Raw genomic sequence first — 112451 nt, 5'->3', positions numbered from 1 at the left:
GGGGAAGCTGGGGTAGACGGAGCCGGGGTAGGGCCAGACCACCAGCGGTGGAGGCCTGGCCGCGCGGCCTTGTGGCAGCACAAGCCAGCTGGTCAGCGTCCCGCCGCCCGGGCGGGCGTGCCGCACGGGCATCACACGCGGGGCGTCCACCGACGCCAGGTGCGCATTGATCCGCTTCAGCGCGGTGACGGTCCGGGAGCGCGCGATCCAGGCGACCTCTTCGCCGGCGTCGGATCTCCAGGCGGTCACGAGGACGCCGGCGGCTCCGACAGCGAGGATCCGGGCCTTTGCCGGCATTGGAACCGGCGGCGAGCCGCCAGGCCAAAGCAGCTGCCTCTCGGGGCCAGCCCTTGAGACGCCCACGACCGGTTGGTCGGCGTGCGGCGCCTGGTCCTGCCGGCGCTTCAGCCCCGGGATGGCGGGAACCGCGAGCGCTGCGGTCTCATCCTGGATCGCCGGGCGCGCGCCCTTGTCGTCGATACGCCAGAGCCCGCCCGGCTGCGGCAGCCAGAGAGCCCCATCGGCGATGATCGTCGGGTCGGGCCGAGGCGCGCGGGCGAGGGATCCGGTGAGGTTCTTTGCGCCGCGGCGCAGGAGAAACCAGTCGCGCCGGGGCGAGGAGCCCTCGACAGCCGCCTCTCCATAGACCACCGGCGCGCCGCCCAGCCAGCCGGCGTGCACGACGCCTGGTCGCCCGAGCACGCTGGGCTTGAAGCCCGGCGTCGCGAGCGGGCGCGCGCCGTCGCGCGGCGTCACCCGCAGCAGGCGGCCGTCCGCCCAGCTCTCGCCGTCGCGCCGTCCGAAGACCAGAAGTTCGTCAGCCTCAGGTGACCAGCGCAGCAGCTGTCCGAGCATGTCCCGCTCGGGCGCGATGGCTGTTTCGGAGCCCGTCGTCGCGTCGATGAGGCTCAGCCGGGTGCGACGCATCTCGATCCCCTGCACACCCTGGACCGGACGCGCGGGGTCGAGGGGGATGATCGCCCCGGACCGGAAGGTCGCGATCCAGCGGCCGCTCGGAGAAACCTCCAGGTCGGTGAACCGGCCAGTGGCCAGGGTGCGGCGAGATCCTGCCGAGAGGTCAACCCTCAAGAGTTGGTTGGGCGGCGCGGCCGGCGTGATGGACAGGTGGCGTCCGCTGCCGATCGCCGTGGCGCTGACGCCGCCTGCGGCTGTCACGGCGCGACGCGCTGACAGCAGGGCGGGGTAGCGGCGCAGCCGCAGGTCGAACGACCCGAACTCGTCCGGCGCTGCGATCACGGCGACGGCGTCGCGGCCGATCCACGCCGCCGCCTCTCCCGTGACGGTCAGCTCGGGCGCCACGTCCAGCCATCGGACCTGGCTGGAGGCGATCTCCGCCACCCCGAGCTCCCAGGCGTCGCCCTTCAGGCGGAAGACAACGATCCGCTCTCCATCGGGGGCGATCGGCCCCAGCGCATAGCCGACGCCCGGCTCGGCCGGGAACAGGGGCCGCAGGGGTGTGGGGCGCCGGAGGTCCGACACTTCGATGCCTGTGCGAAGCGCGTCCGTCCGCATGTCGAGGTCGAACCGCCAGGCGGTCGCATAGGGCCGCCGCACCTCGGCTATGGCCCAGCGGTCGCTGAGCGCGACTCGTCCGATCGCCTCGCGCGCAAGCACATCCTCCACCGTCAAGGGACGGGCGGCCGCCGTTCCGCTGGCCGCCAGTCCCAGGGCTGCGGCCAGAAGACGGCCGCAGCGAACCCAGGCCGGCATCACCAGCGGCGCGTGAGCTGGATGGCGGCGAAGCGGCCGACCACGTCGGCGGCTGCGGGGTCGAAGCCAAAGCCCGACGGGTTGTCGTAGAACGGCGGCCGCGCGTCGAGCAGATTGCGGACGTTGAGGCTGACCGTGAGGCCTTCCCACTGCGCGCCGGCGAAGGTCCACCGGGCCTGGGCGTCCAGCGTCGCCTGTTCCGAGATCGCGTGACCCAGGACGTCCCGGAAGCCGCTCATGTAGGCGCCGGCCACACCCAGGCCGAGGCTTCCGCGGGACCAGTCCAGCGTCGCCCGCGCCCGCGTCCTGGCGGGGAACCCGGGCTGACCGAGAAGTTCGACGAAGCGGGCGGCCGGGGTGATGGCCTGGTCGTAGTCCAGCAGTCGGGAGGCGTTGGCGCTGACGGACAGTTCGCCGCCGAAGGCCGGCCGGGAATAGCTGGCCAGCAGGTCCAGTCCGCTAACCTTCAGGCCGGCGGTGTTCACGTAGCGCATGTCCACCACCGCGCCGTAATCCGTTGGGGCGAACACCCCCTGATCGGTGGACGTGAAGGGTTCCGCCAGCAGGGCGGTGATGTAGGCGAGGTCTGCGGCGTTGGACGCCGGCGAGATGCGACGGACGAAGGGCGAAAGCCGGACGTCGGTGAGCGCGGCTGTGCGGTTGGTGAAGGCGGGTCGGTCGATCCGGTCCTTGAACGTCGTGCTGAACCAGGTTGCGGAGACCTTCAGGCCTGGCGCGACCGTGGGAGACCAATCGGCGCCCAGGGTCAGGGTTTTGGCGGTCTCCGGTCCGAGATCGGGATTGCCGCCCTGGAGGGCCAGCGACAGGATGCGATCCGCTCCGGAAGCCAGCCGCACCGGTCCGTTGCTGCGGGCTTCGGCGAGTTCCTGGAGCGCCGGGGCGCGGTAGGACTCGCCGTAGGTGCCGCGAATCAGCAGGCCGTCGATGGGGACCCACTGCAGCCCCACGCGGGGGTTCACGGTCTCGCCGAAGTCGCTGTACCGCTCGCCGCGCAAGGCCGCGGAGAGTTCCAGGCGTTCCACGCCCCGGCGCCGGTTTCCTGCGCCGATGAGCGGCGTGCGAACCTCGGCAAACACGGCCGTGACCGTCCGTTCGGTCTGCAGGCCATCGATCGCCTGTGGCGCGACGGTGGCCACATAGCTGGAACCGCTGCGGCGGAAGGTCTCGCGCCGGACCTGCGCCCCGACCGCCGCCTTCACCTCGCCGCCCGGGAGGACAAACAAGGCGCCGTCGGCCTGGCCGTTCAGGGATGCGACGCGGCTGCGGAATCGCGTTCGGCTGAAGCCGGACCCGATGGCGGCGAGCGTCGCGGCGGTATTCGCCGGCTGGCCGGCGAAGGGGTTGAAGTAGCCGTCTCGAACGGGGCTGTAGGCGGTCGCCGGGCTGTCCGGTCGGTTCCCCAGCGCTTCGGAGAGGATCAGGGCGTGCAGCGCGCCGCTGGTTCGTCCTTCGATGATCTCCTGCGCGAAAGCGCCGTAACCCGACCCCCGCCAGTCTGCGAACAGCGGCGTCTCGACGCCGAACGTGCCCGACAGACTCTCGGTTGTCGCACGGATCTCCGGACTGGGCAGTTCTGCGAACGCATACTGGACCTGGTGGCTGGCGGCGCCGTTCGGCGAGACGAAGAAGGGGTTGCTGCGCGAAATCGACAGGGTGGAGATCAGCGGTGAGCTCGTCACCTTGGCGCTGCGGAAGCTGTGTCGAACATCCCCGGAAAACTCGGCCGCGGAGCCGAGGTGCTGGCGCCAGGCGACGTAGGCGCTGGAGCGTCGCTGGCTCGGCAGCAGATCGACGCCCTGGTTCTGGTTGAAGCGGTTCACCGTCCCTGGCGAGAAGCTGGCGGGCGCCAGACCGATCCCGGATTGTCCGCCGGGGATCGCCCAGTAGGGCGAGCTGGCGCCGGTGGCGGGATCCGTCCGCAGGATGTTTCCCGGGAAACTGAAGGTGTCGCGCCGGTCGGCGCCGCCCCGCGCGCGCAGGTCCGAGGTGGCGGCGAAGTCGCGGTCATCGGCGCTCAGCGCCTCGCGGCGGTAGACCTCGAAGGCGCCCAGAAGGCTGCCCGATGACCACGCCCGTCCGACGGCGCCGCCGAGCAGGCCCTCGCGCGGCGTTCCGCCTTCGCCAAGGCCGCCGCGGAGGCGGACCTCGCCGCCCTGCAGGCGTTCGCGCAGGATCACGTTCACAACCCCGCCGACGGCGTCCGAGCCATAGAGCGCGGACGCGCCATCGAGCAGGACCTCCACCCGCTCGACGGCGATCGTCGGAATGCTCGACAGGTCCGTGAAGTCGCCCTTGTTCCCAGCGCCGGCCATGCGACGCCCGTTCACCAGAACCAGGGTCGCGTCGCTGCCCAGCCCCCGAAGGTTCACGCTGGTGCCGTAGCCGGAATTGGTGCCCAGGCCGTCGGCGCGGGTGGTCACCGTGCCTTCCGTGGATTGGCCGCTGAAGTTCTGGGGCAGGGTCTGCAAGGCGGCTGCGACCGTAGCGTGACCGGTGCGCTCGAGCGCGTCGCGATCAAGGCTGACCACGGGCGCCGCGGGGCTGCCGCCGCGGATGTGCGAACCCGTGACCCTCAGCTCCGAGACCGTATGCGCATGCGCGACAGCCGCCGCCGGGTCGCCGACGCGGTCTTGGTCATCGCCGTTCCCGTCGAAAGGGCCCGGGTCGATATGCGGCGCCTCCGCATCGCGGCGCGCTGGACGCGCCTGCGCCACGGGCGGCTTCGATCCCGCCTCGAGCTTGAGCACGACCATCCGCGGGGCCACCCTGGCGACGACGATGGCGCCAGATCCCACCAGCTGGCGGATCGCCTCTTCGGTGCTCAATCGCCCCGACACCGCCGGCGCCGAGCGCCCGCGCACCAGTTCGGGGGCGAAGACCAGCTGGTCGCCGGTCTGCGCGGAGAGCGCGGCGAGGGACGCCTCGAGATCCCCGGCAGGGATGCTGACGGTTCGAGCCCCTGCCGACCACGCCGGTGAGGCCGCCAGCATCGCCGCTGCGGTAAGAGAACTCAGGAGCGCCGATCGGAAGCCGCGCCCGCGGAATTGCACCTTCGACATGGACTTTTCCCCCGCGCGATTCGCGGTGGAGCCGGCTCCCTCAGCCGGATCTTCTGACGTCGCGAACCGTCGGAGACCCAAGACGTCAATCGGACGAGGAGACCCTACCGGCGCACGCGAAGACGTGTCATGCGCCGGGCGCCGCCGGGATGCCGGCGGGGCTGAGCTGGTAGGCGCCGTCGGCCCTCAACGTCACCTCCAGCTCGAACAGCGCCGCGACGCCCTTGGCGAAGGACTCTGTGTCGCCCACGTCGAAGAACCCGCTTACAACCCGATGGCTCAGCTCAGGGTCGGCCAGAATTACATCGCGGTCGCTGTAGCGGTTCACCTCCGCCACGGCTGCGGCCAATGGCGTTTGGCGAAACATCAGCCGCCCCGTCGTCCAGCTGGTGGTGCGGGCCGCGTCGGCCCTGGCCGTGCGAAGGCCGCCGTCCCGCCCCAGCACCGCCTGCTCGTTGGGCGCCAGGGTCACGGCGGAGGGCCCGCCGCTTGAGGTCACTTGGACGGAGCCTTGCACGAGAACCACTTGGACTTCGCCGCTGGCCTTGCGTCGCACGTCGAACTTGGTGCCGAGCGCACGCACCTGAGCTTCGCCGGCTGTGACCACGAAGGGACGCGCCGGATCATGGGACACGTCGAAGAAGGCTTCGCCGCGGGAGAGGATGATCTCGCGGCCGGTTCGGGTGAATCGCACGCGGACGCGGCTGTCGACGTTAAGGTGCACCCGCGAGCCGTCTTCGAGACGCACCACCTTCTGCTCTATGTCCTGGGTGGCGTAGACGGGCGGCAGACTGCCGGTGAACACTACGGCGGCCGCCGCCGCCATCGCCCCGAGCGCCCCAGCCGCCACCGCGCCCGTGGGCCGGCGCAGCCAGGCCGAGACGGTTCGCGGGCGAGTGTTCCCGAGGGCTTCCTGCGTCATCCGCATGATCTCGGGATCTGCGGCGTGTCGGCCAGACGCTTCCCAGAAGGCCTCCGCTTCCTCGTAGGCGGCGTCATTCACCGGGTCATCCCGCCAGGTGCGGAAATCACGCACCGTCTGCGTTGAGATCGAATGATTGCCCAGCCGCGCCAGCCATTCCGCCGCCTCCTCCTGCGCGCGCGTCCGCCGGGGTCCTGGATCGCTCATTGCGTCGTCGCCTAGCCGCGATATCGCGCCATGCAGAGCCGGATCGCCTTGGTCATGCGCTTCTCGACCGCCTTGACCGAGATCCCGAGGTGCGTGGCGATCTCAGCATAGGTCAAGCCGCCAAAGCGGCTCAAGACATATACGTCGCGGAGGTTGCGCGGGAGTTTCGCTACCACTTCCCGGTGGAGCAAGGTCTCGTGCTGGTCGGGGAGGGTGAAGGCGCCGGCGCCCTCGTCCGCCGCCACGAGCCGCGGGCGCTTCTGGGCGTTCTCACGGCGCAGGTGGTCCTGGGCGACATTCAAGGCGATCCGCGCCAGCAGAGACTTGGGGCTGCGCCAGTCGAGCGGGTGTCGGGTCAGGCGCAGGAAGGTTTCCTGAGCGAGATCCTCGGCGACATCACGCCCGAACCGGCGGGCGAGGAACGCCACGACCCAGCCGCCATGGGTGCGATACAACTGCGCGACAGCCGCGGGCCAGGGATCACTGGCGGAGCGCGTTGAAAGCTTCCCCTCCTCCGCAACTTTCACGCAACCCCTCCCCCGAGCCCACAGGATACGCGCATGAGGTGATAATAACACCCGTACGGGTGATTATAATACCTTCACGTGGCGTGAGATCGAAGTGCTGCTTTCCGTGGCTCGCTGATGGTCACTGCGAGGCAGATCCGCGCTGCACGAGCGCTGCTTGGATGGTCTCAGCAGCAGCTGGCGGACCGCGCAATCGTCTCAACCAACGCGTTGAACCGACTCGAACGTGGGCTTGTGGACAGCCGCGCCAGCACGTTGAGCGCTGTTGAGAAGGCGCTTGTGCGCGGCGGTGTCGAGTTCATCGCCGCAGATAGCAAAGGTGAAGGCGTGCGCCTGCGTGAGCCGTCAAGCGAAGGCGGCTGAAGCGGGCCGGGCGACCTGCGCTTCGAGGTCGCCCGGAAGCTATTAGGCTTTTCTAGACCAAAGCAGTTCGTGCGAGCCACCGGTGTCCACCAGGAGTGCATGGATGGGGGCCGGCAAGCTCGGATCGTCGACCTGCACGGACAGGCAAGAGGGCTTGCCCTCGCGGGTGACGGTCCACGCGGCGCCGATCACCGTCTGTCCGAGGTAGATGCGATGGTCGGGCGCTCTGTCGCCGGATCGCTCGACGGGGCGGATTTCGACGCCCTTCACATTGAGGGTGAGGGTGCGCAGCGCGCCCTGGTACTTGCCCTCGGTGGTCTTGCTGAAAACGCCGATGATGGTCATGGGAAGGTCCTCTCGTGTTCGGACCGCGCCAGCCGCGGCTCCGATGGCCATCTCAGGGGCGGACCTTTAGGTCGCCGGGCAGCCGCGGGCCCGCAGCGCGAGCGGAGGACGGCAGAGCCGTTGCCGGGTGACCGGGCCCGACCGAGCTTGAGCCATGGAGCCGGGCCGGCGTGGCGGTCGCGTGTGAGCCGCCGGCCGCCCCCGCAACGGTGTTCTCCTGCGCGATCGGAGGCAGACCGCTTCGGCGTGCGTCTGGCGCCTTCACTGCGGCGAAGCCTTGGCAGGGGCGTTTCGGGCCCGCGCGGGCGGCGCCGCTTGCGGCGAGGCGAGCCGCCGAGGCGTCTTCCTGCGTGACAGGTCGCCTGCGCGGCCTCTCGTGGCTCATGCCGTCGAGGTCCGTCCCCGTCGCAACGGCGGTCCGACCTTTCTTCCCCTGAGCTGGCGCTCATTCCTCGCGCAGCAAGAAAGCTCGGCCTTCGCCGTCCTCCGCTTCGCTGCGGGCCTGACGGCTGCATCGGGCCCTGAGGGACCTCGACTTCGGATGGCCATCGAGGCCGCGGCAGGCGCGGCCCGATCCAATCAGGAGACGAACATGGCGACCATCGGCACCTTCATCAAGAGCGGCGACGGCTCCTACGCGGGCGCGATCAAGACCCTCAGCCTCAACGTCAAACAGGCTCAGCTGCGGCCGGTCGACAAGGAAAGCGAGAACGGTCCCGACTTCCGGATCTTCGCAAACGGCACCGAGTTCGGCGCGGCCTGGAAGAAGACGGCGCGCGACACCAACCGGGACTATCTCTCCGTCAAGCTGGACGATCCCAGCTTCCCCGCGCCGATCTACGCGAACCTGGTCGACGCCGAAGAGGGCTACGCCCTGGTCTGGTCCCGCAGCCGAGCGGCCAACTGAGCGGGAGGGCGGCGGTCTCTCCACAAGAGACCGCCGCCTGAGCCTCCCAACCCCCCGCGACGGGACTCGTCAAAGGCCACAAGTTCTGCTTCTGTTCCTAGATGCATGATCTTAAGGCGGCCGCCTCTGACGGCGATCACGTCGCGTCACCATCGCACCGCCCGCTTCGCGCCGAAGGCGGCCTGCGCGGTGCTTTTGCGCGGCGGTCCGGGCGGCTCAAGGTCGGCGATGGATCGCCGTGAGCACGAAGCGCCCTGACGTTCTCACCGCGCCGCCAAGTCCGCTCACCGCCCTGACCCTTGCTGAGATGCACGTGCAGGGCTGGGAGCTGAAAGCCACGTGCCACCGCTGCGCAATCAAGCTGCGCGCCAGCCTGCCAGCTCTGATCCGCACCCATGGTCCCGACGCGGTATGGTGGGGCCAGACGCCGCGTTGCCCCGGGCTGGAATGCGATGGCGGGGTCCTGACCTATGCCGCGCGCAGCATCGCCGGTGGCTCGTGGACATCCCTGAGGCAGGCGCCCGGCGATCTCGCGCTTGCAGCGCACCGTCGACGGCATCGGCCACAGCGCACAGAGCGCTAACCCGTCGCCGCACTGGAGGCGCCGCTGGCGCTGCGTCTCCTGTGCCTGCCGGGGGGGGGGAGGGCGGCCTTGCCTGGGCTCATGCCGGCCGCGCGCCAGCGTCTCTGATCTGAGCCTCGCCAGCCCCGGCGCTCAGGGCTGCACGACGCAGCGGCCCGGAAGCTCAGCACGGTTGGCCCGGCTGGGGCGCGCTCTCGAGCGCGGCGGGTGGGCGGCGTGGGGGCGTAACTTGCGTCCTCGCGACGACCGAGGGGAGGGGCCAATCTGCAAGGCGGAGGTCTAGGGCAGGATAGCCTTGGCGGCAGCATTGTAGACAAGAGGCGTCGGGTGACGGTGCTAAGCGTAAGGGTGACGGATGAGCTTGCTGCACGGTTTGACGCCGCGGCGGCCGGCAGAGGCGGGCGCTCTGCGCTGCTGCGCCAACTCGTGCAGTCACACGCCGCACCAGCGTCCGCGCCTGCCCTGCGCCCAGCTCTGAGGCGGAACAGCATGCGGCTGATGGTGCGCCTGGCGGCTCAAGAAGCGGCGCACGTCCGCGCGGAGTCCCGGGCCATGGGCTTGCCGCCGGCCACGTGGGTCGCCAGCCTGGTCGGCTATCATGCTGGAGCTCGTCGCCGGTTCTCACGAGACGCGGAGCTTTCCATCATCGCCACACAGGGCGAACTCCGGCGGATTGGCGTCAACGTCAACCAGATCGCCCGGGCCCTGAACACCGCAGTCATGGAGGGCAGGGTGCTGGCTGCGGAGCTCGGGTCTGTCGACGCCTTGCGTGTGGAGCTTCGGGCGCACATGGCCGGTCTGCGGGACGCGTTCCACGCGAACCTGGCCTACTGGGACAGCGACGAATGACAGAGTTCCGGATGGTCCGCGGCTTCGAGGATGTCTGGCGGCCGCCAAGCAGTCTCTCGAGAGCGTGGCCCGAGGAGCGGTACCGGCCGCCTAGGGATCTCCGCGCCCGCCTCGCCCGCCTCGTCCGCAAAGCGCCCGAAGTGATGGTGAAGGTGACGGGGCGCACCCGCGATCCGTCTCACCTGGAGGCGCACCTTCGCTACATCACCCGCAATGGTGAGCTCCCGGCCGAGGGCGCCGCCGGCCTGCTGTGCGACGACCGAGACGCCATGCTCGACCTGGCGAAGGACTGGGCGTTTCGGAACCTGGCGGACAGTCACCGCCGCAGGGGAGCGCCGTTCAGCGTGTCGCTTCTTCTCTCGATGCCGGCCGGCACCGATCCCCACAAGCTGCAGGACGCCGCCCGCGCCTTTGCGGAGCAAACGTTCGGCGCGCGGTTTGACTATGTCTTCGCCCTGCACACGGACACGCCTCATCCGCACGTGCATCTCTCCGTCTGCGCGGCGGGGGCGGGCGGCGTCAGGCTGAACCCAAAGAAGGCTGACCTGGAGGCCTGGCGGCAGCTGTTCGCCCGTGAGCTTCGCGCCCGCGGCGTCGAGGCCGAAGCGACGCCGCGTCGGGCCAGGGGAGTCACCCGCAAGTCAGAACGGACACCGCTTCGCAAGCTGCGGGAACGGGCGGAGGCTGGACGCGGAGGGTTCAGCCGGGTCCACCGGGCAGGACTCATCGACGCGGTGCGACAACGATCCTCCGAAAGCACGGGGCCATGGATGGCGAGCCTCGCCGCGCGGAGGATCCGGACGGCGGCGCTCTACGCTGCTCAGGCGCGGCTGATGCTCACCTCTTCGGACCGGGCTGACCGACAGCTCGCGGATCGAGTGATGGCGTGGCTCGAGACCATGCCGTCGGCGGAGACCCTGCGGGACAAGCGCGCCCGGGAGGTCTCCGGTCGCGCGCCGCAACGCTCTGGGCATATCGAGAGGAGCCCGCGCCGGTAGACGCTCCATGCCCGGCCCGCCGTGGTGTCCCGGCGTGGCGCTATCGGATCTCGCGAGCCTGGTGAGCGCCTCGCCGTACAGGCCTGAAGCGGAACAACCCCGCGCCGCGTCGGCTTCGGCGGCCGTGCTGTGCACGTCGCTGGCCGCAGCCGCGCGATCGGCTTGGAGCGCCGCAAGACGGCTCTGCGCCTGACGGATCTCGCGCACGGCGCCGTCAGCTGACCCAGAGATCACTAGGCCAGAGCCGGCGCTGCTCGCATGCGCTCGTCATCCAGCACCGACGGCAAGGCGGTCGCGCCTCGGTTGGTGGTGAGATCTTGCGTCGCCCTGCGCAGACCCTTTCGCAGGTCTTCACGCGGGCGCAACGCCATGCGATCGCAAGGGTCTTCCCGTCGCAGCGCGGCAGGGCGCGATCTCATGGGCCATCATCAGCCCGACGACGAGGATCGCCAGCCTCGATGCGAACGCCGGGACCCAGCCGGCGCAACCCTGCGGCGCCGTTCTAGCCCCGATCTGCATGCATGCCCTCTACACTCGAAACGCCCTCAATCGGGCCGTCGCGACGTCGTGTCGGCTTGCGCCGGGTGATGAGCCAGCAAGGCCCCGCAGGGAGAGATCGGCAGGACCGCAAGGCAAGCTCGACGTTTTCCGCTTCGCCCGCGCCACCACGCGCGCACGTGGCGAGAACGGCGCCCACGCCCAGGGTGCGCCCATGTGATCACCTGCATTCGCAGGCCAGAAGGACGGCTAAACGGTCCAGTCTTCCTGAGGGCGGTGCGTCGGAGGCTTGTGCGCCTTCTCATATCCGGTACGAATGAACGGCAAAGCTGTCCCGGATAACGCCGCCATGAAGCGGCGAAGGCGGAGCGAGGAAATGCTGGAGAGGGGTGTGCCCCGCCGCGCGGTGCTCGGCGCTGCGGCGGCGATGCTGACGGCGGGCGCGGGACGCGCGCAAGATGCGGCGGGACCGGTCGTCGAGACGGCCCATGGGCGCTACCGCGGCCAGGTGACGGACGGGGTCCAGGTCTTCAAGGGCATGCGCTATGGCGCTTCCACGGCCGGCGCTGGCCGGTTCATGCCGCCGAGGCCCCCGGAACCGTTCGCGGGTGTCCGCGAGGCGTTCGAATTCGGCGACCAGGCGCCCCAGGCGCGCGGCGGGCTCGCCGGTTCCCAGCCGATGAGTGAGGACTGCCTGCGCATCAATGTCTGGACGCCCCGTTCGGGCGACGGGCGCCGACGGCCGGTGATGCTGTGGTTCCACGGCGGCGGTTTCGAAGCCGGGTCGGGCGCGAGCCCGCTGTACGACGGAACCAACATGGTCAAGCGCGGTGACGTCGTGCTCTGCACCATAAACAGCCGCCTCAATGTGTTCGGCTTCTGCGACCTCTCCGGTTGCCTTGGGTCGGATTTCGCCCGGTCAGGCAACGTCGGCTACCTCGATCTGGTGCGCGCGATGCAATGGGTGCGTGAGAACATCGCGGGGTTCGGCGGCGATCCGAACAACGTCATGATCTACGGGCAGTCTGGCGGCGGTCGGAAGGTGACCGTCTGCTTCGCGGGCCGGGAGGCCAGCGGCCTGTTCCATAAGGGCGTCGTCCAGTCAGGATCGCACCTCATGGTTCAGACCCAGGAACAATCCCGCGCCTTGACGGAGAGGCTGCTCCGGCGGCTCGCCATCGATCCGCGCAACGCGCGGGCGCTGCAGCAGGTCCCTCAGGAGCAGCTTTCGGCCGCACAGCGAGAGGTGATCGGCGCCGCCGGGTATCGTTTCGAGCCCAACCTCGACGGCGTATCCTTCACCGCCCACCCGTTCATGCCGAACGCGCCGGCCCATACCGCCAAGGTCCCGCTGATCGTCGGCACGGCGCAGCACGAGCTCGCCGCCCAACTTGGCTCCATGCCCGGCATCCATGAGATTGACGAGGCTGGCCTGCGGCAGCGACTGACCGCCACCATGCCGGCCGCCCACATCGATGAGGCGATCCGGGTGTTCAAGGCCTCGACGCCGTCCGGCTCGGCGTCGGAGATGTTCTTCAAGATCACCTCCTGGCGGTCCTATATCCGCAACGCTACGCTCATGGCGGAAAGGCGGGCGCAGCTGAACGGCCCGGACAATCCCACCTGGATGTACCAGGTGACCTGGCGCTCGCCCGTGGAGGGCGGCCGGCGGTTCGCCCAGCACTCGTCCGACCTGCCCTTCATGTTCGACAACGTGGCGCGCGGCGCGCGCTTCACCGGTCCGCCCAGTCCGGCGACGCAGGTGATGGCCGACAGCATGGCCGGGGCCTGGCTGGCCTTCGCGCACCGGGGCGACCCGCAACATCCCGGCCTTCCAGCCTGGCCTCCCTACGACCTGGAGAACCGCTCGGTCATGCAGTTCGACGCGCCGCCGCGGCTCGCCAGCGACCCCTATCGGAGCGAGCGCCTGTTCATGGAACGCTACTCGCCGGTCCGCGCCACCCCCGGCAGAGAGGGTTAGCCGTGCGAGCCAGCCGCAGACAGGCGCTCGGCGCCGGGGTTTTCGCCGCGGTCGCTCCGCTCGCCGGCGCGCCCGTTGTCGCGCAGACGCCCCGGCCCACACGGCCCGAGCCGGCGGTCACCGGCGCGCTTAGCCGCTTCATCGCCGGCAGCCAGGACCTCGTGATCGACGAGGAGATCCTCGACCTCGGCCGGCGGCACATCCTCGACACCCTGGCCTCGGCGGTGGCGTGCCGCGATCTCGAGCCGGCCGTGTTGGCGCGCCGCTTCGCGCTCGCCCAGTCGGGCGACGCACGGAAGAGCGCGGTCACGATCCTGGCCACCCGTAAGCGCGCGGCCCTGATCGACGCCGTATTCGCCTCGGCCATGACCGCGCATGGAGCGGAGATCAACGACTTCATTCCCTCGGCGCTGGTCCAGCCGGGGCCGGCGATCGTTAGCGCCGCCATCGCGCTGGCGGAACAGCGTCGGCTCTCCGGCCTGCAGGTTCTGAAGGCCGTCATCGTCGGTTATGAGATGGCCGGCCGCGTGCCCAAAGCGCTCGGCCTGCGCAATCTCAGCCGCAGCGGGTTGGCGAACCACGGCGTGGGCCCCACGTTTGGCGTCGCTGCGGCGGCGGCCTCCCTCTTGCGCATCGAGGAGGCCCGGATCGGCGACGTCCTGACCTATTGTTCGCAGCAGGCGTCCGGCTCGTGGCAGTGGATGCTGGACGTTGAGCACGTCGAGAAGTCCTTCGTCTTCGCAGGCATGGGCGCACGCGCCGGCTTGCAGGCGACGCTGATGGTCGAGCACGGCTTCCGCGGTGTCCGCGAAAACCTCGACCAGCCCACCGGCTTCCTGAACCAGGGGATGTTCACGGCGGCCGACGGCGACCTGGACCGCCGCTACCTTATCGAGGACCTGGGACGGCGGTGGGAGATGCCGCTCACCGCCTACAAGAAGTATCCCACAGGCGGCCCGACCCAGCCCGCGGTCGAGGGCCTGCTGACGTTGCTGCCGCAGATCGATCGCGCCAAGGTCGCCGCGGTCCGCATCGAGATGCCGGGCCGCTGGGATGCGTTCCGCGACGCCGCCATGCCGGCCCTGAACCTGCGCTATTTGAGCGCCATCATTCTGATCGATGGCCGTCTGGATTTCGTCTCGGCTCAGTCGCTGGCGCGGATGCACGGCGACGCTGCGGTCAAGGCGGTGATGGGCAGGGTGGACGTGGTTCACGACGCGGCTCAGGAAGCCGGGCCGGGACAGCCGCGCACGGAGAGCGCCCGGGTTATCGTCACGGAGACGTCCGGCCGCCGCCACGAGACCTACATTCCCTATGTCGTGGGGTTCCCCTCGCACCCCATGTCCAAGGCTGATGTGGAGGCCAAGGCCAGGGGCTTGCTCGAGCCCGTGCTCGGTCGAGCTCGCGCCGACACGCTGATCGCGCGGGTCTGGACCATCGACAGCCTGCCAAACGCCGGCGAACTCGCCCGGCTGGTGGCCACCTAGGAGCCTGCAGATGAGGACCTTCAACGCCGCTCGCCGGCGGGTCGGTTGCGGATTGTGGCCGCGCCAGGCGAGGAAGACGTGAGGCTCGCCCTGATCGCCGCGGCGGTGCTTTCCGCCGCCTCCGCCCGCGCCGCCGATGTCCGCGTCCGCACCACGTCCGGCGATCTGGTCGGGACGGCGACGCACGCCGCCCACGTCTTCAAGGGCGTGCCCTATGCGCAGCCGCCGCTGGGGCCGCTGCGCTGGGCGCCGCCGCAGCCGCTCTCCTGGACGGGCGAGAGGCGGGCTGACACCTTCGGCTCGCCATGCCTCCAGCGCACCGATCCTGGCGGACGCCCGAATGGCGGCGGCGTCAGCGGGCCGTCCAGTGAGGACTGCCTCTACCTGAACGTCTGGGCGCCGGCGAAGGCGCGCCAGGCGCCGGTGATGGTCTGGCTTTACGGCGGCGGCGGCACGATGGGTTCGGGCGCTGTGGGCTCCTACCATGGGGACGCCTTCGCCCGCGACGGCGTGGTGCTGGTGACGCTCAATTATCGCCTGGGCGCCCTGGGGGGCTTCGCCCATCCGGCGCTCAGCGCCGCCGCTGGGCCAGGCGAAGGTCTGGGCAACTACCACCTGCTCGACGCCATGGCGGCGCTGAGGTGGGTGCGGGACAATGCGGAGGCCTTTGGCGGCGATCCCGGCAACGTCACCGTATTTGGCCAATCCGCGGGCGCGACCATGGTCGCCAATCTGCTGACCTCGCCCATGGCCCGGGGTCTGTTCGACAAGGCGATCATCCAGAGCACGGGGTCTCTGCCGACCCCGGCTACGCCGATGGGACGGGCGGAGGCGCGCGGGGCCGAGTTGGCGACGGCGGTGGGCTTACCGGGTGCGGACGCAAGCCTTGAGCAGCTCAGAAGCGTGCCGGCCGCCGACGTGGTCCTCAGGGACCGTGTCCTGGGCGCGGGGCTCCGCACGATCCTCGACGGGCGTGTGAAGACCCAGTCGATCATGGACGGCTTCGCCGAAGGCGTGGCGATCGACGTCCCGCTCATCATCGGCACGACGAGCGACGAAGGTCGGCTGTCGGGCTCCCAGCGCGTGGCCACCTACGCCATGCCGGGTGCGCCTGTCTGGCAGTACTTCTTCGACTATGTCCCGGATTGGCGCCGGCCCGAGCAGCCCAACGGGGTCCCCCACGCCGGTGAGATTCCTTACGTCTTCGACACCCTGGCCGCGGACCGCGCGGGCGCCCGGATGACGCCGCAGGACCACGCCGTCGCCGCCCGGGTGCATTCCTGCTGGGTCGCCTTCGCCAAGGCGGCGAGAGCGGCGACCGCGCTGACCTGCGCCGAAGGCTTCCGTTGGCCGGCGCGAGACGAGACCAACGGCCGAGCCGTGGCGATCTTCGCAGAGAGGCCGCGCCTGGGGCGCGCCGCCGAGCTGCGGTCGCCGCCGAACGGCGCCCCGCCCGGCCCCACCAGCCGCGACGAGGACTAGGCGGGCGAGCAACGCACGGGTGTTCGCATTTGGACGTCGATTTCCGTCTCGGCCTCTGTCAGTTCTGGGCCATGACGAAGTCGGCCAAGCCGAGCAAGCCGAGCGCCAGGGGGGTGCGCGGTCCGCACGCCGAGCGCACCGCCGCCATGCGCCAGCGGCTGATCGAGGCGGCCATCGCGTGCCTCTATGAACGCGGGTACGCGGCCACCACCTTCCAGGTCGTCACGGAGCGCGCCGAGGTGAGCCGGGGGGCCATCCTCCATCATTTCCCGACCAAGGTGGATCTGATGGTGGCGGTGGCCGAGTACGCGGCCTTCTATCAGAACCGCGTCATCCGCGAGCGTCTCGCGGACACGCCCGCCGGCATGCCGCTCTACGTGGCGCTCACCTACGCCACCTGGGAGATCGTGATCCAGCCTCCGGCCATGGCGCTGATCGAGGTGATGATGGCGACGCGGGCGGACTCCGCCCTTGCCGAGCGCCTTCCGGCCGTGGTGACCGCGTTCGAAGCGCGCCAGCGGGAGGACGTCTGGCGACTGGCCCAGCGGATCGGCATCCGTGACCGCGAGCAGGTGGACACCATGGTCCGCCTGCACCGGGCGGCCATGCGCGGCCTGGCGATCGAGCTCAGCCTGACCGGCGACCGCGCGGCGGCCGAGGCCAGCATGCGCCTTCTCGAGCGCTACAAGCGGATGCTCACCGGTGAGCTCGTGACGGCGGTCGACTGAGGGGCGTCAGCGCGGGGCCGTCGGCGGGAAGGCCGCCGTGTTCTCGGCCACGATCGGCGTCGCTGTCGCCAGGCGTGGGGTCTCGCCGAACACAGCGATGGCGTCGTTCTGCGCCGTTTGCGCTGGCCAGGTGAAGCCGTCGGCGCAAGTCAGGGACGTCGCCGTCACCGGAGCCTTGGCGAACGCGACCCAACAGCCGTTCATGCGGCGGGCGACCGCGCGGTCTGCGTTCGTAACCTGGGCCCCGCCGCCGGTGGTCGACGTGGAAAGCGCGTCGAATGCATAGGGCAGTTCGGCCGAATGGGGCGCGCCCCTGGGCTGCTCGGCCGTGCGCCAGGCTGGCACATAGGTGAAGTAGTATTGCCAGGCCGCGGCCTTGCCATGTGTCGCCGCCAACCGGACGGCCTCGCGGGCGGCGCCGGCGCCGGGCTCGCCGTTGTTGCTCCCCACGATCAGCGGCACGTCCACGGTGGCGCCGCTGGCGAAGCCGTCCCGGGTGGCCATGGTGCGGATCTTGCCGTCGACGACCATGTAGACCCCGCTGCGCGACGCGGCGTTCGACGTCATGGCCTCGGGCGGCACGGCGCGGAGCTGTTCGAGCGTCGCCGCCTCGCCCGGCAGGCCAAGGGCGGAGGCGATCTTCGCGCCGGCCGCTTCCGCTTCCGGCAGGCTGCGGCCGCCGCCGAAAAACGCGCCGGAGTGAATGATCGCCTTGTGGAAGAGGCCTCGCGCAGGCGGCGAAGCCAGCAGGGAGGAGACCATCAAGCCGCCGGCCGACTGACCGAAGAGGGTTACATTGTCCGTATTCGCGCCCAGAGCCCTCCCGTTGCGCTGGACCCACTCCAATCCAGCGATGGCGTCCATCAGAGCGTAGTTGGCGACCGGCTCCGCCCCGGCCGCCTTGGTTAGAGCCGGATGGGCATAGTTGCCCAGCATGCCGAGCCGGTAGTTAAGCGTCACGACGATGACGCCCTGCTTGGCGAAGGCGCTCCCGTCGTACGAGCCAAGGTGGCCGGCCCCCAGGTAGCCTGCGCCGCCGTACAGCCAGACCATCACCGGCGCATTGCGAGCGTTCTTCGGCGCCCAGACGTTCATGTAGAGGCAGTCCTCGTGGGTCGGGCCGCTGACGCCGCCGCCGTTCAGCCGGCCGTCCGCCGGGGTCGGTTGCGGGCAAGGCAGGGCGAATTCCATCGCCTGGCGCTCGCCATTCCAGGTGACGCGTTGCGGCGGCCGCCAGCGGAGCTCGCCGACGGGCGGCTTCGCATAGGGGAAGCCCTTGAAGCTGTTCACACCGCCTTTGGACACGCCGACGAGCGTACCCGAATCGGTCTTGAGGCGGACCGGTTCGGCTGAAGCCGTTGACGCGATCGCCAGCACCGCCAGCGCGAGAAACGCCACCCTCATGTCTCCCACCCCTCATTCGGCCCTGTGGCCGTTGTTGTGTGCGTTGCAGTCCAGTTCGACGGCAAACGTTCGCGCCGCTCTTGTGTGAGCGGGCGTCGGCGGGCGAAGCCGGCCTGCTGCGCGCCCAAGTCTGCGCCGAGCCCCGCGTGGGGATCAAGTGCCCCAGGCCGATTTCGAAGCCTCGGCATGCGGTGCGAGAACAAGGGTTGACGAAGCGGCGTGTTTAGCAGTCCCTTTTGACGGCAAAAACGACGTGGCCGCATCAGACGGCTCACGCGTCCCGAGGGGGGGAACCATGGTCAAATCACGCCACTTCTGCGCCGTCTCGGCGCTCGCGCTCCTTGCGGCCGGCGCCGCCAACGCTCAGGACGCGGCGCGATCCGCCGGCCGGTCCGGGGCCACCGTCGAGGAACTCGTCGTCACGGGCACCTTCATCGCTGGCACCCCCGAGGACGCCGCCATACCAGTGGAGGCGCTGACCCTCGAAGAGTTGCGCCAGACCGGCTCGCCTTCGAACCTCGACCTTGTGAAAAGCCTGAGCGAGGTGGGCAGCGTGGCCGGCGAGGCCAATCGTTCCAACCTCTTCGCGGTCGGCGCCCAGTCGATCAACCTGCGGTCGGTCAGCGCCTCGCGAACAGTGGTGGTGTTCAACGGCCGCCGGATCCCCGAGCAATTCTCCAGTTCCGTCGGACGCTTCAACAACGTCGCTATCATTCCGAACGCCGCCATCGGCCGGATCGAGACGCTGAAGGACGGCGGCGGCGTCACTTACGGCGCCGACGCCGTCGGCGGTGTCGTGAACTACATCACCCGGCGAAACCTAGACGGGGTCGAAACGAACGCCAACTACCGCTACATCGACGGCTCTGACGGGGACTGGGACGCCGACATCAGCTTCGGCAAGGTGGGCGAGCGCTGGAACGCCATGCTGGTGGTCGGCTACCAGCACCGCAGCGAACTCGACACGACCGATCGCGCCTTCGCGCTGCAGCCCTACCTGATGAACCCGTCCGGCTGGACGACCTACGGTCAGCCCGGCTCGTATCTCTTCCAGCGCGCCGGACAGCAGGGCGCGATCACGCCCAGTGCGACGGCGGCCAGCGGAAATCGCTTCAGTGGGGACGTCCAGATGGGGCCGACCGGCGTCCTGCGCGATCCTTTCTGCGCCGACCTCGGCGGCTTCGCCGGCTTCAGCGCCACCCCGTCGCCGGTCTGCTACTTCCAGTCCGGACAGATCACCAACCTGGTCGAGCAGCAGGACACCTGGCAGGCCTATGCGGAGGCCAACTACGAGCTGAACAGGTACTTCAGGGTTCACCTTGAGGGGCTCTATTACCAACTTGACGTTCCGCACATCCCGCTAGACACCTTCGTGGCGGTGCCGCTGGTTTTCCCGCTGACCTCGACGGGCAGTTCCCAGACGATTGGCGGCAGCGCGGCCTACGCGGTGGCGGGCGGCAACCCGGCGGTGCGCCACCTGCTGCTCAGCACACGCAATTCGAACGGAACGCTGGCGTTCGGCGACCCCGACACGCCGGGCACCCAGGCCTACCAGATCGTCAACGGCGGCCGCGTGGGCCTGCCCAGCGCCACCTGGCGGCCGTTTGGCGTCGGCGGCGCTCCGATCCCGGAACTGGAACAGCAGCACAACACCAGCGTCGTGCTTCGGGGCACAGTCCAGTTCTCGGGAGACCTGCCGGAAATCTGGGGCGCGGAGCTGAAGTGGTCGGCGGCCGGCACGTACAACCGCATCGCCTACGATCTCGACTTCAACGACATTCTCGCCACACGGATGCAGGCCGCGTTGAACGGCCTGGGCGGCCCCAACTGTTCGGGAACGACGCCGGGCGCCAACGGCTGCCTGTATTTCAACCCCTTCGCTTCCGCGATCGCCAGGAACGTTTATTCCGGGCAGACCAATCCCGGCTTCGTCGGAAGCGGCAGCTTCGCCGGCTATGCGCCGGGGCAGGGCCTGCAGAACAGCCCAGAGCTGGTTCAGTGGCTCTATGCCCCGATGTGGATGCGCCGGACAGGGGAATACTCGATCTACGACGCGGTTCTGAGCGGGGTGACGCCGATCCGGCTCTTCGCCCAGGACGGCGTCGCCTTCGCCCTCGGCGGACAGTACCGCTACTACCGTGAGGAATCGGACCTGAGCGACCTGGCGGACCGGGCGCTCAACCCTTGCGCCACGCCGGGCGTCACAACCTGCGCCAGCGCGTCGGGGCCAGGCCTGTTCAGCCGCGGCTCCGGCGTCAGCGGTCTGGGCTTCGACTACGACCGCCGGTACCCGGTCGCCTCGGCGTTCTTCGAGGTCCGAGCGCCGCTCCTCGACACGCTCGTGGCGAATTTCGCGGGCCGATACGAGAAGTTCTTCTCGGACATTAGCCCCACCGACACCGCCGTTTTCGTGCCGTCGGGATCCATTCGATGGCAGGTTCAGGACTGGCTGGCGTTCCGTGGGACCGCGAGCGAGTCTTTCAGCCAGGTGAACCCGCCGGCGCGGCGCGCGCCCACCACCACCGGCAACACGGCCGCCCCCGCCCAATTCGGCGGGACCGCGGTGACCTTCGGCACCGCCAACTTTCCGAACCTCGAGGTGAAGCCTGAGCGGGGCGTCAACTATAATGTCGGCGCGATCGTCACGCTCGGCGGCTTTCGAGCGAACGTCGACTACTACAGCATCAAGATCAAGGACATCAGCCGCGCGCAGACCGCGGCTCAGCTGGTGAACGCAATCGTTCAGCCGGGCCAGACCGGGCCGGGCGCGCTGATCAACTGCGCGAGCCCGCTTCTCACCGAGCCGCAGGAGCTCCTGGGCGGCCGTCCGTTTGTGCAGCTCAACGGTCCCTGCACGGCGGGTTCGGCGCTGAACAGCCCCGCCGGCGCCGGTGGCCTGATCGGCGGCACGGTCAACTTCTTCGGCCAGCAGGGCACCCAGACGTTCCTGGTGAACGGAGGTCAGCTGAAGACCTCAGGCATTGACGTCAGCGCGTCCTATCGCCTGCAGGACCTATGGGGCGGCGACCTGACCGTGACCTTCGACTGGACACACATCCTCACCTACGACGCCAGCGATTACGTGGTGGGCGGCGTGGTGGTGGCGGAGGGCTATTCCGGCCTCGGGACCGTGAATGAGCTCACCGGGCGCAACAGCCAGCGCGTTTTCGAAGACCGCGCCTCGTTGGGCTTGAACTACCGCCGCGGTGTCCACAACCTCAACGTCACGACGCGGTTCGCCTCATCCCTGATCAACGACGACACGGCGGACTATCTTGAAAACGGCTCCACCAACGCCAACGTCGGCGGCGCCAACGGGGTTGTGCCCTCGGGGGCGGCCTGCGTCGACCTGCCGAACAGCCCGCCAGTTCCAGCCGGCGCCGGCAGCGGCTCCCGCGGCGCCAACTCCGGTGCTGTGGTGGGCTACTGCGCGGGCCAGAACGTCACCGTGCTGACCGGCAGGAAGATCCCGGCCGCGTTCGTGACCGACGTGAGCTACCAGCTCGCCCTGCGCGAGAATACGACCGTCACCGTCACGGTCCAGAATCTGCTCGACGACGATCCGAACTTCACCCGCGATGTGCTGGGCTACGATGCCGGCGTCGCCAGTCCGCTTGGCCGCACGATCCGCTTCGGCGTGCGCAAACGCTGGTGATCGCGACGGACGGCAGCCGCCGCGGCGTCAGCAGGGCGGCCGGCCTGCTTCCTTCCGAGGTCATGTCGTGGGGGGCGCTGGACCGGCGGCGCGCCCTCGATAGGCCTCGGAGGTGGCTGAGGGCCAAGGCGCGCAAGACGCGTGAACCGCCCGCCAGGCTCCTCCTCGGCGGGCCGGGCTCACCAGCCTACTCTTCCTACGGTGCGAAGAATCCCGACGTCGAGAGTGCGGGCCGCCGCGCACGCCGCCATCATCCGTCGCACGCGTGTTTCCGGCGGTGGCGGCGTGACGGTGGTTCGGGCGCTGCGTAGGTCATCGAGGCTAACGTCACCCGGCGCTGAGAGCGAGGTACGAGCGGTTCCATGTTGGACTGAGGAGCACTTCGTTCACGCAGACCGTCGCCGGCATCCTGGCCACGAAGGCGACGAGTTCCCCCAGGTCTTCCGCCTGGAGCATCCGCGCCTGATCCTCAGCGCTGACCGGAACTGGGCGGTTCTTGAGGATCGGCGTGGCGACCTCGCCGGGGCAGATGCAGCAGGACCGGATGCCGTTCACGCATTCGGCCTGGTTGAGGCTCTCGCTCAGCGCGTTCAGGCCGGCCTTGGCGGCCGTGTAAGCGGGTCCGGTGACCGGCGAGACGTAGCGCCCACCCCATGATGAGATCTGGATGATCAGGCCGCCGCGATTGGCGCGCATCGTCGGCAACACCGCCTGGGATGTGTAGAAGCATCCGTTAAGGTCTGCCTCGATCACCGATTGGAAGGCTTGGGGGTTGACCGCGCCCCAGGCGCGATCCCGGACATTGAAGCCCGCGCTGTTCACGAGGATGTCGCACCGGCCAAGCCTTCCGATCACGTCGGCCGCCGCTGCCTCCACCTGGCTCGGGTCTGCGACGTCCAGGGGCGCGACATGGCTCTCGCCACCGACCGCGCGAACCAGCTCCGCGGTCTCCGCAAGCTGCTCAGGCCGTCGTCCGCTCAGCGCGACAATCGCGCCCGCCTGAGCCAAGGCGACGGCGGAGGCCTGGCCGATGCCGGACCCCGCGCCGGTCACCCAGGCCACCTCGCCTTCGATCGAACGCAGCATCGATACCTCCCAAGATTTGATGTCGTCGTTTTGCTAGCGATCGCTTTGGCGACGGGATGCGTGCGCCAGGAACCGGGCGACGCTGAGGTTCGCCTCACGCGCGAGCTGGCCCTCGAGCATGTGGAAGCCATGCACGCCGCCGGGATAGACCGCGAGCTGCGAGGCGTTGCCGGCGCCCCGCCAGCGCATGTGCATGAACAGGCTGTCGTCGAGCAGGGGGTCCAGCGTTCCGACAGAGAACAGCGCCGGCGGAAGGCCGGTCAGATCCGCGTAGAGCGGCGAAAGGGCCGGGTCGCGGACGTCGAACGCGCCCCGGAACTGCGCGACGAGGGCCTCGACCTTTGCGCGGTCGATGACCAGCGTCTGATTGGCCGCGCGCATGCTGGGCGTCAACGACAGGTCGAAGCACCCGTACATGAGGTTGGCCGCCCTGAAGAGCGGCGAGCCCGCGTCCCTCAGGCGGAGCAGGGTCGCGGCCGCGAGGTGCGCGCCCGCCGACTCGCCCCCGATCGCGATCCAGGACGTTCCGAACTCGGATCTGGCATTGGCCGCCAACCAGCGCGCCGCCGCCACGCAGTCTTCGAGGCCCGCCGGGAAGGGGTGCTCCGGCGCCAGACGATATTCGACGCTGACCGCGGCCATCCCGGCCTCGGCGCCGAGCAGCTCCAGCTGGCTGTCCCACATGTCGTTGCGGCCAGCCGTCCAGCCGCCGCCGTGGATGTGCAGGTACGCTCCCACCGGGGCCGGCGGCGCAAGGATCCGCAGGCCGATCTGGCCGCCCGGACCTTCGATGGCGAGGGTGCGGGCTCGCGGTGATCTGGGGCCCACCGGCAGGCTGAGGTCGCCGCTCGCGTACGCCAGGCGCAGCGCGTTACGGTCTGCGGGTGGCGGGATGCTCGCCAGCCTCGAGGCGAAGGCGTCATTCACCGCTCGGGTCTCCGCCGAGATCGCGGCGCGATCGAAGGGATTGATGGCGGGGGGCTCCGCGCCGTCGTGGATGGTCATCGACGTCTCCGGATCCGCCGAGATGCGGATCTACGGGATCTGCTTAGCGCCCCCCCAATGTGGAATCAAATTCTAATAGTGTTGTGTTGAGCCAACGGGCCAAGGGCATCCGGCTTCAGCCTTAAAAGCGCGTAGGGATGCCCGCGCACAGAGGGGGCGGTGGTCGTTTTCGCGCAGTCCGGCCGGAATTTGGCTTGCTAGTATCAGAACGACGAACTAGAACGGCATCCTATAAACGACCGGCCCGACACGGACGGCGAGAACAAGCAAAACACCAAGGGAGGGTATGGGGAGGATGCGCAGGAAATTCGTTCTGTCTGCGACAACGGCATTGGCGATGGGCCTGGCCGGCGCTGCGTTGGCGCAGGACGGCGCCAACCTGGAGGAGATTGTCGTCACCGCTCAGAAGCGGGAAGAGTCCCTCCAGCGCACCCCTGTGTCGGTCACCGCGATCGGCGAGGAAGTTCTGGCGGAACGGGGCATCGCCACCGTGGCCGACCTCCAGGGGTCGGTGCCGGGCCTGCTGATCGGCGGCAACATGAACTTCGGCGGCATCAATTCGATCGTGCTTCGCGGCGTCAGCAGTCCGAACGTGGTGATCGGGGCGGAGGAGGCGGTCGGCGTCTATCTGGACGGCGTATTCCTGCCGCGCTCCGACGCGGCCTTCTTCAATTTCGCCGACGTCCAACGCATTGAAGTGCTCCGGGGGCCCCAGGGCACGCTCTACGGCCGCAATTCGGTAGCCGGCGCGATCAACATCATCACGCGCTCGCCCACCGAGGAGCCGGAGGGCCGCATTGAAGGGAACTACGGCTCGTTCAACAAGTACGAGCTGAAGGGCTACCTCGGCGGGCCGATTACGGAGGGGGTCGCCGCGAGCCTGTCCGCAGTCAAGTCCGGGCACGACGGCTATTTCCGCAACGCCAACACCGGCAATCGCGTGGGCGCGGTCGACGACCTGACCACGCGTGCGAAGCTGCTCTTCCATGGGGAGCGCTTCAGCGCGACGCTCGCTGCCGATTACTCGCTCCTGAAGGCGGAAGACCAGTTCCAGAACCTCAAGAACGCCGCGGGCGTCGTGGTGGGCTACGGCGATCCGGCTGTCGTTGAGACCGAGTACGAGGACCAGATCCAGACCCGCCGGCGATCCTATGGCGCCTCGTTGACCGCGACCTACGACGTCAACGACGACCTGACGCTGACCTCCATCACCAGTCGGCGCACGTACCGCGCCCGGGTGAACGCCGACACCGACGGCCAGGGGACAGCCAGCCCGTTCGTGCACACGCTGAGCCGGCTGGGAAACAACGACTTCAGCCAGGAATTGCGGGCCAACTACGCGGCCGGCCCGCTGACGCTCACCAGCGGCCTCAACTACTTCCAGGACAAGTCTTACGTGGAGATCCAGATCTTCACGGCCGCGGGACAGACGGGCTTCAGCACGCCCCGCAGCTCGACGAAGGCCTATGCCGCGTTCGCCCAGGCCGAATGGGAGGTGACGGATCGCCTGAAGCTGATCGGCGGCCTTCGCTACAACCTGGATCGGAAGCACTTCTCGGTCACCACGCCGGCGCTTGGCGCCCTTGGAGCCTCCTTCGTCGAGGACCGGCGCCGCGACGACGCGTGGATTCCGAAACTGGGGGTCACCTTCCAGGCGACGCCGCAGACCTTCCTGTTCGCCACGGTGTCGCGCGGCTACCGCGCGGGCGCCTACTCCGCGGGGCCGGCCCGGTTCAGTCAGGTCGCGCCCGGCGCAGATCCCGAGCGCCTCTGGAACTATGAAGCCGGCGTCAAGACCGAGCTCCTCGACCGTCGCCTTCGGCTCAACGCGACCGCCTACTACACGACCGTGAAGGGGTTGCAGGTTCGGGAGACGGTCGCGGTCGGGGACGCGCAGGTCAACAACGCCGGCAGCGCTCGTGTCTACGGCGCGGAATTCGAAACCACCGCCCTGCTGGGCGCCGGCTTCAGCCTCGACAGCACCCTGTCTCTCCTGGATGGCGAGTACGAGACCCTGTTCGAACGGGGCTTCCTCGGCAACATCGTCACCTTCGATCGCTCGGGCAACCGAATGATCCGGTCGCCCCGGATGCAGTTTTCGATCGATGGTCGCTATGAGCGGCAGATCACCGACGACTTCGGCGTGCGGGCGAATGTCCGATACTACCGGGAATCCAAGTCGTTCTACACGGCGGCCAACGAGCCGTTCGTGGGCAACGACGGCTGGCATACCCTCGATGCCCGCGTCACCCTGGGCTACCGCGATGCGTGGGAGGTCTACGCCTTCGGCAAGAACCTGACGGACAAGCGGTATCAGACTGCGGTGATCACGCTTGGCGCCTTCTATCCCGCCTCGATCAATGATCCCCGCACCTTCGGCGTGGGCTTCGACTATTCGTTCTAGGGCCGCGTCTCTAGGCCCGCGTCCGGCGCTGTCGCCCGACGCCACCTCCCTGGACCCTCCGGCGCCCGTCGCGGCGTGCGCTGGGGGCGAAGAGGCGGGCTGGCCGAGCGCCGCTGAACGGCTCGTAGCAGACTGACCGGTGCGGGGCGTGAGACTTTCGATGGAGACGGCGATGACGGCGACACCTCTGGACGGCCCCGCCGCTTCGGCGCCGCCAGCGCGCTTGCGAACCCTGCACGTGGTCGTGCTCGTCGTCTGCACGCTCGTGGCTTTCCTCGATGGGTTCGACGTCCAGATGATCTCCTTCCTCGCTCCCGCCATCGCGCGCGAGTGGCAGGCGCCGAAGGAGGTCTTCGGCCTGATCTTCTCGTCCGGCATCGCCGGCATGCTGGTCGGCATGGTCGGGCAGGGACCGTTCTCGGATCGGTTCGGGCGCAAGCCGATGGTGTTGTTCTGCGTGGCGACCTTCGGCCTGTGCACCCTGGCCTGCGCCTTCGCCCAGTCGCCGGCCCAACTGATCGTCGTCCGCTTCCTGGGCGGACTCGGCATGGGCGCCGTGATGCCGAACGTGATCGTCCTGGTGGCGGAGATCGCACCGCCGCAGCTCCGCTCGCGGATGGTCGTGCTCCTCGGCGCCGGCGTTCCGGTCGGGGGCCTCTCCGCCGGCGCCCTCAGCGCGTGGCTGCTCCCGCTCGTGGGCTGGCGTGAGATCTTCATCGCGGGCGGGGTCGCGCCCCTTCTCCTCACGCCCGTCCTCGCCCTTTGGATGCCTGAATCCCCGATGTTCCGGCTGGAGCGGGCGCGGCGCCGAAGCGGAGATCGCCGCCTCGCTGACGAGCGGCGGGTCCAGGCGCTGGTGCAGCGCGGGTGGGTGGCGCCGGAGCCCGCTGCCGCGACCGGCACGACAACGCCGGGGGTGAAGGCGCTCTTCGATGGCGCGAGCCGTCGAAACACCCTGCTGATCTGGCTGATCTTCGCCGCCAACATGATGCTGTTCTACTCGGTGCTGAGCTGGATGCCCCTCATCCTGACCTCCACGGGCACGCCGGAAGGCTTGGCGGCGCTCTCGGGGGCGATGCTCAACCTCGGCGCCGTGGCCGGCAGTCTGCCCCTCGCCTGGGCCGCCGATCGGTTCGGCGTGAAGCGCGTGATCCCTTTGGCGTTCGTTGCCGGCGGGGTGTTGTTCTGCGCCACCGGCGCCTTGCTCGGCGTCTCCTATCCGGCGCTGCTCATGCTTTGCACGGTCCTAGGCGCCATCTCGGGCGGCGGGCAGCTGCTCCTGAATGCGGTCGTGAGCGGCCTCTACCCTACCGCCGTGCGGGCGACAGGCTTCGGCTTCGCCGGCATGGCCGGGCGGGCCGGGGCGATCGCCGGGCCCCTTGCCTGTGGCGCGATGCTCGCTCTGGGCGTGTCGGAGGCCGGTCTGCTGGCGCTACTCGCGGCGCCCGCGCTTGTCGCCGCTCTCGCGGCCACGCGGCTGCGGACGGCGGGCTCCGCCCAGTCCGCATGAAATCGGGCGCAATGAGCTCCGGTCTGTGTATATCAGATTCCCGTTCTGGAACCACAGACTAGAACATGCGACACGCGCACCCTGGGGCGTTGTTGTCGAGGAGGGGATCGGATAGGGAAGCGGAGAGGCCTGAGGGGAATGGATGACCTGATGTTCGACTCGATCCGCGCGCCGTCACAAGCCCGCAGCCAGCGGACGATGGATGAGGTTTATCGTTCCCTGGACGCCCTCCTGAAGGCCAAGGGCTTCGACCAGATCACCATCGCCGACCTTGCGTCCCACGCCGATGTGGCGGTGGGCTCCATCTATGCCCGCTTCAAGGACAAGAAGGCGCTGCTCGCCGGTCTGCACCTGCAGGTGTCGGGCCAGGCCATCACCTGCCTGGGGCCGCTGAGCGCGCCGTCGAAGTGGCAGAACGCCAGCGATGAGGAGATGGTCCGTGCGATCCTCAAATCGGTCGACCGCTTCTACCGTAAGCAGGCGCACGTGCTCGGGGCCGCTTACCTCGCCGGCGCTGGCAACATCAACGAGATGCGCACCCGGGTGTGGGAAGCGGCGATCGAGAACTTCACCGACCTGCTCCGAAGCCGCTATCCCGGATCCGATCGCGAGCAGCTGCACCTGGCCGTCAAGGTGATGGTCCGGTTTGTGACCGCGATGATGATGCAGGCGATCCTCATCGACTGGATCGGGCGTTGGAAGGGGGGCGTGCCGAACGCCCTCATGCTCCAGGAGCTGAAGCGGTTCTGCCTCGATCAGATCGCGCGGGCGCGGGCGGGACGGCTGGGCGAGGCGGACGCGTCCGCCGTCAGCGGAGAGGGCTGACGGCGGCGGCCTCCCATAACGAGGCGCCTGGACGGCCAGCCTATGAGCCGTAGAGCCGCCGGCGCCCCACTGTAAGCAGCGCAAGCTCACTGTCTGGCAGGTCGAGTGCTGCCGGAGCAAGCACGCGCTCCGAAGCCACTCTTTGAACGCGGGGAGACCTGCGACGCCTGCCGGGGCCGGATCGCCGCGCGCGCCTGGCGCCGTCCCTGGCCCTGGCGAACCCACTAAAGAACTGACCGCCGGAGGTCTGGGCCGCACAAGGCGCCTTGCCCGACCGTGAAGAAGATTCTAGAACGACATTCATGAGCAGGCGCGGTGGCGCCGAACGGGAGAGGGGTCGCCATGAGTGTGAGTTTCGTCGCCGACGAGCCGTTCAGCAGCTACAGCCAGCGGTTCGCCGAGCATTTTGCAATGACCCGCAAGGACGGCGTCATCGAAGTGCGGATGCACGAGAACGGCGAGACGCCGCGGTGGAGCTACGAACTGCATCGCGCCTGGCCGCAGATGTTCGCTGCGGTGGGGGCGGACCGCGAGAACGAGCTGCTCATCATCACCGGCACCGGCGATCGATGGCTCGCTGCAGGCTTCAACGAAGAGAGCTTTGGCATCAGCCACGAGCAGTTCCTCCGTCGCTGCTACGACATCTGGTACGTCGACGGGACCAAGCTTCAGGAGAACCAGCTCTGGTCGATCGACATCCCGGTGATCGGGGTCATCAATGGGCCGGGACATCACCTGGAGATCGCCCTGCTGGCGGACCTCACCCTCTGCGCGGACGACGTCCGCTTCATGGAGGCCCACATCCCTCTTGGCATGGTCCCGGGCGACGGCCAGTTCCTCGTCTACCAGGAGCTGCTCGGGATCAAGCGCGCGAACTACCTCGCCATCGCCGGCGGCGGCGTCGACGCCCAGGAGGCGGTCCGCCTGGGGCTGGTCAACGAGGCCCTGCCGCGTGAGCAGCTGATGCCCCGTGCCCGCGAGCTTGCCGGTCAGGTCATGAAGAGCAGCCGCGTGGTCCGACGCCTCACCACTCAGCTTTCCAGGCGCCGCTGGAAACGGCTGTTCACCGACGACTTCAACATGCACTTCGGCTTCGAGCTGTTCGCGGCGACGGTCTCGGAGCACTCGCACGACAGCGCCACCCTCGGAGACTACATCAAGTAGCCGCCCGGCCGCGGCCTTCGCGGGCGCCTGCCTGGCGCCTCGGCCCTGCTTCGCCAGTCAACGTCGTCAGCCAATTACGCCTGACACGCAGCGGAACGCTGCTGCGCCGAATGCCGCCGACCGGCTGCACTTCAGGCGCCATCCACCTGGAGATGAGCGGATATGATCGATCTGTCTGGTCGGGTCGCGATCGTCACCGGCGCGGGCGCCGGCCTCGGCCGCGCCCATGCAAGGCTGCTCGCCAAGCGGGGCGCTAAGCTGGTCGTCAACGACATGAGCTGCGCGGCGGACGCCGTCGTCGAAGAGATCATCGCCGACGGGGGGGAGGCGATGGGCGCCATCGGCTCCGTGGCGGACGAGGCCGCCGTGCAGGCGATGGTCGCCGGCGCCATGGCGCGCTGGGGACGGGTCGACATCCTCGTGAACAACGCCGGGATCCTGCGCGACAAGTCGTTCGCAAAAATGGACCTGGATGACTTCCGACTGGTGCTCGACGTGCATCTCACTGGCTCGGCGATTTGTTCGAAGGCCGTCTGGGACATCATGCGGCGACAGAACTACGGCCGCATCGTGATGACCACTTCGTCCTCTGGTCTCTACGGGAACTTCGGCCAGGCGAACTACAGCGCGGCCAAGATGGGGCTGGTCGGTCTGATGAACACCCTGGCCATCGAGGGCGCGAAGCATGACATCCGGGTGAACTGCATCGCCCCCACAGCCGCTACGCAGATGCTGGCCGGTCTTCTTCCGCCAGAGCAGCTCGGTCTGCTGCAGCCCGACAAGGTCAGCCCGGGCGTGCTCGCGCTGGTGGGCGAGGGCGCCCCCTCCAAGATGATCCTTGCCGCCGGCGCGGGCAGCTTCGAGGTCAATCACGTCACGCTCACGCAAGGCGTCCACGTCGGCGGGGGCGACGATGCGGCTGAACAGCTCCTTGAGCGCTGGAGCGAGCTCGTCGACCGCACGGGCGAGGTCCTGCCGCCGGAGTGCTTCGCCCAGAGCCGCCTCGAACTCGCCAAGGCCGGCCTCGCCGCCGCCGAAGGGCCCCTCGGCGCGACCGCCGCCCATGCCAGGACCCCGCCGGCCGAGCTGCAGCTTCCGCCAAAGGCGAGCCATGCGGTCTGACGCGCCCCAGGGGAGCCTGTCGGGTCCGGTGGCCGCAGAACGGGTCTTGACGCGCAGTGAGGCTATGGACCGGCTGACGCGGCCGGGCGTCTCCGTCGAGCTCTCGGTGCGCGAACGACGTGGACATCCCGAGCGTGTCTTCATAGCCGGGGCGCAGACGCTGGCCGCGCTGTTTGAGGAATCGGCGAGCGACGAGACCTTCCGGGTCTATGAGGACGAGCGGCTGACCTTGGCGGAGGCGTGGCGGCAGGCCTGCGCCTTGGGTGACGCGACCCGTCACCCGCGGCGGTTCCGCCTCACCCGAGGCGCCACACGGCCGAACGCCGCCCAGCTCGCATCAGGACCGAAGAGCATTTGGAACCCCAGTCACCGCGGCCGCGCATGATGGGGGATGGAGGAGAAGGCCAGGCATGAGACGGTTGTCCCGCAGCCAACAGCAGGGAGGGCAGGCGCGCTTCACCCTCGTAGAGACGACACTGCCCGTACTGCGCCCCTTCGAAGTTCAGGTTCGCGTCGAGCTCGCCCCCGTGACCGAAGACGCCTTCGTGGCCAGCCGCGACGTCGATGACGCCTGGTCTCCGGGCCGCATCGCTGTCGGGCGTGTACAGGACGCCGGCGAGCAGGTCGCGGACGTTCGCGTCGGTGACCGCGTCCTGATCGTCAGGCCCCTGCTGTACGGCGGCTGCTACGGCGACGCCCTGGTGGCGACGGCCGAACAGGTGCTCCGCCTCCCGGACGACGTCAGCGCTTCCGAGGCGCTGGACGCGGCCGATGTGATGGCCGCGGAGTTGTTCCTTGAGGAGGGGCTCGCAGGTCTGCGGCCATCCGCACTGCTGATCCTCCAGCCTAAGGGGAGCCTCCCCCTCGCCCTGGCGCACCGCGCTGCCGCACGCGGATTTAGGGTCATCGCCACCGCGGACACCCGCGAAGAGGCGCAGCGTCTGCAAGCACGCGGCGCCGCGGTGGCGGAGAACAGGGCGAGCGAGACCATCCGCACCCTCACAGACGGCCGGGGCGCCGACGTCGTCCTGGATCCTGTGGCAGGCCCCGGCTTCGCCGAAACTCTTCGGGGAATGGCCGATTTTGGTCACCTGTTTTTCCTCGGCGCGCGTTGCGGAGAGCCGCCACAGCTCTTCGACACGCTGTGGGAAAACCTCGACGCCTGTCCCTGCATCCGGGCGTGGGACTTCGGTCCGCCTGCCACCGGATGCGCGCCCGAGCGGCTTGCCGAGGCGCTGCGCATCGTCCGATCCGATTGGCAGGCCCCTGACGAGACCGCGTTCCCGCTGGAAGCGTTCGAGGCGGCCCGACTGGCCGCCGCGACGCAGCTCTCCCGCGTCGTCGTGCAGCCGTGATGAGCAACCCGACCATGAAGACAGTCGTCATCTCGCGCTTCGGGGGCCCTGAGGTCCTGGAGCCACGCGAAGCCCCGACGCCGGCGCCGGGACCGGGCGAGGTCCTGGTCCGGATCCGCTCGATCGGCATCGGAGCGTGGGACGCGATGTGGTACGAAGGCTCGTATCCCTATGCGCTGCCGCCACCGCCGTTCGTGCCAGGCCAGATCGCAGCGGGGTATGTCGTGGCCGTGGGCGCCGGCGTCGGTGACCTGCCCGACGGAGCGGCGGTCCAAGTGATCAACCTGGCCGGCGGCGCCTATGCCGAGTACATGACCGCTCCGGTCGAGACCGTCACTCGGTTGCCGGACGACATCGACATCGAGCTGGCGGCCTGCCTCTCCGACTATCGGTCCGCCTGGTCCTTCTTCCGCGATGGATTGAAGGGTCATCATGCGCAAACGGTGTTCATGCCGCACGCCGCCGGCGGCGTTGGAATGGCGATGATCCAGGCCGCCAAGGCCCTCGCGATGGACGTCGTCGCAAGCTCGACCTCGCAGGAGGGGCGTGACCTCCTGAAATCCTGGGGCGCGGATGAGACGCTGGATGGTCAGAGCAGCGACGTCGTCGCCGATGTGCGGGCCTGGTCAGGCGGCCGGGGCGTCGATCTCGTCTTCGACCACTTGGCGGGTGAACGCTTCAACCAGAACTTCGCTATGCTGGCCCCCGAAGGCATGGTCTTCGTCCTGAACCGCAGAGCCGGCGCTCCAGCCAAAAACTCGTTCGGCTTTCTCTGCGATCGACCCGACCTTCGACGCAAGCTGCGCTTCTGGTCGATGCACGTGTACGACAGGTACGACGCCCGGCGAGGGGAGCTGATGAACGAGGTCGTGGAGATGTTCCAGGACGGCCGCTTCAAACCCACCCGAGTGAACCGCCGTCCGTTGGAGGAAGCAGCCCTTGTGCATGCGCAGCGGGCAAGAGGTGAACTTCTCGGCAAGACGATCCTGATCCCATGAGCTCCGTGTGCGGCTCTGGCGAAATGAGCCGCCACGTTCCAGGGCTCGCGCTGAAGAACAGGCGCGTTGAACCCCAGACCGCCGGCGCGGCCTAGTCGCAGGCGTAGGACGCTGAGGCTGACGGCAAACGTCATGGCGCGCCCGGTCAGGCGCGCGCGCATCAGGTGAGGGCGCGCACCAGCGCCTGCCATGCCTCCGTCTTGGCGACAGCGCGGCACACCGGCGTCGCGGCGGCGAGGTAGGCTGAGCCGGCTCAGGTGGAGACGAGGCCCGGCGCTCGGTCCGCTGGTCCTTGGGGGACCACGGTTATGAGGGGCGCGTGGCTGAGGGCGACGATTGCGGCTTCCGGCGCGAAGGCGACGCGGGTGCGCGAGGCAGCCTGGCGCTCATCTATGAGCGATTGGCTAAGAGGCGTCGAAGCGGCAGCCTCACCTTGGAGGGCGGGGTCGGGACGCGGCGACCCTGGTAGCAGCAGCGCCCCTGAGAGCCTCCCAGGTTCTCGGCGCAGCGGGCGTGTTGGTGTGCTTGTTGGCTCGGCGCGCATCGCCGACGGCGCTCCTTTGCGCCGCCCTCGCTCAGCCGCCGAGCCATCTGCAGAATGGCCGTCGCCCCAGCCCCGTCGCCGCAGTGCGAGGGCCGATCTGATGGAGGCGATCTGCTGCGAAGGCTGACTTTGCCCCCTTCGGACGGAACCCCTGACGCCCGCTTTGCGCCGCATGTCTCGTGTGCACTGCAAGCCGCTCGCGCACCCCAAGGGCTGCACAGCGGGTCGCCGCCGCCGCGCGAGTTCCGACGCGAAGCTCAAGGGACGCACTCGTTGGAGCCGGAGCCGGAGCCAAAGTCAGCGCTGCGGCCCGACGGCGGACGCCCGTGGGCCGCGCTCGGGCGCCGGCCGCTTCCGGCGAGGTGCGCAACACGGGGGCGTCCTCTGGCTCAGCCTGCGGAGACGCCGCCGCTCTCGAGACTTGCAAACCGGTCCAGACGGCGGCGGATGATCGTGTCCGCCTCGCTCATGATGCGGTGGATCAGTTCCGCCACCGTGGGCACATCGTGGATCAGCCCGACAACCATTCCGCAGCTCCAGCCGCCTGCGTCCATCATCCCGTCCTTCATGATCGCCGGGTAGACGCCGGCCACCTCGGGCGCGATGTCGGCGAAGGTGATCTTGTCACCTAACGTCCGCTCCTTCTCCAGCAGCCGCTCGACGCCGGCATTGGTCAGCACGCGTTCGGTGTTGCGCAGGGGACGCATGATCAGCCTGGTGTCGAGCTCGCTGGCGGAGAGAATCGCCTGCTTTACATTCTCATGCACCGGGGCTTCCACGGTCGCGATGAACCGCGTGCCCATGTTGACGCCCTCGGCGCCGAGCGCGAGGGCCGCAACCAGCTGGCTGCCGGTCGCACATCCGCCGGACGCCACGAACGGGATCTTGAGTTCCTCGGCCGCACGCGGCAGCAGCACCCAGTTTCCGACGTCGTCTTCGCCCGGGTGCCCGCCACACTCGAACCCATCGACACTGACCGCGTCGCAGCCGATCGACTCGGCCTTCAGCGAATGTCGCACCGAGGTGCACTTGTGGATGACCTTGATGCCCGCTTCCTTCAACGCAGGCAGCCACTTCTGAGGATTGTTGCCGGCGGTCTCCACGGCCTTGACGCCGCTCCTGACGATCACCTCCACGAAGCCGGGATAGTCCGGCGGTGTCACCGCCGGCAGAAACGTGAGATTCACCCCGAACGGCTTGTCGGTCATCTCGCGGCAGCGCGCGATTTCCTTTTCCAGTCCCTCAGGCGTGCCCTGGGTCAGGCCCGTGATGATCCCCAGCCCGCCAGCGTTGGACACCGCGGCGGCCATCTCAGCATAGCCCACCATGTGCATGCCGCCCTGGATGATGGGGTGCTCGATGCCAAAGAGCTCCGTGATCCTCGTCTTCATGGCGTTCCTCCTCGCAGCCTGAGCTGGAGGCGTACAGGGCCGCCGCCCGGGGCGGCAATGCTAATCATTTGGGCGGTCGACGCTGGTCCCTGGGAATTGAGAGAAGCCGAACGGGAACGCGAGCGGGGCTCCTGGAGCGTCTGGCGCGGGTCTGCGCAGTGGCGTCGGCGGGCCAGCATCTCAGCCCCTGTTCGTGTGGTGGCCGTTCAACCGACCATCCCTTGCTCAGTCGGCCCGCGCCCAGGACGCCTTCGGGTCGCAACCCCTCGTCGGACATGTCGACCTTGGCGCCGGTCCTTCTGTTGACGTTGCACAGCTGGAGCTGCACTGTACTGGCGCGGCTCAGCCTTGATCTGGCGCCCCCAAGCCGCACGTCCTCAACCGAGACACACAGGGTCGGGACCGCCCGCCGGGAGCGATATCCCGGCAACCTTACGGCGGCGATGCGGCATGCACGAAAGACCGGTGGGGCTCCCGGCGGCGACGCTGAGGCGACGCGGGAGCCGCGCTGCCAAACCTCGGGTCCGCCGCAGGCGCGCCCCGATCCCGGTGAACACGCGTTTTGACGCCCGGACCGCCTCCGGCCTCGCCGTCGCCCGTGGAGTGGCGGCCGCCGGCCGGCCAACGCCACCGCCGTCCTCTCGGACGGGCCGCTGCTTACGCGCGGCCTCGCGGAGAGCCTCGTGGCCACGCCCACCCCGGGCTCTGACTGGGAAGGCGGCCTACCGCGGCGCGCCCATGGCGCTCGTTGGGCGTCGAGGACGCGGCGGCTCCCCCCCGCTCGGGCGCGGCGCATCCTGAGCTAGCGGGTGCGGCTGCGCGATGGCCCCGAGGGCTCCGGTTGATGAAGGTGGTGACGGGCCCCAAGCTTCTGTTCTGCGGCTCGGAGGATGGCGGCCCGACGCTCTGGCTCTCGGACCAAGACGTTGACCACGGCGCGGACGACCTGGAGCCGCGCCTGGTCTGGATCCTCCCGCTCCGGCGGCGTCGCATCGCGCTCTGCGGCGGGCCTCAGCGACCCACGTCGCCCGAGCTCCTGCTCATCGCGAACGGTGGGCTTGTAGCCCCTGACCTCCAGCCCGGCCGCCCGGGCCGTGAGCCACACCTGCCGCCGGAACGCCGTCTCACCCCGCACGTCGATCCGCCGCCATCCACGGTGTTCGGCGATCGCCACCAGGTCCTGCACAAGGCGCGGATCGTTGCGTGTGGCGGACAGGCGCCGCCCATCGTCCAGGAAGGCAGGCGTGCGGGTGGTGGCGTCGACATAGAAGCCCAGTCGCCCGCCGCCCTCCCGTTCCAAGAGGTAGCGCCTGCGGATCCGGTCCGGGACGTCGCCCGCCGCGCCCGACCCTGCCGTCGGCGCGTCAATCCGGTTCAGCGCGTCATCGGCCATGGGCGTCCACCTCCAAGGGTTTGGCGGCCGACGCTTCCAAGAACCGATCCACCCAAGCCTCGACTTCGTCGGCCGTGGCGCCGGCGGACGGCAGCGGTTCCAGGCCGGCTTCGGCCAGCGCGTGCTCGACGGAAGCCAAGCTCGGCAGCGTCGGATCCTCCAGCGCGGTCGGCGCCGCGGCGGGTTGGCGGACCGGCGGCTCAGGCGCGGACATGAGCCGAGCCTTGAACACGCCCTCGCGATAGTGACGGATCTTGCGTCCGCGGACCGGGCACAGACCCGTCTTGAGCACGATAAGCTCGTCCTCGCCGAGCTGGGCCACCTCCTGCGGCAGCAGCAGGGCGCGTCGTTGATCGGACTCGCTGATGCCGCGACGCCCGCGCGAAAGGCCGGCCGGGCGGCTCCGCGACGCGCTCCGCACCGTGGTGTCGCCGAGCCGGTCGGAGAGTTCCTTGGCCAGGCGCAGCTCCTTGGTTGCAAACGCGATTTCCACAGCGCAGTTGGCCAGGATCTCCTCGGTGGCGTCAGCCCCATACTCCGCGCGGAGCTGGGCGGGGCTCTGCAGCACCGGCAACAGGCGCAGGCCGTAGCCCGCCACGTAGGCGAAGGCCTTGGCGAGCACCTCGGCGCGGCCAAGGCGCGCAAACTCATCGAGTAGGACCAGCACCTGGTGAGGATGCCGCTCAGCATCGGGGCGCTCGCGGCAGGAGACGTCCACAAGCTGCTGAAAGAGCAGGGCATACAGCGGGGCGATGCGGGCCAGGTTGTCGGGCGACGCGGCCAGGTAGATCGACATCGGACGCCGGCGCAGGTCGCGCAGGTCGAAGTCGCTGGCGTCCGTCGCAGCGCAGACCTTCGGATTGAGCCAGAGGTTCAGCCTTGAGGTCAGGGTCTGCCGGACCGAGGCGAAGGTGTTCTCCGAGGAGGCGCAGAAGTCGGTGAGCGCTCGCACGCATGCGGCGGACAACGGGCGTGCGTCCTGCGCCCGCCGAGCGATGAGCGCCGGGAAGCGGGCGCGCGGATCGCCGGCGGTCAGCTCGGCGTAGAGGGCTCCGAAGGTAAGCGGACGCTCGGGGCTCTCCGAAAGGTAGGCGGCCACCCCGACGAAGCCGGTCCGCGCGCTTTCGGCCCAGAAGGGATCCCCGTTGTGCGGGTGCGGGAACAGCATGGCGGCCACTCGCTGAAGCTCGTCGATGGCCGCCAGCGGATCGCGCCGATCGATGTGACCGAGCGGGTTGTACCGTGCGGTGCGACCGTCCTCTGCCAGCGGATCGAACAGGAACGTGGCCTGCCCATGCGCTCGCCGATAGCCGGCCGAGGCCTCCCAGTTCTCGCGTTTCACATCCAGGACCACCGCCGAGCCCGGCCAGGCGAGCAGGTTGGGGATCACCACCCCGACACCCTTGCCGCTGCGGGTGGGAGCGTAGAGCATGACATGCTCTTGTCCGCCAAAGACGAGCAGGCGGCCCCCCTTGCGTCCGAGCACGATGCCGGTTCGAGCGCGCAGCCCAGCGCGCCGGATCTCCGCCTCGCTGGCCCAACGAGCGGCCCCGTGCAGCGGGCGGCGCATCTGGCTGGCGACCCCGACGACGGCGACCAGGGCCCCGGTCCCCGAGGTCAGCGCGCCGATCTTCACCCACCGGCGGACGTCGGGATCGTGGCGGTAATACCACAACCATGCGGGGGCGGCGGCGGGATCGATCTTGCGGGTGAGTTGGCCCAGGCCCGCCAGGGCGATGCCGAAGGTCAGCAGGAGAAGCAACGCCGCCATGCCCGCGGCGAGCGCCGCCATCAGGCCGAGCCTAAGCGGCCAGGGCGCCTGGGCGATGTGGTTCATGCCAAACCTCGACGATGCGGAAGCGGCCGCCTTCGCGCTTCACCTGGACGACGATGTCGACGAGCGTACGGAGCAGGGCGTTGATGTCAGCGCGCGGCAGCTCGCGGCCGGCCTCGCTTTCCTTCACCAGCAAGGTCAACTGCTCAAACGCCAGGCGGGCGGAGTTGGCGTGGATCGTGGTGATGGTCCCTGGGTGTCCGGTATTGACGTTGCGCAAGTAGAAGAAGGCTGAGCCGTCCCGCAGCTCCTGCAGGAGGATGCGGTCGGGCCGCATGCGCAGCGCGCTTTCGAGCAACGCCTTCGCTCCGACCTGCGCCAGGCCCTGGCCATCCTTGGCGTAGAGCAGGTGAACCACGTTCCGGTGAGGGACGATCAGCTCACGGGCGTCTTCAATGGTGATCAGCCGCTCGCCCTCCGGAATCAGCTGGATCAGCGACTTGGCGAACGTCGTCTTGCCCGACCCCGTTGGCCCCGAAATCAGAATGTTGCGTCGGCGCAGGACCGCCTCGGTGAAGAAGGCGACCCAATCGTGGTTCGCGCGGGCCGTGAGGAGCACGTCATCGCCGGGTCGCGAGGCGCCGACGGCGTGCTCGACATCCGCGAAGTAACCCTGACCGCCTAGGTCCGCGAGGGTGAAGGTCGCTGGCCCGGGCTTGCGCAAGGTGATCGACGCCTGTTCCGCGGCGGGCGGCAACACCACCTGGCACCGCTCGCCGGTGGGGAGGACGGTCGAGCAGACGGGTCGGTCTGGGCCGACGTCCTGCCTTGTGGCGGCGCAGGCCGCGACGGCGATCCGCCAGACCGCCTCCTCGGTGAGATCGGGCGCGTCGAACCACCGCCACCCCTGCCGCGTCTCCACCGCGAACTCCCGCGGCCGGTTGATGACCAGCTCGGTGACGTCGGGGGCATCGAGCTGCGCCCGAAGCGGCGCGAGATAGTGGGTCAGGATCGCGTTGTCATGCGTCATGGCCGCGGCCTCAAAGCGTAGACGGACGAGAAGTCGAGATCCTGCGCCACCTGGATGGCGACCTCGCCGCCCTGACCCTTGCGCAGGGTGGGCCGGATGCGCCCCGACTGCTGGACGGCGAGCGCCGGAGCGTCCGAGGGCAGGCGCAGGCCGCCGGCGTCCGCCGCGCGGGCGGGCCGGAGCGCTTCGGAGCCGGCGTCCACCACCGACAGAAGCCCAGCGGCGCCGAAGCGCTCCCAGAAGTGGGTGTCGACCTCGCCGCCGAAGCCGGCGCGGCCGAGGCTGTCGCTGGCGGGTGAGGCCAGCGCTATGGCGATGCCGTTCGGCGTGACGGCGCGCGTCCAGAGAACAAAGATCCGCGCCTGCCCCAGACCCATGCCGGTTCGGTATTCGCCGAGCACACGCGCGCCTTTCTCCAGCAGCACGACGGCCCCGTTATCGGAGTAGACCTCCCGGCCGATCAGGCAGGTGACGTACCCGGGCGTGCTGGTGTCGAGGGCCGTCTGGAGCGTGCAGGGGATGGTGGCGCCAGCCAGCAGCAGGAAGTTCCGGTCTCCCACACTCTGAGCCTGCGCCCGGCTGAGCCTTGAGCTGCGGCGGAGACCATCAAGCTCGGTGTCCGACGCCGGCGCCGACGCGGTGTTCGGCGGCCCCGTGACCGGGTCTTCCGGCGCAGCGCCAGGGCGCGAATAGACAAGGAGCGGCGCGCGGCTGGGGCTCCCGCTCGCCGGACGCGTCGGCGCCGGGGGCGATGAAGCCGCGGCGTCTGGATCCAGCGCCGGCACGATCGGCTCCATTGGGGGCGCAAGCGCCGGCGCGTCTGCGCCCGGCGATGCGAGGGTCGGAGCGCCGGGACGCGCGGGTTCATAGACCACCACCTGCCGGGCCGGGCGCTCTGGCGCAGGTTTCGAGCGTGGCTGCTCCCCCCTCCAGGTGGCGAACGCCAGCGCGCCGCAGCCCAGGAGAAGGCCCACGATCCCGACCGACTTGCCGCGCCCGCCAAGGGAAAACCGCCCCGCCACCGGCGAGATGCCACGGTCGAGGGGTGGGTCGCCTCGTGACGCGCTTGGGATGGGGTCGTGGTCCGGGTTCATCGCTTCACCTCCGAGCGGATGGTGCGCTCCACATCCGGAGCCGCCGTGGCGCTCGGCGCCCCGTCTCCGTAGCGGTCGAACGCCAGATTGAAGATGCACAGGACGGCGCGGCCTCGCCGCAGGCGCAGCTGTCGCGCCGTCTCGTGAACCACCAGGAAGTCTCCGCGAACGTCGAAGGGCACGAGCGCCTCCGACCCGTCCGGGCCGACCGCATAGACGGCGGGGACGGCCTGGGCGCCGGGGAAGCGCAGGACCGTGAATCGGCCGTTGTCGGTCACCTCGGACGGCGCGATGTCGAGGGAACCCTGCAACTCGTAGGCGAGGTTGCGGGGACCCTGCAGCGCGCCGCGCTCCAGCCGGAGCTGGACAATGCGCGCCTCGAGCGCTCGAGCTTCGGCGTCCAGCGCGGCTTCTAGCCTGCGGCCTTCGTCGCGTGGATACCGAAATTCGACGACGAAGAAAGGCGCGGCGCGGGAGGTGGCGCTGCGCATCCCCAGCTCGAAGGCGTAGTGGCGCGTCTCGGCCGAGGGGGTGCGGGTAGTGACGATGAGATTGGTCGCGGCTCCGGCGCTGGTCGGTCGCAGGAAGAGGACATTGCCTTCCGGCGCGACCTCCCAGGCGGCGCCGTCGCCTAGGGCGACATGCTGAACGGTCTCTTCCGGTGCGAAGCGAAGCTGGATTGCTGTGCGCAGGACGCCCAAGATGCGCACCACCTGCTGGGGATCGTAATCGACGGTTCGGATGCGCGGGTCCGCCGCGCCGGACTGCGCCGGCTCCGCCGCGCCGGCGCCGGGCGCGAAAACGACAAGCGCGCAAACTGCCGCAGGCGCCAAGACCCAACGTCCCCTCATCGGACCACCTCCGGGTCGGCGCGGTAGCTGGAAACCTGGAAGCCGAGCGGGTTGCGCAGCCGGTCCCCCTCGGTCATCGGCGCCTTGGTGTAGGCAAAGGCGACCGTGGCGATCCAGTCGCTCTCCTCGAGGGCGGGGCCGCGGCGAAAGGTGCGATGGAAACGCACATTGGCCACGCCAGGGGCCACGAAGGAGATGGCTCGGATGGCGACCTGCACATCGGCGGTCGGGCCATATTGCGTCTGGGGACTAGCCGGGTTGGAGGGCCGGAAGGCGGCGGCCCAGCGCTGCTGCTCCTCCGGGGTCGACATGATCGAGACCTGCCGGAAATTGGCTTCCGCCGCAGCCGGGAGCCAACCTTCCCGCGCCCGAACATAGGTGGCGAGGAAGGATTTGGTGACCGCCTCCTCATAGGTGACGTCGTCGGGCGCAGAGAGGCCCCGCAGGACGTCCACCGCGCCGGTGGCGCGATCCACCCGAACGACATACGGCTCCACACGCTTCAGCGGCGTCAGGGCGCTTATGGCGAAGGCGCCCGTCACGGCGAAGGCTCCTGCGGCCGCCGCGAGCGTCCAGGCGAGCCGAGCGGAGTTCCGGGCCTGCCGCAGCCGGTCCTGATCCCACGTGCGGGCCTGCGCAAAGTACGTCCGGAGGTCCTCTGAGGGGACGCCGCTCATGGTCCCACTCCGATGCAGCGTCCAGCGCCCGGAGCCGCGGGCGCCGGCGTGGGTTCGACCGGCGCGAGCAGCGAACCGTGCGGGTTGGCGGGCCGTCGGGGGCCGGAGCAACTGGGCGCCTCGACCTCAGGGTGCGTGCCGCACCCCAACAGGAAGCCTGCGGCGGTCAAGGCGAGCAGGGCGGATCTCATGCATGAACTCCAATGGGTCGAACGAAGCCCCCTTCGCGGCGCACCTGCGGGCGGGCGCCGGAGCCCCCGGCGCTTGGGTGCGGCGGCTGACGGCTCCCGCCCCTGGCGGCGGCGCCGAAGTCAGCCAGACCGATGCTCGCGCCCCCGGCGATCCCGGCGGCGATCGCCGGTGTCTGCAGGAAGAAGATCGCGCCCAGCAGACTGAGCGCGATGAACAGAAGGCCGCCGGCTATGGCGTCTTCGCCGTCGATCGCGCCCCATTGATCGGCGACGAAGGCCAGCACCAACTCCAGCAGCAGCAGGACGAGCGCGAAAAGGACGAGGTAATTCACCGCCTGGCTCAGCCAGCCGAAGAAATAGCGGCGCGTGGCCTCGAACAACGAGCAGGCAATGAAGATCGGGCCCAGCGCGACGATGAACGCCAGGGCGACCTTGGCGAGCATGAGGATGCCGAACGCCAGGGCGGCGGCAAGCGCGCCGCAGACCCAGACGGCGCCGCTCACCAGGAGCGGCGACCAGTCGGTAAGGGTCGCCTGGTCGGATATCTTGTCTCCAAGATAGGCCGCCCGGCCGAAGAAGCGGTCACAGGCCTGGCCGGCGTCGCCGACAGGGGCGCCGCCGACCGCCCGGGCAAGCGTCTCCGGCAACACGTGGAACAGCGGCTCAGTGACCCACGGTTCATAGGCGGGGGTGGTCGCCAGCAGGTAGATCAGGGCCAGCTTCAGGGCGCGGACGGCGAGGTCCATGATCGGCTCGGAGATCGCGCCGCGAAGAATGGCGACGCCATAAAGCAGGACGTAAAGGACCAGCGCGGTCCGTAGCGGGCCTGCGACCTCGGCTATGACATTGCTGACGCCTGTCGCAAGGAAGCCGTCGAGCCGCTCGTCGACATAGAGGTGGGCCGGGCCGAAGATGCCGAAGCCGGCCTGCATCAGCGGACGCCTTCCCAATGCCGTCCGGGTCCGCCCCGGCTGGCCAGGAGCAGGGCGCCCCGTCGGGCGGCGAAGGCGCCCACTGAGCAAGGCGGCCGGGCGCCGGTCTGGCTCCGGACCTTGGCCGTGTCCTGGCGGAGCTCCGGCATCGGGCGCCACCCAGCCGCCTCGATCGTCATGGCGCAGGGATGCGCCAGCGCCGTCACTGGAAGACCTCGCGGTAGCGCTGCATCCGCGCCTGGCGGGCCGCCTTCGCCCTTTCCCGCGCCTGCTGAGCCAGAAGACGCGCCTCCGCCTCCTGCGCCATGGCCAAGCCTTGCAGCCGCATCTGGTCGTTGAGCCCCATGGCCTGCTCGGCGGTCATACGGGCCTGCAAGTCGAGGACGGCGCGGACGTTCGGCGCGCTATCGAGCTGGGTCGCCAGCTGCTGAAGCCCCTGGAGTCGTTGAGCGCCGGCCTCCGCCGCGGCGCGCCCCAGCGCCAGGTCACGAGCCGCCCGGTCACCATCCTGCGACAGGGCTTGGCCCTGCACATCGTCTGGCGCGGGCGTGTAGCGCCGTGACTGTCGACGGATCGCGTCCGCGGAGCGGCCCAGCTCGCCAAGCGCGCTGAAATCGCCGCCCGCGGCGGCGGCGTACTTGGCGACGTCGGGCACGAACGCCCGCAGTTCGGGCGCGTCGAGCAGCCCCGCCAGCTGGCCGGCCCCGGAGGCGCTGTTGAAGCCATCGTACAGGCGCCGCGCCTCGCCGAGCTGCGCCTTGAGCTCCTGCAGCTGGTCGAGAGCCGTGCTCGCCTGGCGAAGCAGGCTGGCGTAGCTTGTCGGGTCATGGACTACGAGTTGGGCGGAGGCCGGCGAGGCGGCGGCGAGGCTCGCGGCCAGGCTTAGGGCCAGCAGGTGTCTCATAGGGTTCTCCGGGCGCGCTGGAAGGCAGGCATCCAGGCTTCGGGGCGGTCGCCATGCTCGGCGCGGAGCCTGTTGAGCAGCGCCACGGTCTCGGCGCGGCCGGAGAGGACCGCCAGCGCATCGTCCAGGCCGCTGAGGTCGAGTTCGGCCACCACGGAGTTCAGGCCCTGCTTGACCAGGAAGCGGTGCTGGCTGGGGTCCAGCTCCTGCCGAACGAGATCGAACTCCCGCTTGGAGAGGCCGAAACCCTCGACGTAGTCCCGGGGCTGCGCATGCGGGTTCGGGAGGAAGATCTTGGTCGCGCACTGCTCGAGGATCGTGTGTGCGATGGGGGAGCGCAGGGCGTCGGCCGGGGACTGGGTCCCCAGCACCAGCAGCGCATTCTGCTTGCGGAAGGTCTTGAGGCCGTCCTGCGCGAGGTCGCGAAACGCGTCGTCGCCCAGCGCCTTCCAGAACTCATCCACGTCGATCACCAGCCGACGGCCGTCCACCAGGCGCTGCAGCCGGTGGAAGAGGTAGAGGGTCAGCGGTGTCCGCACCTCCGGTGCGTCCAGCACGTGGGTCATGTCGAAGCCGAGGAAGCGGGGCTCCAGCGACAGCGCGTCAGCGTCGTTGTCGAGCGCCCAGCCCAGCGCCTCTCCGCGGCGCCAGCGCTCGAGTCTGGGGCCGATGCCGCCGACGTCTCGCTGGCCGAGCAGGCTTCGCAGCGCGCCGAAGGAGCGGCGCTCGACCGGCAACGGCAGGAGGGCGGCGATCGCCGCATCGATGGCCGCTTCCTCGACCGGCGACAGCGGCCGATCGGCCGGGCGCACGATCTGCCGGACGAGTTCGCCGAGGAAGGCGCGGTCGGCGGGCGTGTCCAAGGCCGCTTTCAGCGGCGCGAAGCCCGTCGGCTCACCGGGACGGAGGTGGAGGTAGGTCCCGCCGCAAGCGCGGACGAAGATCTCCGCGCCGCGGTCCTTGTCCAGAAAGACCTGCTGAGCGCCGAACGCCTCCAGCTGGGCGAGCATGAAGTTTTGGACGACGGTCTTGCCTGAGCCGGAGGGCCCGCAGATGAAGGTGTGACCGAGATCGCCGACGTGGAAGCTGAAGGCGAACGGCGAGCCCGCCACGGTCTTCAAGGTCGTGAGCGCCGGCCCCCAGTGGTTCCCGGCGGCGCGGCCGGTCGGGAAGGTGTGGAAGGGGGCGAGGCTCGCGAAGTTCAGGCTGGTGATTGCGGCCGGCCGCAGCCGAAGCCGAAAATTGCCGGGGAACTGGGCCCAGAAGGCGGCTTCGAGGCCGAGATCTTCCCGCGCGGCCACGAGGCCGCTGTCGGCGAGCAGCGCCCGGGTTCGGGCCATGTGCTCGGCAAGCTCGCGGGGACTGTCGCCATAGACCAGAACCGAGGCCTGGTGCTCGCCCATGACGAAGCGGTTCGACATGAGGTCGTCGAGCGCCTCGTCGAGGCCTGCGATCTGCGAGGCGGCCCGGTCGCGGACCGAGAGCATCTGGTTCTGCTTGCGCGAGAGAACGGCTCCCGCCGACGTCTTCGAGAGGAAGCTGAAGGATTGGCTGGCGACGAGCGGGAAGGGGGCGGACAGGAGGCCGTTCCACATCCCCGGCCGCGTGGAGGCGGGATATTCCTTCACCCCGAAGAGCGCCCCGAACCGGGCCGAGGCCGGCTCCCGGATCTCCAGCGCCTCGCGTCCGAAGATGATGCGGGCCGTGTAGATCGAAGCCCCCAGATGACCGCGGACCAGCGGCGCGCGGCCGGGCTGCCCGGTGAGGACCAGGCGAAGCATCTCCAGGGGCTCGGAGAACACCAGGCCGTCGCACTCGTACAGGCCGAGCGGCTCGGCGCCGTAGCGGGCGAGGTGCTGCACGAGGTCCTGGCCGGCGTCCTCCAATCGTCGCACGGCGTCTTCCGTTTCGAGGTCGACATGGCTGGCGCGCAGCAGGCGCCCGACCCAGGCCTGTGTCCGATCGGCCGCGTCGCGCCCGGGATGCAGGACAAGGGTCAGGTAGAGCTCGTTCCGGAACAGGCGTTGCCTGGCCAGGCGCGCGCGGTAGGCCGCGTCGAGGTCTCGGGCGAAGTCGGATCGGAAGGCGCGTTCCGGCGGCGGTTCGGCCACCCGTCGGACCAGATGATGCCAGATCGCCAGGCGGTCTGACGCCAGGTTGCGCCACGCGCCGTTGAGCTTGGCGTGCCAGTCGTTGAGGTCGCGGACGTCGGCGGTCTGGTGGCTGGCGCCGTCCAGCCGGAAGCAGGTCATCAGGGCGCCGGTGTCGAGCGCGATCACCCGCGCGTTCACATGCCGGGCGTAAGGCAGCGCCTTGGCCGCATCGAGTTCGCGGCCGATCGCCCGCCGAGGCGTCGGGTGGAGGGCGACGTCAGGCATGGCGCGCACGCCATCCGAGGGTCGACCGACGACGCAGCGGCAGCGGGGAGGGCGAACTGCCGCCCCACAGCCCGCCGTTGCGGGCGCGCCCCTTCGTTTCCACGAACAGGTAGAGGACACGAAACGCGTTGGGATCGGCTCGGCAGATCGCCTGGAAGACCAGGTGGAGGACAGGCGCGACGAGGAGGTAGAGCAGCGAGCCGCCGCCCAGGAAGGCCACACAGGAGACGATGAGGTTGACCCCCATGGCCTCCATGGGGACGCCGAGGATCAGCGCCGGCCGCGTGCAGGCCAGGAACAGGATCTCGTCTTGGAGGCGTTCCACGGGGGGCATCAGCCGGCCCCGCCCGTGATCATGTCGACGATCGTCGACGCGCCGAAGATGACGATGATGCCGATCACCACGGTGCCGGCGCGCCGCAGGTCGATGTGTCCGAACATCCAAACGATGCCCGTAATGATCACCGCAAGGACGGCGAGGCCCCGCACGACCCCGCTGTTGAGCATCTCGATGATGTTCTGGATGAAGGCGCCCAGATCTCCGCCGGCGTCCTGCGCCAGGGCGGGAGAGGCGGCGGCGACGCTGATGGCGAGAGCCAGCAGACCGCGCCGAAGGATGGGGTGCGAGAGGGTCAAGGCAGGCTCCGCGGGATGGTGGTGACGAAGGCGGTGCGAACCCGCGTCCGGGCGAAGACGTCCCAGGGGGTGGGCGAGGGCGGATCGGGTTCAGCGGCAGGGCGTGCTGCAGGACGGGGCGGCGCCGATCCCGCTGCGGCGAGGACGCGCGCCACATAGCCGTTGGCGAAGCCGCGCGTGGGGCCCCCGGTGTTGTAGTAGCTGAGCGCCACGCGCAGGGCGGCCTGGCCATCGCCGTGGCGGGCCGCGCCCTGCGCGTAGCCCTCCTGCAGCACTTGCGCCGCCGCGGCCAGGTTTTGGCAGGGCTCGAAGGCGGTCCTGAGGTTCAGGCCGAGCCGGCCCAGATTGCGACCGTTGATCTGGCCAAGGCCCAGGTCGATGTCGTGGCTGGCGCCGAGGAGCGCGCTGGCGGCTGCGACAGCCTCGTCGAGATTGCGCGGCGAAGGACGAGCCCCGCGCTTCGGCCCATTGACGCCGATCGCGTAAGGGTCGAGCCCGCTCTCCGCCCGCGCGAGGGCCAGCAGTGTCGAGGCCTCCACGCTGGGGGCGCATTGTGCGGCAAGCGCCATGACCACTTCGGGCGAGAGCATCGGCGAGTCCTTTCGGTCTCAAGGCTGCACCCGCCGGCGATTGCGAACGAGGGCGTAACCTCCCTCCCGCTCCCGGGACATTGCGCCATTTCCTGGCGCAAGCAGCGTCGCTGCAGGGCGCCTGCGACGACTTTGTTGGACCTCCAGCATGAGGCGCGGAACCGCGCCGCTTCTCAAGTAATTGGCCGGTCGATAACCGTCGAAATTTCGCGTTCCGGAAGCTCATTGGAGGGTGCCGATGCAGTCGTTGTCTGACGAGAGGTCTGCGGTTGAGGCGTTCATCCGTCAGACTGGAGAGATCAGCCTATCTGCCAGGCAGCTGGAGTGCCTTTATTGGGTGCAAGAGGGGAAAAGCTCTCGGGATATCGGCGCTATCCTTGGGGTGTCCCACCGTATCGTTGAGCGGCACGTTTTTCGCGCCTGCAGGAAGCTCGAGGTGAGAACGCGGCTGCAGGCGGTGATCCGTGCGCGAACCCTCGGCCTCCTCCATGACTCACACCCGATGAACCGGTAGCCGGCGCGCTAGTCGTCGGCGTCATCGGGTTCCGCCGCGCTTAGCCCCTCGTCGAACATCCACTGCTCGAGGTCGGCCTCGTATTCCTCCGCGCGCTTCGCAAGCAGGTCGAAGCCGCGGGTGAAGGTGAGCGACAGCGACCGGGGGTCGAGGACGCGGATGGCTTCCGGCGTCTTACGGTGAAAGCGCCGCAGAGCCACGAGCATGAGAGAAGCGGCGTTGTTCTGGGCTGTGGCCAGGGCGAAATCCACCGAGCCGAACTCCACGGCGAAGACAATGCCCCAAGGATCGGCGTGAACGATCTCCGCGAAGCGGTGGATCTCTTCCAGCTGAAGGCCGTAATAGCCGGACTCCCAACGCTGGTAGGTCCTCAGGCCCTTTCCCATGGCGCGGGCGGCCTCGATCGAACGCAGGCCGGCGCGGCGGCGAAAGGTCTTCAGGATACGAGAGAGGGTCGCGCGGCGTGACGCCGTATCCTGATCCCGCAACACGTCCATGGGAGCCACGTAATCAACCGGAGCTTGCCGGGATTTGGCCATGCCATCTGCGCCTGTGTCAAAAGATGCGTGCGTCCATGGTCGGTCCCAGGCGAAGGTCGGCGCCTCAGCACGGGGGGACGGCGTTGGCTCCGGCGCCGCTTAGGCGCGGCCGCTGTCGCCGGGCCTGAATGGGCGAGGTTTGGACCAGCAGTCCGACGGCGACGGGCCGGCTCCAGCGCAGACCCTCCAGGGCGTCTCTGGGTGCGGGAGACATGACTCAAGGCGGAGGCGGCGAAGACAAGGTATACGGCGGTGGCGAATTTGTGGGACGCGCCTGACGCAGAGATCGCGCCTAAGGTCCTGTGGGCGCACCGCTGGCGCCGCAGATGGAGAACGTGATGAGTTTCGAGACCCCGCTCAGCCTCGCTGGACCGCTTCGCATGCCGCGACAGATGCTGGCGGATCAGGCCTATGGCGGACACGCGTCGATTCACGACGACGCCATGGCGGAGAAGCTGGGCTTCCGCGCCGGCCCGATCGAGGGGCCCACCCACTTCAGTCAGTTCCAGCCCCTGCTCGCCAAGCTCTGGGGACAGGCGTGGTTTGAGCGCGGCTGCATCTCGGCGCATTTCCTGAACATGGTGGTGGAGGGTGAGGCGGTTCGCGCCTTTGTGGATATCCCCGCAGACGGCGGGGAATCGACGCGGATCTGGGCGCAAAAGGCGGACGGCACGCCGGTGCTGGAGGCCAGCGCCAGTCTTGGGAACGGCGCAGGACCCACGCTGCTAGAAACGCGAATGGCGGCCCTGCGTCCTGCGGGCAAGCTGCTTATCCTTGAGGACCTGAAGGTGGGCATGACCGGCGTCAGGGACGAGCGCGTCCGCATGGACCCGGATCAGAACATGGGCGCGCTCTATCCCTTTAGCCTCGCTCAGAAGCTGGCGGTGATCACGGAAAGTTCGCCGTGGTACGCCGACCCCGCCGCCTCGCCATGGGGTCGAGCGATCATCCCCTTCGAAATGCTCAGCGTGCTGCTTGAGTACACGAGCCGCGAGGCGGGGTTCCCGGTAAAGGGGCCAGCTGTCGGACTCTTCGCCGATCAGGAGATCCGCCTGATCAATGGCCCGCTGTTTGTCGGGGAGGAATATGTTCTTCGCCGTGAGATCGTGGCTCTGGCCGAGAGCAAGCGGACGGAGTCGTACTGGGTCAAGACGCGCGTGTTCGACTCCGGCGGAACAAAGCTGGTGGCGGAAATGCTGCTGAACCACGCGACGCTGAAGCATTCGTACGCGGGTTACGCCGGTATGGCGCAGACCTGAGGCGGACCGCTCCGGCGGAGGGATGAGCCGATCTTGCGAGCAGGTCCAACATCGAAGCGTGCCGGCGAGGTCCACCTGCCGGTTCCGCCGACGGGCGTCCATGAGGCCGTCGCAGCGCTGGCGCGAGGCCTGCGACCGTCTTCGCGTCCAGGCTTGCTCGCTCACCGAGGCCGCTCGGCCGGGGCGCCATGCCGGCCCTCATCCCCCGGGGATTTTCGCGCGCGTCGCCCTTGTGCTATGCGGCCGTTCCCCGGACCCATGCGTTACCTGATCTACGTCAGCCGCAACCTGATCGAGCCGCACGCCACCTGCGCTGAGATGGAGCGCATCGTGGCGGGCGCCCTGCAGCGAAACGCCGCCCTCCGGATCACCGGCGCCCTCGTCACGGCGGGAGATCGGAACCTGCAATACCTCGAGGGACCCGAGGCGGAGCTCGCGGAGCTCATGCGCTCCATCGTCCGCGATCCGCGCCATGAGCAGGTGCAGGTCATAGCCGACCGCGGCGTGCAGACCAGACGGTTCCCTAACTGGCGGTTGGCCTACTGCGGGGGCTCTGAGGTGGTCCGGCGCACAATCCTGGCCGCCGCGGATGACGCCGCCAAGGGAGGGCGAGACTGGACAGACGACCTGATCGACGTCGTTGAGGACTGCATCGCGTTCCCCTATCTATCCGATTAGCCAGGTCAGGTCAGGATCTGCAGCGAGCGCGCCTGCCGCTCGCCTGTCGACGGCGGTTCCGAAGAGGTGTCCCTGAGCGTAGCGATAGCCTTTTCGCTGCAGGGCCCGCGCCTGTTCAGCCGTCTCCACGCCCTCGCCCACCGCATGCAGGCCCAGGCCGTGAGCGAGGGCCACGACTGCGCGGGCGATGGCATGAGCCTCCGGCTGAACTTGGAACCCGGCCACGAAGCTGCGGTCGAGCTTCAATGCGTCGAATTGAAAGGATCGGAGATAGCTCAGCGACGAGTAGCCCGTGCCAAAATCGTCGAGGACGATCCGCGGTCCCAGCTGCCGGAGGGCGGACAGTTGAGCCACATTGCCGGCGTTGGAGTGCAACGGCACCGTCTCGGTGATTTCCAGATGCAGGCGTGAGGCGGGCAGATCTGCGTCCGCGAGAGCGTTGCGAACGATCGCCGGAAGTCGTCCATCTCGGAACTGTACAGGCGACAGGTTGACGGCCACGAACAGGTGCGAGGGCCAGCCTCGCGCCGCCTCGCAGGCGCTGCGAAGCGCCCATTCGCCGATCTGTACGATCAGTCCCGTCTCCTCGGCGACCTCGATCAACATGCTCACAGGCTGAGCGGCCACGGCGGGGTGACTGCATCGCAGAAGCGCCTCGAAGCCTGCGAGCTGACCCGTACGAAGATCGACCACAGGCTGATAGCCCAGCCAAAACAGCCCCTCCGCAAGGCTTTGGCTGATCATGGTCTTGAGGACCCAGCGCTCCTCGATCGCTTGGGCCATGGCTTCATCGAAGATGCAAAATGTGTTCCGTCCCTCCGCCTTGGCGCGGTAGAGCGCCACATCCGCGGCTTTCAGCAGAGCCGTCGGGTCGGTTCCGTGCTGCGGCGACAGGGCCACGCCGATGCTCGTGCCAATCGTCACCAAGGACCCATCGATCGGGAGCGCCTGTCCGACGGCCTCGATGATCGCCCGGGACACGCTGGCGACGTCGACGCCAGCCTTGTCATAGACAACGCCGAACTCATCCCCGCCGAAACGGCAGATCACCGCCTTGGCCGGCGCGACCGCGCGGAGGCGCTCAGCCACCGTCCGCAGCAGTTCGTCGCCGGCCAGGTGGCCCAGGGTGTCGTTGACCTCCTTGAACCCGTCGAGGTCCATGTAGTGGAACGCCAAGGATCGGTGCTGCGCCCGCTCCACATGCTCTGCGAAGACCACCCGGTTCGGCAGCCCGGTAAGGGGATCGTGTCGCGCCGCGTGCGCCATCCTCGCCTCGGCCGCCCGGCGCTCCTCGTCCAGCGCACGGCGCTCGCTGATGTCGCGCGCGAACAGGGAAATCTGTCCGCCGTTGGGGAAGGCTCGAACCTCAAGCCAACGGCCTGTGCCGGGCATGTAGATCTGGAAGGTGCGCGCTCGATCCTGTCGCGCGACTCGCCGGAGCCAAGCGAAGAACCCCACCTGCTCGCCCGCCGGAAGCAGGCTTGGCAAGGACGCCCCACGGGTCAGCACGCTCGGAGCCAGATGCTCCTCAGCCTGACGATTGAAGTAGGTGATGACCCCTGCGCCGTCGACCACGAGAATAGCGTCGCTGGTGCTGTCGAGAACCGCCGAGAGCTGATCCAGCGCGCTTCGATGTCGCGCTTCAGCCGCCTTGCGCGTGGTGATGTCGGTGACAGTACCGACATAACCCACCACCTTGCCGCCTTCGCGCTCCGGCTCACCGCGATCCAGCACCCAGATAGGCGCGCCCTCTCGCGTCAGCAGCCGGTACTCGGCCCCGTAGGCGCCTTGCTGAAGGATCGCCGCCTCAAATGCGCGCGCCACCTCGTGCCGGTCATCGGGGTGCACGCGCTCAAGCCAGCCACCGCCGCAGGCGTCCTCAGGGGGCTGGCCCGTTATCTCGGTCCAGCGTTGATTGATGAAGATGACGCGTCCCTGCTCATCGGAAACCCACAGGATCGCTGGGGCCGTTCCCGCCACGCTGAGCAGTCTGCGTCGTGAAAGTCGCCTCGCCATCGCGGCGTCGTACCTAAGAGCGGAGCCTTCCGGGCGCTCATCGCTCACAGACCACCAACTCGAAACGGCATGCTACGACCCCCAAAACGCGACCAGGCAGAGCTGAACAGGATTAATGTCGGTCTAACATTTGTTGGCGTTGCGGAGCAGGAACTATCGTCGCATGACGTCGGGACTTCACGCGCCTCGCGTTTGGGCCCCGCTGAGGTGTTTGGGCCGGCTATCGCGCTGGCGCCCGCAGCCGCCCCGCTAGAGCCGCAGAGACCCAGACCCTGCGACTTCAACGCCCGGCCTGGAGACCCGTCCAGCTAAAGACGGGCGCGCCCAACGCTCGGTCGCAAGCCAAATCGACTGCGCAGGCGCTGAGCACGATCCGCGCAGAAAGGCTGCAGATCCGACCGTCGCGTCGCCGATCGAGCAGTGCGACGATTCTGTCATGTTGCAATGCAACAAGAGGGTGCTATCCGAGCGGGATCGAACAGGGGGAGTCTGCCGTGTCCTTTCTTCAACTGCGTACTGTGCCGGGCCTCTTCATCGGGCGGCGCACGCTCGTCTGCGCCGAAACGCAGATGCTCGCGGAGGGCGACACCCGCTGTTTGTGTGGCGCTTGCCACGCGCCGCTGCTCACCGTTCGGTCGCGCGAAGAGCTCGAGCACGTGGTGGTGAAATGTGGATGCGGAGCGTTCAACCAGCTCTAGCTGGGTGAGGGCGGCCGTGGATCGAACAGATGATGACGGTCGCCCGTCCTGCGGTGTGACGGCGGCATGGCCTTCTGTGGCGCGAACTCAGCGTCGCAGCCGTGGAATGGCCAGCACGTCCGCCACCTCGTAACGCGTCGCCGCTTCATAGTAAGGGATGGCCGCCAGGGGCGCGCCCGCCCGCACCAGATGGTGCGTCGCGTCAAGGCGATGGAACCAGTCGCGGTAGCGCGGGTAGTGGGTTTCCCACATCTCGAACAGAACGACCGGACGGTGCTCGGCCAAGGTGCGCGCCGCGCCGGCGAAGACCTCCGGCTCCCAGCCCTCCACATCGATCTTGAGGAAGTCCGGCGTCACGCCGCGGGTGGCGACGTAATGATCAAGGGTGATCGTTTCCACGGTCACCGTCCGCACAAGCTTGGCCTGATGGAGTTCGTCCACCGTCAGGAGCGAACTCTGCTGCGCGTTGAGGCCCTCCCGCAGATCGATGTGGAAATCGGCTCGACCCTCCCGGTCGGACAGGGCCAGCGTCTCGACGCTCAGGTTGGCTGGCGCGCGCCGGCGCAGGTCCTCCGCCAGCTCCGGGATGGGCTCGAAGCCGATCACCTGTTGGCACACGCTGGCCATGATGAGCGCATAACCGCCGTGGTTCGCGCCCACGTCGAAGGCGATCATCTCCGGCGTCAGGTGGTACCGGATAAGCTGCTCTATATGGTCCATGGCCTCGTTCCCCCACGCAGACGCTTCTAAGCACCGCCGGCGGCGTTGGACAACGGCGTGGCGTGTCGGCGAGGCTTTCACCCGCAAGGATTTCTCGCTAGGCGTGCAGCCCTTGCTGCACAGAGGACCCGATGGACGCATCCTGGCTGAGGAACCTGCTGGCTGACCCGGAAGCCGCCGGCGTGCTTGCGCTGCTGCGCGATCCGCCTGCGGACACGGTCGTGCTGGCGGACCCGGCCTGCCATGGCGTTCTCCTGGAGCGTCTGGGGGACTCGCCGCGGCGGCTCTTCCCGCTGCGGCAGGCGAGCGTGCGGCTGGCGCTGGACCTGGAGATCCAGCGACTGGTGGTGATGGACGCCCTTGACGAGGAGGCGGCCAAGACCCGACTGCGTCAGACGCTGAGGGAGCAGGGCTTCCCGCCGGCCATCCTCGAGACCCTCCAGATCGACGGCTTCGTGGCGGACCTGCTGCCGCAGGTGATCCTCAAGGACGTGCGCCCCGGACCGCGGCCGCCCCTGCCGGAACAGATCTGCGCCATCGTCAACACGCCCCGGGCGGGCTCCACCTACCTGGGGAGCCTGATGACGTCGGCGGGCTTCGGCCGGCCCATCGAACATGTACGGCCGTGGGTCGTGAACCTGCTGCGCGATCGGCCGGTCGGCTTGTTCGATCTGGTTGCGGCGGTCCAGAACCTGATGGCCAGGAGCGCGGTGGAGGGCGTGTTCGCAACCAAGCTGATCTCCCACTTTCTGTCAGACATCGAGCCGCTGCTCCAGCCGTCCGAGCGAAGCTATCTGAGCGGCTTGGCCGAGAGCGCGCGGCTGATTTATCTCAGCCGGGACGACAAGCTGGATCAGGCCATCTCCACGGTTCGCGCTCGCAAGACCGGCGTCTGGCACGCGGTGGAACCCGCCAAAGCCGCCACACTGGCGGCGGGCGATCTCGGCCAGGACTTTGATCAGGTGGACACCTTGCTGGCCAACGCCTTCGCCATGGAGCGCGACCTGGCGCGGCGGCTGGTTGGCGCTCGGCGGCTCCTGCATGTCAGCTATGAGGAGGTCAGCGCCCATCCGGAGCAGGTCCTGCACGGAATCGGCGCTCTCCTGGAGCGAGCAGGCGACATGGCGCCTCCCCAGGGCGCGTTTGTGAAGCTCGCCGACGCCGCGAGCCAGGCCCTGAGGGAGGCCTATCTCGCCGCCCGCGGGCGGACCGATGACGACGTTCGCCTCTCCGGACCCGACGCCATGGCCGCAGCGCAGGCGGCGCAGGAACAAGAGCAGGCTGACCGCGCCACGCGCGCAGAGCGGGTGCGCCAGGGACACGCCCGCAGCCGACATGGCGACTATCAGGATCGTCACTACTATCTCATCGAGTATGAGCCGACGCCGGTGGACCGTCTCGGCTTTCTCTGCCGCGGGCCGCTGCCGCAACCCGGCCAGGACTACATCGCCTATGTCGGGGCGTCGCAAACCTTCGGCGCCTTCGTGCAGACGCCGTTTCCCCATCGCGTATCGCAGGACCTGGGCCTCGGCGGGTTCAATCTCGGGCGCGGCGGCGCTGGTCCCTCATTCTTCGCCCGTCACCCTGAGGCCCTGGAGGTGGTGAAAGGCGCGCGCGCCGTGGTCGTGCAGGTCATGGCCGCCCGAATGGAGGACAACAGCGCCTTTCAAAGCGTCGAGGGGCGGGCGCTGGTGTCCTATCAGACCCCCTCCGGCCCAGAACGGATCGACTGTGACACCGCCTGGGCGCGCATTGTCGCCGAGCGGCCGCCCGAGCAGGTCCGCGCTCTGGTGGCCGAGTCTCGCCAGAGCTGGGTGCGAGCCGTTCGGGCCATAGCGTCAGCCGCCCAGGGACCGACGATCCTCGTGTGGTTCGCGGAGCGGTCACCGGCGTACACCTTCGACGTGCGGGACGCCTACAGCCTGTTCAACGGCTTCCCGCACCTGGTGGACGAGGAAACCGTGGCCGCGGTGCGGGACGTGTTCGACGATTACGTCGAGGTGGTCACCCGCCAGGGGCTGCCGGAGCCCACCCGGAGCGCCTTCTCCGGCGAAGTCCTGCCGGTGGTCTTTGGGGGCGGCGACCCCAATGAGCAGACGGTCGGTCGCGAGAACCTCTACTATCCTTCCCAGCAGATGCACGACGCCGTGGCGACGGCTCTGGCGCCGCGCCTGAGGACGCTGCTCTCCGGCCAGCCGCTGTCGAGCGCCTGATCCGGGCGGGCGGCGCCGCCCGGACTCGGGTGACCCTCGGCGGCGCCGCAGCGTGGGCGCGGCGGCAGGGGGGCGGCCGACCGACAATCCCTCGGCTGAGGCCCGGGCCACGCCTCCCTTGTCAGGGCCGCGCGGCGCGCGCATGCTCCGCTGCAGAAGTCGGCGTCAGACTGACACAGGGAGGCGAAGTCATGACCAGCAGACTGCCTGGATTGCGTGTGTCACCCGTGGGCCTGGGGCGCGCGATGCTCCTTCTGGCGAGCCTTGGCGCCTGGATGGTTATTGGCCTGCTTGTTCTGCGAGCCAGGGGCTGAGGCCCGGCGCTCGGCGATCGACCGCCTGCTCAGCCGGAGACACTAGCCGATCCGCAGCGCGGTCAGGCCATAGCTGATCGCAAAGATCAGGCCTGCCCAGATGGCGAAGTTGAGCGCCACCGCCAGCAGACGACCTGCGCCCACAGGCGTGATCCCACGCGCGCCGCTCCGGCCCGCCTCGCTGTCTACGCGCATGTTTTCCTCCCACCGATCTGCGTCGGTTGTCACGGAAACGCACAGGATGCGCGGGAGTGCCCGTGTTTTGCATTCTGGCGCGCGTTCGGGGGCGAAGACATGCTGCGGCGAAAGCCCGCATACAGATGGAGTCTCTGCGGTGGCGCAAGGCCGCGGAATCTGCCAAACGCGCGTCTGACAAGCCAACTGCAACTCGGCGCGGCGCACCCCACCCACCCACCCGACCGAACCGAGCCTCAGCCCCGGCGTAAGCCACGCCGGGGCTGTTCTTTTTCAGGGACGGGTCGGCTGCGGGTGACCTCCCGCCTCGCCGAACGGCGCCGGACTGCGACCTAGAATCTGCCAGCTGGACGCGCAAATGCTCTGCGCAACAATCGTTAAGGTGGAGCGCCAGGCGATCACACCTATTGCTATAGCTCAGCTTTGAGGTGCATTCTTGAGCGACCGGTTTGGGATGAACCAGCTCAGGGGTTGATGGTGTTCGCGTTCCTTTCTGCGCTCGCGTCGGGCGTGGTGGCGCCTCTGCTAGACCCGGCCACATGGGCGATCGCCTACCTAGCCTCCAGGCCGGGCTTCGCCCCCCAGCCGGTGACCGCCTGGTGCGGCGCGCTCCTGATCGGGGCGCTGGCCACGACCTTCGGGCCCTTCGGCTGGCGCGTCGTCTACCTTCCGGTACAGCTTGGGCTGTTGCTCTCCGGGCTCGGCCCCGTGTCGCTGATGCTGCTGATCTGTGAGCAACGCGCACTGCAACGCGCTGAACTGTGGCTTCGGGCGAGGCGGGCCTCCTGAGCCGGCGAAGATCAGGAGCCGTCTTCGGCGCGACGGGCGCTTTCGCCTAGGGCAGCGACCTCAGAAGGCCCGCCAGGTGGGGCGGGGCGTCCAGCTTTCGGACTGCTGAAAACCGCTGGTCACAGGGGCGGCTGGCGGCGTGACCAACGCCATCCGCTCTCCGCGCCCTTCGTTTTGCGGCTCCGCGCCGGCGGCGTCAGCGACGCGGCTTGCATGGGGCGCCGGCGGAAGGATCGGCGGCGCTGCAATCTCCACCTGGGGCAGGGGCTCCCCGGCGACCGGCGCGACAGGCGCGGCCTCCGCGAGAACGAGTCCCGCCAGGAGGGGGCCAGCAGGCTCTCCGCCGGCATAGACTTCTCGGAACGCGGCGGGAAGGCCGGGCGCGCCAGGCCAGCGATAGAAGATGTGTGCGCCGACCTGGGTCATCTTGGTGAGCGAGCTCATCCAGTACGGGACCACCCAATCCGTGTGATAGTGCGTCGCCATTCCGACGCCTTTCATCACCTGACCCGAGAGGGCGGCGGCGGCGATGGTTTCAGCTTCCTTGAATTTCGCCGGATCCGGCGCGCGCGCCAGAGCGCCGTCGCAGGTGAAGGTGAATTGGCAGCCGGTCGGCAGGTCAGACCCCTGGAACACCACGCCGCAGACGGTGTTCGGAAAGTCGGGCGCACGGACACGGTTCAGGACCACCTGCGCGACAGCCCGACGGCCCTCGAGGGACTCGAAGCCGGCTTCATAATAGATCGCCTGGGTCAGGCAGGTGAGCGCGCGCGCCCGGTCGAGTTCGCTGGGCGTGCTCAGGAGGAAGGGGCGGGCCGCCAGGATCGGCTCCTTGGAGAAGGGCGTCGCCTGATTGACGGCCAGGGCCTCCGCCGGGGAAAGGTCGCGCAGCAGGTTGGGCGTGTCCGCCGGCGTCAGCTTGACCGGCGTGACCACGCGAGCCGAGGCGGCGGAGGCCGCCGAGCCCTTGGCCAGGGAGACGTCGCGCTCGCGTTGGTGCAGAAGCCCCGCCGTAAGCAGGCCCATGACGAGCGCTAAGGACGCGACAGCGCCCCCGATGAGGCGCCGCTTCGGTTGAGACATGCCGATCTCCCGTGATGCGCAGGCCCTTAGCAGCACACCGTTCTCTCTCCAAGCCAACCGGCTGCGGCGGAAGGTCCCCGGCCAAGCCTCAGGCGGCCAGGAGCTCTGGCAGAGCTTCGACCGGCAGAACCGGTGAAGCGATCCCGGCGTCCAGTCGCATGACCTTGTTGCAGTGGTCGCGAATGGTGTCGAGGTCATGGGACGCGAGGACCAGAATGCCCGCGCGCTCGACGATCTCGTTAAGCCGCTGATGGGCGCTGGCCCGGAATTCGGCGTCGCCCACGGCGATCCACTCGTCCATCAGGACGACGTCGGGCTGGATGGCCGTGGCGGCGGCGAAGGCGAGCCGCGCCGTCATGCCCGCGCTGTAGGTCTTCAGAGGCAGGGCGAGGTAGGGACCGAGGCCCGAAAACGCCGCGATGTCGTCCATGCGCCCGGCGATCTCCGCTTCGCTCATGCCGCTCAGGAGGCAGCGCAGGCGCACGTTCTCCAGACCCGTCGCGTCGGCGTCGAGGCCAAGGTTCAGGTCCAGGAAGGCCGCCACGCGCCCGTGCACCTCCACCCGACCGCGGTTCGGCTCGTAGGCGCCGGCCAGGCACCTCAGGAGGGTTGTCTTGCCGGCGCCGTTGGGGCCCACAAGACCCAGGCGGTCTCCGGGGCGCAGAACCATGCTGAGCCCGCGGAGCGCGCTCACCACGTTCACCTTCGCCCCGTCGAGACCCAGGCGGCCGCCGACCGTCGCTGCGGCGACGTGCTTCTTCAGGGAGCGGGCGTCGGTCCCGTAGACCGGGAACGACAGGTCGAGCTCCTGGACGACGATCAGGCTCATGGCGCGCCTCAGAGGAAGTGGACGATACGCCGCCGGGTTCGGGCGAACACAAACATGGCCAGTCCCCAGCTGATCATGAGGCTGATCGTCAGGACGGGCCAGCTTCGCGGATCCAGAGCATGGCCGATCAGCGGCGAGCGAACGACGTCGATATAGTAGTAGAAGGGATTGTAGCTCAGGAAGGCGTGGGAGCGGCCGACCTGGCTGGTCATCCAGAAGATCGGCGTCATGAACATCATGAACTGGATCACGGCCATCACCACCTGCGGGATGTCGCGGAAGCGCGCCGAACCGATCGCCACGAGCATCACCAGCGGCGCCATCAGCAGCACCAGGCCCAGCAGCCCGAGCACCGACAGCAGGACATTGCCAGGCGGCGCGCCCACCACCAGCAGCACCACCACGATGATCACGGCATGGTGCGCGAGCGTGAGCAGGTTCCGGAAGACCGTGCGCCAGATGAAGGTGAACATGGGCAAGGCGGTCTGGCGCAGGATGCCGGCGCCATTGATGAAGCTCTCGCAGCCTTCCCCCAGTGTGCTCGCCAGGAAGGTCCAGATCACCAGGCCGCAGGCCAGGTGCGGCAGCAGCACGTCGGTGTCCACCTTGAACAGCGTCGCGTAGAGGGTGCCGGTGCCGGCGATGACCACGCCCATCGACAAGGTGATCCAGAACGGTCCCAGGATCGAGCCGCGATAGCGCGCAGCGATGTCGTGTTTGGCCAGCGCCCAGGCAAGGCCAAGTTGGCGAAGCGACTGGGTCAGGTCCGCGAGCGCACGCTGGAGCTCGGAACCGATCCCCCGGGCGCCGGTTCGCAGGATGTGCGGCGTCTCCGACATTCTCCACTCCAGGTTGGCTGCGCCTCCTTGGCATGCGCGGCGGCGGGCGTCCACCAGCGCCGCGGGCGCGTCGGCCCAAGCCGCCGACCTCGTGCCGAAATGCCGCATCTGCGAGAAGCGGTGCGGCGCCCAGCGCCTGAGAACTGTGCTATCGATCCGTCGCCACAACTTTGGGGGAAGGCCATGGCCCGGATCACGCTTCGACAGCTCCTCGACCACGCCGCCGAGCACGGCTACGGCGTGCCGGCCTTCAACATCAACAACATGGAACAGGCGCTGGCGATCATGGAGGCCGCCGAGGCCACCAACGCGCCGGTGATCATGCAGGCCTCGCGGGGCGCGCGGTCCTACGCCAACGACGTGGTGCTGAAGCACCTGATCGACGCCATGGCCGAGATGTACCCCGACATCCCGATCTGCATGCACCAGGACCACGGGAACAACGAGGCCACCTGCGCCACCGCGATCCAGTACGGCTTCACCTCGGTCATGATGGACGGCTCGCTGATGGCCGACGGCAAGACCCCGGCCGACTACGACTACAACGTCCGCGTCACGCGCAACGTCGTGGACATGGCCCACTGGGTCGGCGCCTCGGTGGAAGGCGAGCTCGGCGTGCTGGGCAGCCTCGAGACCGGCATGGGCGAGAAGGAGGACGGCCACGGGTTCGAGGGCAAGCTCGGCCACGACCAGCTGCTGACGGATCCCGACCAGGCCGTGGAGTTCGTGAAGGCGACCGAGGTCGATGCGCTGGCCATCGCCATGGGCACCAGCCACGGCGCCTACAAGTTCACCCGTAAGCCCGACGGCGACGTGCTGGCCATGCACGTGATCGAAGAGATCCACCGCCGCCTGCCCAACACCCACCTGGTGATGCACGGCTCCTCCTCGGTGCCGCAGGAGCTGCAGGAGATCATCAACAAGTACGGCGGCGAGATGCCCCAGACCTGGGGCGTGCCGGTGGAAGAGATCCAGCGCGGCATCAAGCACGGCGTGCGGAAGATCAACATCGACACCGACAACCGCATGGCCATCACCGGCGCCATCCGGAAGGTGTTCGCCGAGAAGCCGGGCGAGTTCGACCCGCGCAGCTACCTGAAGCCCGCCAAGGAAGCCATGCGCAAGGTCTGCATCCAGCGCTTCGAGGAGTTCGGCACGGCCGGCCACGCCTCGAAGATCAAGCCGCTGCCTCTGTCGGCCATGGCCAAGCGCTACGCCGCGGGCGAACTGGCCCCGCAGATCGGCATCACCCGGGTCGCCGCGGAGTAGCGAGCCCCGCCGGTGGGCGTCATGTCAGCGCTTCTGCTCACGCCCGACGGGGCGGCCCTGTACGCACCCAGCCGCCCCACCCTGTGGCAGCGCCGATCTCGCCGCGGCGGACCAGCGGTGGTTGCGTCGGAACGGGCACTTGCGCCGCGGGTCGGGGCAGGGCTCTAGTCGCGCCATGAGTCTGGTCGACGCTGGACAGATCGCCCAACCAGGCTGCCCGCAGCCGCAGCCGCAGGCGCCGCCGCTCGCCGGGCGCCCGGCGCTGGCCCGCGGCCTGCAGCGGGCCTGCGACCTCGCGCTCGCCGGCGGCGTGTTCCTGGCGCTCGTCCCGCTGATGCTGGTGATAAGCCTGTGCATCCTTGTCGCCGACGGGCGGCCTTGCCTCTTCCGGCAGGCCCGCATCGGCCGGGGCGGGCAGGTGTTCCAGTGCCTGAAGTTCCGCACGATGGCGCCGGATTCGGAACGCCGGCTTCGCGACATCCTCGCGTCCGACCCTTCCGCCCGCACCGCCTGGGCGCGTGACCACAAGCTCATCCGCGATCCCCGGGTCACGCCGCTTGGTCGCGTGCTGCGCAAGCTGAGCCTCGACGAGCTGCCGCAGCTGATCAACGTCCTGCGCGGCGACATGGCGTTGATCGGGCCCCGCCCGATCGTGGCCGAGGAGATCCCTCGCTACGGCCGCTACTTCGCCTACTACATAGCGGTGAAGCCCGGTCTCACGGGGCTCTGGCAGGTGAGCGGCCGCAGCCGAACCACCTACCGTCGGCGCGTGGCGGCGGACTGCTACTATGTGCGGCGGCGCAGCCTGCGCCTGAAGCTCTGGATCCTCTTCCAAACCATACCGGCCGTACTGCTGGCGGAAGGTTCGGCATAGGCCGCGGTTCCTGCCCTGAAACGCTCGCCCCATGACACCCCCGTCAAAGTGGGTTCCAGCGTGCTTGCAGCCAAGGCTCCTGACCCGTAGGAGCAGGTGAGGGCGTCGGGCGTCCGGCCACAGCCGGGCGAGAGTGGGGCGGCATGAGTTATTCGCTGCAGGAAGTTCTTGGCATCGTGCTCTTCGTGGGCGTGGCGGTGCTGGTTTTCATGCTCTTTGATCGGCCGCGCCGCGTGGCGCGGAGGGAGCACGCGGCCGAGCCGGTGGGCTTCGTCGATCCGGTGGGCAGCGGGGCGGCGACGGACCTGCACGCCCGCATCGACGAGCTCGTGGAGCGATACGACGCTGTGGTGGACGCACCGCCGCCGCCGCGGCAGACGCCCACCGATCCTTTCCGGCGATTGGCCCAACGCGAGCTTCAGCCGCTCCTAGATGACGTCGCGCGCACCATCACCGCCCGTGGACACCGAGCGGAGGTCACGCAGCGCGAGGAGGCCGGGCGACTGGTTCTCAAGTTGGAGGTGAGCCCGCGCGATCATCCCGCAGACCAGCCTGCCCCCTACATCGAACTGATGCCGGCCGCCGGCGGGGGCGTAAGCGTGCTGCAGGGCGGTTCGACGCCGGGACCCGCCGACGAGAATGGGCGGCGGTCGGAAATCAGCTGGCGCGATGTCTCTGCCGACGAGGTCAGCCATGAGATCCGCCGCTTCCTGGAGACAGTCTTCGTGCGCTTCTCGCGGTGACCACGTCGCGGCCGGTGGACGCGCCCCGCGTCCGGAACAGAGAAAGGGTTCCTGTGCGCCACGAAAATGCTCTGAAGCCCGGCGATTCGCTGCTCGAACTCCTGCATCAGGCTCAGCAGGTGGCCGCAGCCCTCTATGTCGCCGAGACCCCCGACGGACACCTGACGCCGCGCCAGTACACCGTCATGGCGGGGATCGCCGCTGAGGAGGGCGTGTCACAGGCGCAGCTCGTGGCGCGGACCGGCATCGATCGCTCCACCATGGCGGTGATGACCTTGCGCCTGGCCCGCAAAGGGCTGCTGGAACGGCCGATGTCGACCAGCGATCGGCGCCGCCAGGCCCTGCGGCTTACGCCGGCCGGTCACGCGGTCCTGAAGGAAGCGCAGCCCAGGATGGCCCGGGCCAATCAGCAACTTCTCAGTCTGTTGCCCAGGGGCCGCGGCGAGGCCTTGCACGGCCTGCTGGCGATGCTGCTCGCCAGGTCAGCACTGGCGACGGGCCCCACGCCTGGCGCGCCGCCGGGGAAACAAACAAAGCGTCGCGAATCACTGGCATTGGATTGACAAGGCCAAGCTTGCGGACTTCCTGCCGTGACGGCGGTGGCGTGCAGCCCCGCAGCGACGCGGGCGCCGGCATGGGCCGCCGGTGGAAGGGACAGATCTTTGGGGGCGGACTTTCTGGATCTGAGCGGCGCCTCGGGCGCGGTCTACCGCTTCCGGCTCTGGGCCGGCGGCGGCAGCCACCCGCGGGTCCCCGGCAACTTTGTGCATCTGGCGCGCGCCGGCGGCCGTTGGCGCGTGCTCCACATCGGCCTCAGCCATGATCTTGCCCGCACCTGCCTGGAGTGGGATCGCGAGCCGGCCGCCCAGCGCGCCGGGCGCAGGTTGGCGACCCGACTGAATGTGTCCGGCGCCATTCGACGAGCAGAAGACGCAGACCTGCAGGCGAAGCACGGAGCCCCCGGCGTCCCTGAAGTCTCAGCACAGGAGCGGAGATGACGAAGCGCGTTCGTAAGGCCGTCCTGCCGGTGGCTGGGCTGGGCACCCGTGTGCTGCCCGGGGCCAAGACCACGCCCAAGAACCTGCTCAACGTCGTCGACCGGCCGATCCTGTCCTACATCGTCGAGGAGGCGCGAGCCGCCGGCATCGAGCACTTCGTGTTCATCGTCGGCCGCGGTCAGGGCGCCATCGAGGACTACTTCGACGCCTCGCCGGAGATCGAGCAGGCGCTGGAAGCCAAGGGCAAGACCGCCATCCTGGAGGAGGTGCGCAGAGACCTGCCGCAGCCGGGCCAGATGAGCTTCATCCGCCAGATGGCGCCCCTGGGGCTCGGCCATGCGGTCTGGTGCGCCCGCGACGTGATTGGCGACGAGCCGTTCGCGGTCATGCTGCCGGACATGCTGATGGCCGCCGAGACGCCGGCGCTCGCCCAGGCCGTGGCGGCCTACGACAAGGTGGGCGGCAACATCGTGGTGGTGGAGCCGGCGCCTGAGGGCGAGGCCCACAAGTACGGCATCGTCGCCCTGGACGGACAGGACGGCCGGCTGAACCGTATGACCGGCATGGTCGAGAAGCCCGCCCCCGGGACGGAGCCCTCCAACCTGTTCATCTCCGGCCGCTACATCCTGCAGCCGGACATCTTCGAGATCCTCGAGACCCAGGAGCGCGGCGCGGGCGGCGAGATCCAGCTCACCGACGGCATGGCCAACCTCATGAAGCGCCAGGACTTCCATGCGCTGGAGTACGAGGGCACGACCTACGACTGCGGCGACAAGATCGGCCTGCTGCGGGCCAACGTCGCCTTCGCGCTGCGCCGGCCGGACCTCGCCGAAGCGGCGCGCGCGGCGATCGCCGAACTGCTGCAGGCGGGCGCGGCCTGAGGGCATGGCCGGCGGTTCGGGCGACCCTTGTGCTTCCGGCGTGCGGCGGCATGATAGTCCGATGCAGCGTTATGCCGTACGGCCCGATTCGTCGGGCTACACCGTCATGGATCTCGACAAGGGCGGCCCCGCAACGCTCGGCGGAATGACCCAATCGGGGCTCTCGAAAGCGGATGCGGAGCATACGGCCGCGGTGCTCAACGGAGACACGCCGGTCCCCGAGCCGCAGCTCGTCCTTCCGCGGCGCTAACGGCCCGTGCTTCGGCCTCGAGCCGGGCGCCCCGCCCCGACGTGAGCCTGTTGAAGGTTCCAGGAGACGCCTCAATCCATGTCCGCAACACCCTCGCATCCGGCTGAAGCGGGCGGCAGCGAACGCCTGCGACGCAGCACCGACTTCGACACCCGGCTCGGTCACGTCCTGCGGGCGCGCCGGCGGGAGAAACGCATCAGCCTGCGGGTCCTGGCGGAGGCCTGTGGCGTCAGCATCGTGCAGTACCGGAAGTACGAGATCGGCGTGGACCGCATGCCCGTGTCCCGCCTCATCGAGGCGGCGGATTGCCTGGGCTTCGCGCCGGGCGAGCTCATCGCCCAGGCGGCGCTGGGGCAGGCGGATCCCGCGCCGGCCCCGCACGGCGCGCTGGTGAGCGCAAGGCTGCCCGAGAGCGCTACGGGCACGGCGTGGGCTGGCCTGGGGGAGGCTGGGGAGGCGGCGCTGGCCGCCATCGCCCGGCTCAGTTCACCGGAGCGCGCGCGCCTGCTGGCCGTCCTGCAGCTCCGGTACGGCTCAGACGGTCGCTACTGGTGAGCCCCTCGCCGCCTGAAGGGCGGCGGTGACGATCTCGCGCGCATCCGCCTGCACCGCGTGCAGGTGCTCGGGGCCTCGGAAGGACTCCGCATAGATCTTGTAGACGTCTTCCGTGCCCGACGGTCGAGCGGCGAACCAGGCGTCGGCGGTGACGACCTTGAGGCCGCCGATCGGGTCGCTGGTGGCCGGCGCGCGGGTCAGGACGCTCAGGATCGGCTGACCGGCAAGTTCATCTTGGCGCACATCCTCCGGACCGAGCGTCGCCAGCCGCGCCTTCTCGCGCGCTGTCGCGGGCGCGTCACTGCGCGCGTACGCCGCCGCGCCGTGCCGGGCCTCCAGCTGACGATAGCGCGTGCTCGGGCTGCAGCCGTCCGTCGCCTGCATTTCTGCGGCGAGCAGGGCGAGCAGGATCCCATCCTTGTCGGTGGTCCAGGGCCGCCCGTCGCGTCGCAGGAAGCTGGCGCCCGCCGACTCCTCGCCAGCGAAGGCCAGCTCTCCGGCGAGCAGGCCCGGCACGAAATACTTGAAACCGACGGGTGTCTCGTAGAGGCGGCGGCCCAGCGCGCTTACCACGCGGTCGATCATCGCCGACGAGACCAGGGTCTTGCCGATCGCGGCTCTGCCGCCCCAGTCCGCTCGGCGCTCGCCCAGATAGCTGATGGCCGCCGACAGAAAATGATTGGGGTTCATCAGCCCGCCGTCGGGGGTGACGATGCCGTGCCGGTCGGCGTCGGCGTCATTGCCCACGGCGATATCAAATCGGGCTTCGGCCTGCATGCGCTGGCGCAGGCCCGCCATGGCGAAGGGTGACGAACAGTCCATCCGGATACGCCCGTCTGCATCCAGAGGCATGAAGCTCCACCGAGGGTCGACCCGCGGGTTGATCACCTCCAGCTCCAATCCGAACCGATCTGCGATGGCGCCCCAGTAGGCGACGCTGGCGCCCCCTAAGGGGTCGGCGCCCATGCGTACGCCGGCGCTGCGGATCGCCGCCAGGTCGATCACCATCGGCAGCTCGGCGATATAGGCGTGCAGGAAGTCGTAGCGGCGCGCCGTCGCATGGGCCTGCCCAAAGGGGGCGCGGGGCGTCTGTGACAGACCGCTGGCCAGCAGCGCGTTGGCGCGATCGGCGATCCAGCGGGTGACGTCGCCGCCGGCCGGCCCGCCGTGGGGCGGGTTGTACTTGAACCCGCCGTCACGCGGCGGGTTGTGCGACGGCGTAAGCAGAACGCCGTCGCTGACCGCCGCCCCGGCCGCCGCGTTGGTGGCCAGAATGGCCCGAGAGACCGCCGGCGTCGGCGTGAACCCGCCAGCGGCGTCGATGTAGACATCGACACCGGCGGCCGTGAACACCTCAAGCGCCGTGCGCCACGCCGGCTCGGAAAGGGCGTGGGTGTCGCGCGCCAGGAACAGCGGTCCGGTGATGCCGACGCTCTGCCGATAGTCTGCGACGGCGCGGGAGATGGCGATGATGTGCGCTTCGTTGAAGGCGCCGTCGAGGCTGGAACCGCGATGCCCTGAGGTGCCGAACGAGACTCGCTGTTCGGGTCGGGTGGGGTCCGGCGTCACCGCCTCATAGGCCCGCAGCAGCGCGTCCAGGTCCACGAGGTCTTCCGGGGCAGCCGGCTCGCCGGCCCGCGGGTGTGTCATGTCAGCCTCTTCCGAGTGGCCGCGGTGGAACGCCGCTGACGCGCCTGACGCCAGGACGGGCGCATCCCTGAGCGAGACAAGGCGGTTCTCACACCGCTACGCGCGTCCTGGCCGGCGCGAGGTGTCGCCGGGTTCGCCCGATGGCCAGGCGGGCGGCGCCGACGGAATCGCTCGCGACGCCTCGACAGTATCGGGGTTCGCCCCGGCGCCAAGCGCGACGTGGGGGCGCAGCGAAATCTCAGGGTCGGCCGGGGCGCTCGGCGCAAGTCTTGCCAGTCGGTTGACGAGCCGGGTGGCGCGTGTTGGTGTGTGGCCGCGCTTCGCGTCCGCCAGACATCGTCCCACCCTGCCCCAAGCTGTGGTCGCGGAGCGCACCCCGCACCGCCTCTCCCCACACCGCGTCAGCGAACTCCAGCCGGTCCCTTGTGCGCCAGGGCCGCGAAAACGTCGGCGAGGCGCGCCGACGAGGGGTCGGAGGGCGCGGACGGAGCCCGGCCATAGGCGGCAAGCGCCAGGGGCGGCTCGGGGGTGCTGGCGGAGGAGGCCTCAGGTTGGTCCGGGCTGGACCGGGAGACAGCGGCCCGGAAACTGCGGGGCTCCGCCGCCGTCTGTGGCGTCGCCGGCTCGCGATCGGACGACGGCGTCGCGCCGGCCGTGGCGAGCCGCGCAAGGACCGGCCAGCTCGGGCGCGCCGGCGGCGTGTCCGCGTCGAAGGTGCGATAGGTGACGGCGCCGCCCAGCCTGTGGATCAATGCGTCGATGTCACTCATGGTCCCGTGCTCATGCCTGCGCGGGCCAACGCACATCCAGGCTGGGAGGTTTCGGCTGCGCCGCTCCGTTGCGCCTCCGATGGACGACGCTCAGCCGCACCCGCCGCCTAGCGCTCGGCCGCCGCCGTCGGGTCTGGACCCTGGCCGCCAGGCCACGGGTGGCGGGCGGACCCGCCCGCGCTGGCCGACCCTCGGCGCCGACCACCGCCTGCGGCCTCGTCCGCGACAGGTTCGGCTGACGTTCGGCCGCGGGACTCCGACCCGCCGCGCCCGGCGCACCGCCGGCCGTGTCGCCTGGGCGAAGCCGACGCACCGGACGGGGACGTGACCACGCGCGCGACGGTCCGCCTTCAACTAGCGGGCGCTGAGCGCGGCCTGCGCGAGCATTCGGGTGTGCGAGGACACCAGCGCCTCACGATCGACCCAGGGGAAGCCCGGCCGGGCGATGAGCAGGGCGACCAGGCCATGCACGCCCGCCCAGAGGGACTGGGCGAGCCGTTCCGGGTCGTCGGTGCGGCTCAGTCCGGCGGCATGCAGGTCGATCACCAGTTTCCGCATGATGTCGAAGGCGCGCTTGCCCGGCTTGGACAGGTCTGGCTCGCAGGGAGAGGACAGTCGCCCAAGCGGGCCCTCCAGCATGAAGGCCACGCGGTACGCGTCCGGGTTGTCCAGTCCGAAGTCCACGTAGATCCGCAAGGCCGCCGCGATCGACGGGACGTCCGTCGGGGTGAGCGGGAACCCCGCATAACGCGCCTCAAGATCCCGAAAGGCGCGCGCGTGCAGCTCCGCGGCGATGTCGTCCTTGGAGGGGAAGTAGGCGTAGAGCGTCGCCTGGGAGATCCCCACCGCCTGGGCGATCTGGCGCGTGGAGACGCCATGCAGACCAAGCTCCCCGAACAGACGCAGCGCGGCGGCGAGGATTTCCTCGCGCCGCTCGCGCCCGCCGCCTTTCGGCTTGCGCGGCGATCGCGGAAGGGTGGCTGTCATGCGGCTGTGGTCGCTCAGTCGCGCTGGCTTGACAACCGCCCGCGCAAGCCGATCACTGATCGTCTATCATCGATCGGTCAAGTGGGACGCCGTGCCGAAAGCCTCCGCCGCAGCTGCGGTTCTTCTTCTGGCCCTGGGGGGATGCGGTGTGGCGGCGAAGCCCCCGGAGCCTGTGGCGGCGCCGGTGGTTCAAGCCGTGCGTGTGGCGGCGGGCGAGGGGCCAATCACCATCCAAACCACAGGACGGGTCGCGCGCAGGCGGGAGGTGGACCTGTCCTTCCGCGCGTCGGGCGTCGTCACGAGCATCCGGGCGGAGCAGGGCCAGGCGGTGCAAGCCGGACAGATCCTGGCGACCCTCGACCCTACGGGCCTGGCCGCGGCCGAGCAGCGCGCCGCCGCCGAGTTGGAGCGCGCCCGGCGCGATCTCGCCCGCGATCAGGCGCTCTTTGAGAAGGGCTTTGTCAGCCGCCAACGGCTGGACGACCGCAGCAGCGCTTTGCAGGCCGCGCAGGCCAGTTACAGCGCCGCCGCGTTCGATCGCCGCTGGGCGACCTTGGTCTCCCCGGTCACCGGCGTGGTGCTCGAACGCGCGGCCCAGGCTGGGGAGGTGGTGCAACCGGGACAGACCGTGCTGCGCGTGGCCGACCAGCAGAGCCCGCTGGTTCTCTGGGCGCCGGTGCCCGACCGGGAGGTTGACCGTATCCGGCCCGGCGCCAGCGCCTCGGTGGAGCTGGACGGCGTGACAGGGGCGTTCCCGGGACGCGTTGTGCGGGTCGGCGAACGGGCCGGCGCGCGGACAGGCGTGATCGACGTTGAGATCGAACTCGCGCCGAGGATCGGGCTGCGGAGCGGCCAGATCGCCCGCGCACGCATTGCTGCGGCGCAACCGCCCAGCGCCGCCGGCGCCCTTACGACGCGCATTCCGGCGGAGGCGATCGTCGAGGCGCAAGGCCGCACAGCCGCCGTGCTCGTGGTGGACGCGGGCGGCAAGGCCCGCCGGCGCACCGTGAGCTTCGGCGGCTTCGAAGGCGACCATGCCCTGGTGGGCGGGCTTGCCGGCGGCGAGCACGTGATCACCGCCGGCGCCGGCTTTGTCTCCGACGGCGATGCCGTGCGGGTCGTCGACCCGCACCGAGGAACGTCGCAAGTGACGGCCGGGCGATGAGGGTCGACATCGCCGACTTCGCGGTCCGGCGCTGGCAGTTCACGCTGGTGGCCTTCGCCCTGCTGGTCATGCTCGGGCTCAACGCCTTCAACACCACCCCGCGATCCGAAGACCCGCACTTCCCCATCCCGACCATGGTGGTGCGCGCCGTTCTGCCCGGCGCCGAGCCTGCGGATATGGAGCAACTGGTCGCCGACCCCATTGAGGACGCGCTCTCGGGTCTCGACGACGTCGACGACATCGCGTCGACCAGCCAGGACGGCGCGACCGTGGTGTCGGTCAACTTCACCTGGGACGTGGACCCGGAGCGCAAGTACGACCAGGTCGTCCGGGAGGTGAACGCCCTGCGCAGCACGCTGCCGCAGGGCGTGACCCTGCTGGAGGTGCGGCGCGCCCGCACGACCGAGGTGGCCATCGTCCAGGTGGCGCTGACCAGCGAGTCCTTGCCCATGCGCCGGCTGGAGAAGGTCGCCGAGCGGCTGCGCGAGCGACTGGACCGGGTCGGCGGGGTGCGACGATCGGAAGTCTGGGGCGCGACCTCATCTGAGCTTCGCGTCGCCCTCGACCTCGGTCGCCTGGCCGAGCTTCGTCTGCCGCCCACGGCCGTCGCTGACGCGCTTCGGGCGGCTGGCGCAGACGCGCCGATCGGCGCGGTGCACGTCGGGGAGCGACGCTTCAACGTGAAATCCGGCGGCGCCTTCCGCAGCCTCGAGGATGTGGCCGACACGCCGGTGCGGGAAATCGATGGCCAGGTCGTGCGGGTGCGTGATGTGGCGCAGGTTCAGTGGGCGGAGGCGGAGGCCCAGCACCTGGCGCGGTTCAACGGGCGACGCGCGCTCTTCGTCACCGCCACCCAGAAGGACGGCGCCGACGTCGCCAAGGTGACCCAGGCGATCGAGGCGGCGCTTGCGGAGTTCGAGCGCACCCTGCCAGGGGGTGTGAAGCTCGAGCTTGGCTTCGTGCAGGCGAAGAACGTGGAGCATCGGCTGGGCAAGCTCTTCCGGGACTTCGCGATCGCGCTTGGCCTGGTGACGATCACCCTCCTGCCGCTGGGTCTCCGCGCGGCCGGCGTGGTGATGGTCTCCATCCCGCTCTCGTTGCTGATCGGACTGGCCTTGCTGCAGGCCCTCGGCTTCACGGTCAATCAGCTCTCTATCGCCGGCTTCGTGCTCGCCCTGGGGCTGCTGGTCGACGACAGCATCGTCGTCGTGGAGAACATCGCGCGCCACCTGCGCATGGGCATGGAACGCACCGCCGCCGCCATCACGGCCACGCGGCAGATCAGCCTGGCCGTGGTGGGCTGCACGGCCACGCTCATGCTCGCGTTCCTGCCGCTCCTGGCCCTTCCCGGGGGCTCGGGCGCCTACATCCGCTCCCTGCCCGTCACGGTGCTCTGCACCGTCGGCGCGTCGCTGGTGGTCTCCCTCACCATCATACCCTTCCTCGCCAGCCGCTTTCTTTCGCGGCGGGAAGATCCTGAGGGGAATGCGGCCTATCGGGCGGTGAACAGCGCCATCCACCGCCTCTATAGCCCGCTGCTGCATGGCGCGCTGGCGCGCCCGTGGATCACCCTGGCGATCATCGGCGCAATCTGCCTGACCACGATCCCGTTGCTCGGCGCCATCGGTACGAGCCTCTTCCCGCCCGCAGAGACCCCGCAGTTCCTGGTCCGGGTCGAGACGCAGGAGGGGACGTCGCTGGCTCGGACGGACCAAGCCCTGCGGTACGTGGAGAGCCGACTGGCGCAGGAGCCTGATGTGGCCTGGACCGCCGCCAACCTGGGGCGGGGCAATCCGCAGATCTTCTACAATCAGACCCAGCGCCAGCCCCAGGCCAACTATGCGGAGGTCTTCGCCGCCCTCGAGGGCTGGCGGCCGGGCCGCAGCGAGCGGGTGTTGGACCGCCTGCGCGCCGAGTTCGCCCTCTACCCCGGCGCGCGGATCAGCCTGATCACCTTCGAGAACGGTCCGCCCGTCGAAGCGCCCGTGGCCGTTCGACTGAGCGGCGAGAACATGGCCGTTCTGAAGGCCCTCGCCGGGGAGACCGAGCGCATCTTGAAGGCCACACCCGGCGCGCGGGACGTGAACAACCCGCTGAGCGTCGACCGGACGGATCTGGAGCTCGGCCTCGATGAGGGCAAGGCGGCGGCCCTCGGCGTGCCGGCCGGCGCCGCGCGGCGCGTCGTCCGGCTGGCGCTTTCCGGCGAGGAGACCGCGCGCTTCCGTGATCCGGACGGGGACGACTACCCTGTGCGCGTCCGTCTGCCCATGGCCACGCGCAACGAGCTCTCCGCACTTTCGGAGATCTACCTCCCGACCTCGGCCGGCGAAGCGGCGCCGCTGCGCACGGTGGCCGAGCCGCAATTTCGGTCGAGCCCGGCTCAGATCACCCGCTTCAACCGTGAGCGGACGGTGACGGTGACGAGCCAGGTGCAAACCGGCCACCTCACCTCCGCCGTCACCGAGCAGGCGAGCCAGGCGCTGAAGACGCGTCTGCAGCTGCCGCCGGGCTACCGCCTGTCCTTCGGCGGCCAGGCCGAGGCGCAATCGGAAAGTTTCGCCGGCCTGGGCGCGGCGATCGCGATCGCCATCTTCGGCATCCTGGCCGTGCTGGTGCTGGAATTCGGAAAATTCCGAACCGCCCTGGTGGTGGCGGGGGTGATTCCGCTCGGGCTCTTCGGGGCCGTGGCCGCGCTCTGGCTGACCGGCAACGCCCTGTCCTTCACCGCCACGATCGGGCTGGTGGCGCTGATCGGGATCGAGGTCAAGAACTCGATCCTGCTGGTGGACTTCACGGAGCAGCTGCGACGCCAGGGCGCGCCCCTGCGCGAGGCCATCGAGCGCGCGGGGGAGGTGCGCTTCCTGCCGGTCCTCCTCACCTCTGTCACGGCGATCCTGGGGCTCCTGCCCCTGGCCCTGGAACGCTCCGGGCTCTATTCGCCCCTGGCCATCGCGATCATGGGCGGGCTCGTGACGTCCACCCTGCTTTCGCGCGTGGCGACCCCCGTCACCTACTGGCTGCTGAGCCGCGGCGGCGCGGCGGCGGCGCCGGAGGCCGAGACGCCGCTGCCGCAGGCGGCCTGAGCGACGCGGCGTGCGATCGGGGCGCCCCGCGCCGGGAGGCGATCGACCACGACGCATGAGCATTGCGCGCGGGCGCTACGGGTGAACACGGACGTGCACGTCCGCTCCCGGCCGCTTGGCGCCGGCGCGGTGGCGGCCTCCGGCCCTGGCGCGGCGGCCAGGGCGCGGGCGCGAGACGTCGGCCAAGGCGCCGCCTCACGCTGCTCCGCGCTGCGGCCGTGCGCCCACCGGTGCTCTGCTCACACCTTCAGGACGCCCTGCGCAGGGCTGCTGGCGCCCTAGGCCTTGACCACGTTGCCGAGCGACAATCCCCGCCGCTGCATGGCGTTGCGGGTGTCGATGACCAATCGGGCCTCCTGCAACAGGGCGTAGTCCACCGCGTCGTGATCCGTGGAGATCAGGACCGCATCGAAGCCGCGCAGGGCGTCGGCGGTCAAGGCCACGGATGGGCGGCCGGCGAAATCGAGGTGCTCGCGGGTGAAGGGCGCAACGGGCACATGGGGGTCATGGAACGCCACCCGGGCGCCGCGGCTCTCGAGCAGCTCCATGAGTTTGAAGGACGGGCTCTCGCGCACGTCGGCGACATTCTTCTTGTAAGCGAGGCCGATCAGCAGAATGCGGGACGCGCTGAGGGCCAGCTGCCGGCGGGCGTCCAGCGCCCGGGCCAGCGCCTCCACCACCTGGTGGGGCATGGCCGTGTTGATCTCACCGGCAAGCTCGATGAAGCGGGTGGGGGTTCCGAATTCACGGGAGCGCCAGGTCAGGTAAAAGGGGTCGATGGGGATGCAGTGCCCGCCGAGCCCTGGGCCGGGGTAGAAGGGCATGTAGCCGAACGGTTTGGTTTTGGCCGCCTCGATCACCTCCCAGATGTCGATGCCCATGGCGCTGTAGATGGTCTTGAGCTCGTTCACGAGCGCGATATTGACGGCGCGGAAGACGTTCTCGGTGATCTTCACCGCCTCGGCGACGTCGGGGGAGGAGACCGGCACGACCTGCTTGACGATCGCGCCGTAAAAGGCCTGCACGAGGTCTGAAGCCTCGGGCCCATCGCCAGCGACGACTTTCGGGATGGTGGCCGTGTTGAAGGCCGTGTTGCCGGGGTCCTCGCGTTCAGGCGAGAAGCCAAGGAAGATGTCCACGCCGCACGAAAGACCGCTTGTCTCAAGAAGCGGCTTGAGCACTTCGCGCGTGGTCCCCGGGTAGGTGGTTGACTCCAGAACGACCAGCTGGCCCGGCCGCAGTCGGCCGGCGATTTCCCGGGCGGTGGACTCGATGAAGGAGAGGTCCGGGTCGCGGTTGCGGCCGAGCGGCGTGGGAACGCAGATCACGATCACGTCGCAGTCGCCAAGGTGGTCGTACGCCGAGGTCGCCGAGAGACGTCCGTCCTCCACCAGATCGGCCAGTTCGCCGCTTGTCACAGCGTCGATATAGGACCGCCCGGCGTGGATCTGCTCGGGCTTGGCAGGGTCGATGTCGAAGCCGAGGGTCCGGAAGCCCTGACGCGCGGCGGCGACCGCGAGCGGCAGGCCCACATAGCCCAGGCCGATGACGCCGACAGTGGCCGTAAGGTCGATGATGCGGGCGCTCAGAACTTCGAAGGGCGTTCGGTCGGCCATGAATCCTGTCCTGTGGCGGTGTCCTTCGCGGGCGCGGCCGCCGAGGTCAAGCGGGCTGCTGGCCGTAGAACTCCAGATACCAGTCGACGAAGCGGCCGACGCCCTCCTCCAGCGGCGTACTCGGCGCGTATCCCAGAGCCGCCATGGTCGCGCGGACATCAGCTTCGGTGTTGACGACGTCCCCAGGCTGCATGGGCATCAGGTTCAGCACCGCCTTGCGCCCAAGCTTCTGCTCGAAGACTTGGATGTAGCGCATCAGATCGACGGGCTGGCTGTTGCCCAGATTCAGGATGCGCCAGGGCGCGACCCCGCTGGTGGCGGGATCGGGGGCTGTGGCGTCCCAGGACGGATCCGGCTCGGGAGGACGATCCAGCGAGAGCACCAGCCCCTCGACGACGTCGTCCACATAGGTGAAATCGCGCTGCATCCTGCCGCCCCCGTAGAGATCCAGGGGTCGACCCTCGAGGATGGCGGTCAGGAACTTGAAGGGCGACATGTCCGGCCTTCCCCAGGGACCGTAGACCGTGAAGAACCGGAAGCCCGTGCACGGGATCCTGTAGAGGTGGGCATAGGCATGGGCCATCGCCTCGTTCGCCGCCTTGGTGGCGGCGTAGAGGGTGAGGGGGTGCACGGCGTGATCATGGACGTCGAAGGGCAAGCGCGCGTTCGCGCCGTAGACGGAGCTGGTGGAGGCGTAGACCAGATGCTTCGGCTGCACCGCGCGGCAACCTTCCAGCACATTCAGAAAACCCACGAGGTTGGAGTCCACATAGGCGTGCGGGTTCTCCAGGCTGTAGCGGACGCCCGCCTGGGCGGCGAGGTTGACCACGTGAGTGGGGCGCACGTCGCTGAACAGAGCCGCAACGCCCGCCCGGTCCGCCAGATCCAGTCGCGCGTGCCGGTACCCGGGGGTTCCCTGAAGCCGTTCGAGGCGGGCCGCCTTCAGCTGCGGGTCGTAGTAGGTGTTCAGGTTGTCGAGGCCGACCACCTCGTCGCCTCGGGAAAGCAGGCGGCGCGCCAGATGGTAGCCGATGAAACCGGCTGCGCCGGTGATCAGGATGGCCATGCGGACTCACTTGTGACGGGGCTTGGCTATCGCATGGAATGGCCATGAAGGCGAAGCCAGTGGGGCGGCCCAGCCGCACGACCGTTGCGCTGAGGGATTCATCGTCAGGACGATCAGCGCCGCGACGCGCATCGAGACAAGCGGATGAGGCGACAGGGCGAGGTGGCTGCGGGTGGTCTTCGCCCGCCACCGGAACCCGCTAAGGCCGTAGCCGGCCGCGGAAGCCCGTAGCGCAGAGCCTGGCCTCAGGCGCGCCCGACCCGGCTGTCGGACCCTGGCGCTTCGAGGCGCCGCTGCCAAGGCTCAATCAGCCCAGCCCAGCTCAATCCCGCCCTGATGGCGGCCGAGGGTGAGGAAGAAGGGCGCCGCATCGCAGTCGTCGCAGGTCAGCTTGATGCGCAGGCCGCCTCCACAGGGACTGGGATTGCCCGACGCCCGATTGGCGATGAGGGTCGACCTCGCCTGACCATCGGAGGCGGTGGTCGTCTTGATCACGGCCGCCGCGCCCTCCGCGCGCGTGAACACCTCGACTTCAAGGTGGCGGAGAAGGCCGCCGCCACAATGCGGGCACCGCAGCACGCCGCCGCTGCGCTCGACCGACTGGCCCTCCGTGCTCAGCTTCAACCGCACCTCCCCGAACCTTGCACCACCCCGAACGCGCCGTCGCCGGAGCGGTCTGCGCCGCGGCTGGCGAAACCTCGCCAACCGCGCCGATCGACGTTCCATGGCAAGGCTTTCGGCCGTTAGATCGCCGGACGGCGGCGCTTGCGCAACAACGATCCGCCGCGAGACGCCGCGGATGGCGGGCGCACCCCTGCTGCGCTCGCGCAGGGCGCCCCGCCGTTGCGCCTGCGGCGGGCCCCTGGCGGCTGGCGACCCGGCGGCCCGCGCCCGCGCCCGTGCAGAAACCCGCTCAGGACGCCGGCGGCGGCAACGCTCAGTCCAGCAGCCCCGTGAGCTTCAGCGCCCCAACGACCACGGCGCAGCACACGCCGCCTATGGCGGCGGCCGTGATGCCCGGCTCATGGTCATAGCGCCAATGCCGGAGCCGGCGGCGGGTTCGTGACCGCCACGTGTCGGGCTCGCGCAACACCCAAGGCATCTCAAACCTCCGTCAGGGCGAACGCGGCCGAGCCTTCGGTGCGCGCCGTCGGTCGAACAGGCTCCAGGACGGCGGCCAGGGCGCAGCCCACGGGCTCTAGGCCATACCGGCCCTCCACGGCGGCGCGCGCCGCCTGGCCGAGCCGTTCGCGCCCGCTCGCATCGGTCAGCAGGCGCGCGAGGGCCGCGGCGGCCGCATCGACGGAGCCGCGGGGCACGACCACGCCGCCGGCCGCTTCGCCGGCGTGGAAGATATCCGCGAGGCCGTGCGCGTCGCTGGAAACCACCGGCAACCCACAGGCCATCGCTTCCAGCGGAGCGACCGGCATGCCTTCGACGCGCGAGAGGGTGGCGTAGACGTCAGCGGCGGACAGCCAGAGGCGGATCAGCTCGGGGTCGGTGACATAGGTGGAGCGCCAGTCCACGGAGGGCAGGCGGCTGACCAACGGCTTGAAGGCTTCGCTGTCCTGGCCGGCTCCGAGCAGAACGAGACGGGCGTTCGCAAAGCGAGGCGCGACACGGTCCCAGGCCGCGATCAGCACATCCAGCCCCTTACGATGTATGTCGATGCGGCCGTGATTGACCACCAGCAGCGTGTCGGGGTTCACGCCCAGGGCGCGGCGGGCCTCCCCACGGGGGACGGCGCGCCACAGTGCCGCGTCCAGCGGATTTGGAATGTCGTGCAAGCGCGCCGCGTCGAGCGCGTAGGTGCGGGCGAGACGCGCCCGCTCCCGCGCGGAGGGCACGATGACGCTTCGACACCGCCTCAAGGACACGCCTCGCACACGCGCCTCGAGCGGCGAAAGGGTCGCATCGCCGCCCTGGAAGGACGCGCTCAGCGGCAGCCCAAGGGCGCCGGCCAGACACGCGAGGGCGTCGAACCGGGCGTGCTCGTAGTCCTGCACGAGAATGGCGCTGCAGCGCTCATCCCGCAGGATTTGAGCGAAACCGCGGAAGGGCGTGCGCGCCCACTGCAGGGCCGCGCGCAGCGAGGGCCGCCCGCCGGCGCGCCCGCCGCCCGAGCGCCGGCCCGGAACCAGCCAGATGGACGCGCCTGTCTCGGCGTGGATGAGGCGCTCGGGTCGGCGCCGTCGCTCCGTGGCGTGAACGATCACCGCTCGTCGCCCCTGGCGCTGCAGGGCGGCGACGTAGCCGAAAAGCCAGCCGCCGCGCATCCGGCGCGCATAATCCTCCGCCTCAAGCCCGAGCGGGTCGAGAAACTCCTCCACCACGTCGCCCCAGGGGAAGATGGCGACGGCGGGGCGATCTAGCGTCGCCATGCGCCGGCGATCTCCGCCCCTGTCATCGCGGGGTGGTGCAGGAGGTAGCCCAGCGCGGTAAGCGGCGCCGCGAGGGCGTAGAGCAGCCGGCGCTTGCGGCGGCCCAGCCGAGAGAAAGCCACGTCGTGGAAGAAGGCTGTCAAACCGTTGATAAAGCTGGCCCGAGCCTCGGGCGGCTTGCCGAACAGCCTGCGCAGATCTTCCGACCGGTAGCCGCGCCGGACATGCCCCCATTCCGCCATGAGCTCGCTTTCGTGAGGGCAGAGCGGGGCCAGGGCCCTGAAATAGGGATAGCGCCAGGCGGCGGTCGGCGTGGACACCAACACCACGCCGCCCGGGCGCGTCACTCGCGCCGCCTCGGCGGCTGCGCGGGCGTCATCCGGAATGTGTTCCAGCACGTCGAACAGCGTGACAGCGTCGAAGACACCGTCGCCGAACGGGAGCCGGAGGGCGTCGGCGCAAACGAAGATCGCTCGCCCGGCCCCCGGCCCCTGGGCCGCCAGCGCAGGATCGATGTCCACCGACACCACCTCCGCGTCCGGGTAGAGCAGCCAGGCCAGGCCGCTGCGCCCGCCGCCGATGTCGAGAATCCGTGGCCTGACGTCGTCTTGCCGCAAGCGCGCCGGTGCGATGCGGTGAATGGCGCGCATCTTCTCCCGGTAGAACAGTCCGTCCGTCAGTCCGTGCGGAAAGGGATTGCGGGCCAGAAAGGCGCCGAGCGGAGTCTTACGCATGTTGTGGAGCTCCAAGCTGGACCGCCGGTCGCGGGCCGACGGCCGCCTGCGCACGGCGGCGCCATCGAGGCCGGAGCAGGTACTGCAGCCCCAGACCCCAGCCGATCACCTCCTCCATCAGCAGGCGGAGCCGCCAACCGTCCAGCGTCTGGATCGCCGAGAGCCCGGTGCGTGCGAAATAGACCGGCAGCTGGCGCCGGATGCGGCGCAGGTCGCCAGGCGCGCCATATCGGTCGGCCTGCACCACGAGCGCCGCCACATGGCCCTTCATGTAGGCGCGATACTGCTGGCGCAGGCCGCGCCAGTCGCGACGATGGTGGTGAAAGACGACGGCGCGCGGCTCGTAAAGGCAGCGCCCCCCCGCCGCCAGGATTCGGTACCAGAACTCGGAGTCTTCCGAGCAGCCCGAGGCGCCGGCGCCCAGCCGCTCGTCGAACCCGCCAAGCCCGGCAAGGCTCGCGCGGCGGAAGGCCATGTTGGCCCCTGCGCCGATCCGCCAGACCTGAGGGCCCATCTCCCAAGTCTCCTGCAAGAAGCCGCCGTCGAAGAGGAGCGGCGTAAAGCGCGAGGTGAAGCCGCCGAGATGCAGCTCGAAGGCGCGTTGGGCGGCCGTCTCCAGTCTGGCCGGCAGGACCAGGCCCGTCACGGCATCCACCTCCGGCCTCGAGAAGGCCCGGCGGATTTCGGCCGTCCAGGTCGGATGCAGCTCCACGTCGTCATCGGTGAAGGCGATGAATTCGCCGTCAGCGGCGTCGAGCCCCGCATTGCGGGCGATGCTGAGCCCGGGGCGGGGCTCATGGACGTAGGTTACGCCCGCGCGGCCGTAGGCCACCGGACGCGCGCTCGCCGCCGGATCGTTATCCACCACCACCACTTGGCCAGGCGCAGAGGCCTGTCGGGCAAGACTGGCCAGGCAGGCCGAGAGCATGTCCGGCCGGCGGCGGGTGCACACGACAACGCTCAGCGGGCGGGCGTCGGCGGCGGCGGGCGCGGCCGCCGCCTCAAGCGCGTCGAGCACCGGCAAGGCGGCGGCCTCGTCCAGTGTGAGAGCAGAACGCGCCTGTCCATCGACTCCGGCCCGCGGCGGGCTGGCGAGCCCGGCTCCACGGGCGGCGGCCTGATCGGCGACAAGCTGCGCGGCCAGCGCCAGCAACTGGTCACCGGCCAAGGGCGTCTCGGCAGGCAGCAGCGCCTTGGTTCCCAGTGGCAGGGTGCGCCACCAGAGCACCAGGAGAACGCCCCGCTCGCGCTGCGCGACCTCGGCGAGGCCGTCGGCGATGTCCAGGTGGAGGATGTCCCAGGGCTCGTCTCTCATGCCGCCGCCTCGCGAATCGCCTGTGACCGCGCCTGGGAGCGGTCATATTCCCCGAAATGACCCTGTAGACCGCCAACGAATTCCGCCCAGGCGAACCCCAGCTCCCGCGCTCTGCCCCGCAGCCCGGCCCGGGCGATGGCCGCCAGCCGGTCCAGCGCCCACCACCAAATGATGCCGGCGTGGCGGGCGGACAGCTGCGGATCCGTGCGGCGGCACTTGGCGAGAAACGCCATGAACCCGAGACCCCAGGTCCAGTACTGTCGCTTGAGCTGCTCCAGGGTTTCGCGATGTTCGTGGAAGACAGCGTAGCCAGGCTCGTAGATCATCGGCCGGCCGCTGCGCAGAACGCGGTAGAAGATGTCCAGGTCACCGCCGCCCGGCAGCGGCGCCCCCGTGTCGAGCGCCTCGTCGAAGCCACCCAGGCTGAGCAACAGCCGCCGGTCGAAGCACATGTTGCAGCCGGCCCCGAGGATGCCTGCGCCCACCGGGTGAAGGCGGTTTCCGAAGCGGTCGCTCCGAAACTCCGTGCGCAGGAAGCCGCGCCCGAAGCCGCCCCGGCTCTCGAACCGGATCTGCGCCTCGGTGTCGAGGCGATAAGGCAGCACGAGGCCGGTGAAACCGCCGGCGTCAGGCCGGGCGCGGATCGCCGTGGACAGGGCCCGCAGATAGCCGCAGTCCACCACCACGTCGTCGTCGAGATAGGCCAGGTAGTCGCCTGTGGCGGCGTGCAGGGCCGCGTTGCGAGCGAAATTCAGCCCTGCCCGCGGCTCGTGAACGTAGCGGACGCCCGAAAACGTCTCGACGGCTCGCCGCGTGGCGTCGTCCGACGGAGCATTATCCACCACCAGGATCTCGAGGGGCGCAGAGCCCGTGCGATCGAGCGTCATGAGAGAGGCCAGAAGGCGCGCCAGCCGGGGCGCGCGGTCCTTGGTGCACACCGCGATGCTGAGGCTGGGCGCCGGCGCCTCCGGCGCGGCGGCTACAAGGGCGCGCAACGCTTGCTCGGCCCGCAGGGCCAGCACGGCGCGCGCAAAGCGCGCCTCGACGAGGGCCGAGAGTTCGGCGGCGCTCATCGGTTGGCCATGGGGTCTGGCCACCAGCGCGAACCCCGCCAGCCGGCCGTTCCACCGAGCCAGGAGGCCAATTCCAGTCTCGCCCGGCTGAAGATCGATCTGGCCCGGCGGATGCGTAAGCTCGAGGTCCACGAGGCGGTATCCCATCAGGCCACCTCCTTTCCGACATGCTCCGCATACTGCAGGCCGTGCAGGCGCGCGAAGTGGCCGGGTTGGGCGAGAAGCTCCCGGGGCGGACCGGCCTCGGCGACTCGACCGCCGTCCAGCACGATCACGTGGTCGGCCGCCATGACTGTGGAGAGCCTGTGGGCGACCACCACCACGGTGCGTCCTCTGGAGAAGGTCCGAAGGGCCGCCTGGAAGGCCAGCTCGGTCTCGATGTCGAGCGCGTTGGTCGGCTCGTCCAGCAGCAGCAGGTCCGGAGCCTTCAGGACCGTGCGCGCCAAGGCCACGCGCTGGCGTTGACCGCCCGACAGGCGCGCGCCACGGTCGCCGAGTTCGGTATCGAGACCATCGGGAAGCGCGTGCAGGAAGTCGCAGCCCGCCACATCCGCCGCCGCTTGGATGGCGTCTCGCGGGGCGGCGAGGTCGCCGTAGCCGATGTTCTCGGCCGCGCTCGCGTTGAACAGCTGCGCCTCCTGCGGCATCAGCGACACGCGGGATCGCCAGGAGGCCAGGTCGAGCTCGGGCAGCGGCCGACCGTCCGCCAGAACCACGCCATCGCTGGGGTCGCGGAAGCGGAACAGCAGGGCCAGGAGGGTCGACTTCCCGGCGCCAGAGCGGCCGACGATTGCGGTGGTGGTTCTGGCGGGGATGATGAGGCTGACCCTGTCCAGCACAAGCGGCCCGTCAGCCGCGTACCGGTAGCTCACATTGCGCAGCTCCACGCCCACCTGCAGAGCCGCGGCGGGCAGATCGCCGCTGGCGAGGAAAGGCGAGGCCGTGGCGGCGACCACCTCGTCCACGTCGTCCACCGCAGCGGCGAGGCCGTCCAGGGCGACCTTGCACTGCAAGAATTCCCGTGTCGGCCCTTGCAGCCGGTAGAGCAGGGCGAGGAAGGCGGCGAGAGGGGCAAGACCGGCGCCGAGGGCAGAGCCTGCGAGAACGAGGGCTCCGATCAGCAGCGCGCCGCAGATTTCCGCGATCGGTCCTGGCAGCGCCCAAAGGAGGTCGAGAGCGAGGATACGCCGGCGGATCCGCTCGGAGACAGCCTCAAATCGCGCCACCTCGTGGCCTTCGCGGCCGAAGCTGCGGATCAGCTGCAAGGCGCCCATGCTCTCCCACATGCGCAGGCCGAAGGCGCGATTCTCCTCCACCACGGCGCGGCCGGTCGCCTGGGCGCGTCGGGTCGCCAGGTGGACGGCGCTGGCGGCGGCGCCGAGCAGCACCAGGGCGACGGCGGTGAGCGGCGCCGAAATCGCCAGCATCAGGCCAAGGAACACCAGAAAGGTCACCGCGCAGATCGCCAGCCGGTACACGAGGCTCAAAGCGTTGCTGACCTTCCAGGTGTTGTTGGACAGTGTGGCGACGACGTCGGTGATCCGCGCATCGGGGCGGTAATCGAGGCAGGCGGTAAGCGTCTGGGCGAAGATGCGGCTGCGGAGCCGGTGCGCCACCCAGCCGTCCACGTACCGGGCGACGAAGCCGCCGGCGAAGACGGCGAGATTCTTGGCCGCCACCGTCGTGCAGAGGGTCAGCACCAGCACGGGCAGCCGCCAGGGCTGCGGCACCGGGGCGAGCAGGGCGTCGAAGCCGCGCGCCAGCGGATGCGCGCCGTCCCCGGCTCCGAGGCTCTCCAGCAGCGGGATGAAAAGGTAAAGGCCAAAGCCGTCCAGAGCCGCGGCGGCCAGGGCGAGGCCCACGACAGCCGGCGCGGCCCACCGGGGCGCCTGCGACAAGCGCCACACCTGCCGCACGCGCTGGATCAGGGACCCGTTCAAAGACCCGCCTCGAGGAAGGCCGGCCGGAAGTCGCCGCCCTGGCGGAGCAGCCTCTGGGCGAGGATTTTCAACGGGAGCGGCGTTCGCGCCTTCAGGGTCAGCCAGGCGAGATCCCCCATCCGCCCAGCGTGATCAAAAGCGTTCAGGAAGCCGTGCTGGGTCAGCAGAGTAGCGGCGTTGACGAGCGGCCCGGTGGTCAGCGCGCGGACCAGGAGCCAGTAGACCATATCGCGGCGGTGAGCCTGATACTCGGCCTCAAATTGCGGATAGCGGGTCCTGAAGCTCTCCAGCGTCAACTCGCATGAGCGCAACATCCGCAACGCGTCGGACGACATGTTGCCTTGCGTCACGCGGTAGCCGGTCAGGTGGCGGCGAACCACCCGGAACTCGTGCCTCTCGGCGAGTCGCAGGTAAATCATCAGATCCTCGCAGCCCTGCGCCCCCCGAGCCCTAAGGGACGCATCGTAGCCGCCGACGCTTTCGAAGGCGGCTCGCCGGACCAGCGGGGAGCTGCCGTTGCCGACGAGATTGGCTCGACAGAGGTCGCGCAGCACCCAACCCTCGGCCTGCGGACGGTGTTCTAGCGAGTAGATGCGGTCGTTCGCGTCGATGAGCGCGGCCCAGGTGTAGACGAGCCCGACCTGCGCCCCGCCGGCGGCCATCGCCGCCATTTGCAGCTCGATCTTCTCCGGCGCCCAGAGGTCGTCGGCGTCCACGAAGGCCAGGTAGTCGCCCTGCGCAGCGGCCGCCCCGACGTTGCGGGCGGCCGCCACGCCGGCGTTCGGCTGCGCGACCAGCCGAATGCGCGGGTCATGAGCGGCCGCAGCCCGGACCCGCAGCGGTCCATCGTCCGTTGAGCCGTCGTCAACGACGATGATCTCGAGCGCGGCCCAGGTTTGCCCTGAGATGCTTGCAAGTGTCCGCTCGACCGTCGCGCCTCCGTTGTGCAGGGGCACGACCACGGAGACCAGAGCTGCGCCCGCCACCGCGGTCATGCCTGAGCTGCGGCGCCGGGCAGATCGTCCTTCCAGGCGATAACGCCCGGGGTGAGGCGTCGCCCGCGCTTAGGCCTGCGCGCCTCGAGTTCGGGGACCAGAGCGCTTGGCAGCAGGATAGGCTCCGGAGCGTCAAGCAGCTCGGCGCCGCCCGCCATTCGGGCCCGAAACCACGCGATGGTTCGGTCAACCCCCTCCTCGTAGGCGACACCGCAGGACCAGCCGGGCAACACCTGACCCATGACGGTGAGATCAGGCCTCCGGTTGGTCGGATCGTGCGGCGCGGGCGGCAGATGCCGGATTTCGCAGGCTGGGAAGCGCCGCTGGATATATTCGGCGACTTGAAGGACAGGGATTTCGCGGTCGTTCCCGACGTTCAGCGGGCCCGGGTAGTCCACGCCGTCACGCCACCAGTAGCGGGCGAGCGCCTCGACGATGTCGTCGACATAGCCCCAGCTGCGGCTCTGCAAGCCGTCGCCATAGACGGTGAGCGGAAGGCCGCGTAGAGCCTGGGTCACGAAGTTGGAGACGGCGCGTCCGTCGTCCATCCGCGTCCGCGGCCCGAATACATTGAACAGCCGCACCACCTTGATGCGGACGCCGCGCGTTCGCCGCGCCTCGAACAGCATGGCCTCCACGCAACGCTTGCTCTCGTCGTAGGCGGCGCGAGGCCCGGTGCAGTCCACGGAGCCTCGGTAGCTCTCGGGCTGGGGCGAGACGAGGGGATCGCCATAAACCTCCGACGTCGACGCGTAGGCGAGCTGGCCACCGGGCTCGAGCAGCTCAAGGCAACGCATCGCGCCCAGGACATTGGCTGAAATCGTCCGCAGGGGCTCGGCCATGTACCACGGCGGCGAAGCGGGGGAGGCAAGGTGGTAGATCTCGTCGAACTTGCCGCTCAAGGCTGCCTGCTCGATGTCGTCGAGAACGATGCGCAGGCGATCATCTGTCACGTGCGCCAGGTTCTCGCGCAGGCCGGTCCAGAGGTTGTCGACCACGGTCAGCTCGCCGAGGTCGGTCCTTTTGAGCAGTCGGTCGACCAGATGGGAGCCGATGAAGCCCAGTCCACCAGCCACTAAGACGCGTTTCATCGGCAAAGCCTCGCAGTTGCGCTCTAACGCCCGGAGAGCCGTGCGCATAACTCTGTGCAGCGGAGCTCCCTCAAGCGAGGCGCCAACCGCTCAAACGGCAGCGCTGTTCCGTTCGCGGCGAAAAATTGTCGAAACGGCGCCGCGTTCGGCCATGCCGCGTGGACTGATCACCGTCGTAGCCGCAGCGGGGTGAGGGCGAAAAAGAACGCCGCTCGCATCGCCTCGACGACCCTCGTTTGAGCGAGCGGTCCAGTCGACGCGAAGCCGCGCCCCCGCCGCGATCCGCGCCTGACAGTCGGGAGCGTTCGGACGCTCGCGGAAGGTCGCGTGTGATACGCCGGCGTCCCGGCGCCGTCTGGGCGGTCCAGCCCCATGGGGCAAGGGGTTTGCCCGCGGCGACCCTGGTGCTTTGTTGCCGCGCAGGGAGTTTGATGCGTAGCTCCGCAGTCGCCGCTTTGATGGATCGATGCTGCACCACCATCACCACCCCGCGTTTGTCGTGCTTTCCATCGTCGTCGCGGTGTTCGGCTCCTGGACCGCGCTTGACCTGTTCCGTCGCGTCCAAACTCATCTCGGCGTCAGTCGCACCGTGTGGGTCGCAGCAGCAGCTGTCGCGATGGGCCTTTCAATCTGGTCCATGCACTTCGTGGCCATGCTCGGCTTCGACCCGGGCTCCGCGGTCAGCTACGATCCCTTGCTGACTTTTGTCTCCCTGCTCCTGGCCATGGGAGCCACCTTCACCGCCTTCGTGATCGCGGCCCACCAGGCCAGCAGCCATCGACAGATCTTGCTGGCCGGCGCGGTGATGGGGGCGGGCATCTGCCTCATGCACTATGTCGGCATGGCGGCTGTGCGCTCGGCGGCGTCTTTGGGATATGAGCCGAGCCTCGTGCTCGCCTCGTTGCTGATCGCAGTCGCCGCCTCCACCGCGGCGCTCTTCGCCGGCCGCATGGAGCATGCCCTGCCGCAGCGGGCGCTCGCCGCCGCAACCCTCGGCCTGGCGATCGTCGGCATGCACTATACGGCCATGGCGGCCCTTCGACTGACCGCCGCGCCCCACAGCGAGATGGCCCCCGCCGGCGCGCCGCCCATTCTGCTGGCCGTGGCGGTCGCCGGGGGCACGTTGCTCATTCTCTTCCTGGCGCTCCTCGCCTCCCTTTACGATCAGCGAGGCAACGTTCTTTCGTCGCTGGACGCCGGTGGCGTCGGCTACTGGGAACTCGACCTGCGGGACATGACGCTTCAGATGTCCGCAAGGGGAAAGCAGCTGTTTGGCGCGTCGCCAACCGCCCCATTCACCTACGCGGCCATGATCAGCCGATTGGCCCCTGACGAGCGCCAGCGCCGTGAACAGCTGCTCGCCAGTGCGCTGCGCACCGGGTTCTACGACGCAGAGTACGCGTTGGCCGACGACGCGCGTGTGCTCAACGTGCGCGGCCAGGTGCTGAAGGACTCTCGCGGACGCCCGCGCCGCATGATTGGAGTGCTGCTGGATGTAACCGACCGCCACGCCGCGTTCTCCGCCGTGACCGAGAGCGAGCGGCGCCAGCGGCTGCTGATCAACGAACTCAATCACCGCGTGAAGAACAGCCTGGCCACGGTCCAGTCCATCGCCGCCCAGACCAGCAGGCGGGCCAGCGACCTCGCCGACTTCCGCGAGAAGTTCGAGGCTCGTCTGATCGCGCTGTCGGCGACGCACAACGCCCTCACCCAAGGGGGGTGGGAGGGCGCCAGCCTTGAGACTCTGCTGCGCAATGAGCTTTCGCCCTATTCCCACGAGCAGGTCCGGCTCCACGGCCCAGACGTCGCGCTCAGCCCTGCGGTGGCTCTGGCGCTTGGCATGGTCTTCCACGAGCTTGCTACGAACGCGGCGAAGTACGGGCCGCTCAGCAGCAGCAGCGCAGGCTCCGTTCAGGTCGGCTGGCGGGTCGAGCGCGACGAGGCCGAGACCCGGCGCCTGTTGTTGAGTTGGAAAGAGCAGGGCGGGCCCCCAGTCCAGGCGCCCTCGCATCGCGGCTTCGGATCACGCCTGATCGACAGCGCAGTTCGTCATGAGCTCGGAGGTGTCGCTGAGATGCGCTTCGAGCCCGACGGCTTGCGCCTTGCGCTTGACATCCCCCTGGAGGACGAGGTGGCTTCCCTAGGCCTGCGCTCCTGAGCTGAGCCTTAGACCCCGTGTCAGCCGAGGCGCTCAGGCGGATGCAGCTGAAGGCCGAATAAAGGGCGCCCGACACCGTTCCTTGGCGAGCTTTCCGTCATCGTGAACAGGCGCACGCCTCGACGATGCCCCGTCTCCCTTCGCGGAGGCGCTGACAATGTTGTCCTGATCGAGCGACGGCGAGCGGCGAGCGGCCAACCCGCGCCACCAGGTGTGATCGGCGGGCCTGTCGATGCACCGGCCGCCCTGGCGCAAGCTGCCCACCTGTCTTGATGGCTCTATTCGAGCGATGCGAAGGCCGCTGGCGAGAAGCCCTGCCGTTCGGCGCTGCGGCCCGATTGCAGTTGGCGACCCAGCCGGCGTCCGCGAGCAGGGCGCGACCGACCGCCGCGAGATCAAACTCCTCCCGCTCCAGGCGCCGGATGAGCGCGCCGAGGTCGGCCGGTTGCGAGGCTTCCCCGCCAAAGACGCCGAAGAAGGTTCCGGACAGGCCGACGGACCCCACAGTGATGGTCTGCGCGCCCGTAAGCTTCTTAGCCCAGCCAGCGAAGTTGAGGCCCTCGCCGCCGTTGATCTCCGGGAACTCCGGCTCCCAGAACCGGCGCTGCGAGCAGTGCAGGACATCGACGCCGGCTTCCACCAGGGGCGCGCTCAGCTCTGCCATGTTGTCGAAGAAGAACCGGTCCGCCGGAGTCGCAGTGTCGCTGCCGTTGGTGAGGCGCGCGAAGTGCATTCCTGCCGTTCCAGCTCCGCAACGCGTTCGACGAGATGCCGGGCCAAGCGTCCGAGCCGATCAAATTTCCAGACGACCAGCGTCTCGCCCTGACGCGGGTGGGACCTCGTAGCAATGAGCGCGGGGCGGTCCTGTCGCCCGGACGCCTGATCGGTGAGTAGCCGCTCGCAGCCGGCGAGCCCAAGCTCGTCGAGTTGCAGGTCGAGCCGCTGTTCGGGGCTCAAGAACAACGAGCGCAACGGCGCCTCAAGCGCTCTGGCCACTGCGAGCCTGACAGCTTGAACTCCTGATCCAGGACCGCCCCGCTCATCGCCCAAGCAGCCGCGTCCGCCTCAAAACGGCCTACAGGATTTTTTCCGCTGTAAAATCAGCGCCTTACGAAGCCGGGTTTCTTACACACGACTTACACACTCGCCGAAGGGCGAAGGAGGCGTCGTGTCCGAGAAGCATGTCCTCATGGACGGCAAGCTGTATGTCTACCGGCGGGAGCGCAGCCCGTGCTGGCAGTGCGCCGCCTACCTTGACGGAAAGAACCACCGGCGATCGACGCGGCAGCGGAGCGCCGTCCTAGCCATCGACTTCGCTCGAGAATGGTTTCTCGATCGGCTTGCCGAGCAGCGGCTTGGGCTGCTCGCGGGTCGCGCGGCGGTCCCGGCCGCGGATCCGTGCAACGGTCCATTCGTAGAACAGGCGGGTCTCCCCGCGCCGCGACCGACCGCGACCGCCCGGACGCGGGAGAAAACCTTCCGTGAAGCAGCGGCGGCGTTCGTCAAAGAGTACGAAACCCTTACCGACGGCGAGCGGAACAAGAGCTATGTCGCCTCCAAGGAGCGGATCGTCCGCCTGCGGCTGCTGCCCTTTTTCGGCGACCTGCCGCTGTCACAGGTCAACGCTGGCCGTATCCGCGACTATCGCGTGCATCGGGTCACGCCTCCCGAGCCCCCGAAGTCCACCCGCAAGACCATCTTCGGCAAGATGCATCGGCCGCGGCTCAGGCCCTTCAAGCGGCCGAGCCGCAGCACGGTGCATCAGGAAATCGTCTGCCTGCGCCAGGTGCTGAAGACAGCGGCCCGCAACGGCTGGATTGGCGCGCTGCCCGACATGACCGCCCCATACAAAACATCCGGCAAGGTCTCGCACCGAGCGTGGTTCGCGCCCGACGAATTGAAGCGCTTCCTCGCCGCGACGGACGAGCGCGCCCGGAACCCACGCAACGAGCGTTGGCGCGGCGAGTCCGAGCAGTTCAACGACTACGCACTGTTCATGGTGAGCACGGGCCTAAGGCCAGACGAGGCCGCCCGATTGGAGTTTCGCGACATCGCGATCGTCAATGACGACGACACCGGCGAGCGCATCCTGGAGATCGAGGTGCGCGGCAAGCGGGGGGTCGGCTACTGCAAGAGCCTGCCGGAGGCGGTCGCCCCGTTTCAACGCATCGAGGCCCGCAAGCGCCGCAAACCCTCGGAGTTGGTCTTCGGGCGGGTTCAGCGCGAGCTGATGAACGCCATCCTCGACGAACTTGGTTTGAAGACAGATCGGGACGGTAACCAACGCACCGCCTACAGCCTGCGTCACACCTACATCTGCCTCCGACTGATGGAGGGAGCGGACATCTATCAGGTGGCGAAGAACTGCCGGACCAGTGTCGAGATGATCGAAAAATTCTACGCCGCTCACTTGAAGAACGTTCTGGATGCGTCGGCCATCAACGTCCGCAAATCTCAGAAAGCGCCCGCTGCTCCGGCGTCGCGGCGAGGTCGCGTATCCCGAAAGGCTCCCGTCGGCGGATCGGGCAGCACGTAGCCTTACGCGTTGGCCACGTGGCAGCCAGCGATATCATCGCAGGCCGCCGTGAGGAGGCCGGATGTCCGAGCGCCATCGCGTCGTAGACGGCAAGGTGTATGTCTACCGCCGCGAACGCAGTCCCTTATGGCAATGCGCTGTCTACTTGAGCGGTCGCAACCGTCGGAGTTCGACCGGCCAGGCCAACCTCGCCCTAGCTATGGAATTCGCCCGGGACTGAAGTTCGCCTGGTGGTCGCCCATGGCGAAGCGGCCTGACATCAGCTCGTCCAGAGCATCGTTTAAGGACGCGACCTGCGAAGCCGCCCGGTCGCGGGCCGAGAGCATCTGGTTCTGCTTGCGCTCCATCACCGCACGGGCGGCCGGCTTGGAGAGGAAGGTGAAGGACTGGCTGGCGACCAGCGGGAAGCGGGCCGAAAGCAGCCCGTTCCAGAGGCCTGGGCGCGTCGTCGCCGGATCTTCCTTGACGCCGAACATGCCGGCGTAGCGCGCCTCGGCCGCGTCCCGGATCTCCAGGGCCTCGCGGCCGAAGATCACCCGCGCCGTATAGATTGCCGATCCCAGGTGGCCGCGGACCAGCGGCACGCGCTCGCGACGGCCGGTCAGCACCAGCCGCAGCACCTCCATGAGCTCCGAGAACCACAGGCCGCCCCGCTCATAGAGGCCGAGTGCGCGAACGCCGTAGCGGCCGAGGCATTGCGCCACGTCCCGTCCGGCGTCCTCCAGGCGGCGAACGGCGTCGCTCTCGTCGCTGACGACTTGGCGCGGCTTGGTCAGCCAGGCTCCGATCCGATCCGCGGCGTCCCGGCCCGGATGCAGGACCAGATGCACATAGAGCTCGTTGACGAACATCCGCGTCGCTCCCAACCGGACGCGGTAATGGGCGTCGAGATCGGCGGCGAAGGCGGAGCGGGAGCGCCCTTCGGGATATCCGTGATGCTCCCGGCGGACGAGATGGTGCCAGACCGCCAGATGGTCGTCGGCGAGGTTGCGCCAGGCGCCGTTGAGCTTGGCGTGCAGGTCGTTGAGGTCGCGGATGTCCGCCGTCTCGAAGCTCGCGCCATCGAGCTGGAACGTCAGCATGAGCGCCTGGGTGTCCAGGGCGATCACATGGTCGGTGACGTGGCGCGCGTAGGGCAGCGAAGCCCGCGGATCGAGGTCGCGCGCCAGCGCCGAGGCCGCCGGCCGGGGTTGGAGGGCGAGCCTAGCCACGCAGCGCCTCCGCTAGCGTGTAGCGTCGCTTCAACGGCAGCGGCGTCGCCGAACTGCCGCCCCAGGCCGTGCCGTTGCGCGACCGGCCCTTGGTGTCGACGTAAGCCCACAGAACCCGGAAAGCGTTGTGGTCGTGCTTGCAAACGGCGCGGAAGACGAGGTGCAGCGCCGGGGCGATCAGCAGCCAGGCCGGTGAGTGCGCCGCCAGGAACACGGTGGCCGAGACGATGACGTTGAGCCCAACCGCCTCCATCGGCACGCCAGCGACCATTGCCGGCCGTGTGCAGGCCAGGAACAGCACATCCTCCGCCAAGCGCTCCTCGGGTTCGGCGGCCATGGCTTAACCTCCGCCCCCGCCGGTGATGAGGTCCACGATCGTCGCGGCCGAAAAGATCACGATGATACCGACGATGACCGTGCCGGCCCGGCGCAGGTCCAGGTGGCCGAACATCCAAGCGATGCCGGTGACGATGATGGCGATGATAGCCAGGCCCCGGATGACGTTGCTGTTCAGGATGTCGATGATGTTGTCGATGAACCCGCCGATGTCGCCGCCGACGGTCTGCGCATAGGCCGGGCCGGCGGCCAGGGCGATCAGGCCTGCCAAGGCCAAAAGGGTCACGGGGCGGCGGGTCATGGCCCGTCTCCCGAGGCCGTCGCGCGGATGACGAAGCTCGCCGGCGACGTCTGGCCGAACACGTCCCAGGCCGGGCGCGGAGGTTCGGCGGCCGCCGGCTTCGGTTCCACCAGCCCGGCGGGCTGGGCTTGGATCGCTGGGACGACCTGGGCGGCGGCGCGTTCGACCTTGGCGACATAGCCGTTGGTGAAGCCGCGACGGGCATCGCCCGTGTTGTAGCGCGAGAGCGCTCGGCGCAGAGCCGGCTGGGCATCCGCGCCGCTCTCGTAGCTCGCCTGCAGCACCTTGGACGCCGCCGCGAGGTTGCGGCAGGGATCGAAGGCGTCGTCGACCGTAAGGCCCAGCCAGCCGAGGTTCCGGCTGTTGATCTGGGCGAGGCCGAGATCGACGCTGCGCCCTGTCGCGATCAGAGCCGACGCCTTGGCGGCAGCTTCTTGCGGTGTAGCGGCAAACACGGTGACGCGCGGCTTGCCGTTGACGCCTATGGCGAGCGGATCGAAGCGGCTCTCTACATGGACCACCGACAGAAGTGTCTCGGGCGCCACGGCTCCGGCGCATTGGGTCGCCAGTGCAAGGGCTTCCAGCAACGTCAGCGCCATGACGCCCCCTTCGGCTGCTGGTCGGGAAGATTACGGACGGACCTTGGCATGAGCGCTTCTCCTGCGACCAAGCCTCGCCTTGCGCCGAAGGCCGGCGCTAGGCGTAAGCCTACTCGCTTCGGGCGAGTAAGCTTACGGTCCGAGACCTAATCAGCCCGAGGTCGCGTGCCTTCAGAAGCGCCTGCACACGCGTCTTCACGCCTAGGTGGGTGCAGATTTTCAGGAGATGACCTTCGACGGTCCGCCGCGAGATGCCGAGAATGCCACCGATATCGCTGGCGCTCTTGCCTTCTCCGACCCAGGCCAAACACTCAAGCTGTCGCTTGGTGATTTCATGCAATGGGAGGCTTCGATCAGTCAGTTCCGAAGACCTGACGAGCCACTCCTCGCGCGCCGGGACTTGCGGCGTGATCGGATCGTTCATGGACATGGAGGCTGCTCACTTTACGGATGCTCTCCCGTCGCATCCTTAAGGCTGATTAACCGCAACTCATTGAGTTAGGGTCGAAATAAACACGACTATAGATTGTGTTGCCCCATCTGGAGTTCGACAATCCGGGGAAATGCGGACGGCAGGACTACGGAGGTCAGATGAGACCAAGCCTCACGGCCTCAGCGACTGCTTGAGTCCGATTGCGGACCTGCAACCGCTCGCAAGCCTCGGCAATGCGCTGATCTACCGTCCGTCGCGAGATGCCGAGCAGCAAGGCGATCTCCGGCGAACTCTTGCCTTGAGCGGCCAGCCGCAGGCACTCGGATTGCCGGGGGCTCAACGAACCGGATTTCGACACGAGTGGTCAGATCGAAGGGAGCCAGGCATAGTTTGAAAGATGCCGACCGCCACATAGGAATGCGATGTGCGGCAGAGCCAACTGGCATAGGGATTTCATAAGAAGGCGAGGACCAAGAGCTTGGAGAGAGCGCAGGTGGGCCAGACCTCGAGCGTTCACGTGCTACGGCATGTGAAGCTAAGACATGCGAGCGGGCTTTTATGAAATCCCTATTTTCCTCGCCGAGCGCTCCCCTCGAAAACCTATACGCCGAGACGTAACTGTACAGGCTCCGTGACCAGCGGCCCACCGCAGGTCCTTTGTCCGACGACCCGGCCGATAGCGTCCGGTTTGGTTCGGAAGGGAGCTTTGGATGTCCATCGACAATGTGCTGGGCGGACTCGTGGCCTTGGGCCTGTTCGCCTATCTCGCTTACGCGCTCCTGCGCCCCGAGCGGTTCTGAGGCGCGTCATGTCGGACACCGTCAGCATCGGGTCTCACAAGGCACCCTCTCTCTTTGACCGCGCGATCCTGGCTCCCGCAGCTGGCGGGGCCTTCCGCAAGCTCGATCCGCGCCTGATGGTGCGCAACCCGCTCATGTTCGTAACCGAGATCGGGGCGGTCCTCACCACCATCGGGATCTTCACCGCCGAGACGGACCGGCTTCTTATCGTTCAGATCGCCGTCTGGCTCTGGTTCACCGTCCTCTTTGCCAACTTCGCCGAGGCCGTGGCCGAAGGGCGTGGCAAAGCCCAGGCCGAGAGCCTCCGTAAGGCGCGGCGCGAGACCGTCGCCAGGCGGCTGCGCGGCGGACGCGAGGAAAGCGTGGCGGCCACGGAGCTGCGCCGGGACGATACCGTCGTCTGCGAAGCCGGCGACATCATCCCCGCCGACGGCGAGGTGATCGAGGGCATCGCCAGCGTCAACGAATCCGCGATCACCGGAGAGTCCGCCCCGGTCATCCGCGAGGCGGGCGGCGACCGCAGCGCCGTCACAGGCGGCACGATGGTGATCAGCGACCGCATCGTCGTGCGTATCACCCAAGAGCGCGGCCAGGGCTTCCTGGACCGCATGATCGCCATGGTCGAGGGCGCGAAGCGCCAGAAGACGCCCAATGAGGTTGCGCTCACCGTGCTCCTCTCGGTGTTGACCCTGATCTTCCTGCTGGTCACCGTCACACTGCAGCCGTTCGGGGTCTTCGCCGGCTCCAGCTTCTCCGTGCCGGTGCTGATCGCGCTGCTGGTCTGCCTGATCCCCACCACCATCGGCGGCTTGCTCAGCGCCATCGGCATCAGCGGCATCGATCGGCTGATCCGCCGCAACGTCATGGCCACCAGCGGCCGTGCGGTGGAGGCGGCAGGCGACGTGGACGTGCTGCTGCTCGACAAGACCGGCACCATCACCCTCGGCAATCGCCAGGCGACGGCGTTCTTGCCGGCGCCGGGGACGGACGCCCGCAGGTTGGCGGACGCCGCACAGCTCGCCTCGCTCGCCGACGAGACGCCGGAGGGCCGCAGCATCGTGGTCCTGGCCAAGCAGCAGTTCCAGTTCCGCGGTCGCGACGTCGCCGAGCCGCACGCACAGTTTGTGCCGAACACCGACCGAAGCGGCGGAGATGAAGAGCTGGCTCCCACCCAGGTTCGCTGCGCAGTGAATATGGACATTTTTACGAATATTCGATATAGACCCGTTATTCACTGAACGGCAAACATGCCCCAATATATCGAACAAGACGTTGCCCGGGCACTGCTCGATGCCCTCAATGAGGTGCCCAAAACGCACGCGGAACTGCGCATGCGTATCGCCTCCATCGACCCAAGGGTCGACCTGATGATCGAAGCGAGCATCGGCGGTCAGAAGCGCCTGCTGATGGTCGAGATGAAGCAGACGGCCTTTCCCCGTGATGTTCGCGAGATGCTGTACCGCCTGCTCCAATTGGGGGACTCCTACGACGGGCGTCGCATCCTGCCGATGGTCATCGCCAACTCCCTCTCCGCGGGGGCGCGTCAGGAAATCCGTGAGGCCGGGGCCGGTTACTTCGACCTGAGTGGCAGCCTCTATCTGCCCGCCGATCCGGCCTTCGTCTTCATCGACCGTCCGCCACGCAAGGCCCAGGCGAAGAAGCTCGCCACCGTCTTCCATGGTCGCAAGGCCGCCGTCGTGCGGGTCCTATTCTCCCGCCGTGACGAGTGGATCAGCGTCAAGGAAATCTCGGACGCCGCTGCGGTGTCGCCGGCCACGGCTTCGGAAACCCTGACGGAGCTTGAACGTCGGGAGTGGGTGGAAGCCCAGGGTGCGGGGCCGACCAAGCAGCGGCGCCTCACGTCGGAACTGGCCACGGTTGTCTTGGACGCCTGGACGCAGGACGTCGTCAGTCGGCCGCCGTCGCGCTGGCGGCGCTACTTCGTGCCGGCCGAAGCCCAACAGATGGTCGTGATGATCGGCGAGGCGGCGAGAGACGCCGGGGCGCGCTATGCGATCACCGGCGAGGCCGCGGCCCAGACCTACACGCCTCACCTGACGTCTCTGTCGCTGGTGCGGTGCCGCATGACCTTGGACGCCCATGGCGCGGAGGTTCTAAATCGGCTGGGCGCCAGGGCCGTCGGAGAGGGGTGGAACCTCGCCATCCACGATAGCCGCAATCCGTCAGACTTCAGCGACAGCCGTCAGATCGACGGCGTCTGCTACGCGAGCCCGCTCCAGGTCTATCTCGACCTGTTGCACGCGCCTGGCCGGGCCAAGGACCTCGGCCAGTTCCTCCGCCGTGATCTGCTGAGAGCCTGATGCGCAAACCCCAGTCGATCACCGGTTACAAGGCCGACGTCGCGCATGACGCCGAAAGGGTGCTGGTCACCCTGCTGCGCAAGCTAGGACCCTGGCGGAAGTCCATCTTTCTCGTCGGGGGCCTCGCGCCCCGGTACATCGTCGAGAAACGGCCTCCAAGCGTGCCGCCCCACGCCGGCACCGGCGACGTCGATGTCGTCGTCGATGTCGCCATCCTTGCCGACACCGAGGCCTACAGCACGCTCGAAGAGAACCTGAAGGCTATGGGGTTCGAGCGCGCGACCAACGACAAGGGCGTGGTCGTCAACTGGCGCTGGTCCGCCAAGCTCGAACACGGCGGAACGATCATCCTGGAATTCCTGGCGCACGATCCGAACCTGAAAGGCGGCGCCCTTCAGGAGCTGCCGACCAAGGGCAACGTCAGCGCGATCAACATCCCCTTCGCCTCGATGGTGTTCGACCTCCACGATACGCGCGAGGTCGAAGCCGAATTGCTCGACGGCGGCGGCGTCGCCATCGAGACTATCGCCTACGCCAATCTGGTCAGCTTCACCTGCCTGAAAGCCTTCGCCTACGACCATCGGCACGAAGGCAAGGACGCCCACGATCTCGTCTATTGCCTTGAGCATGCCGAAGGCGGCCTCGAGCCGGCGGCGGCCATGTTCCGAGAAGCGCTGGCCGGCAAGCACGCAGACGCCATCGCTCACGCTTTGGAGATCTTGCGTCAGCGCTTCGCGGCAAGGGAGCACGAGAGCTACCGCTTGGACGGCCCGGTCGCCGTGGCCCGGTTCGAGATCGACGGCGACGAGGACGATAGCCGGAACCGCCGGATCGTGCGGCAGCGAACCGTCGCCGATGTGATCGCCCGCTTGCTGGCGGCCTTGGGCTAGGCCGTGGGCTTCAGCCGGAGCGGGCTTGGGGTCGGACTGGCCGGGTCGTTCGACACGGCGGTGACGCGCTATCGGCCGCAGATGCTGTCGGGCGCGCGCGGGCAACAGTTCCTCATGACCTGCGACATCGGTGGCAGCCTCAAAGGCCAAGCCTACGAGACCTACTCGTTCCTGATGCTCGATCTCGATCGGAACAGCCGCTGGCTGGCTGGCCAATCCCTCTTCCGACGCGAGGTGCTGCCGCAGCGGCGGCGCATGTGCTTCAAGGCGATGAACGACGCCCTTCGGCGCCGCGCACTTGCGCCATTCCTGGGTTTGGCCGACGAACTTGACGGCGTGCTGGTGACCTTCGTCGTCGACAAGGTCGATCGGCCGGACTTGTCGGTGTCCACCGAGGTAGCCGAGGAACTGGCGACGTTCTGGAAGCCCGCCGTGATCGACCGGCTGATGTGGGTGTCCTATCTAGGCGCGTTCCTGGTCAGTGGCTTCGTCCTCGCCGGCCAGGACGTCATGTTCATCCTCGACGAGGATGAGGTCGCTTCCAACGTCCCCCAGCTCACCAAGCTCACCGAGGTCTTCGGGCGCGCCTGCAGCAACCAGGAAGGGATGCCGATGATGCGCCACCTGCGGTGCGGCACGACCAAGTCCGACGACGGCAGTCTGGCGCTGGAGGACCTCAACGCCCTGCCGGACCTCGCGGCGGGGGCGATCGGTGAGCTGACGGACGTCCTGCGCCGGCAAGGGCTAGGCCCCTTGGCGCCGATCCTTCAGCGTTTGCCTCTCAGCGTCACTTGGAAGACGCGCATGATCATGCCGTGGCTCATGCGGCGCGGTCGGTCGCTGACCCGCTTCGTCTGCGTCATCGACGGCGGCTCCACGCCGTCGAAGTGGCGGGCTACCATCCCCGAATGGTGGGTGGTCGAAGACCCGACGCGGCTGGCCACCTGACCTCGCCGTCGCCGGCCGGCATGGTTAAAGGAAAATTGTGCTTTCCCGCCGACGCTGGGGAGTCGCCAAGCGCCCGAGTTGGGGCGGCGCCTGGAGTGCTGAGCCGATGGCAGAAACACAGATCGAGTGGACCGATGCGACCTGGAACCCAGTTGCGGGCTGTTCCATCGTCACCGCCGGCTGCACCAACTGCTACGCCATGCAGATGGCCCGGCGGCTGGAGGCCATGGGCGTCGAGAAGTATGCGGGCCTGACCCGCAAGAGCGGCAAGCGGGCCATCTGGAACGGCGTCGTGCGCGAAGACCGCGAGGCGCTGTCCATTCCCTACGCCTGGCGCAAGCCCCGCAAGATCTTCGTCAATTCGATGAGCGACCTCTTCCATGACGCGGTCAGCGAAGCGTTCATCGTCGACGTCTGGCGCGTGATGCGGGAGACGCCGCACCACAACTATCAGATCCTGACCAAGCGGCCTGCGCGCATGGCGGAGGTGGTGTCGCGCGCCATACCCGACGTGCTGCCTAACGTGTGGCTAGGGACCAGTGTCGAGGCGGCCGACGTCGTCAGCCGCATCGACGACCTCCGCCGCGTCCCCGCGGCGATCCGCTTCATCTCGTTCGAACCGCTGATCGGCGCCGTCGGTGAAGTCGACCTGACCGACGTGCATTGGGCTATTGTCGGCGGCGAGAGCGGATTGAACGCCCGTCCGATCCGGGAGGCCTGGATCGACGAGATCCACGCCCAGTGCGCTACCTACGGTGCCGCTTTCTTCTTCAAGCAGTGGGGCACCTGGGGCAAGGATAACAAGAAGCGTTCGAAGAAAGCCAACGGCCGCGAGTATCGCGGACGGACCTGGAACGAGATGCCTGCGGCGCTGGAGGCCTGATCCAAGCCGCGCAAGCGGAGTCGGATTTGAAGACGGACGGCTACTCCTGGACCAACGGCGCGACGCTGGACGACCACAGCCGGCGCAAGCACGCCATACTCCGTGACTACTTCCGGCAGTATCTGACAGTCCGCTGCCAGATCGCCCAGCAGACCAAGTTCCGGCTCGCCATCGTCGATGGGTTCGCCGGCGGCGGCCGCTACAGTTGCGGGACCGCTGGATCGCCGATCCTGTTCATCGAAGAACTGGAACGCACGCTCGACGAGATCAACGTGCGTCGCGCCGCCCAGGGCATGGGCGCCGTCGAGGTCGATGCGCTGCTGATCTTCAACGACGCGCAAAAAGACGTCACGGCGATGCTGCAGTCCCACTGCGCACCGCTTGAGGCGGCCTTGAAGGCCAAGCCGTCCAAGCTGCACATCCAGATCGCCTACTTCTCGGAGGAGTTCGAGACCGCCTACCCGGGGATCAAGCAGCTCATCGTGGACGGGCGGTTCCGTAACGTCCTCTACAACCTCGACCAGTACGGCTATGCCGGCGTCACGCTCGCCACCCTGCAGGACATCCTGCGCACGCCATCCGCGCCGTCGACCGAGGTCTTCTACACCTTCGCCATCGAGACCCTGCTGACCTATCTCAGCGCCCGCGACCCGGAACTGCTGAAGCGGCAACTCGCCCAGTTCGACATCACGCCGGCCAATATGAGCGCGCTAGAAGGTTTGATGACCAAGGACGAGTGGCTGGGAGCCGCTGAACGCCTGGTGTTCGACGCCCTTAAGAGCTGCGCGCGCTATGTCAGCCCGTTCTCCATCCGCAATCCGAAGGGGTGGCGGTACTGGATGCTACATTTCGCCAACAACTACCGGGCGCGACAGGAGTACAACATGGTCCTCCATGGCGCCGGCGAGCTGGCGCACTTCGGGCGGTCAGGCCTGCACATGCTGCACTACAACCCCGCCCAGGATGGACGTCTCTACCTGTTCGACAACGACGGCCGCGTGTCGGCGCGAGACCAGCTCGTCCAGGACATCCCGCGCCTCGTCTCGGAGTCCGGCGACGCCATGCCGGTGGGAGAATTCTACGAGGCGGCCTACAGCGAGACGCCCGCCCACAAGGACGACATTCACGCCGCCATGCTTTCCAGCGAAGACCTGGAAATCGCCACGCCGAATGGCGGCGTGCGGCGGAGCGCGAACACCATCGACGTCGGCGACATCATCCGCCTCAAGAACCAGCGGTCGTTCTTCCAAATGTTCTCCGCCACGCCAAAGCTGCTGAAGTAGCGGCCGTTTGCCCGCGCTATCAGCGTCGTCTCGGCCTACCGGACGCGTCATGCGCACTTGCCGGCTCTGCAACGTCACGGCAGTTCTCGACCAAGCGTTTCGCCAGTGTCCGCGGCCGGACACCGTCGTAAAACAGTTCCACGAAGTTGGGGTCCATGACGTACGCGTTGACCCCGTGTGCGGCGACGATCGGCAGCCGGCCTCGAACCAGCGAGGGGCGGAGGTTCTTGTGCATGGCCCGAGCCCGCCCGGCCTCCTTCTGGCTTCCCCAGCGCAGCTTACCGCCTTCCTGCTTGATCAGATCCTCGAAGCCGTTCCAGTCGAGATACATCAAGACGTTGTCGAGGAAGGCACCGTACGTGATCGCAGCGACATGGCTTGGCCCGAGGCCGCGGAAATAGAGCGGCTTGGCCAGCGGATAGCCTACGCAGGTGTTCAGGCCGACAAGCTTGTCGCGGTCGCGCGGTGGTGAGCGTGAAGTCGCTGCGGCGTACCAACTCGACTTCGCCTCCAGCGCCTCCGAAAACGCCCGGACCGTGCGTGGCGTCTCACGGCGTCCGCCCGTCGCTGCGTATACCCATAGGCACCCGTCGATGCACTCCAACACGCCTTTGCCACCGGCGACGGCGGCGTCGAGCTGCGCCCGGAGCTCTGCATCATAGGTCTCAGTAACGACGCCGCTCTCGACCACAGAAATGGTGTGACCCGTCACAGGATCCACGCCCTGCTCGTTCTGCAGAAGGTCCAGGGCCTGGTTGGCTGTGGCCTTCTGCCGCTTCACCCGCTCAAGCTGCCGGATGGCCTTCTCGCCGTGCTTTTCCCGCAGGTCGGCCTCCGCCGCTTCACGGGCCGCCGGATCGGCCGCCATCGCCTTGATGATCTGCTCATTTACAGCGCCTTCTTTGAGTTCGATGAACTCGGGCAGCGGCCGCCGGCCATCGCGAATGAGCGTGACATCGCCGATGTCCACGCAGCTTGTCGCGTCGTTCCATAAGGCGAGGGCGAGAGGGTCCTTATTCAGGTCCGCCAAGGTGGCCATGACGGAATCCGGGTTGCACTCCAGGAGATTTGACCGCGCGCGATATAGGCAGAGCCGTTTGACCCGGTGCCGCTCCATGCCCATGACGGTCCAGACGATGGCGTCGTTGACCCGTCGCCACACGGCTCGACCGTACTCGCCGAACTGCTTTGCGTCCGGCCCCATCGGGTTGGTCTTCTCCCGGTTCAGCCAGCCTTCAAAAAAAGCAGGCGCTGGATCGAGCGGCTGTGGATGTCCTTCCATGTTGCGTGGCAGGCTCCGACGAACGCGGTGTGGTTGGCCCTAATTGACTTCTCGGTTTCAAACTGAGGTTCGAGGCCTGCGGGCTTCCAGAGCCGCTCAGCGACGTTGGCGATCTCCTCCTCAGGCGTCATGTTATCCCGCGTCAGCCGTTCCCCCCATCGTAGTAACTTGAGCAGATCGGCCCCGCGCGGCCGGTGTCAATCGCCTCGCGAGGTTGCGCGCCCTGCAGGCGATAGGCGTCGGAATAGGCGAACTCCTCGACCCGCTGCAGGCCCCATTTGGCATGCCGGCGGGGCGAACACGCGATCCCCACCCACTCGCGGACACTCGCCGTCTTCTCCCGGACGTAGCCGTGGACCCCGTCCTGCCGTTCGATCTCCCGGGTCAGTTGCTCAACCCGCGTCACAAAGTCGGGCCGCGCCTGACCGCCGAATCCGGGTTGCAGCAGCGTCATGAGCTCTTCGACGAGTTGATCGTACCGGTCCGCCATCGGCCAAACTCCTTGTGGTTTGACGTCGATCTTAAGGTGGCATGAGTCGTCCGAGGGGACCGTTCCGGCGCCCTCGGTCCTGCATCGCGGCCTCAGCGCTCGAGCTTCACCCGCAGGCGACGGGCCCGTTCCTGGAACGCGCGCTCGCCGCCTTCGAGGATGCCGCACACATGGCGCCGCATCTCTGCATTCTCGAGTCCGCCAGACAGATAGCGGATGGGCGGCAGCTGACCGGGCGTATGAGCGCCGGCGAAGGCGACAATCACCTGATCGGCGTCGGTGTTCACCACCAGGTTGGCGTTGTGCGTCACCATGATCACCTGGCGCTTGTTCTTCGACGCGATGAATAGGTCGACCAGCTCGTCATAGATCGACTGCGGGTCCAAGTTCTCTTCCGGCTGGTCGATGATCAGCGGGCGGTCGTCCTGGTCGTCGAGCGCGAGATAGAGCAGCAGAAGGACGATGCCGCGTGTGCCGGGCGACAGCTTGCGGATGTCGGTGGTCTCGTAGTCGATGCTGTAGCGGATCTGGATGTGGGCTGTGCCGTAGAGCCATTTGGCGAAGCGCTTAAGCCAGGACCGGTAGTCCGCCTGTTGCGCCCGGGGCACCTCCGAAAGGTCGAGCAGTTCGGCTTGGTGCGCTTGTCGGAACCCGGCCATCGCCGACTGCACGGCTTTGGGGTCGCCGGCTTCCCACGCCGCTTTGAGATGCGTTTCCGCCCAGGCCTGCAGGGTGCCGCGCCCTTTGAACGGACCAAGGCGCCGTTTGTCGAACAGCGCCTCGCCCTCCTGCGCCCACCGCTCGACATCGGCGTGGCGTGACACGGAAAATGACAACTTCTGCAGGGTGCCGGAAGCTTTCGACAGCCGCTCCATCAGCGGGCGGTAGAGCTCGTGGAGAACCTTCTCTTCACCGACTATGGATTCGAAAATCCGCAGGTAGGCCTGCTCGCGGTCGGCTTGCAGCTTCTTGGCCCGCTCCTCGGCACCCTCGCAATCGGCGAGGGTGTCGCGCAGTCGACCCAGAGCGGCGTTCTCCTCCCCGATCTTGCCGGTAACGGCGCGGAGCCGGTTCGCCGTATCCGTATCGACGTTGATCAGGCGCTGGATGCGTTCCAGCTCGGCTTCAAGCAGGCCGAGGGAAGTCTGCTTCAGCTCCGCATCGGCGGGCAGGAAGGCTTCGTCGTCCGACGCCTTACGGGCCTGCGGTTGCCCCGTCCAGATCTTCACCTGCTGGGCGGCCTTGGCCAGGCGCTCAAGCAGGGTGCCGTCCACATCCCCCACATAAGCCTGCTTGAAGGCTTCCCATTCCTTGTCGTCGAGGTGCGCGCCGCCGAAGGCCTGCTTTGCTGCCCGCAACGCCATGGGCGCGCGGTTGGACCGAAAGTCGGAGACGTCGTTCTGAAGCGAGCGGAGCGTCTGCGCCTCCTGGTTCCAGAGGCGGATTTGGGTGCGGACGTAGTCGGCCGCGTCCGTGAGGTCTTTCAGCCGCTGGACGCGTTCGGTGTTGCCGGTCGAAACGAGGGCGTCACGGCTCTTCACATAGCCCGCGATCAACGCCTCCTTCTGGGTGATCTGCAGCTTTAGCCCGGCGATCTGGCTTTGCTTCTCGCGCTCAATGCCGATCTGGTCGGAAAGGCCGGCGATGGCGTCTTCATCCCGAGCTCGGTTATCCCGCAGCACGGCCGTCCGCAGCTCCAGGATCTCCTCGAAGTCCGTCGCGCCGTCGCGTTCCAGGGCGCCATGCGCCTCGAAGATGACGCGTTGGATTTCGACAAGCAGCTCGTCCTTCAGGCCATCGGCTGAACAGAGCTCCTCCACGAACTTCTGCGAGAGGTACGCGGCCCGTGGGTAAAGCGAGGGGTCGGGGGCGGCCTGGGTCAACGCGCGGACAGCCGGGTCGCCGGTCTCCCACGCCAGACGAACGCCAGCGCCGTCCAGGAGCTCGCCAGCGCGGACGATGAACGAAGCCTTGCTCAAACGTCCGGCGGTCGCGTCACAGCCGGCCGCGATGGCGTCAGCGAGTGCGGTCTTACCCGACCCTCTGGCACCGATGATGGCTACCAGGCCCGGGTTCAGGGCCAGCTTGGGAGTCTCAGCCCACGGCGCGCAGGTAAGCTCGACGGTTGAGATCACCTGTGCGGGCGTTGCCCGGAAAGGCGGCTGTTGGCCAACAAAAGCCCGACCCGCGGGATCGATGCAGGCCTGCCGCAGGGCATCGAACTCCAGCGCGCCTTTGATCCAGGAATAGCGATCGCCCTCCGGCTTGCCGACAGCCTCAGGGCCATGCGCGTCGCTCCCATGGAGGCAAGGCTTGCAGCCGTTGTACCGTTCGCGAAGGCCCGCCTCAGTCATGCCGCTGCGCCGACCCAGCCAGAACTCGCGTTGCGCGGCGCTGCTAGCAAAAATTACGTGGGCGAACTTCTCGATCTCCTGTCGCAGCGTCGCGTCCGACGCTTCCCGGATGCCCGATGTGCCGTCGGTTTCGGAGCCGGCCACAGCGACCAGCACATTGGCTTCAGCCCAGTCGCTGCGGTGGAATTCCTCCTTCAGCTGTCCGAAATTGACCTTGAACTGCGACGCCCCCTGGCGAAACGCCGCCTGGTCGTCGGTCAGCTCCGGGTTGGAGCGGCGCCCGAGCTTGATCAGATCGGCGCGCGTGCAGGCGAAGTAGTCGCCGTGGGCTTCGAACCGCAGGCGGCCGAGAAACCGCTCAAGCTCGTCCAGATGGTCGGGATGTTCCGGGCTGACGAGCAGGTGGATGTTGGTCCAGCGGCCCTTGACGGTCGCGACGTTCAGCCGGAGCTCGACGTTCGGGAAGACGAGGTCGACATCCGGTAGACGACCATTGTCGCGCTTCTCTCGCAGCACATTCCGGTAGGTGTCTGCGCAATAGTAGTCGGTGACGGCGATGGCGCGGATGAGCGGCGTCGCCTGTTCAAGACTCGTCAGGTAGTCCGCCCATGCGGTCGGGCCCCTGAACTGGTCGTTGAAGACGGTGCCGGGCGCATGAATGTGCGGCTCCCACCGGTGCCAACGAGAACCGGCGTTCAGCTCTTCAGTCGGCTGCGATTCATCACCCAAGGCGCGCCCCGCCACACAAGAATTCTCGTACAGGACAAATGGCTAAGCCGCCCGCTGTCAATCTCGGCGGCAAAGGCGGGCGGCAGCATCAGTCAGCGCTGTGCAGGGATCCTTCGAGGTCCAGCGGCGGGAAGACGTGGCGCGCGTTGTCCGGCTTTCCGAGCGAGAGAATCAGGCTGCCGAGCACATCCCGCCCGAACTTCACGTGCCGATGGTCCTCAATGGCGGGGTCGTAAGGGATCGGCTCAGCCAAGGCGGCGTCAAACCCCTCGAAGGGGAACTTGCGGTGGACCACCAGCAAGGGGAAGAGGTTGGCGGCGTAGATGTAGACGGTCTCCGCAGAGAAATCGGCTTTGTCGCCCCAGTGTCCAAGCCAAGCCTCGCCGTGGGGCTTCACCGATGGCGGGTTTATCGTCAGCAGGCAGGCGCCCATGCTCGGATGGGTGAGGCTCGACAGCTGTTCGGTCCACTGGCCGCCCCAGGCCGCGAACCAAAGGGCGGCGGCCTCGTCCTCGGCGGTGTCGCCGGTGGCGAAGCCTCGCCAAGCCGCGCGCACGCGACGGGCGATCCGCCCCGAGCGAAGATGCTGCGCCCAGAACATCTTTGCCATCGCCGGGCTGTCGCTCTTGAGGAATTCGCTCGCAAAAGGCGGGTCGTCGATGACGGCGACCAGCACCTCCATGTACTCGGCCGTTGATCTCAGCAGGGTGCGCGCCGAGGTGTCGAAGCCGAGCAGGATCAGGTGCCGTATCGAGATCGAGTCAGCGACAATGCGGGCCAGGATCAGGAACAGCGCCTTCTCGAAGTCGCCCATGGGACGACCCGCTTTCATCCGGATTTGAAAGACGCCTTGGAGGCTGAGCAGCCAGCTCAGCATCTCGTCGTACATCAGAATCCAGAGATCGAGGTAGGGCAGCTCCCGAGCCTGCGCGCGCTCCGCAGAGTGCTCGACGAGCTCACGAACCTCGACCCCGTGACGTTCTCCTTCCCCGAGCTGATGCCCGCGACGGGCCCACTGGGCACGAAGCCAAGTCTCCAGCTCAGCCTTGGTGAGCATGGCGTACCCTAAGCCTCGCCCTGCCAGTGCTGGTAGCGACCGTTGGCGTTGTAGATCGCCGACAGGCTAGGCTTGGTCTTCAGCGACCAGATCTTCTTGGCTAGCGTCTCCAGCTCCGCCGCTGCGTCGGGTCTCCATCCCCGGCGGATGGCCCACGACTTGATGTTGGCCGATTGGTCGGCGTGTCCCTTGGCCCGCAGGATGCGGAGAATCTCATTGGCCATGTCCTTGTCGCGCGGGTGGCCGAGGCCCGTCGTCAAATTGACCACGCTGCTCAGCGTCTCGAGCGCGCGAACGAATATGGCATCGTTGATGAGGCTGGGCGGAGGTTGCTGGGCCTGCCCGTGCACAATGGCGCCCCAGCGCGCGACCCAGGCGTCCGCTTCACCGGCGATGTCGGGGACAGCGACGACGCCAGCCACGTTGGTCAGGCCGTCCACAAAGTCGAAAATTTTTGGCTCGGCATAGTAGACGATCACCACCGCGTTGCGGGCGGAGTAGCGAAAGGTCTTCATGGTCCTGGCGCTCAAGCGGCCGCCCCACGACAGGGCCATGGCTCCCTTGTCCAACGCCTTCAAAGCGGCTGGGCCGAGGAAGCGCGACAAGCTCGTATGCGAGAGCTGGTTCTTGGTGTGGGTCAGCAGGATCACATCCTGCGAGCCAACCTTCTCACAGATCTTTTGGGCGTAGCCCAAGGCCAAGCGAAACGACTCGGCGTCGTAGGCGTCAACGGGGACGAGCACTCTGATCGGGGGGGTCATGTCGGGTTCTCGGGAATCGAAAGCGTCGGTCGAAGACTTACACCTGGATCAGCCGTTCCGACCTTAGGAAGGCGTAGACCGCGTCCGGCGCCTTCGGGCGCGGCCGAAGGCCTATCCTGCAAGCTGGCTACCAACGAACATTTGCCCCCCTTTGCAGCCGGCGATCCTCGGGGAGGCGACTTGCTCACGAACTTACACACCGCTTGCCAAATCTCAGAAACACCAGTAATATCAAATCATTGGCGACGTGTGTCTGACTCAGCATCGCCCGCGGCTTCAATGCGGCGGAATGCGTCGCGCGCGCTGCTAGGAGGGCGCAGATACCAACGGATCGCGGCTGCGGTAATCTGGAAAGCCTTCCGGTCCTCCCGGCGAGCCACCTCCGCAATCCGCCTCCCCGTGGCGTCGTCCACATGGCTGATTGTTTGGATTGGGCAATCTCTCGGTTCTATAGATCAGACAGGGCACCGCTGACTGTTATGTAACCGTCAGCGGACGCGGACCGCTCTCATCAATTGCTGCTTCGTCACCTCAGGGGGCGTCGGAGGATAGGCGGCTGGCGAGGCGCTTGAGCTGAGGCGTCTGCCGGCCAGTCGGCAGGGAGCCTGGCGCGCTGCGGCTTGGCTGAGACCAGAGCGATCCAGCTCCCTAGTCCCTGGAACTGGCAAGCCGACTTTTCTGCCACGGCCCCAGCCGCAGCCGGCCGGCGTCCTCACAAGCGAGACCCTCGCACACAGGGCTGAGGGTCTGGTCGGGCGAAAAGCCAGCTTCTCTAAGTGGGGGTTAGGCTCCTTACGGTCGTCGCCGGCCTGGTGCATGACCTGCTGGTTCTCAGTCGGGGCGCTGGCCCACGGTCTGCGCCGTGATCACAGCGTGCCCAGTGAGGCGTTTGACGCCCGGGGCCAGATTGATCGAAGCCGAGTTGCCTGCGCACCGGGTTCTACGACGCAGAGTACGCGTTGGCCGATGACGCGCGCGTGCTCGACGTGCGCGACCGGGTGCTGAAGGACTCTCGCGGACGCCCGCGCCGCATGATCGGAGGCTCAAAGCCGCAGGTTCGATCTGCGATCACTCAGCGCCCCCTCAGCCGACCTGCCCCGCTGCCGTCCCGCACGGCCGACTCCACGCCAGCGCCAGAGCGGCTGAAGCCTAGGCGGGAGCTCGCGGGAGGCTCGTTCGCTCGTGGTCACGCCACCCCCTACGCCCGCCTCCAGCGCTCAAGCGCGGTGGAGAACGGCGGCACCGGGCCGCGCTCCCGAGCCAGCTTGGAACTGCAAGCCTGGCGCAGAGCAATCCACTGCGCCAGGCGCACCTACGGCCACCGCCAGGAAGCGCGCTATCCGTCGCGATCCGCGTCGGAAGCGGTAAGGCTGCCCATCTGCAGCTGCCAGTCGCGGAACTCGATCGCAACGAGTCCGGCCTTCACGGCGAGATCCTCGGTGAGCAGACGACGCATCTCCTGCGGATCGATATCCGGCGCGAAGACGCTAAGGCCAAGCGCCGGCTCCCCCTCCATTCGACCCCCGGCGACGATCTTCCCTTCTGCCGCCAGACGCCGATACAGGGCTTGGTGCGCCAAGGCTGCGTCGCGCAGGTCGGCGGCGCGAGCGAAGTTTGGACCGGGGCGGTTGAACACCACGAGGTGAGTGGTAGGCGGCGCCGCGGCCGCGGGGGCCGCCAAGACGCCTAACGCTATGGCCAAGCCGCCCAGAGCGACTTTCAGCATCGACCATCTCCCTGTTCATTCGCGCGCCGGCTCGAAACCCCGGAGCTCACGTCACTTCTTTCGACACTTACTCTGCAGCTTTTCCAAGCGCTACCGTGCGGCTGTTTCTGCGGCCGTGGAGCGTGGCTCATACTGGCGCCGGGCGCGCCTTTCGCCCCGCGGGTCCCTCACTCGGCTGACCTGATCACCCACCACCCACTCTCCGGATCAGCGGGTCAGCGGGTCAGCGGGTAAGCCGCGTGCGGATCCATCCAGCCTGCTGGCTCGCCGGCGGCGATATAGGCTGCCGCCAGCTGCATGGCCGCTGTTCTGGCAGCTTGGCGCGTGGGGAAAATGCGGAGCGTGTCAGCACCGAGATTCACGCACCAACCATTCCGGGCCGGGACCACTAAGAACAGGTGTCGCAGAACGCGCCTGGGCATGAGCGGTAAACAATGGACGCCCAACAGCAGTTTCGCTGAGACGATCTCCGATCAGGAGATGTGACACAACGGCAGTGCTTGCGGCGGTCACCGGCGCCGCATACGTGTCTCTCATGGCCCCACTTAACGTCCGCGACCGCGAGGAACGCCTCAGGCGCGCCGAAGAGGCGATGCGTTTGGCTTTGTCAGCCGCGACGGAGGAAGAGCGTTCTGCTTTCATTCGAATTGCTGAGACCTGGACCCTGCTCGCGGACCAGCGCCCCGCCCGGCCAGGAGAGGGACGTCGGGGGCGGTCTTTTCGAACTTGACCGCCGGTCGGACGGGACCAACGGAGCCGGCGCGCTAAAGCCGGGCCATTGACGGGCGTTCGACGTAGGCGATGGAGCGCCTTGTTTCCGTCCGTCGGGCGACAACGCGTTGTCCTCGCCCACGGCGCTGAACCTTGCGCCTGTCCGGCGGCGGCATAAACCGGAACTGAAAATCCATGTGCCTCCCGCAGTCCCATTTCGCATAAGATATATTAGGCGCGATTATTCACCAGGACTGATCGTGGGTGTTTTTGTGACTGACTCCAATCTCTGCGAGTCGCAGCCACTCCCCACCGAAATCCGGCTCATTGAGGCGGCTGAGCGGAACTCGATTCCAAATTCTGCGACCGACTTCCGCCGGTCTTGCGGAGCGATGCCTCAGAACACGAAGCCGCCCGTCGCACCCACGGCGACGGAGTAAGTCCATCGTTTTCGAAGATCCGGCGGCCAGTGGCGCGAGCGTTCACTCAGTTCGAGGATGGAATCTCGGCGCAGTTCAGTTGTGAGAACAAACAGCAGGTCCGCTGCAGCATGGTCAAACACCGTGGCCCAACCTGCGATCCGCGAGTGCTGATATCGATCTCGAAGCCAATGCTGACCAATCGCCGATACTCCCGCGCACGGATCTTGCGGCTCTTCGAGGATCAGGAGCGCGACGTGCACATACAGCCGCCGCGTGACAGCGTCCTGGTCGGCCCACCAGTTCTCAAGAAGGCGGACAGCGCCGGGGAGCGACGGGCGGCCGAAAAGCGGCCTCTCGAAGCTTTGCATGAGCGAACGACCGTCGCGGGCCTGCGTACCGAGGGCATCAACGATGTCGCGCACGGCGAAGCGCAACTGGAGAAGCTCCATGGCCGCATCTGAAGTTCCCCTCTTTCTGGCCAGCCGGCGCACTCGCTCTTCGATGGCCCGAGGTTTGAACTTCGCGCGCTCGAGAAGACGGTCGCGAACTGCCGGTGCGGCGCGTTCGCCATACGCAACCTCCGCGTCCACAACTACGCAGTCAGAGGCCCCGTACGTGGTCAGTTGTCGGCCGTGCGTCAGGCACAAGGTAGCAAGGGGATGAACCCACCACTCGCGCACGTGGAGAGGCCTGCCGCTCGAACGGTCCGCCAGGAGGCACTCCTCGCAAACCGACCAGGTAGCAACGGTCCCCTGCCCTGGTCCCATGGGATGGGCGATCAGATCAGGCGACACCATCGCCTGGAGACGTTCAACGGGAGCCCCAAGCACGCGGGCAAGTATCGCGATCGTGCCGGGATCGCCCCTGTCGGCGGCCGAGAAGCGAACGCCAACCTCTTCCTCAAGCTCCTCGATCGTAACGCAGTGTGCCTGCGCGGCCCGGGCCAGCCACGACGAGAGCGCTTCCCCTGCCTGGTGCGTCGGGGCTAAGACGCTTAGATTGAGGTTAGGCGGCATCTCGGCGCACCACCCTCCTCTTCCTCAGTGCGACGTCGTGGATGAGCGCCGGGGTGATGTACTCTTCCTCCTCAAGGGCGGCGACCGCACAGCGCTCCAACAGATGGAACATCCGGCCTAGACTCTCGTCCGAGTGCTCCTTCAGCATGTCCATGAACTCGCGGTCGACCTGGGTGGGCTTGCGAAGCGGCATGAACGAAATTCGCTCTGACACCATCTTCACGGACCAGGCGGCACGTCGCTGCCACTTTGGCAGCTCGACGAGCTCGAAGCGCTCCCTAAGATGAGGATCGGCCTCGATCAGCCCCTTCGCCTCGCTGGATCCAAAGGCGGCAAGGCAAAGATGGGCCTGACTTGAGAGCAAACGGAGAGCGTCTACGACCTCAGCTTCATCCTTTGCGGACAGCTTGGTCACTCGCTGGAATTCGTCCAAGATGAGCAGCCGTACGCCCCGGGCACCGAACTGCTGCAAAAGCTGACGCTGTAATCGCGTGCGCGAGGTCTTCTCAGGGGCCGGTGCACCGAGACTCAGAAGTAGCTCGACGTAGAGCCTCCGTTCGTCGAGACCGCCGCTAAGCTCGTATCGAACCACTGCTGACTCGGAGAAGCCACGTCGGCCGGTGTCTTCCTTCAGGAGCGCTTCAAAATGCGCCTGGATGAAGGTCTTGCCCATGTTCGGCGCGGCCCAGAATAAGATCGATGGCATCCGGGTACGCGGCGGGATCAGGAGCAGTTCAAACATTCGCTCGATCGCATCGACACCGGCCGGGTAGTCGATCCAGCGCTCGGTGTAGATTGCCGCCTTCCGCGTGCTGGGGTCCGCCAGCGCCAGGTCGCGAACTGTCTCGTGAAGGTGGGCAAATGGCTCTGTCGGGGCCGTCAGCTTCAGGGTCATTCCAGCCCTCCCCAGTTGTCATCTTCGTCCTGCTCGGGAATGCCGGATTGGGCGCCACGCGAAAGACGGTCACGCAGCGCCGCGGCCCCTTGCTGTTCCTCGCGATATCGCTCCGCTTGTCGCCGGCGGTTGGCCTTGCGGGCTGATGCGTTTTCAATGAGCAGCCGTTGCGCCTCCGACGCGGCGCGCACCGCGGAGCGATCCCGCTTGCGCTCCTGCGGCACCGCTCGAAGTCCCTGAGACCGGACCCAGAGGGGCACTGGTTCGCGGTGCGGGAAGCGTAACCCGACGGTGAGCCAACCATCGGGCAAGAGGACGTAGATCCCGCGAAGGTCACGCGGATCAAACTTGATGCGCACTCGCTTGCCTGGCCGGAAATGGGCGAGAAGTTCGGAGCTCGCGTATTCCTCGCCAAAGCACCTGATGCCTTGCGGAGTGATGTTCCGCACCTTCTCGGGCAAGAGCTCTATGCGGAAACTATCGGGCTCATCTGGCATCAAAGGCTCGCGGCCGTGGGTTAGGCGCTTCCAGGTGTGTTTCGGCTTGCAAAAGTGACCCCCATCTCGGGGATATCGGCGTCCAAAAA

At 68.4% G+C, this 112451-nt stretch carries 97 protein-coding genes and 3 pseudogenes; 41 read left to right on the top strand and 59 right to left on the bottom strand.

The features are described 5' to 3' along the window. Positions 1–1730: 1730 nt before the first annotated feature. From ACE3Q8_RS07450 to ACE3Q8_RS07440, 3 genes are all read right to left on the bottom strand, one after another. The gene (locus tag ACE3Q8_RS07450; RefSeq protein WP_374469629.1) at positions 1731–4811 is read right to left on the bottom strand and encodes a TonB-dependent receptor; all 3081 of its coding nucleotides are present in this window, start codon (positions 4809–4811) and stop codon (positions 1731–1733) included. 127 nt (positions 4812–4938) lie between these two features. Next, entirely contained in the window at positions 4939–5940 is a 1002-nt protein-coding gene (locus ACE3Q8_RS07445; protein ID WP_374469628.1) for a FecR domain-containing protein, read from the bottom strand. A gap of 11 nt (positions 5941–5951) precedes the next feature. Beyond that, on the bottom strand, positions 5952–6467 hold the full coding sequence (locus ACE3Q8_RS07440; protein ID WP_374469627.1) for an RNA polymerase sigma factor: 516 nt from the start codon (positions 6465–6467) through the stop codon (positions 5952–5954). Between the two features lie 117 nt (positions 6468–6584). On the opposite strand from ACE3Q8_RS07440, the gene ACE3Q8_RS07435 reads away from it, so the two are divergent. Continuing rightward, entirely contained in the window at positions 6585–6830 is a 246-nt protein-coding gene (locus tag ACE3Q8_RS07435) for a multiprotein-bridging factor 1 family protein (protein ID WP_374469626.1), read from the top strand. A 42-nt stretch (positions 6831–6872) separates the two neighbouring features. Here ACE3Q8_RS07435 and ACE3Q8_RS07430 read toward each other — a convergent pair whose 3' ends face one another. After that, the gene (locus tag ACE3Q8_RS07430; RefSeq protein ID WP_374469625.1) at positions 6873–7175 is read right to left on the bottom strand and encodes a DUF736 domain-containing protein; all 303 of its coding nucleotides are present in this window, start codon (positions 7173–7175) and stop codon (positions 6873–6875) included. A gap of 592 nt (positions 7176–7767) precedes the next feature. Here ACE3Q8_RS07430 and ACE3Q8_RS07425 point away from each other — a divergent pair. The 7 genes from ACE3Q8_RS07425 to ACE3Q8_RS07395 all read left to right on the top strand — a co-directional run bounded on the left by ACE3Q8_RS07425 (position 7768) and on the right by ACE3Q8_RS07395 (position 16688). Further along, a complete protein-coding gene (locus ACE3Q8_RS07425) occupies positions 7768–8082 on the top strand; it encodes a DUF736 domain-containing protein (RefSeq protein ID WP_374469624.1) in 315 nt (104 codons plus the stop codon). Positions 8083–9154: 1072 nt separating this feature from the next. Further along, complete coding sequence (gene mobC / locus ACE3Q8_RS07420; RefSeq protein WP_374469623.1) at positions 9155–9514, top strand: plasmid mobilization relaxosome protein MobC; 360 nt, start codon at positions 9155–9157, stop codon at positions 9512–9514. A gap of 11 nt (positions 9515–9525) precedes the next feature. After that, the gene (locus tag ACE3Q8_RS07415) at positions 9526–10512 is read left to right on the top strand and encodes a relaxase/mobilization nuclease domain-containing protein (RefSeq protein ID WP_374469622.1); all 987 of its coding nucleotides are present in this window, start codon (positions 9526–9528) and stop codon (positions 10510–10512) included. A 787-nt stretch (positions 10513–11299) separates the two neighbouring features. Next, positions 11300–12991, top strand: coding sequence for a carboxylesterase/lipase family protein (locus ACE3Q8_RS07410; RefSeq protein WP_374469621.1), 1692 nt, complete (start codon positions 11300–11302; stop codon positions 12989–12991). A gap of 2 nt (positions 12992–12993) precedes the next feature. Continuing rightward, complete coding sequence (locus ACE3Q8_RS07405; RefSeq protein ID WP_374469620.1) at positions 12994–14478, top strand: MmgE/PrpD family protein; 1485 nt, start codon at positions 12994–12996, stop codon at positions 14476–14478. A gap of 78 nt (positions 14479–14556) precedes the next feature. Further along, positions 14557–15960 (top strand): carboxylesterase/lipase family protein, encoded by a 1404-nt coding sequence (locus ACE3Q8_RS07400; RefSeq protein ID WP_374469619.1) that lies wholly within the window; start codon positions 14557–14559, stop codon positions 15958–15960. A 71-nt stretch (positions 15961–16031) separates the two neighbouring features. Continuing rightward, positions 16032–16688, top strand: a complete 657-nt coding sequence (locus tag ACE3Q8_RS07395) for a TetR/AcrR family transcriptional regulator (protein WP_374469618.1) — start codon at positions 16032–16034, stop codon at positions 16686–16688. A 6-nt stretch (positions 16689–16694) separates the two neighbouring features. Here the strand turns inward: ACE3Q8_RS07395 and ACE3Q8_RS07390 are convergent, their stop codons facing one another. Continuing rightward, entirely contained in the window at positions 16695–18092 is a 1398-nt protein-coding gene (locus ACE3Q8_RS07390) for a carboxylesterase/lipase family protein (RefSeq protein WP_374469617.1), read from the bottom strand. Positions 18093–18249: 157 nt separating this feature from the next. Here ACE3Q8_RS07390 and ACE3Q8_RS07385 point away from each other — a divergent pair, with 157 nt between their 5' ends. After that, positions 18250–21747, top strand: coding sequence for a TonB-dependent receptor domain-containing protein (locus ACE3Q8_RS07385; protein WP_374469616.1), 3498 nt, complete (start codon positions 18250–18252; stop codon positions 21745–21747). Between the two features lie 327 nt (positions 21748–22074). Here the strand turns inward: ACE3Q8_RS07385 and ACE3Q8_RS07380 are convergent, their stop codons facing one another. Both ACE3Q8_RS07380 and ACE3Q8_RS07375 read right to left on the bottom strand, forming a co-directional pair. Beyond that, positions 22075–22833 (bottom strand): SDR family oxidoreductase, encoded by a 759-nt coding sequence (locus tag ACE3Q8_RS07380; RefSeq protein ID WP_374469615.1) that lies wholly within the window; start codon positions 22831–22833, stop codon positions 22075–22077. A 33-nt stretch (positions 22834–22866) separates the two neighbouring features. Further along, entirely contained in the window at positions 22867–23838 is a 972-nt protein-coding gene (locus ACE3Q8_RS07375; RefSeq protein WP_374469614.1) for an alpha/beta hydrolase fold domain-containing protein, read from the bottom strand. 337 nt (positions 23839–24175) lie between these two features. On the opposite strand from ACE3Q8_RS07375, the gene ACE3Q8_RS07370 reads away from it, so the two are divergent. From ACE3Q8_RS07370 to ACE3Q8_RS07335, 8 genes are all read left to right on the top strand, one after another. Then, positions 24176–26242 (top strand): TonB-dependent receptor, encoded by a 2067-nt coding sequence (locus ACE3Q8_RS07370; protein WP_374469613.1) that lies wholly within the window; start codon positions 24176–24178, stop codon positions 26240–26242. A 172-nt stretch (positions 26243–26414) separates the two neighbouring features. Further along, a complete protein-coding gene (locus tag ACE3Q8_RS07365) occupies positions 26415–27752 on the top strand; it encodes an MFS transporter (RefSeq protein ID WP_374469612.1) in 1338 nt (445 codons plus the stop codon). A 150-nt stretch (positions 27753–27902) separates the two neighbouring features. Beyond that, a complete protein-coding gene (locus ACE3Q8_RS07360; protein WP_374469611.1) occupies positions 27903–28577 on the top strand; it encodes a TetR/AcrR family transcriptional regulator in 675 nt (224 codons plus the stop codon). Between the two features lie 342 nt (positions 28578–28919). Then, entirely contained in the window at positions 28920–29741 is an 822-nt protein-coding gene (locus tag ACE3Q8_RS07355) for an enoyl-CoA hydratase/isomerase family protein (RefSeq protein ID WP_374469610.1), read from the top strand. 165 nt (positions 29742–29906) lie between these two features. After that, on the top strand, positions 29907–30863 hold the full coding sequence (locus tag ACE3Q8_RS07350) for an SDR family NAD(P)-dependent oxidoreductase (RefSeq protein ID WP_374469710.1): 957 nt from the start codon (positions 29907–29909) through the stop codon (positions 30861–30863). 64 nt (positions 30864–30927) lie between these two features. Continuing rightward, complete coding sequence (locus ACE3Q8_RS07345; protein WP_374469609.1) at positions 30928–31248, top strand: hypothetical protein; 321 nt, start codon at positions 30928–30930, stop codon at positions 31246–31248. Positions 31249–31273: 25 nt separating this feature from the next. Beyond that, on the top strand, positions 31274–32218 hold the full coding sequence (locus ACE3Q8_RS07340) for a zinc-binding dehydrogenase (RefSeq protein ID WP_374469608.1): 945 nt from the start codon (positions 31274–31276) through the stop codon (positions 32216–32218). A 14-nt stretch (positions 32219–32232) separates the two neighbouring features. Beyond that, positions 32233–33216 (top strand): zinc-binding alcohol dehydrogenase family protein, encoded by a 984-nt coding sequence (locus ACE3Q8_RS07335; protein WP_374469607.1) that lies wholly within the window; start codon positions 32233–32235, stop codon positions 33214–33216. 933 nt (positions 33217–34149) lie between these two features. On the opposite strand, the gene ACE3Q8_RS07330 is transcribed toward ACE3Q8_RS07335, so the two are convergent. The 13 genes from ACE3Q8_RS07330 to ACE3Q8_RS07270 form a co-directional block, all read right to left on the bottom strand. Next, positions 34150–35151, bottom strand: coding sequence for an NAD(P)H-dependent flavin oxidoreductase (locus ACE3Q8_RS07330; RefSeq protein ID WP_374469606.1), 1002 nt, complete (start codon positions 35149–35151; stop codon positions 34150–34152). Between the two features lie 802 nt (positions 35152–35953). Beyond that, the gene (locus tag ACE3Q8_RS07325) at positions 35954–36544 is read right to left on the bottom strand and encodes an LPD7 domain-containing protein (RefSeq protein ID WP_374469605.1); all 591 of its coding nucleotides are present in this window, start codon (positions 36542–36544) and stop codon (positions 35954–35956) included. After that, entirely contained in the window at positions 36534–38381 is a 1848-nt protein-coding gene (locus tag ACE3Q8_RS07320; RefSeq protein WP_374469604.1) for a type IV secretory system conjugative DNA transfer family protein, read from the bottom strand. The genes ACE3Q8_RS07325 and ACE3Q8_RS07320 overlap by 11 nt, the downstream gene beginning before the upstream one ends. Then, complete coding sequence (gene virB11 / locus ACE3Q8_RS07315; protein ID WP_374469603.1) at positions 38347–39348, bottom strand: P-type DNA transfer ATPase VirB11; 1002 nt, start codon at positions 39346–39348, stop codon at positions 38347–38349. Before virB11 ends, ACE3Q8_RS07320 begins: the two co-directional genes overlap by 35 nt. Next, positions 39345–39908 carry a TrbI/VirB10 family protein gene (locus tag ACE3Q8_RS07310; RefSeq protein WP_374469602.1) on the bottom strand — a complete coding sequence of 188 codons (564 nt, stop codon included), beginning with the start codon at positions 39906–39908 and terminating at the stop codon, positions 39345–39347. The genes virB11 and ACE3Q8_RS07310 overlap by 4 nt, the downstream gene beginning before the upstream one ends. Positions 39909–40438: 530 nt before the next feature. Further along, positions 40439–41293: a TrbG/VirB9 family P-type conjugative transfer protein gene (locus tag ACE3Q8_RS07305; protein ID WP_374469601.1), complete on the bottom strand. Its 855-nt coding sequence runs from the start codon at positions 41291–41293 to the stop codon at positions 40439–40441. Continuing rightward, on the bottom strand, positions 41290–41970 hold the full coding sequence (locus tag ACE3Q8_RS07300; RefSeq protein WP_374469600.1) for a virB8 family protein: 681 nt from the start codon (positions 41968–41970) through the stop codon (positions 41290–41292). The genes ACE3Q8_RS07305 and ACE3Q8_RS07300 overlap by 4 nt, the downstream gene beginning before the upstream one ends. A gap of 187 nt (positions 41971–42157) precedes the next feature. Then, complete coding sequence (locus ACE3Q8_RS07295; protein WP_374469599.1) at positions 42158–43093, bottom strand: type IV secretion system protein; 936 nt, start codon at positions 43091–43093, stop codon at positions 42158–42160. A gap of 202 nt (positions 43094–43295) precedes the next feature. Continuing rightward, positions 43296–43997, bottom strand: coding sequence for a type IV secretion system protein (locus ACE3Q8_RS07290; RefSeq protein WP_374469598.1), 702 nt, complete (start codon positions 43995–43997; stop codon positions 43296–43298). After that, positions 43994–46375 (bottom strand): VirB4 family type IV secretion/conjugal transfer ATPase, encoded by a 2382-nt coding sequence (locus tag ACE3Q8_RS07285; RefSeq protein ID WP_374469597.1) that lies wholly within the window; start codon positions 46373–46375, stop codon positions 43994–43996. The genes ACE3Q8_RS07290 and ACE3Q8_RS07285 overlap by 4 nt, the downstream gene beginning before the upstream one ends. Then, positions 46368–46709 carry a type IV secretion system protein VirB3 gene (locus ACE3Q8_RS07280; RefSeq protein ID WP_374469596.1) on the bottom strand — a complete coding sequence of 114 codons (342 nt, stop codon included), beginning with the start codon at positions 46707–46709 and terminating at the stop codon, positions 46368–46370. Before ACE3Q8_RS07280 ends, ACE3Q8_RS07285 begins: the two co-directional genes overlap by 8 nt. Beyond that, the gene (locus ACE3Q8_RS07275; protein ID WP_374469595.1) at positions 46709–47011 is read right to left on the bottom strand and encodes a TrbC/VirB2 family protein; all 303 of its coding nucleotides are present in this window, start codon (positions 47009–47011) and stop codon (positions 46709–46711) included. Before ACE3Q8_RS07275 ends, ACE3Q8_RS07280 begins: the two co-directional genes overlap by 1 nt. After that, positions 47008–47601 carry a lytic transglycosylase domain-containing protein gene (locus tag ACE3Q8_RS07270; RefSeq protein ID WP_374469594.1) on the bottom strand — a complete coding sequence of 198 codons (594 nt, stop codon included), beginning with the start codon at positions 47599–47601 and terminating at the stop codon, positions 47008–47010. Before ACE3Q8_RS07270 ends, ACE3Q8_RS07275 begins: the two co-directional genes overlap by 4 nt. A 238-nt stretch (positions 47602–47839) precedes the next feature. Here ACE3Q8_RS07270 and ACE3Q8_RS07265 point away from each other — a divergent pair, with 238 nt between their 5' ends. Further along, entirely contained in the window at positions 47840–48115 is a 276-nt protein-coding gene (locus ACE3Q8_RS07265) for a helix-turn-helix transcriptional regulator (RefSeq protein ID WP_374469593.1), read from the top strand. Positions 48116–48123: 8 nt separating this feature from the next. Here ACE3Q8_RS07265 and ACE3Q8_RS07260 read toward each other — a convergent pair whose 3' ends face one another. After that, positions 48124–48654, bottom strand: a complete 531-nt coding sequence (locus ACE3Q8_RS07260) for a helix-turn-helix domain-containing protein (RefSeq protein ID WP_374469592.1) — start codon at positions 48652–48654, stop codon at positions 48124–48126. Between the two features lie 338 nt (positions 48655–48992). Here ACE3Q8_RS07260 and ACE3Q8_RS07255 point away from each other — a divergent pair, with 338 nt between their 5' ends. Together ACE3Q8_RS07255 and ACE3Q8_RS07250 are read left to right on the top strand one after the other, a co-directional pair. Continuing rightward, a complete protein-coding gene (locus ACE3Q8_RS07255) occupies positions 48993–49913 on the top strand; it encodes a hypothetical protein (RefSeq protein ID WP_374469591.1) in 921 nt (306 codons plus the stop codon). 258 nt (positions 49914–50171) lie between these two features. Continuing rightward, positions 50172–50591 (top strand): BLUF domain-containing protein, encoded by a 420-nt coding sequence (locus tag ACE3Q8_RS07250; RefSeq protein WP_374469590.1) that lies wholly within the window; start codon positions 50172–50174, stop codon positions 50589–50591. Here the strand turns inward: ACE3Q8_RS07250 and ACE3Q8_RS07245 are convergent. Next, complete coding sequence (locus ACE3Q8_RS07245) at positions 50580–52655, bottom strand: putative bifunctional diguanylate cyclase/phosphodiesterase (protein WP_374469589.1); 2076 nt, start codon at positions 52653–52655, stop codon at positions 50580–50582. The two genes, ACE3Q8_RS07250 and ACE3Q8_RS07245, sit on opposite strands and share 12 nt — an antisense overlap. Before the next feature lie 446 nt (positions 52656–53101). Between ACE3Q8_RS07245 and ACE3Q8_RS07240 the strand changes: the two genes are divergently transcribed. Next, complete coding sequence (locus ACE3Q8_RS07240; protein ID WP_374469588.1) at positions 53102–53305, top strand: hypothetical protein; 204 nt, start codon at positions 53102–53104, stop codon at positions 53303–53305. An 87-nt stretch (positions 53306–53392) separates the two neighbouring features. On the opposite strand, the gene ACE3Q8_RS07235 is transcribed toward ACE3Q8_RS07240, so the two are convergent. Next, complete coding sequence (locus ACE3Q8_RS07235; RefSeq protein WP_374469587.1) at positions 53393–54025, bottom strand: FkbM family methyltransferase; 633 nt, start codon at positions 54023–54025, stop codon at positions 53393–53395. Positions 54026–54156: 131 nt separating this feature from the next. On the opposite strand from ACE3Q8_RS07235, the gene ACE3Q8_RS07230 reads away from it, so the two are divergent. Next, positions 54157–56238 carry a DUF6473 family protein gene (locus tag ACE3Q8_RS07230; protein ID WP_374469586.1) on the top strand — a complete coding sequence of 694 codons (2082 nt, stop codon included), beginning with the start codon at positions 54157–54159 and terminating at the stop codon, positions 56236–56238. Between the two features lie 356 nt (positions 56239–56594). On the opposite strand, the gene ACE3Q8_RS07225 is transcribed toward ACE3Q8_RS07230, so the two are convergent. Beyond that, positions 56595–56747, bottom strand: coding sequence for a hypothetical protein (locus ACE3Q8_RS07225; RefSeq protein WP_374469585.1), 153 nt, complete (start codon positions 56745–56747; stop codon positions 56595–56597). Positions 56748–57221: 474 nt separating this feature from the next. Between ACE3Q8_RS07225 and ACE3Q8_RS07220 the strand changes: the two genes are divergently transcribed. Then, a complete protein-coding gene (locus ACE3Q8_RS07220; protein WP_374469584.1) occupies positions 57222–57536 on the top strand; it encodes a hypothetical protein in 315 nt (104 codons plus the stop codon). A 60-nt stretch (positions 57537–57596) separates the two neighbouring features. Here the strand turns inward: ACE3Q8_RS07220 and ACE3Q8_RS07215 are convergent, their stop codons facing one another. The 3 genes from ACE3Q8_RS07215 to ACE3Q8_RS07205 all read right to left on the bottom strand — a co-directional run bounded on the left by ACE3Q8_RS07215 (position 57597) and on the right by ACE3Q8_RS07205 (position 60287). Continuing rightward, positions 57597–58562 carry a cell wall hydrolase gene (locus tag ACE3Q8_RS07215; RefSeq protein ID WP_374469583.1) on the bottom strand — a complete coding sequence of 322 codons (966 nt, stop codon included), beginning with the start codon at positions 58560–58562 and terminating at the stop codon, positions 57597–57599. A gap of 145 nt (positions 58563–58707) precedes the next feature. Then, a complete protein-coding gene (locus tag ACE3Q8_RS07210) occupies positions 58708–59448 on the bottom strand; it encodes an ABC transporter ATP-binding protein (RefSeq protein WP_374469582.1) in 741 nt (246 codons plus the stop codon). Between the two features lie 8 nt (positions 59449–59456). Then, positions 59457–60287 carry an ABC transporter permease gene (locus tag ACE3Q8_RS07205; protein ID WP_374469581.1) on the bottom strand — a complete coding sequence of 277 codons (831 nt, stop codon included), beginning with the start codon at positions 60285–60287 and terminating at the stop codon, positions 59457–59459. 183 nt (positions 60288–60470) lie between these two features. Between ACE3Q8_RS07205 and fba the strand changes: the two genes are divergently transcribed. From fba to ACE3Q8_RS07170, 7 genes are all read left to right on the top strand, one after another. Further along, complete coding sequence (fba, locus tag ACE3Q8_RS07200; RefSeq protein ID WP_374469580.1) at positions 60471–61556, top strand: class II fructose-bisphosphate aldolase; 1086 nt, start codon at positions 60471–60473, stop codon at positions 61554–61556. A gap of 175 nt (positions 61557–61731) precedes the next feature. Next, the gene (locus ACE3Q8_RS07195) at positions 61732–62430 is read left to right on the top strand and encodes a sugar transferase (protein WP_374469579.1); all 699 of its coding nucleotides are present in this window, start codon (positions 61732–61734) and stop codon (positions 62428–62430) included. Positions 62431–62573: 143 nt separating this feature from the next. Next, a complete protein-coding gene (locus ACE3Q8_RS07190) occupies positions 62574–63173 on the top strand; it encodes a hypothetical protein (RefSeq protein ID WP_374469578.1) in 600 nt (199 codons plus the stop codon). Positions 63174–63226: 53 nt separating this feature from the next. Next, the gene (locus ACE3Q8_RS07185) at positions 63227–63736 is read left to right on the top strand and encodes a MarR family winged helix-turn-helix transcriptional regulator (protein ID WP_374469577.1); all 510 of its coding nucleotides are present in this window, start codon (positions 63227–63229) and stop codon (positions 63734–63736) included. Between the two features lie 431 nt (positions 63737–64167). Next, positions 64168–65052: a UTP--glucose-1-phosphate uridylyltransferase gene (locus ACE3Q8_RS07180; RefSeq protein ID WP_374469576.1), complete on the top strand. Its 885-nt coding sequence runs from the start codon at positions 64168–64170 to the stop codon at positions 65050–65052. Between the two features lie 61 nt (positions 65053–65113). Then, on the top strand, positions 65114–65302 hold the full coding sequence (locus ACE3Q8_RS07175) for a hypothetical protein (protein WP_374469575.1): 189 nt from the start codon (positions 65114–65116) through the stop codon (positions 65300–65302). A 78-nt stretch (positions 65303–65380) separates the two neighbouring features. Beyond that, positions 65381–65857 carry a helix-turn-helix domain-containing protein gene (locus ACE3Q8_RS07170; protein WP_374469574.1) on the top strand — a complete coding sequence of 159 codons (477 nt, stop codon included), beginning with the start codon at positions 65381–65383 and terminating at the stop codon, positions 65855–65857. On the opposite strand, the gene pgm is transcribed toward ACE3Q8_RS07170, so the two are convergent. The 3 genes from pgm to ACE3Q8_RS07155 form a co-directional block, all read right to left on the bottom strand. Then, complete coding sequence (gene pgm, locus ACE3Q8_RS07165; RefSeq protein ID WP_374469573.1) at positions 65837–67507, bottom strand: phosphoglucomutase (alpha-D-glucose-1,6-bisphosphate-dependent); 1671 nt, start codon at positions 67505–67507, stop codon at positions 65837–65839. The genes ACE3Q8_RS07170 and pgm overlap by 21 nt on opposite strands. Positions 67508–67908: 401 nt before the next feature. Beyond that, complete coding sequence (locus ACE3Q8_RS07160; RefSeq protein ID WP_374469572.1) at positions 67909–68277, bottom strand: hypothetical protein; 369 nt, start codon at positions 68275–68277, stop codon at positions 67909–67911. Between the two features lie 354 nt (positions 68278–68631). Continuing rightward, the gene (locus tag ACE3Q8_RS07155) at positions 68632–69264 is read right to left on the bottom strand and encodes a TetR/AcrR family transcriptional regulator (protein ID WP_374469571.1); all 633 of its coding nucleotides are present in this window, start codon (positions 69262–69264) and stop codon (positions 68632–68634) included. Here ACE3Q8_RS07155 and ACE3Q8_RS07150 point away from each other — a divergent pair. Together ACE3Q8_RS07150 and ACE3Q8_RS07145 are read left to right on the top strand one after the other, a co-directional pair. Further along, entirely contained in the window at positions 69263–70429 is a 1167-nt protein-coding gene (locus ACE3Q8_RS07150; RefSeq protein ID WP_374469570.1) for an efflux RND transporter periplasmic adaptor subunit, read from the top strand. The genes ACE3Q8_RS07155 and ACE3Q8_RS07150 overlap by 2 nt on opposite strands. Beyond that, positions 70426–73512: an efflux RND transporter permease subunit gene (locus tag ACE3Q8_RS07145; protein WP_374469569.1), complete on the top strand. Its 3087-nt coding sequence runs from the start codon at positions 70426–70428 to the stop codon at positions 73510–73512. The genes ACE3Q8_RS07150 and ACE3Q8_RS07145 overlap by 4 nt, the downstream gene beginning before the upstream one ends. 278 nt (positions 73513–73790) lie before the next feature. On the opposite strand, the gene ACE3Q8_RS07140 is transcribed toward ACE3Q8_RS07145, so the two are convergent. The 11 genes from ACE3Q8_RS07140 to ACE3Q8_RS07090 form a co-directional block, all read right to left on the bottom strand. Further along, positions 73791–75128, bottom strand: coding sequence for a nucleotide sugar dehydrogenase (locus ACE3Q8_RS07140; protein WP_374469568.1), 1338 nt, complete (start codon positions 75126–75128; stop codon positions 73791–73793). A gap of 46 nt (positions 75129–75174) precedes the next feature. Further along, positions 75175–76194, bottom strand: coding sequence for an NAD-dependent epimerase (locus tag ACE3Q8_RS07135; RefSeq protein ID WP_374469567.1), 1020 nt, complete (start codon positions 76192–76194; stop codon positions 75175–75177). A 303-nt stretch (positions 76195–76497) separates the two neighbouring features. After that, positions 76498–76818, bottom strand: a complete 321-nt coding sequence (locus ACE3Q8_RS07130; RefSeq protein ID WP_374469566.1) for a hypothetical protein — start codon at positions 76816–76818, stop codon at positions 76498–76500. A 313-nt stretch (positions 76819–77131) separates the two neighbouring features. Further along, a complete protein-coding gene (locus tag ACE3Q8_RS07125; RefSeq protein ID WP_374469565.1) occupies positions 77132–77296 on the bottom strand; it encodes a hypothetical protein in 165 nt (54 codons plus the stop codon). 1 nt (position 77297) lies between these two features. After that, positions 77298–78470 (bottom strand): glycosyltransferase family 4 protein, encoded by a 1173-nt coding sequence (locus ACE3Q8_RS07120; protein WP_374469564.1) that lies wholly within the window; start codon positions 78468–78470, stop codon positions 77298–77300. Positions 78471–78562: 92 nt separating this feature from the next. Beyond that, entirely contained in the window at positions 78563–79309 is a 747-nt protein-coding gene (locus ACE3Q8_RS07115) for a class I SAM-dependent methyltransferase (RefSeq protein ID WP_374469563.1), read from the bottom strand. After that, a complete protein-coding gene (locus tag ACE3Q8_RS07110; protein ID WP_374469562.1) occupies positions 79302–80624 on the bottom strand; it encodes a glycosyltransferase family 2 protein in 1323 nt (440 codons plus the stop codon). Before ACE3Q8_RS07110 ends, ACE3Q8_RS07115 begins: the two co-directional genes overlap by 8 nt. Further along, positions 80621–81844, bottom strand: coding sequence for a glycosyltransferase family 2 protein (locus ACE3Q8_RS07105; protein ID WP_374469561.1), 1224 nt, complete (start codon positions 81842–81844; stop codon positions 80621–80623). Before ACE3Q8_RS07105 ends, ACE3Q8_RS07110 begins: the two co-directional genes overlap by 4 nt. Beyond that, positions 81844–83637: an ABC transporter ATP-binding protein gene (locus tag ACE3Q8_RS07100; protein WP_374469560.1), complete on the bottom strand. Its 1794-nt coding sequence runs from the start codon at positions 83635–83637 to the stop codon at positions 81844–81846. The genes ACE3Q8_RS07105 and ACE3Q8_RS07100 overlap by 1 nt, the downstream gene beginning before the upstream one ends. Next, positions 83634–84632, bottom strand: a complete 999-nt coding sequence (locus tag ACE3Q8_RS07095; protein ID WP_374469559.1) for a glycosyltransferase family 2 protein — start codon at positions 84630–84632, stop codon at positions 83634–83636. The genes ACE3Q8_RS07100 and ACE3Q8_RS07095 overlap by 4 nt, the downstream gene beginning before the upstream one ends. After that, positions 84629–85723 carry an NAD-dependent epimerase/dehydratase family protein gene (locus ACE3Q8_RS07090; RefSeq protein ID WP_374469558.1) on the bottom strand — a complete coding sequence of 365 codons (1095 nt, stop codon included), beginning with the start codon at positions 85721–85723 and terminating at the stop codon, positions 84629–84631. Before ACE3Q8_RS07090 ends, ACE3Q8_RS07095 begins: the two co-directional genes overlap by 4 nt. Before the next feature lie 466 nt (positions 85724–86189). On the opposite strand from ACE3Q8_RS07090, the gene ACE3Q8_RS07085 reads away from it, so the two are divergent. Beyond that, entirely contained in the window at positions 86190–87881 is a 1692-nt protein-coding gene (locus ACE3Q8_RS07085) for an MHYT domain-containing protein (RefSeq protein WP_374469557.1), read from the top strand. Positions 87882–88159: 278 nt separating this feature from the next. Here ACE3Q8_RS07085 and ACE3Q8_RS07080 read toward each other — a convergent pair. After that, positions 88160–88527: pseudogene (locus ACE3Q8_RS07080) on the bottom strand (12-oxophytodienoate reductase); the annotation flags it as partial. Positions 88528–88532: 5 nt separating this feature from the next. After that, entirely contained in the window at positions 88533–88877 is a 345-nt protein-coding gene (locus ACE3Q8_RS07075; RefSeq protein WP_374469556.1) for a recombinase family protein, read from the bottom strand. Between the two features lie 172 nt (positions 88878–89049). Here ACE3Q8_RS07075 and ACE3Q8_RS07070 point away from each other — a divergent pair, with 172 nt between their 5' ends. Next, on the top strand, positions 89050–90417 hold the full coding sequence (locus ACE3Q8_RS07070) for a tyrosine-type recombinase/integrase (RefSeq protein ID WP_374469555.1): 1368 nt from the start codon (positions 89050–89052) through the stop codon (positions 90415–90417). Between the two features lie 197 nt (positions 90418–90614). Here ACE3Q8_RS07070 and ACE3Q8_RS07065 read toward each other — a convergent pair whose 3' ends face one another. The 6 genes from ACE3Q8_RS07065 to ACE3Q8_RS07040 all read right to left on the bottom strand — a co-directional run bounded on the left by ACE3Q8_RS07065 (position 90615) and on the right by ACE3Q8_RS07040 (position 93655). Continuing rightward, complete coding sequence (locus ACE3Q8_RS07065) at positions 90615–91628, bottom strand: hypothetical protein (protein WP_374469554.1); 1014 nt, start codon at positions 91626–91628, stop codon at positions 90615–90617. Next, positions 91621–91965 (bottom strand): type IV secretion system protein VirB3, encoded by a 345-nt coding sequence (locus ACE3Q8_RS07060; protein WP_374469553.1) that lies wholly within the window; start codon positions 91963–91965, stop codon positions 91621–91623. Before ACE3Q8_RS07060 ends, ACE3Q8_RS07065 begins: the two co-directional genes overlap by 8 nt. A gap of 3 nt (positions 91966–91968) precedes the next feature. Further along, positions 91969–92265: a TrbC/VirB2 family protein gene (locus tag ACE3Q8_RS07055; RefSeq protein ID WP_374469552.1), complete on the bottom strand. Its 297-nt coding sequence runs from the start codon at positions 92263–92265 to the stop codon at positions 91969–91971. Then, entirely contained in the window at positions 92262–92864 is a 603-nt protein-coding gene (locus tag ACE3Q8_RS07050) for a lytic transglycosylase domain-containing protein (RefSeq protein ID WP_374469551.1), read from the bottom strand. The genes ACE3Q8_RS07055 and ACE3Q8_RS07050 overlap by 4 nt, the downstream gene beginning before the upstream one ends. Before the next feature lie 109 nt (positions 92865–92973). Beyond that, positions 92974–93294 (bottom strand): LuxR C-terminal-related transcriptional regulator, encoded by a 321-nt coding sequence (locus tag ACE3Q8_RS07045; protein ID WP_374469550.1) that lies wholly within the window; start codon positions 93292–93294, stop codon positions 92974–92976. 157 nt (positions 93295–93451) lie between these two features. Further along, complete coding sequence (locus ACE3Q8_RS07040) at positions 93452–93655, bottom strand: LuxR C-terminal-related transcriptional regulator (RefSeq protein ID WP_374469549.1); 204 nt, start codon at positions 93653–93655, stop codon at positions 93452–93454. Positions 93656–94007: 352 nt separating this feature from the next. On the opposite strand from ACE3Q8_RS07040, the gene kdpF reads away from it, so the two are divergent. From kdpF to ACE3Q8_RS07005, 7 genes and pseudogenes are all read left to right on the top strand, one after another. Next, positions 94008–94097: a K(+)-transporting ATPase subunit F gene (kdpF, locus tag ACE3Q8_RS07035; protein ID WP_374469548.1), complete on the top strand. Its 90-nt coding sequence runs from the start codon at positions 94008–94010 to the stop codon at positions 94095–94097. A gap of 116 nt (positions 94098–94213) precedes the next feature. Next, positions 94214–95242: pseudogene (locus ACE3Q8_RS07030) on the top strand (HAD-IC family P-type ATPase); the annotation flags it as partial. Between the two features lie 102 nt (positions 95243–95344). Continuing rightward, the gene (locus tag ACE3Q8_RS07025) at positions 95345–96418 is read left to right on the top strand and encodes a hypothetical protein (protein WP_374469546.1); all 1074 of its coding nucleotides are present in this window, start codon (positions 95345–95347) and stop codon (positions 96416–96418) included. Next, the gene (locus tag ACE3Q8_RS07020; RefSeq protein WP_374469545.1) at positions 96418–97308 is read left to right on the top strand and encodes an antitoxin; all 891 of its coding nucleotides are present in this window, start codon (positions 96418–96420) and stop codon (positions 97306–97308) included. Before ACE3Q8_RS07025 ends, ACE3Q8_RS07020 begins: the two co-directional genes overlap by 1 nt. Before the next feature lie 3 nt (positions 97309–97311). Continuing rightward, positions 97312–98256 (top strand): hypothetical protein, encoded by a 945-nt coding sequence (locus ACE3Q8_RS07015; protein WP_374469543.1) that lies wholly within the window; start codon positions 97312–97314, stop codon positions 98254–98256. A 106-nt stretch (positions 98257–98362) separates the two neighbouring features. Beyond that, a complete protein-coding gene (locus tag ACE3Q8_RS07010) occupies positions 98363–99139 on the top strand; it encodes a DUF5131 family protein (protein WP_374469542.1) in 777 nt (258 codons plus the stop codon). A 26-nt stretch (positions 99140–99165) separates the two neighbouring features. Beyond that, the gene (locus ACE3Q8_RS07005; RefSeq protein WP_374469541.1) at positions 99166–100422 is read left to right on the top strand and encodes a three-Cys-motif partner protein TcmP; all 1257 of its coding nucleotides are present in this window, start codon (positions 99166–99168) and stop codon (positions 100420–100422) included. A 19-nt stretch (positions 100423–100441) separates the two neighbouring features. Here the strand turns inward: ACE3Q8_RS07005 and ACE3Q8_RS07000 are convergent, their stop codons facing one another. From ACE3Q8_RS07000 to ACE3Q8_RS06955, 10 genes and pseudogenes are all read right to left on the bottom strand, one after another. Further along, positions 100442–101704 carry a hypothetical protein gene (locus ACE3Q8_RS07000; RefSeq protein WP_374469540.1) on the bottom strand — a complete coding sequence of 421 codons (1263 nt, stop codon included), beginning with the start codon at positions 101702–101704 and terminating at the stop codon, positions 100442–100444. Positions 101705–101846: 142 nt separating this feature from the next. After that, positions 101847–102194 (bottom strand): hypothetical protein, encoded by a 348-nt coding sequence (locus ACE3Q8_RS06995; protein WP_374469539.1) that lies wholly within the window; start codon positions 102192–102194, stop codon positions 101847–101849. A gap of 92 nt (positions 102195–102286) precedes the next feature. After that, positions 102287–105277, bottom strand: coding sequence for a TrlF family AAA-like ATPase (locus ACE3Q8_RS06990; protein ID WP_374469538.1), 2991 nt, complete (start codon positions 105275–105277; stop codon positions 102287–102289). Between the two features lie 88 nt (positions 105278–105365). Beyond that, complete coding sequence (locus ACE3Q8_RS06985; RefSeq protein WP_374469537.1) at positions 105366–106334, bottom strand: hypothetical protein; 969 nt, start codon at positions 106332–106334, stop codon at positions 105366–105368. Between the two features lie 8 nt (positions 106335–106342). Next, the gene (locus ACE3Q8_RS06980) at positions 106343–107095 is read right to left on the bottom strand and encodes a hypothetical protein (protein ID WP_374469536.1); all 753 of its coding nucleotides are present in this window, start codon (positions 107093–107095) and stop codon (positions 106343–106345) included. Between the two features lie 1336 nt (positions 107096–108431). Beyond that, positions 108432–108821: a hypothetical protein gene (locus ACE3Q8_RS06975; protein ID WP_374469535.1), complete on the bottom strand. Its 390-nt coding sequence runs from the start codon at positions 108819–108821 to the stop codon at positions 108432–108434. A 1108-nt stretch (positions 108822–109929) separates the two neighbouring features. Next, positions 109930–110403 (bottom strand): hypothetical protein, encoded by a 474-nt coding sequence (locus ACE3Q8_RS06970; RefSeq protein WP_374469714.1) that lies wholly within the window; start codon positions 110401–110403, stop codon positions 109930–109932. 183 nt (positions 110404–110586) lie between these two features. After that, positions 110587–110970, bottom strand: a pseudogene (locus ACE3Q8_RS06965) (TniQ family protein); the annotation flags it as partial. Beyond that, positions 110960–111865: a TniB family NTP-binding protein gene (locus ACE3Q8_RS06960; RefSeq protein ID WP_374469534.1), complete on the bottom strand. Its 906-nt coding sequence runs from the start codon at positions 111863–111865 to the stop codon at positions 110960–110962. The pseudogene ACE3Q8_RS06965 and the gene ACE3Q8_RS06960, both read right to left, overlap by 11 nt. Beyond that, positions 111862–112451: Mu transposase C-terminal domain-containing protein (locus tag ACE3Q8_RS06955; protein ID WP_374469533.1), on the bottom strand; the 590-nt coding region annotated here is incomplete at its 5' end. The genes ACE3Q8_RS06960 and ACE3Q8_RS06955, both read right to left, overlap by 4 nt.

The sequence above is a fragment of the Phenylobacterium sp. genome (assembly GCF_041913825.1).
GTDB lineage: Bacteria > Pseudomonadota > Alphaproteobacteria > Caulobacterales > Caulobacteraceae > Phenylobacterium.
This window is presented reverse-complemented; position numbering and strand designations above follow the sequence as displayed.

What these genes read in the sequence shown, in the direction of transcription:
- ACE3Q8_RS07450 (WP_374469629.1), bottom strand. Translation starts at nt 4,811, where the DNA reads ATGTCGAAGGTGCAATTCCGCGGGCGCGGCTTCCGATCGGCGCTCCTG.
- ACE3Q8_RS07445 (WP_374469628.1), bottom strand. Translation starts at nt 5,940, where the DNA reads ATGAGCGATCCAGGACCCCGGCGGACGCGCGCGCAGGAGGAGGCGGCG.
- ACE3Q8_RS07435 (WP_374469626.1), top strand. Translation starts at nt 6,585, where the DNA reads ATGGTCACTGCGAGGCAGATCCGCGCTGCACGAGCGCTGCTTGGATGG.
- ACE3Q8_RS07430 (WP_374469625.1), bottom strand. Translation starts at nt 7,175, where the DNA reads ATGACCATCATCGGCGTTTTCAGCAAGACCACCGAGGGCAAGTACCAG.
- ACE3Q8_RS07425 (WP_374469624.1), top strand. Translation starts at nt 7,768, where the DNA reads ATGGCGACCATCGGCACCTTCATCAAGAGCGGCGACGGCTCCTACGCG.
- mobC (WP_374469623.1), top strand. Translation starts at nt 9,155, where the DNA reads ATGCGGCTGATGGTGCGCCTGGCGGCTCAAGAAGCGGCGCACGTCCGC.
- ACE3Q8_RS07415 (WP_374469622.1), top strand. Translation starts at nt 9,526, where the DNA reads ATGGTCCGCGGCTTCGAGGATGTCTGGCGGCCGCCAAGCAGTCTCTCG.
- ACE3Q8_RS07395 (WP_374469618.1), top strand. Translation starts at nt 16,032, where the DNA reads ATGACGAAGTCGGCCAAGCCGAGCAAGCCGAGCGCCAGGGGGGTGCGC.
- ACE3Q8_RS07390 (WP_374469617.1), bottom strand. Translation starts at nt 18,092, where the DNA reads ATGAGGGTGGCGTTTCTCGCGCTGGCGGTGCTGGCGATCGCGTCAACG.
- ACE3Q8_RS07380 (WP_374469615.1), bottom strand. Translation starts at nt 22,833, where the DNA reads ATGCTGCGTTCGATCGAAGGCGAGGTGGCCTGGGTGACCGGCGCGGGG.
- ACE3Q8_RS07375 (WP_374469614.1), bottom strand. Translation starts at nt 23,838, where the DNA reads ATGACCATCCACGACGGCGCGGAGCCCCCCGCCATCAATCCCTTCGAT.
- ACE3Q8_RS07370 (WP_374469613.1), top strand. Translation starts at nt 24,176, where the DNA reads ATGGGCCTGGCCGGCGCTGCGTTGGCGCAGGACGGCGCCAACCTGGAG.
- ACE3Q8_RS07365 (WP_374469612.1), top strand. Translation starts at nt 26,415, where the DNA reads ATGACGGCGACACCTCTGGACGGCCCCGCCGCTTCGGCGCCGCCAGCG.
- ACE3Q8_RS07360 (WP_374469611.1), top strand. Translation starts at nt 27,903, where the DNA reads ATGTTCGACTCGATCCGCGCGCCGTCACAAGCCCGCAGCCAGCGGACG.
- ACE3Q8_RS07355 (WP_374469610.1), top strand. Translation starts at nt 28,920, where the DNA reads ATGAGTGTGAGTTTCGTCGCCGACGAGCCGTTCAGCAGCTACAGCCAG.
- ACE3Q8_RS07345 (WP_374469609.1), top strand. Translation starts at nt 30,928, where the DNA reads ATGGACCGGCTGACGCGGCCGGGCGTCTCCGTCGAGCTCTCGGTGCGC.
- ACE3Q8_RS07340 (WP_374469608.1), top strand. Translation starts at nt 31,274, where the DNA reads ATGAGACGGTTGTCCCGCAGCCAACAGCAGGGAGGGCAGGCGCGCTTC.
- ACE3Q8_RS07335 (WP_374469607.1), top strand. Translation starts at nt 32,233, where the DNA reads ATGAAGACAGTCGTCATCTCGCGCTTCGGGGGCCCTGAGGTCCTGGAG.
- ACE3Q8_RS07330 (WP_374469606.1), bottom strand. Translation starts at nt 35,151, where the DNA reads ATGAAGACGAGGATCACGGAGCTCTTTGGCATCGAGCACCCCATCATC.
- ACE3Q8_RS07325 (WP_374469605.1), bottom strand. Translation starts at nt 36,544, where the DNA reads ATGGCCGATGACGCGCTGAACCGGATTGACGCGCCGACGGCAGGGTCG.
- ACE3Q8_RS07320 (WP_374469604.1), bottom strand. Translation starts at nt 38,381, where the DNA reads ATGAACCACATCGCCCAGGCGCCCTGGCCGCTTAGGCTCGGCCTGATG.
- virB11 (WP_374469603.1), bottom strand. Translation starts at nt 39,348, where the DNA reads ATGACGCATGACAACGCGATCCTGACCCACTATCTCGCGCCGCTTCGG.
- ACE3Q8_RS07305 (WP_374469601.1), bottom strand. Translation starts at nt 41,293, where the DNA reads ATGAGGGGACGTTGGGTCTTGGCGCCTGCGGCAGTTTGCGCGCTTGTC.
- ACE3Q8_RS07300 (WP_374469600.1), bottom strand. Translation starts at nt 41,970, where the DNA reads ATGAGCGGCGTCCCCTCAGAGGACCTCCGGACGTACTTTGCGCAGGCC.
- ACE3Q8_RS07295 (WP_374469599.1), bottom strand. Translation starts at nt 43,093, where the DNA reads ATGCAGGCCGGCTTCGGCATCTTCGGCCCGGCCCACCTCTATGTCGAC.
- ACE3Q8_RS07290 (WP_374469598.1), bottom strand. Translation starts at nt 43,997, where the DNA reads ATGAGACACCTGCTGGCCCTAAGCCTGGCCGCGAGCCTCGCCGCCGCC.
- ACE3Q8_RS07285 (WP_374469597.1), bottom strand. Translation starts at nt 46,375, where the DNA reads ATGCCTGACGTCGCCCTCCACCCGACGCCTCGGCGGGCGATCGGCCGC.
- ACE3Q8_RS07280 (WP_374469596.1), bottom strand. Translation starts at nt 46,709, where the DNA reads ATGCCCCCCGTGGAACGCCTCCAAGACGAGATCCTGTTCCTGGCCTGC.
- ACE3Q8_RS07270 (WP_374469594.1), bottom strand. Translation starts at nt 47,601, where the DNA reads ATGCTCTCGCCCGAAGTGGTCATGGCGCTTGCCGCACAATGCGCCCCC.
- ACE3Q8_RS07265 (WP_374469593.1), top strand. Translation starts at nt 47,840, where the DNA reads ATGCAGTCGTTGTCTGACGAGAGGTCTGCGGTTGAGGCGTTCATCCGT.
- ACE3Q8_RS07260 (WP_374469592.1), bottom strand. Translation starts at nt 48,654, where the DNA reads ATGGCCAAATCCCGGCAAGCTCCGGTTGATTACGTGGCTCCCATGGAC.
- ACE3Q8_RS07255 (WP_374469591.1), top strand. Translation starts at nt 48,993, where the DNA reads ATGAGTTTCGAGACCCCGCTCAGCCTCGCTGGACCGCTTCGCATGCCG.
- ACE3Q8_RS07250 (WP_374469590.1), top strand. Translation starts at nt 50,172, where the DNA reads ATGCGTTACCTGATCTACGTCAGCCGCAACCTGATCGAGCCGCACGCC.
- ACE3Q8_RS07235 (WP_374469587.1), bottom strand. Translation starts at nt 54,025, where the DNA reads ATGGACCATATAGAGCAGCTTATCCGGTACCACCTGACGCCGGAGATG.
- ACE3Q8_RS07230 (WP_374469586.1), top strand. Translation starts at nt 54,157, where the DNA reads ATGGACGCATCCTGGCTGAGGAACCTGCTGGCTGACCCGGAAGCCGCC.
- ACE3Q8_RS07225 (WP_374469585.1), bottom strand. Translation starts at nt 56,747, where the DNA reads ATGCGCGTAGACAGCGAGGCGGGCCGGAGCGGCGCGCGTGGGATCACG.
- ACE3Q8_RS07220 (WP_374469584.1), top strand. Translation starts at nt 57,222, where the DNA reads ATGGTGTTCGCGTTCCTTTCTGCGCTCGCGTCGGGCGTGGTGGCGCCT.
- ACE3Q8_RS07215 (WP_374469583.1), bottom strand. Translation starts at nt 58,562, where the DNA reads ATGGGCCTGCTTACGGCGGGGCTTCTGCACCAACGCGAGCGCGACGTC.
- ACE3Q8_RS07210 (WP_374469582.1), bottom strand. Translation starts at nt 59,448, where the DNA reads ATGAGCCTGATCGTCGTCCAGGAGCTCGACCTGTCGTTCCCGGTCTAC.
- ACE3Q8_RS07205 (WP_374469581.1), bottom strand. Translation starts at nt 60,287, where the DNA reads ATGTCGGAGACGCCGCACATCCTGCGAACCGGCGCCCGGGGGATCGGT.
- fba (WP_374469580.1), top strand. Translation starts at nt 60,471, where the DNA reads ATGGCCCGGATCACGCTTCGACAGCTCCTCGACCACGCCGCCGAGCAC.
- ACE3Q8_RS07195 (WP_374469579.1), top strand. Translation starts at nt 61,732, where the DNA reads ATGAGTCTGGTCGACGCTGGACAGATCGCCCAACCAGGCTGCCCGCAG.
- ACE3Q8_RS07190 (WP_374469578.1), top strand. Translation starts at nt 62,574, where the DNA reads ATGAGTTATTCGCTGCAGGAAGTTCTTGGCATCGTGCTCTTCGTGGGC.
- ACE3Q8_RS07180 (WP_374469576.1), top strand. Translation starts at nt 64,168, where the DNA reads ATGACGAAGCGCGTTCGTAAGGCCGTCCTGCCGGTGGCTGGGCTGGGC.
- ACE3Q8_RS07175 (WP_374469575.1), top strand. Translation starts at nt 65,114, where the DNA reads ATGCAGCGTTATGCCGTACGGCCCGATTCGTCGGGCTACACCGTCATG.
- ACE3Q8_RS07170 (WP_374469574.1), top strand. Translation starts at nt 65,381, where the DNA reads ATGTCCGCAACACCCTCGCATCCGGCTGAAGCGGGCGGCAGCGAACGC.
- pgm (WP_374469573.1), bottom strand. Translation starts at nt 67,507, where the DNA reads ATGACACACCCGCGGGCCGGCGAGCCGGCTGCCCCGGAAGACCTCGTG.
- ACE3Q8_RS07160 (WP_374469572.1), bottom strand. Translation starts at nt 68,277, where the DNA reads ATGAGTGACATCGACGCATTGATCCACAGGCTGGGCGGCGCCGTCACC.
- ACE3Q8_RS07150 (WP_374469570.1), top strand. Translation starts at nt 69,263, where the DNA reads ATGCGGCTGTGGTCGCTCAGTCGCGCTGGCTTGACAACCGCCCGCGCA.
- ACE3Q8_RS07155 (WP_374469571.1), bottom strand. Translation starts at nt 69,264, where the DNA reads ATGACAGCCACCCTTCCGCGATCGCCGCGCAAGCCGAAAGGCGGCGGG.
- ACE3Q8_RS07145 (WP_374469569.1), top strand. Translation starts at nt 70,426, where the DNA reads ATGAGGGTCGACATCGCCGACTTCGCGGTCCGGCGCTGGCAGTTCACG.
- ACE3Q8_RS07140 (WP_374469568.1), bottom strand. Translation starts at nt 75,128, where the DNA reads ATGGCCGACCGAACGCCCTTCGAAGTTCTGAGCGCCCGCATCATCGAC.
- ACE3Q8_RS07135 (WP_374469567.1), bottom strand. Translation starts at nt 76,194, where the DNA reads ATGGCCATCCTGATCACCGGCGCAGCCGGTTTCATCGGCTACCATCTG.
- ACE3Q8_RS07125 (WP_374469565.1), bottom strand. Translation starts at nt 77,296, where the DNA reads ATGCCTTGGGTGTTGCGCGAGCCCGACACGTGGCGGTCACGAACCCGC.
- ACE3Q8_RS07120 (WP_374469564.1), bottom strand. Translation starts at nt 78,470, where the DNA reads ATGCGCGGCGGCTGGCTTTTCGGCTACGTCGCCGCCCTGCAGCGCCAG.
- ACE3Q8_RS07115 (WP_374469563.1), bottom strand. Translation starts at nt 79,309, where the DNA reads ATGCGTAAGACTCCGCTCGGCGCCTTTCTGGCCCGCAATCCCTTTCCG.
- ACE3Q8_RS07110 (WP_374469562.1), bottom strand. Translation starts at nt 80,624, where the DNA reads ATGAGAGACGAGCCCTGGGACATCCTCCACCTGGACATCGCCGACGGC.
- ACE3Q8_RS07105 (WP_374469561.1), bottom strand. Translation starts at nt 81,844, where the DNA reads ATGGGATACCGCCTCGTGGACCTCGAGCTTACGCATCCGCCGGGCCAG.
- ACE3Q8_RS07095 (WP_374469559.1), bottom strand. Translation starts at nt 84,632, where the DNA reads ATGACCGCGGTGGCGGGCGCAGCTCTGGTCTCCGTGGTCGTGCCCCTG.
- ACE3Q8_RS07090 (WP_374469558.1), bottom strand. Translation starts at nt 85,723, where the DNA reads ATGAAACGCGTCTTAGTGGCTGGTGGACTGGGCTTCATCGGCTCCCAT.
- ACE3Q8_RS07085 (WP_374469557.1), top strand. Translation starts at nt 86,190, where the DNA reads ATGCTGCACCACCATCACCACCCCGCGTTTGTCGTGCTTTCCATCGTC.
- ACE3Q8_RS07060 (WP_374469553.1), bottom strand. Translation starts at nt 91,965, where the DNA reads ATGGCCGCCGAACCCGAGGAGCGCTTGGCGGAGGATGTGCTGTTCCTG.
- ACE3Q8_RS07055 (WP_374469552.1), bottom strand. Translation starts at nt 92,265, where the DNA reads ATGACCCGCCGCCCCGTGACCCTTTTGGCCTTGGCAGGCCTGATCGCC.
- ACE3Q8_RS07050 (WP_374469551.1), bottom strand. Translation starts at nt 92,864, where the DNA reads ATGGCGCTGACGTTGCTGGAAGCCCTTGCACTGGCGACCCAATGCGCC.
- ACE3Q8_RS07045 (WP_374469550.1), bottom strand. Translation starts at nt 93,294, where the DNA reads ATGTCCATGAACGATCCGATCACGCCGCAAGTCCCGGCGCGCGAGGAG.
- kdpF (WP_374469548.1), top strand. Translation starts at nt 94,008, where the DNA reads ATGTCCATCGACAATGTGCTGGGCGGACTCGTGGCCTTGGGCCTGTTC.
- ACE3Q8_RS07025 (WP_374469546.1), top strand. Translation starts at nt 95,345, where the DNA reads ATGCCCCAATATATCGAACAAGACGTTGCCCGGGCACTGCTCGATGCC.
- ACE3Q8_RS07020 (WP_374469545.1), top strand. Translation starts at nt 96,418, where the DNA reads ATGCGCAAACCCCAGTCGATCACCGGTTACAAGGCCGACGTCGCGCAT.
- ACE3Q8_RS07010 (WP_374469542.1), top strand. Translation starts at nt 98,363, where the DNA reads ATGGCAGAAACACAGATCGAGTGGACCGATGCGACCTGGAACCCAGTT.
- ACE3Q8_RS07000 (WP_374469540.1), bottom strand. Translation starts at nt 101,704, where the DNA reads ATGGAAGGACATCCACAGCCGCTCGATCCAGCGCCTGCTTTTTTTGAA.
- ACE3Q8_RS06995 (WP_374469539.1), bottom strand. Translation starts at nt 102,194, where the DNA reads ATGGCGGACCGGTACGATCAACTCGTCGAAGAGCTCATGACGCTGCTG.
- ACE3Q8_RS06985 (WP_374469537.1), bottom strand. Translation starts at nt 106,334, where the DNA reads ATGCTCACCAAGGCTGAGCTGGAGACTTGGCTTCGTGCCCAGTGGGCC.
- ACE3Q8_RS06980 (WP_374469536.1), bottom strand. Translation starts at nt 107,095, where the DNA reads ATGACCCCCCCGATCAGAGTGCTCGTCCCCGTTGACGCCTACGACGCC.
- ACE3Q8_RS06975 (WP_374469535.1), bottom strand. Translation starts at nt 108,821, where the DNA reads ATGCTGAAAGTCGCTCTGGGCGGCTTGGCCATAGCGTTAGGCGTCTTG.
- ACE3Q8_RS06970 (WP_374469714.1), bottom strand. Translation starts at nt 110,403, where the DNA reads ATGGAGCTTCTCCAGTTGCGCTTCGCCGTGCGCGACATCGTTGATGCC.
- ACE3Q8_RS06960 (WP_374469534.1), bottom strand. Translation starts at nt 111,865, where the DNA reads ATGACCCTGAAGCTGACGGCCCCGACAGAGCCATTTGCCCACCTTCAC.